Origin of the sequence: Deinococcus roseus (assembly GCF_014646895.1) — a bacterium.
Lineage (GTDB): Bacteria > Deinococcota > Deinococci > Deinococcales > Deinococcaceae > Deinococcus_C > Deinococcus_C roseus.
The window spans coordinates 57,672-173,014 of sequence record NZ_BMOD01000009.1; the positions used below are offsets into that span (position 1 = coordinate 57,672).

Annotated in this window: 100 protein-coding genes (2 of these 100 cut by a window edge); 68 read left to right on the plus strand and 32 right to left on the minus strand. The window is 56.9% G+C overall.

Annotated elements, in window-relative coordinates:
• On the minus strand, positions 1-2,360 hold the 5' portion of the coding sequence (locus tag IEY52_RS13090) for a sensor domain-containing diguanylate cyclase (protein WP_189003146.1). 760 nt of this gene lie to the left of the window's left edge; 2,360 of the gene's 3,120 nt are visible here — the first part of the coding sequence; its start codon is at positions 2,358-2,360; its stop codon lies off the left edge, out of view.
• Positions 2,361-2,806: 446 nt separating this feature from the next.
• On the opposite strand from IEY52_RS13090, the gene IEY52_RS13095 reads away from it, so the two are divergent.
• From IEY52_RS13095 to IEY52_RS13160, 14 genes are all read left to right on the plus strand, one after another.
• Entirely contained in the window at positions 2,807-3,499 is a 693-nt protein-coding gene (locus IEY52_RS13095; RefSeq protein ID WP_189003147.1) for a helix-turn-helix transcriptional regulator, read from the plus strand.
• Complete coding sequence (gene aceB, locus IEY52_RS13100; RefSeq protein WP_189003148.1) at positions 3,474-5,006, plus strand: malate synthase A; 1,533 nt, start codon at positions 3,474-3,476, stop codon at positions 5,004-5,006. Before IEY52_RS13095 ends, aceB begins: the two co-directional genes overlap by 26 nt.
• 1 nt (position 5,007) lies before the next feature.
• The gene (locus IEY52_RS13105) at positions 5,008-6,231 is read left to right on the plus strand and encodes an allantoate amidohydrolase (protein WP_189003149.1); all 1,224 of its coding nucleotides are present in this window, start codon (positions 5,008-5,010) and stop codon (positions 6,229-6,231) included.
• Positions 6,232-6,234: 3 nt separating this feature from the next.
• The gene (gene allE, locus IEY52_RS13110; protein WP_189003150.1) at positions 6,235-6,972 is read left to right on the plus strand and encodes a (S)-ureidoglycine aminohydrolase; all 738 of its coding nucleotides are present in this window, start codon (positions 6,235-6,237) and stop codon (positions 6,970-6,972) included.
• 304 nt (positions 6,973-7,276) lie between these two features.
• Complete coding sequence (locus tag IEY52_RS13115; protein WP_189003151.1) at positions 7,277-8,527, plus strand: M20 family metallo-hydrolase; 1,251 nt, start codon at positions 7,277-7,279, stop codon at positions 8,525-8,527.
• Between the two features lie 151 nt (positions 8,528-8,678).
• The gene (gene uraD / locus IEY52_RS13120) at positions 8,679-9,182 is read left to right on the plus strand and encodes a 2-oxo-4-hydroxy-4-carboxy-5-ureidoimidazoline decarboxylase (RefSeq protein WP_189003152.1); all 504 of its coding nucleotides are present in this window, start codon (positions 8,679-8,681) and stop codon (positions 9,180-9,182) included.
• A complete protein-coding gene (locus IEY52_RS13125; protein WP_189003153.1) occupies positions 9,169-10,536 on the plus strand; it encodes an NAD(P)-binding domain-containing protein in 1,368 nt (455 codons plus the stop codon). The genes uraD and IEY52_RS13125 overlap by 14 nt, the downstream gene beginning before the upstream one ends.
• Complete coding sequence (gene uraH, locus IEY52_RS13130) at positions 10,524-10,865, plus strand: hydroxyisourate hydrolase (protein ID WP_189003154.1); 342 nt, start codon at positions 10,524-10,526, stop codon at positions 10,863-10,865. The genes IEY52_RS13125 and uraH overlap by 13 nt, the downstream gene beginning before the upstream one ends.
• Positions 10,866-12,173, plus strand: a complete 1,308-nt coding sequence (allB, locus tag IEY52_RS13135) for an allantoinase AllB (RefSeq protein ID WP_189003155.1) — start codon at positions 10,866-10,868, stop codon at positions 12,171-12,173.
• The gene (locus IEY52_RS13140) at positions 12,094-13,476 is read left to right on the plus strand and encodes an FAD binding domain-containing protein (protein ID WP_189003156.1); all 1,383 of its coding nucleotides are present in this window, start codon (positions 12,094-12,096) and stop codon (positions 13,474-13,476) included. Before allB ends, IEY52_RS13140 begins: the two co-directional genes overlap by 80 nt.
• Positions 13,473-15,758: a xanthine dehydrogenase molybdopterin binding subunit gene (gene xdhB, locus IEY52_RS13145; protein ID WP_189003157.1), complete on the plus strand. Its 2,286-nt coding sequence runs from the start codon at positions 13,473-13,475 to the stop codon at positions 15,756-15,758. Before IEY52_RS13140 ends, xdhB begins: the two co-directional genes overlap by 4 nt.
• Complete coding sequence (gene xdhC, locus IEY52_RS13150) at positions 15,745-16,548, plus strand: xanthine dehydrogenase accessory protein XdhC (protein ID WP_189003158.1); 804 nt, start codon at positions 15,745-15,747, stop codon at positions 16,546-16,548. Before xdhB ends, xdhC begins: the two co-directional genes overlap by 14 nt.
• A 38-nt stretch (positions 16,549-16,586) precedes the next feature.
• Complete coding sequence (locus IEY52_RS13155) at positions 16,587-17,048, plus strand: hypothetical protein (protein ID WP_189003159.1); 462 nt, start codon at positions 16,587-16,589, stop codon at positions 17,046-17,048.
• 45 nt (positions 17,049-17,093) lie between these two features.
• Positions 17,094-17,774 carry a hypothetical protein gene (locus IEY52_RS13160; protein WP_189003160.1) on the plus strand — a complete coding sequence of 227 codons (681 nt, stop codon included), beginning with the start codon at positions 17,094-17,096 and terminating at the stop codon, positions 17,772-17,774.
• Positions 17,775-17,781: 7 nt separating this feature from the next.
• Here IEY52_RS13160 and IEY52_RS13165 read toward each other — a convergent pair whose 3' ends face one another.
• Genes IEY52_RS13165 through IEY52_RS13180 form a run of 4 tightly spaced genes read right to left on the minus strand, consistent with a single transcriptional unit; the run spans position 17,782 to position 24,172 of the window.
• Complete coding sequence (locus IEY52_RS13165; protein ID WP_229684782.1) at positions 17,782-18,597, minus strand: ABC transporter substrate-binding protein; 816 nt, start codon at positions 18,595-18,597, stop codon at positions 17,782-17,784.
• A 35-nt stretch (positions 18,598-18,632) separates the two neighbouring features.
• Positions 18,633-20,903 carry a hypothetical protein gene (locus IEY52_RS13170; protein WP_189003162.1) on the minus strand — a complete coding sequence of 757 codons (2,271 nt, stop codon included), beginning with the start codon at positions 20,901-20,903 and terminating at the stop codon, positions 18,633-18,635.
• Positions 20,904-20,911: 8 nt separating this feature from the next.
• Positions 20,912-21,616 carry a hypothetical protein gene (locus IEY52_RS13175; protein ID WP_189003163.1) on the minus strand — a complete coding sequence of 235 codons (705 nt, stop codon included), beginning with the start codon at positions 21,614-21,616 and terminating at the stop codon, positions 20,912-20,914.
• An 18-nt stretch (positions 21,617-21,634) separates the two neighbouring features.
• Positions 21,635-24,172 carry a DUF8189 domain-containing protein gene (locus IEY52_RS13180; protein WP_189003164.1) on the minus strand — a complete coding sequence of 846 codons (2,538 nt, stop codon included), beginning with the start codon at positions 24,170-24,172 and terminating at the stop codon, positions 21,635-21,637.
• Positions 24,173-24,299: 127 nt separating this feature from the next.
• Between IEY52_RS13180 and IEY52_RS13185 the strand changes: the two genes are divergently transcribed.
• The 3 genes from IEY52_RS13185 to IEY52_RS13195 are packed head-to-tail and all read left to right on the plus strand — an operon-like array spanning position 24,300 to position 27,713.
• Positions 24,300-26,057 carry a sensor histidine kinase gene (locus tag IEY52_RS13185; RefSeq protein WP_189003165.1) on the plus strand — a complete coding sequence of 586 codons (1,758 nt, stop codon included), beginning with the start codon at positions 24,300-24,302 and terminating at the stop codon, positions 26,055-26,057.
• Positions 26,050-26,688, plus strand: coding sequence for a response regulator (locus IEY52_RS13190; protein ID WP_189003166.1), 639 nt, complete (start codon positions 26,050-26,052; stop codon positions 26,686-26,688). The genes IEY52_RS13185 and IEY52_RS13190 overlap by 8 nt, the downstream gene beginning before the upstream one ends.
• 5 nt (positions 26,689-26,693) lie before the next feature.
• The gene (locus tag IEY52_RS13195; protein ID WP_189003167.1) at positions 26,694-27,713 is read left to right on the plus strand and encodes a glycoside hydrolase family 5 protein; all 1,020 of its coding nucleotides are present in this window, start codon (positions 26,694-26,696) and stop codon (positions 27,711-27,713) included.
• Between the two features lie 2 nt (positions 27,714-27,715).
• Here the strand turns inward: IEY52_RS13195 and IEY52_RS13200 are convergent, their stop codons facing one another.
• Complete coding sequence (locus IEY52_RS13200) at positions 27,716-30,319, minus strand: ATP-binding protein (protein WP_189003168.1); 2,604 nt, start codon at positions 30,317-30,319, stop codon at positions 27,716-27,718.
• 165 nt (positions 30,320-30,484) lie between these two features.
• Between IEY52_RS13200 and IEY52_RS13205 the strand changes: the two genes are divergently transcribed.
• Complete coding sequence (locus tag IEY52_RS13205) at positions 30,485-32,044, plus strand: hypothetical protein (protein WP_189003169.1); 1,560 nt, start codon at positions 30,485-30,487, stop codon at positions 32,042-32,044.
• 63 nt (positions 32,045-32,107) lie between these two features.
• Here the strand turns inward: IEY52_RS13205 and IEY52_RS13210 are convergent, their stop codons facing one another.
• Positions 32,108-37,039: an EAL domain-containing protein gene (locus IEY52_RS13210; protein ID WP_189003170.1), complete on the minus strand. Its 4,932-nt coding sequence runs from the start codon at positions 37,037-37,039 to the stop codon at positions 32,108-32,110.
• Positions 37,040-37,220: 181 nt separating this feature from the next.
• Here IEY52_RS13210 and IEY52_RS13215 point away from each other — a divergent pair, with 181 nt between their 5' ends.
• Together IEY52_RS13215 and IEY52_RS13220 are read left to right on the plus strand one after the other, a co-directional pair.
• On the plus strand, positions 37,221-38,156 hold the full coding sequence (locus IEY52_RS13215) for an XdhC family protein (RefSeq protein ID WP_189003171.1): 936 nt from the start codon (positions 37,221-37,223) through the stop codon (positions 38,154-38,156).
• 183 nt (positions 38,157-38,339) lie between these two features.
• Positions 38,340-39,023, plus strand: coding sequence for an HAD family hydrolase (locus tag IEY52_RS13220; protein WP_189003172.1), 684 nt, complete (start codon positions 38,340-38,342; stop codon positions 39,021-39,023).
• A gap of 102 nt (positions 39,024-39,125) precedes the next feature.
• Here the strand turns inward: IEY52_RS13220 and IEY52_RS13225 are convergent, their stop codons facing one another.
• Entirely contained in the window at positions 39,126-39,317 is a 192-nt protein-coding gene (locus IEY52_RS13225) for a hypothetical protein (protein WP_189003173.1), read from the minus strand.
• A 52-nt stretch (positions 39,318-39,369) separates the two neighbouring features.
• On the opposite strand from IEY52_RS13225, the gene IEY52_RS13230 reads away from it, so the two are divergent.
• On the plus strand, positions 39,370-39,786 hold the full coding sequence (locus IEY52_RS13230; RefSeq protein WP_189003174.1) for a hypothetical protein: 417 nt from the start codon (positions 39,370-39,372) through the stop codon (positions 39,784-39,786).
• Positions 39,787-39,804: 18 nt separating this feature from the next.
• On the plus strand, positions 39,805-41,646 hold the full coding sequence (locus IEY52_RS13235) for a hypothetical protein (RefSeq protein WP_189003175.1): 1,842 nt from the start codon (positions 39,805-39,807) through the stop codon (positions 41,644-41,646).
• Between the two features lie 134 nt (positions 41,647-41,780).
• Here the strand turns inward: IEY52_RS13235 and IEY52_RS13240 are convergent, their stop codons facing one another.
• Positions 41,781-42,077, minus strand: a complete 297-nt coding sequence (locus tag IEY52_RS13240; RefSeq protein WP_189003176.1) for a hypothetical protein — start codon at positions 42,075-42,077, stop codon at positions 41,781-41,783.
• 272 nt (positions 42,078-42,349) lie between these two features.
• Between IEY52_RS13240 and IEY52_RS13245 the strand changes: the two genes are divergently transcribed.
• Genes IEY52_RS13245 through cheB form a run of 8 tightly spaced genes read left to right on the plus strand, consistent with a single transcriptional unit; the run spans position 42,350 to position 52,606 of the window.
• Positions 42,350-43,228: an Hpt domain-containing protein gene (locus IEY52_RS13245; protein ID WP_189003177.1), complete on the plus strand. Its 879-nt coding sequence runs from the start codon at positions 42,350-42,352 to the stop codon at positions 43,226-43,228.
• Complete coding sequence (locus tag IEY52_RS13250; protein ID WP_189003178.1) at positions 43,225-45,315, plus strand: response regulator; 2,091 nt, start codon at positions 43,225-43,227, stop codon at positions 45,313-45,315. The genes IEY52_RS13245 and IEY52_RS13250 overlap by 4 nt, the downstream gene beginning before the upstream one ends.
• Positions 45,312-45,752, plus strand: coding sequence for a chemotaxis protein CheW (locus IEY52_RS13255; protein ID WP_189003179.1), 441 nt, complete (start codon positions 45,312-45,314; stop codon positions 45,750-45,752). The genes IEY52_RS13250 and IEY52_RS13255 overlap by 4 nt, the downstream gene beginning before the upstream one ends.
• The gene (locus IEY52_RS13260; protein ID WP_189003180.1) at positions 45,752-47,071 is read left to right on the plus strand and encodes a CheR family methyltransferase; all 1,320 of its coding nucleotides are present in this window, start codon (positions 45,752-45,754) and stop codon (positions 47,069-47,071) included. Before IEY52_RS13255 ends, IEY52_RS13260 begins: the two co-directional genes overlap by 1 nt.
• Positions 47,068-47,577: a chemotaxis protein CheW gene (locus IEY52_RS13265; RefSeq protein ID WP_189003181.1), complete on the plus strand. Its 510-nt coding sequence runs from the start codon at positions 47,068-47,070 to the stop codon at positions 47,575-47,577. Before IEY52_RS13260 ends, IEY52_RS13265 begins: the two co-directional genes overlap by 4 nt.
• Positions 47,564-49,687 carry a methyl-accepting chemotaxis protein gene (locus IEY52_RS13270; protein WP_189003182.1) on the plus strand — a complete coding sequence of 708 codons (2,124 nt, stop codon included), beginning with the start codon at positions 47,564-47,566 and terminating at the stop codon, positions 49,685-49,687. Before IEY52_RS13265 ends, IEY52_RS13270 begins: the two co-directional genes overlap by 14 nt.
• Before the next feature lie 4 nt (positions 49,688-49,691).
• The gene (locus IEY52_RS13275; protein ID WP_189003183.1) at positions 49,692-51,593 is read left to right on the plus strand and encodes a hybrid sensor histidine kinase/response regulator; all 1,902 of its coding nucleotides are present in this window, start codon (positions 49,692-49,694) and stop codon (positions 51,591-51,593) included.
• Complete coding sequence (gene cheB / locus IEY52_RS13280) at positions 51,590-52,606, plus strand: chemotaxis-specific protein-glutamate methyltransferase CheB (protein ID WP_189003184.1); 1,017 nt, start codon at positions 51,590-51,592, stop codon at positions 52,604-52,606. The genes IEY52_RS13275 and cheB overlap by 4 nt, the downstream gene beginning before the upstream one ends.
• Before the next feature lie 203 nt (positions 52,607-52,809).
• Here cheB and IEY52_RS13285 read toward each other — a convergent pair whose 3' ends face one another.
• Positions 52,810-53,916 (minus strand): GGDEF domain-containing protein, encoded by a 1,107-nt coding sequence (locus IEY52_RS13285; protein WP_189003185.1) that lies wholly within the window; start codon positions 53,914-53,916, stop codon positions 52,810-52,812.
• A 721-nt stretch (positions 53,917-54,637) separates the two neighbouring features.
• On the opposite strand from IEY52_RS13285, the gene IEY52_RS13290 reads away from it, so the two are divergent.
• From IEY52_RS13290 to IEY52_RS13370, 17 genes are all read left to right on the plus strand, one after another.
• Complete coding sequence (locus tag IEY52_RS13290; protein WP_189003186.1) at positions 54,638-55,075, plus strand: hypothetical protein; 438 nt, start codon at positions 54,638-54,640, stop codon at positions 55,073-55,075.
• A 174-nt stretch (positions 55,076-55,249) separates the two neighbouring features.
• Entirely contained in the window at positions 55,250-55,795 is a 546-nt protein-coding gene (locus IEY52_RS13295) for a DinB family protein (RefSeq protein WP_189003187.1), read from the plus strand.
• Between the two features lie 2 nt (positions 55,796-55,797).
• Positions 55,798-56,799 carry a heme-dependent oxidative N-demethylase subunit alpha family protein gene (locus IEY52_RS13300; RefSeq protein ID WP_189003188.1) on the plus strand — a complete coding sequence of 334 codons (1,002 nt, stop codon included), beginning with the start codon at positions 55,798-55,800 and terminating at the stop codon, positions 56,797-56,799.
• A gap of 114 nt (positions 56,800-56,913) precedes the next feature.
• Entirely contained in the window at positions 56,914-57,192 is a 279-nt protein-coding gene (locus tag IEY52_RS13305) for an HU family DNA-binding protein (protein ID WP_189003189.1), read from the plus strand.
• A gap of 559 nt (positions 57,193-57,751) precedes the next feature.
• On the plus strand, positions 57,752-58,330 hold the full coding sequence (locus IEY52_RS13310; protein ID WP_189003190.1) for a TerD family protein: 579 nt from the start codon (positions 57,752-57,754) through the stop codon (positions 58,328-58,330).
• Between the two features lie 45 nt (positions 58,331-58,375).
• Positions 58,376-59,626, plus strand: a complete 1,251-nt coding sequence (locus IEY52_RS13315; RefSeq protein WP_189003191.1) for a TerD family protein — start codon at positions 58,376-58,378, stop codon at positions 59,624-59,626.
• A gap of 50 nt (positions 59,627-59,676) precedes the next feature.
• Complete coding sequence (locus IEY52_RS13320) at positions 59,677-60,252, plus strand: TerD family protein (RefSeq protein WP_189003192.1); 576 nt, start codon at positions 59,677-59,679, stop codon at positions 60,250-60,252.
• A gap of 75 nt (positions 60,253-60,327) precedes the next feature.
• Positions 60,328-60,906: a TerD family protein gene (locus IEY52_RS13325; RefSeq protein ID WP_189003193.1), complete on the plus strand. Its 579-nt coding sequence runs from the start codon at positions 60,328-60,330 to the stop codon at positions 60,904-60,906.
• Positions 60,907-61,033: 127 nt separating this feature from the next.
• The gene (locus tag IEY52_RS13330; RefSeq protein WP_189003194.1) at positions 61,034-62,077 is read left to right on the plus strand and encodes a DUF475 domain-containing protein; all 1,044 of its coding nucleotides are present in this window, start codon (positions 61,034-61,036) and stop codon (positions 62,075-62,077) included.
• A gap of 134 nt (positions 62,078-62,211) precedes the next feature.
• Positions 62,212-63,243 carry an ATP-grasp domain-containing protein gene (locus IEY52_RS13335; protein ID WP_189003195.1) on the plus strand — a complete coding sequence of 344 codons (1,032 nt, stop codon included), beginning with the start codon at positions 62,212-62,214 and terminating at the stop codon, positions 63,241-63,243.
• A complete protein-coding gene (locus IEY52_RS13340) occupies positions 63,240-64,388 on the plus strand; it encodes a phosphoribosyltransferase domain-containing protein (RefSeq protein ID WP_189003196.1) in 1,149 nt (382 codons plus the stop codon). Before IEY52_RS13335 ends, IEY52_RS13340 begins: the two co-directional genes overlap by 4 nt.
• A gap of 7 nt (positions 64,389-64,395) precedes the next feature.
• Positions 64,396-65,136, plus strand: coding sequence for an HAD family hydrolase (locus tag IEY52_RS13345; RefSeq protein ID WP_189003197.1), 741 nt, complete (start codon positions 64,396-64,398; stop codon positions 65,134-65,136).
• Positions 65,129-66,253, plus strand: a complete 1,125-nt coding sequence (locus IEY52_RS13350; RefSeq protein ID WP_189003198.1) for a cysteine protease StiP family protein — start codon at positions 65,129-65,131, stop codon at positions 66,251-66,253. Before IEY52_RS13345 ends, IEY52_RS13350 begins: the two co-directional genes overlap by 8 nt.
• A 13-nt stretch (positions 66,254-66,266) precedes the next feature.
• Positions 66,267-66,722, plus strand: coding sequence for a tellurite resistance TerB family protein (locus IEY52_RS13355; RefSeq protein ID WP_189003199.1), 456 nt, complete (start codon positions 66,267-66,269; stop codon positions 66,720-66,722).
• A gap of 21 nt (positions 66,723-66,743) precedes the next feature.
• Complete coding sequence (locus IEY52_RS13360; protein WP_189003200.1) at positions 66,744-67,646, plus strand: HpcH/HpaI aldolase/citrate lyase family protein; 903 nt, start codon at positions 66,744-66,746, stop codon at positions 67,644-67,646.
• Between the two features lie 136 nt (positions 67,647-67,782).
• On the plus strand, positions 67,783-68,205 hold the full coding sequence (locus IEY52_RS13365) for a DoxX family protein (RefSeq protein ID WP_229684783.1): 423 nt from the start codon (positions 67,783-67,785) through the stop codon (positions 68,203-68,205).
• Positions 68,206-68,365: 160 nt separating this feature from the next.
• On the plus strand, positions 68,366-68,884 hold the full coding sequence (locus IEY52_RS13370) for an SMI1/KNR4 family protein (RefSeq protein ID WP_189003201.1): 519 nt from the start codon (positions 68,366-68,368) through the stop codon (positions 68,882-68,884).
• A gap of 97 nt (positions 68,885-68,981) precedes the next feature.
• On the opposite strand, the gene IEY52_RS13375 is transcribed toward IEY52_RS13370, so the two are convergent.
• Both IEY52_RS13375 and IEY52_RS13380 read right to left on the minus strand, forming a co-directional pair.
• Positions 68,982-69,311 carry a hypothetical protein gene (locus IEY52_RS13375; protein WP_189003202.1) on the minus strand — a complete coding sequence of 110 codons (330 nt, stop codon included), beginning with the start codon at positions 69,309-69,311 and terminating at the stop codon, positions 68,982-68,984.
• Between the two features lie 103 nt (positions 69,312-69,414).
• The gene (locus IEY52_RS13380; protein WP_189003203.1) at positions 69,415-70,251 is read right to left on the minus strand and encodes an SDR family oxidoreductase; all 837 of its coding nucleotides are present in this window, start codon (positions 70,249-70,251) and stop codon (positions 69,415-69,417) included.
• A gap of 538 nt (positions 70,252-70,789) precedes the next feature.
• Here IEY52_RS13380 and IEY52_RS13385 point away from each other — a divergent pair.
• The 5 genes from IEY52_RS13385 to IEY52_RS13405 all read left to right on the plus strand — a co-directional run bounded on the left by IEY52_RS13385 (position 70,790) and on the right by IEY52_RS13405 (position 75,669).
• Positions 70,790-71,284, plus strand: a complete 495-nt coding sequence (locus tag IEY52_RS13385) for a YciE/YciF ferroxidase family protein (protein ID WP_189003204.1) — start codon at positions 70,790-70,792, stop codon at positions 71,282-71,284.
• Between the two features lie 56 nt (positions 71,285-71,340).
• Entirely contained in the window at positions 71,341-71,535 is a 195-nt protein-coding gene (locus IEY52_RS13390; protein ID WP_189003205.1) for a hypothetical protein, read from the plus strand.
• 84 nt (positions 71,536-71,619) lie between these two features.
• Positions 71,620-73,380: a maltodextrin glucosidase gene (gene malZ, locus IEY52_RS13395; protein ID WP_189003206.1), complete on the plus strand. Its 1,761-nt coding sequence runs from the start codon at positions 71,620-71,622 to the stop codon at positions 73,378-73,380.
• Positions 73,381-73,412: 32 nt separating this feature from the next.
• The gene (locus IEY52_RS13400; RefSeq protein WP_189003207.1) at positions 73,413-74,882 is read left to right on the plus strand and encodes an FAD-dependent oxidoreductase; all 1,470 of its coding nucleotides are present in this window, start codon (positions 73,413-73,415) and stop codon (positions 74,880-74,882) included.
• Positions 74,883-75,036: 154 nt separating this feature from the next.
• Positions 75,037-75,669, plus strand: a complete 633-nt coding sequence (locus IEY52_RS13405) for a RhiA family protein (RefSeq protein ID WP_189003208.1) — start codon at positions 75,037-75,039, stop codon at positions 75,667-75,669.
• Between the two features lie 77 nt (positions 75,670-75,746).
• On the opposite strand, the gene IEY52_RS13410 is transcribed toward IEY52_RS13405, so the two are convergent.
• Entirely contained in the window at positions 75,747-76,226 is a 480-nt protein-coding gene (locus tag IEY52_RS13410) for a hypothetical protein (protein ID WP_189003209.1), read from the minus strand.
• 149 nt (positions 76,227-76,375) lie between these two features.
• Here IEY52_RS13410 and IEY52_RS13415 point away from each other — a divergent pair, with 149 nt between their 5' ends.
• Positions 76,376-76,960 (plus strand): nucleoside/nucleotide kinase family protein, encoded by a 585-nt coding sequence (locus tag IEY52_RS13415; protein WP_189003210.1) that lies wholly within the window; start codon positions 76,376-76,378, stop codon positions 76,958-76,960.
• 138 nt (positions 76,961-77,098) lie between these two features.
• Here IEY52_RS13415 and trhA read toward each other — a convergent pair whose 3' ends face one another.
• From trhA to IEY52_RS13480, 13 genes are all read right to left on the minus strand, one after another.
• A complete protein-coding gene (gene trhA, locus IEY52_RS13420; RefSeq protein WP_189003211.1) occupies positions 77,099-77,752 on the minus strand; it encodes a PAQR family membrane homeostasis protein TrhA in 654 nt (217 codons plus the stop codon).
• A 291-nt stretch (positions 77,753-78,043) separates the two neighbouring features.
• Positions 78,044-79,549 (minus strand): CoA-acylating methylmalonate-semialdehyde dehydrogenase, encoded by a 1,506-nt coding sequence (locus IEY52_RS13425; RefSeq protein WP_268239728.1) that lies wholly within the window; start codon positions 79,547-79,549, stop codon positions 78,044-78,046.
• Positions 79,550-79,570: 21 nt separating this feature from the next.
• On the minus strand, positions 79,571-80,899 hold the full coding sequence (locus IEY52_RS13430) for an aminotransferase class III-fold pyridoxal phosphate-dependent enzyme (RefSeq protein ID WP_189003212.1): 1,329 nt from the start codon (positions 80,897-80,899) through the stop codon (positions 79,571-79,573).
• A gap of 161 nt (positions 80,900-81,060) precedes the next feature.
• Complete coding sequence (locus tag IEY52_RS13435; RefSeq protein ID WP_229684784.1) at positions 81,061-81,819, minus strand: PucR family transcriptional regulator; 759 nt, start codon at positions 81,817-81,819, stop codon at positions 81,061-81,063.
• Positions 81,819-83,066, minus strand: coding sequence for a M20 family metallo-hydrolase (locus IEY52_RS13440; protein WP_189003213.1), 1,248 nt, complete (start codon positions 83,064-83,066; stop codon positions 81,819-81,821). Before IEY52_RS13440 ends, IEY52_RS13435 begins: the two co-directional genes overlap by 1 nt.
• Before the next feature lie 94 nt (positions 83,067-83,160).
• Positions 83,161-84,216: an ABC transporter substrate-binding protein gene (locus IEY52_RS13445; RefSeq protein WP_189003214.1), complete on the minus strand. Its 1,056-nt coding sequence runs from the start codon at positions 84,214-84,216 to the stop codon at positions 83,161-83,163.
• 73 nt (positions 84,217-84,289) lie between these two features.
• Entirely contained in the window at positions 84,290-85,258 is a 969-nt protein-coding gene (locus tag IEY52_RS13450; protein ID WP_229684785.1) for an ABC transporter permease, read from the minus strand.
• Positions 85,237-86,103, minus strand: coding sequence for an ABC transporter permease (locus tag IEY52_RS13455; RefSeq protein WP_229684786.1), 867 nt, complete (start codon positions 86,101-86,103; stop codon positions 85,237-85,239). Before IEY52_RS13455 ends, IEY52_RS13450 begins: the two co-directional genes overlap by 22 nt.
• Positions 86,100-86,900, minus strand: a complete 801-nt coding sequence (locus tag IEY52_RS13460) for an ABC transporter ATP-binding protein (RefSeq protein WP_229684787.1) — start codon at positions 86,898-86,900, stop codon at positions 86,100-86,102. Before IEY52_RS13460 ends, IEY52_RS13455 begins: the two co-directional genes overlap by 4 nt.
• Before the next feature lie 12 nt (positions 86,901-86,912).
• Positions 86,913-88,295, minus strand: coding sequence for a dihydropyrimidinase (gene hydA / locus IEY52_RS13465; RefSeq protein ID WP_189003215.1), 1,383 nt, complete (start codon positions 88,293-88,295; stop codon positions 86,913-86,915).
• A 300-nt stretch (positions 88,296-88,595) separates the two neighbouring features.
• The gene (gene preA, locus IEY52_RS13470; RefSeq protein WP_189003216.1) at positions 88,596-89,975 is read right to left on the minus strand and encodes an NAD-dependent dihydropyrimidine dehydrogenase subunit PreA; all 1,380 of its coding nucleotides are present in this window, start codon (positions 89,973-89,975) and stop codon (positions 88,596-88,598) included.
• Positions 89,968-91,290: an NAD(P)-dependent oxidoreductase gene (locus IEY52_RS13475; protein ID WP_189003217.1), complete on the minus strand. Its 1,323-nt coding sequence runs from the start codon at positions 91,288-91,290 to the stop codon at positions 89,968-89,970. Before IEY52_RS13475 ends, preA begins: the two co-directional genes overlap by 8 nt.
• A gap of 515 nt (positions 91,291-91,805) precedes the next feature.
• Positions 91,806-92,957: a GGDEF domain-containing protein gene (locus IEY52_RS13480; RefSeq protein WP_189003218.1), complete on the minus strand. Its 1,152-nt coding sequence runs from the start codon at positions 92,955-92,957 to the stop codon at positions 91,806-91,808.
• Between the two features lie 258 nt (positions 92,958-93,215).
• Between IEY52_RS13480 and IEY52_RS13485 the strand changes: the two genes are divergently transcribed.
• A complete protein-coding gene (locus tag IEY52_RS13485; protein WP_189003219.1) occupies positions 93,216-94,676 on the plus strand; it encodes a hypothetical protein in 1,461 nt (486 codons plus the stop codon).
• Positions 94,677-94,837: 161 nt separating this feature from the next.
• Complete coding sequence (locus IEY52_RS13490; RefSeq protein WP_189003220.1) at positions 94,838-95,614, plus strand: hypothetical protein; 777 nt, start codon at positions 94,838-94,840, stop codon at positions 95,612-95,614.
• A gap of 95 nt (positions 95,615-95,709) precedes the next feature.
• Here the strand turns inward: IEY52_RS13490 and IEY52_RS13495 are convergent, their stop codons facing one another.
• Positions 95,710-96,261 (minus strand): flavodoxin family protein, encoded by a 552-nt coding sequence (locus tag IEY52_RS13495; protein WP_189003221.1) that lies wholly within the window; start codon positions 96,259-96,261, stop codon positions 95,710-95,712.
• Between the two features lie 306 nt (positions 96,262-96,567).
• On the opposite strand from IEY52_RS13495, the gene IEY52_RS13500 reads away from it, so the two are divergent.
• A complete protein-coding gene (locus IEY52_RS13500; RefSeq protein ID WP_189003222.1) occupies positions 96,568-98,010 on the plus strand; it encodes a glycoside hydrolase family 32 protein in 1,443 nt (480 codons plus the stop codon).
• Positions 98,007-98,495, plus strand: coding sequence for a GNAT family N-acetyltransferase (locus IEY52_RS13505; protein ID WP_189003223.1), 489 nt, complete (start codon positions 98,007-98,009; stop codon positions 98,493-98,495). Before IEY52_RS13500 ends, IEY52_RS13505 begins: the two co-directional genes overlap by 4 nt.
• Before the next feature lie 16 nt (positions 98,496-98,511).
• On the opposite strand, the gene IEY52_RS13510 is transcribed toward IEY52_RS13505, so the two are convergent.
• The 4 genes from IEY52_RS13510 to IEY52_RS13525 form a co-directional block, all read right to left on the minus strand.
• On the minus strand, positions 98,512-98,946 hold the full coding sequence (locus IEY52_RS13510) for a type III secretion system chaperone family protein (protein WP_189003224.1): 435 nt from the start codon (positions 98,944-98,946) through the stop codon (positions 98,512-98,514).
• Between the two features lie 115 nt (positions 98,947-99,061).
• Positions 99,062-99,466, minus strand: coding sequence for a helix-turn-helix domain-containing protein (locus tag IEY52_RS13515; protein WP_189003225.1), 405 nt, complete (start codon positions 99,464-99,466; stop codon positions 99,062-99,064).
• Positions 99,463-99,858 carry a hypothetical protein gene (locus IEY52_RS13520; RefSeq protein WP_189003226.1) on the minus strand — a complete coding sequence of 132 codons (396 nt, stop codon included), beginning with the start codon at positions 99,856-99,858 and terminating at the stop codon, positions 99,463-99,465. The genes IEY52_RS13515 and IEY52_RS13520 overlap by 4 nt, the downstream gene beginning before the upstream one ends.
• Positions 99,859-99,909: 51 nt before the next feature.
• Complete coding sequence (locus IEY52_RS13525; RefSeq protein WP_189003227.1) at positions 99,910-100,830, minus strand: PadR family transcriptional regulator; 921 nt, start codon at positions 100,828-100,830, stop codon at positions 99,910-99,912.
• Positions 100,831-100,930: 100 nt separating this feature from the next.
• Here IEY52_RS13525 and IEY52_RS13530 point away from each other — a divergent pair, with 100 nt between their 5' ends.
• Positions 100,931-101,932, plus strand: a complete 1,002-nt coding sequence (locus IEY52_RS13530; protein ID WP_189003228.1) for a phosphotransferase enzyme family protein — start codon at positions 100,931-100,933, stop codon at positions 101,930-101,932.
• A 1-nt stretch (position 101,933) separates the two neighbouring features.
• On the opposite strand, the gene IEY52_RS13535 is transcribed toward IEY52_RS13530, so the two are convergent.
• A complete protein-coding gene (locus IEY52_RS13535) occupies positions 101,934-102,728 on the minus strand; it encodes a hypothetical protein (protein ID WP_189003229.1) in 795 nt (264 codons plus the stop codon).
• 218 nt (positions 102,729-102,946) lie between these two features.
• Here IEY52_RS13535 and IEY52_RS13540 point away from each other — a divergent pair, with 218 nt between their 5' ends.
• From IEY52_RS13540 to glpK, 10 genes are all read left to right on the plus strand, one after another.
• The gene (locus tag IEY52_RS13540) at positions 102,947-104,272 is read left to right on the plus strand and encodes a TolC family protein (RefSeq protein ID WP_189003230.1); all 1,326 of its coding nucleotides are present in this window, start codon (positions 102,947-102,949) and stop codon (positions 104,270-104,272) included.
• On the plus strand, positions 104,269-105,312 hold the full coding sequence (locus IEY52_RS13545; RefSeq protein WP_189003231.1) for a TolC family protein: 1,044 nt from the start codon (positions 104,269-104,271) through the stop codon (positions 105,310-105,312). Before IEY52_RS13540 ends, IEY52_RS13545 begins: the two co-directional genes overlap by 4 nt.
• Positions 105,309-106,673 carry an efflux RND transporter periplasmic adaptor subunit gene (locus tag IEY52_RS13550; RefSeq protein ID WP_189003232.1) on the plus strand — a complete coding sequence of 455 codons (1,365 nt, stop codon included), beginning with the start codon at positions 105,309-105,311 and terminating at the stop codon, positions 106,671-106,673. Before IEY52_RS13545 ends, IEY52_RS13550 begins: the two co-directional genes overlap by 4 nt.
• The gene (locus IEY52_RS13555; protein ID WP_308425017.1) at positions 106,670-107,374 is read left to right on the plus strand and encodes an ABC transporter ATP-binding protein; all 705 of its coding nucleotides are present in this window, start codon (positions 106,670-106,672) and stop codon (positions 107,372-107,374) included. The genes IEY52_RS13550 and IEY52_RS13555 overlap by 4 nt, the downstream gene beginning before the upstream one ends.
• On the plus strand, positions 107,371-108,669 hold the full coding sequence (locus tag IEY52_RS13560; protein ID WP_189003233.1) for an ABC transporter permease: 1,299 nt from the start codon (positions 107,371-107,373) through the stop codon (positions 108,667-108,669). The genes IEY52_RS13555 and IEY52_RS13560 overlap by 4 nt, the downstream gene beginning before the upstream one ends.
• Before the next feature lie 28 nt (positions 108,670-108,697).
• Positions 108,698-109,348, plus strand: a complete 651-nt coding sequence (locus IEY52_RS13565) for a hypothetical protein (RefSeq protein ID WP_189003234.1) — start codon at positions 108,698-108,700, stop codon at positions 109,346-109,348.
• A gap of 127 nt (positions 109,349-109,475) precedes the next feature.
• Positions 109,476-110,285, plus strand: a complete 810-nt coding sequence (locus IEY52_RS13570; protein ID WP_189003235.1) for a DUF6683 family protein — start codon at positions 109,476-109,478, stop codon at positions 110,283-110,285.
• A 37-nt stretch (positions 110,286-110,322) separates the two neighbouring features.
• Entirely contained in the window at positions 110,323-111,228 is a 906-nt protein-coding gene (gene pdxY, locus IEY52_RS13575) for a pyridoxal kinase PdxY (protein WP_189003236.1), read from the plus strand.
• 124 nt (positions 111,229-111,352) lie between these two features.
• Positions 111,353-113,668 carry a glutamine--tRNA ligase/YqeY domain fusion protein gene (locus IEY52_RS13580; RefSeq protein WP_189003237.1) on the plus strand — a complete coding sequence of 772 codons (2,316 nt, stop codon included), beginning with the start codon at positions 111,353-111,355 and terminating at the stop codon, positions 113,666-113,668.
• Positions 113,669-114,003: 335 nt separating this feature from the next.
• Positions 114,004-115,343, plus strand: partial view of a glycerol kinase GlpK gene (glpK, locus tag IEY52_RS13585; protein ID WP_189003238.1) — the 5' portion only. The gene runs 151 nt beyond the window's last position; only the first 1,340 of its 1,491 coding nucleotides appear in the window; it begins with the start codon at positions 114,004-114,006; its stop codon lies beyond the right edge, outside the window.

The following is a 115,343-nucleotide window of genomic DNA, read 5'->3' on the forward strand; positions in this document are numbered from 1 at the left end:
CGCTGGTCGGTCAGGGCCTGGAAATCCTCTGGAACAAAAGGGCTTTGCCAGCAGGTGTAGGTGTTGATGTCTGTTCCGCTGAGCGTGACCACCCCGGCCCAGTCCACCCGGCACACCTGCCCCAGGATGGTCAGGGCTTCGCGGGCCAGTTCTTCTGGTAAAGCATTTCTTTCGCTGAGACGGGAGATTTCGGTCAGGGCATTGGAGTATTCCAGGGCCTGCAGCAAAAGGGCCTCGTCCTGCTTGCGTTCGGAGATGTCACGGGTGCTGGCCTGCACTTCCATGATGTGTCCTGTGAGGGGATCGCGGATCAGGTGGGCACTGGTCTCTGCCCACACCGTTGAGCCATCCTTGCGCACCAGTCGGTACTGAAACACCCGCATTTTCTCGGAGCCCTTCATCCATTCCTGCCGGGCAGCAAAGGTGGGGCGGTCTTCGGGAAAGATCAGGTCATCCACCTTCGTGCCCACCAGTTCTTCACTGGTGTAACCCAGCAAGGTCTGGCTGTATGGAGAGACAAACCGGAACACCCCATCTGGTGCCTGCAGGGAAATCATGTCGGTGGCGTTCTGGGCAATCAGGCGGTAACGGGATTCGCTTTCCTGCAGCTGTCTCTGCAAACCCACCAGGGGCGTCACATCGGTGAACAGCACAAAAAACCCCTGCACCTCGCCGTCCTGCACATCTGGAATGTAGGAGGCCTGGGTGTGCATCAGGGTGCCCTCATGGGTGATGAGGTCCCGCTGGAAATGCTGCACCTCTCCCTGCAAAGCTTTTCTGGCATGAGGCAGGTTGTGCTGATAATTGACTTCTCCGATCACGTCCAGCATGGGTTTTCCGTGGATTTCTTCCAGGGTCATCTGAAAGAAGTCCAGGTAAGCCTGATTGGCAAAACGCATCTGCAAATTGCGGTCCCAGTACCCCATCATGGCAGGCACATGGTCGATGGTGGCCTGCAAATCCCTCTGGGCCTGCTGCAAAGCCTGTTCAGAGGCCCGCCTGCGGGTGACATCCCGGATGGTGCCCACCACCCGGAGGGGTTTCCCCTGGGGGGAACGGGAGACCACATTGCCCCTTTCGCTGATCCAGATCCACAAGCCATTTTTGTGCAGCATGCGGTACTCTGCATTGTAATTCTCGGTTTTGCCGTCCAGGTGCTGCTGAAACAGGATTTCCACCTGGGACAGGTCTTCCGGGTGGACCCTGGAACGCCAGGCTTCTTCGGTGTCCGGAAGTTCCTGGGGCCTGCACCCCAGAATCTCCTTCCAGCGGGAAGAATAATACACCTGCTCAGAGCGGGCATCCCAGTCCCACAGGCCATCCTGGTTGCTCTCCACCACCAGTTGCCAGCGGGCCTCCAGATCGCGGATTTTCTCTTCCTGCTGGCGTTCTTTTGTGACATCCTGCACCATGCCCAGCAGTTCCGTGCTGCCCTGCTGCTGCCGTGGAAACATGCGGCACACCCAGCGGCGCTGTGCTGGCGACAGGAAAGCCACCTCCTGCTCGGTTTCCCTGTTGCTTTGCAGGCACTGCTCCAGGCTTTTCTGAAAGGCCTGATAACTTTCTGGTGTGAACCAGCCACTGAGCTGACTGACCGAGAGGGTCCCCGGATAATACCCCAGCAGTCCCTTGATGGAGCGGGAAAAAGTGATGGTCCTGGCCTGCACATCAATCTTGAAACTGGACACCCTGGCCAGTTTGTGCGTGCTTTCCAGTTCGGTGTTGATGCCTTCCAGATGGTCCTGATAGCGCAGGGTTTCAGAAACATCCTGAATCTGGGCCACAAAAGCTTCAGGGGTGCCGTCTGCTCTGGTCAGCATGGAGACATTGAGTTTGATCCACAAGATTTCACCAAACCGGGTGATGTAGCGCTTGATCAGTTCGTAGGTGTCGATTTTCTTTTCCAGCAGGAGCTTCACATAGCCCAGATCGGTTTCCAGATCATCCGGGTGGGTGATGTCCTGAAAGGTGCGTTTCAGCAACTCTGCTCGGGAGTATTTCAGCATTTTGCACAGGGCATCGTTGACGGTCAGCCAGCGGCCCTCCGGGCTCACCAGGGCCATGCCAATCGAGGCATGCTTGAAAGCCAGTGAAAACACATCGTCTTCCTCTTTTTCTGCTGTGGGCACCGGGTAAACCAGCACCTGCCATCCTGAGGCTGCTGGCTCCCGAAAAACCTGCAAAAGTTGACCCTCCAGCTCAAGTTGCTCTGGAAGGGGCTCAGGGTGGGTTTGCAGCTGGGTGCGCAAGGTTTCCAGAACCTGTGGCTGGGGTGCAGTCAGCCAGTGAACGCCTTCCAGTTCAAAGGAAGAAGTCACATGCAGGATGCACTGGAGGCTGCGGGGATCGGGAAGGGTCATCTTGCTCCTTGCTGGCCCTGGTTTCAGGTCTCTGGGTCCAATCTTCTGGTTTATTGTGCCAGATCTGGCCTGACAGGGATCCCACCCCGAATGGTCAGATCTGACAGGTCAGAGAATCTGTTCATGTTAACAAACCGGAATGAAGGAGGAATAAAATATTGTGCATTCCGAATGCAGGTTTTTGGTTCTGGATGAGGCATCACCTTTCTTACAACATCCAGCTCAGCCTTTTTGCAGGCACCTTTCCTTCTGCCTTTTTCTTGATCCTGACTGAGTGCCTTCTTGACCCCACGACGTGTGCAAAAGCAATTTTGCACGCTGGGTCGCCACCTTCTGCTTTCAGCCTTCTGCGCTGTGCTTTTGGCCCTCGGCTTTTGCCCTCTGCTCGCTCATGACATCCTGTCCAGAAATTTGACAATCTGCCATCCCTCTCCTTAGACTGCGTCATGGCACGCAAGCCAGATCCTGCACCCACAAATCCGGCCCATCAGTCCGCTTTTGCTGCCCTGGAGTCTCTGCTGGATGGACTGACCCTCACGCTGGGAAGCCATGCTGAGCTGGTGTTGCATGATTTTGCCAATCCCGAGCACAGCGTTAAAGCCATCTCTGGAAAAGTCACCCACCGCAAAATCGGAAGCCCCATCAGTCCGAATGTGCTTTCCATCATGCAGGAAGGCAATTCCGCACAACCCAGATTGAACGTGGTGAACCGCACTGCAGAAGGCCGCATCATCAAAACCAGCACCCTGCCCGTGCGGGACGAACAGGGAAACGTGTTTGGGGCGGTGTGCATCAACCTGGATGTCACCGAACTCAGGCTTGCGGCAACCTTACTGACAGAACTGGGTGGCGGGGAGCCCGTCAGCACCCAGAGTTTTCCCCTGGAAGTCAGTGAGACGGTCCACAGTGTTCTGGATGAAGAGGAACGTAGACTCGGGATAAGCCTTGCACGCCTTTCCAGAACCGAGAAACAGAGGCTGTGTGCCCTGCTGGACCGGCGGGGCGTGTTTCAATTGCAAAAAGCCATTCCAATTGTTGCAAAACGGCTGGGCCTCTCACGGGCAAGCATTTACAGTTACCTGTCGGAGTTGCGCCAGCCAGAAACGGGGAACCATGACCCTATTGGCCCAGGCACCTGAAGCCTTCCGTGAGATTCTTTCGCCCGAAGCCCTGGAATTTTTGCAGAAGCTGCATGTGGAATTCAATGCCCGCAGGCTGGACCTGCTGCAGAGACGCGAAGACCGCAAATTGCGACTGGACGCTGGAGAAAGCTTTGGTTTCCTGCCCGAAACCGAACACATCCGCACCTCAGACTGGAAGGTCAGCCCGGCACCGCAGGATTTGCAGGACCGCCGGGTGGAGATCACTGGCCCCGTGGACCGCAAAATGGTGATCAATGCGCTGAACAGCGGCGCAAAAGTCTTCATGGCCGATTTTGAAGATGCCAACAGCCCCACCTGGGAGAACTGCATCCAGGGCCAGATCAATCTGAGAGACGCTGTTGCAAAAACCATCTCCTTTGAAGGATCCGGCAAAACCTACACCCTGAACGATGAAATCGCCACCCTGCTGGTCCGTCCCAGAGGCTGGCATCTGGACGAGAAACACCTGCTGTTCTTTGGCATCGAGGTTTCGGCCAGTCTGTTTGATTTCGGGCTGTACATCTTTCACAACCACGAGCAGCTGAAGAAAAACGGCACCGGAGCTTACTTTTACCTGCCCAAAATGGAAAGCCACCTGGAAGCCAGATTGTGGAACGATGTGTTCAAGTTTACGGAGGACCAGCTGGGGCTGGAACGGGGATTTATCCGGGCCACGGTGTTGATTGAAACCCTCCCTGCTGCCTTCGAGATGGAGGAAATCCTGTATGAACTGCGCGAGCACTCTGCAGGCCTGAACTGCGGACGCTGGGATTACATCTTCAGTGCGATCAAGAAACTGCGCTCCAGAAAAGACTTTATTTTGCCAGATCGGGGCAAGGTCACCATGAATGCCCACATGATGCGCTCTTACTCGAAGCTCGCCATTCAGACCTGCCACAAACGGGGAGCACACGCCATTGGCGGCATGAGTGCTTTCATTCCCGTCAAAAACGATGAGGAGGCCAATAAAAAAGCCTTCGAGCAGGTGCGTATGGACAAAGAACGCGAAGCCGGAGACGGACACGACGGCACCTGGGTGGCCCACCCCGGCATGGTGCAAATCGCAAAAGAGGTCTTTGACCGCCTGATGCCCGAAGCCAACCAGCTTTCCAGGATTCCAGAAGCGCAGATCACCGTGCAGGACTTGCTGACCGTTCCAGAAGGGACCATCACCGAACAGGGGCTCAGGCAGAACATCAATGTGGGCATCCAGTACATCTGGTTCTGGCTCTCAGGATCTGGAGCAGCACCCATCAACAACCTGATGGAAGACGCGGCCACAGCAGAAATTTCCAGAACGCAGGTCTGGCAATGGATGCAGCACGGGGCACAACTGGAAGACGGGCGCACCGTGACGCAAGAACTGGCCCAGCAGATCCTGCAAGAAGAACTCGAAAAACTGGGGGAGAAGTACCAGAAAGCTGCAGACCTGTTCTGGAAAGTGGCCTGCACCACCCCCCTGATCGACTTCCTCACCGTGCCGGGTTACGAGCTTCTGGCCTGACATGGACGCCCGGACCCTGACCGAACAGGTGCTGAAACGCTGTGAACTGCTGTCCCACTGCACCGATGTGCCGGGACAGGTTCACCGGTTGTTTCTGTCTTCCGCCACCCGTGCCGCCCACCGTTACCTCACAGACTGGATGAAAGAAGCCGGTCTGGAGGTGCGCGTTGACCCCATCGGCAACGTGCGGGGCATCAAACGCAGCAAGAACCCGCAGGCCAGGACCTTTCTGGTGGCCTCCCACATCGACACCGTGCCAAATGCAGGCAAATATGACGGCACGCTGGGTGTCCTGATGGGCATTGCCCTGGCAGGGCTTTTCAGAGCAGAGGACCTGCAGCACCACCTGGAAATCGTGGCTTTCAGCGAGGAAGAAGGGGTCAGGTTTCAGCAGCCTTTTCTGGGATCAAGCGTGCTGGCAGGCACCTTCCAGTCCGACTGGCTCAAGAAAAAAGACTTTGAAAACCAGAGCCTGTCAGAAACCCTTTTCAAATGGGACCTGGACCAGAACCGCATCCCCATTGAGGCTTTTGAACCCAGAGAACTGCTGGGGTACCTGGAAATCCACATCGAACAGGGACCCGTGCTGGCAGACCAGAACCTTCCTGTGGGCGTGGTCAGTGGGATTGTCGGCCAGAGCCGCCTGAACCTGACTTTTCTGGGTCAGGCTGGACACGCCGGAACCACCCCCATGCCCCTGCGCAAAGATGCCCTGACTGGAGCGGCAGAATTCATCTGCTGGACCGAGGAATACGCCCTGAGCAACCCCGGTCTGGTCGCCACGGTGGGCAAAGTGGAGGTGAGGCCCAACACCAGCAACGTGATCCCCGAACAGGTCACCGTCAGCCTGGATGTGCGCCACCTCTCCGACGAGAAGCGCGTGACCGCCGTGCAGGAACTGCTGCACCAGGCCCACATGATCTGCCAGAAAAGAAACCTCGGGCTGCAACACGAATTCCCCCTGGACCAGCAGGCCGTGATCTGCGAGGACCGTTTCATGGAGGCCCTGCTGGACGCCTGCAAATTCTGTGGATTGCCCGAATTCACCCTGCCCAGCGGAGCAGGACATGATGCAATGGTGCTGGCGAAAGTCACGGACATTGCCATGCTGTTCGTGCGCTCACCCAATGCCATCAGCCACCACCCCTCTGAAACCGTAGAGCCCGAAGATGTTGAGGCCGCCCTGAAAGCATCAGGGCATTTCCTGAGCCAGATCCTGAGGTGAACCATGCAAAGACTGGGCTTCACAAGATCCAAGATCCGCAGCAACTACACCCTGCACACCCCCGATGCCTTCGTGCGCGCCCCCCTGCCAGGGATGCAGAATGCAACAGCCATCGTGCACATCTCCCCCCACCTGGGCGCAAAATTCACCCAGTACACTGCAGAACTGCAGGCCGGCGGCCGTCTGGGCACGTTGCCTGCAGGATTCAGCCGTTTTGTGTACGTGCATGGCGGGGAAGTCAAACTCACGCTGGGCACCGACCAGCGCACCCTCAAATCCGCCAGTTACGCTTGCTTTCCCCCTGGTCTGTCCCACGACCTGCACTCTGATGAACCCGCCCGCATGACCGTGATTGAAAAACCTTACATGCCGCTGGGAGAAATCCCACCTCCCCCATTTGTGATCGGAAATGCTGCTGAGGTTCTGGTCAAACCCCTCCCTGGCGAGGACCGCATTGATTTGCAAACCCTGCTCCCGGACCACCCTGCTTTTGACTTTGCAGTCAACGTGATGACCTATCCTCCGGGCGTGACCCTCCCCTTTGTGGAAATTCACGTGATGGAACATGGTCTGGTGATGCTGCAGGGCGAAGGGGTCTACCTGCTGAATGAGGACCACCATGCGGTCAAAGCTGGAGATGTCATTTACATGGCCCCTTACTGCCCCCAGTGGTTCACCTCCTCCAACGGAGTGAGCGGGTATCTGATTTACAAGGATGTGAACCGGCACCCGCATGTGTAGCCCTCACAATTGTTGCGCTCTGGAGATGGCTGCCACGTCAGATCCCCTTTGCTTTTGAAGATCACTTGCCTGTGGGTTTCCCCTGCTTTTGCGCTCTGGAGATGGCTGCCACGTCAGATCCTCCTGCTTCTCGCTTTGCTCGAAGGTTCCCCCTTAACGAAGGGGGATTGGTCTAGGCCTACATCAATCCCCCAACGCTGACGGGGGACCGCGCCAAACGCAGTGAGGCGCAGGGGGATCTGACCCTCAGCACTCCCAAACGCACACCCCCCTCCAACAGAACCCACCCCCCAGAGGACCCCCAATGACCCACACCCCACTGAACATCGACCTGGACACCCTGATGCTGGAACTGGAAGAGCTGGCGGCTTTCAGTGACACCCCTGCCCCGTCGGTGACGCGGGTGCTCTGGACCGAAACCGACCAGAAAGCCAGATCTTACCTGAAAACCCGGATTGAGCAGGCCGGGTTTTCCTGGCGGGAAGATGCCACCGGGAACATCTTTGCCACCTTTGAAGGGAAGCAGCCCAGATTGCCAAAGGTGGGCACAGGTTCCCACATCGATGCCATCCCACACGCCGGAAAATACGATGGCACTGTGGGCGTTCTGGGAGGCCTGGAAGCCATGCGGACCTTGAAACGCTCAGGTTTTCAGCCCAGAAGGTCCATTGAACTGCTCATCTTCAATGCAGAGGAACCCACCCGCTTTGGGGTGGGCTGTCTGGGGTCCAGAATGCTCAGCGGTGCCCTGAAACCCGAAGAAGCCCTGAAGTTCAGGGATCAGGAGGGCCTGTCTTTCGAGGAGGCCCGACAGCAGGGCGGGTTCTCAGGAGACCTCAACCAGATCAGACTCCACGAGAATTACTTTTTTGCCTTTGTGGAACTGCACATCGAGCAGATGCCGAACCTGGAAAAACAGGGGCTTCCGATTGGGGTGGTGACGGCCATTGCTGCCCCCAGCAGTTTCAAACTGCACCTCACCGGGCAGGGGGGTCACGCAGGTGCCGTCCTGATGCCTGACCGCAAGGATGCTTTTCTGGCTGCCAGTGAAATCGCCCTGTGCATCGAGCAGGCCGTCAAAGACCACGGCAGCATCGACACAGTGGGCACCGTGGGGCTGGTCAACGTGTATCCCAACGCCATCAACAGCATCCCCAGCAAGGTGGATCTGGGCGTGGATTTAAGGGACATCGATGCAGACCGCAGAGACCGGGTGCTGCAAGCCCTTTTGCAGGCTGCAGAGGACATCTGCCTGAAGCGGGGCATCAAACTGGAACTGGAAATGCTCAACCAGGACCCCCCCGCAAAATCCGACCCCATGCTGGTCAGAACCATTCAGAAGAACTGCGAAAATCTGGGGATTGCGTACCAGAACATGGTCTCCCGCGCTTACCATGACAGCCTGTTCATGGCCCGCATTGCTCCCACGGCCATGGTGTTCATTCCCTGCAAGGACGGCATCAGCCACAGACCGGACGAGTACAGCAGTCCAGAGCACATCAGGATCGGGGTGGAGGTGCTGGCGGGGGTGCTCAGGGATCTGGGGGAGGTTTGACTTTCCCCCCCACACCCCCTAAACTACCTTAACTTTGGCGTTCCCCTCGCTGAAAATGCCCTGCCCATGAGGAAAAACATGGGGCTGTTCCTGCCTTCTGAAGTTCTTCTGGAAACGCGCTCCCCCCACCTGTGTGGTGAAAGGAGTTGGAATGTTGAACTTTGCGAACCTTAAAACGCTGGACCGCGAACTGTTTGTGCGTGAACTCGGGTGGCTGTTCGAGCACTCCCCCTGGGTGGTTGAGCGGGCCACAAAATACCTGCCCTTCAAGGACCTGGAAGGAATGCTGTGGGCTTTCAAACTGGTCTTGCAGGATGCCACCCTGGAAGAACAACTCGCCCTGATCCGGGCGCACCCTGACCTTGCCACCAAAGCCAAATTGACAGATGCCTCGCAGCATGAGCAGGGCAGTCTGGGGCTGGACCGTCTGGATCCGGAGCGTTTTGAGCTGTTCCAGAAACTCAACAATGCCTACAAATCGCGTTTTGGTTTTCCCTTTATCATTGCCGTCAAAGACAACACCGTGGATTCGATCCTGCAGGCTTTCGAGGTGCGCCTGATGAACGATGCCGATTCTGAACGCAGAGAGGCCATTGGGCAGATTGAACGCATCGTGTACCACCGACTGAAAGGGGCGCTCAGTGACACTGTTTGAACTGGAAGACCGTGTGAAAAAGGACCTGGAGTTGCTGCGTTATCCGGCCCGCGACTGGATTCCTGAAACCCCGGACACGCTGGATGTTTTGATCATTGGAGGAGGTCAGGCAGGTCTGACCATTGCGTTTGGCCTGCTGCGAGAACGGGTAAACCGCATTCTGGTGCTGGATGAGCACCCCGAGGGCCAGGAGGGGGTGTGGGAGAACTTTGCCCGCATGCGCACCCTGCGCACCCCCAAACACCTGACCGGGCCAGATCTGGGCATTCCCAGCCTGACCTTTCAGGCCTACTTTGAGGCCCGTTTTTCTGAGGAGGAGTACAGGAACATGGGGAAAATTCCCCGCCCGCTCTGGATGGAGTACCTGCGCTGGTTCCGGCACATGACGGGTGTTCCGGTGGAAAACCAGTCCAAAGTGCAAAAAATCATTCCGCTGGACCAGGGGTTCGAGGTGGTGTACAGAACCCCGGAGGGCATCCAGTCGCACCGGGCCAGAAGGGTGGTGTGGGCCACCGGAATGGGTGGGGCAGGCCTCTGGAAGAACCCGGAGTATGCTGCAGCGCTTCCCAGAACCCACTGCGCCCACACCTGCGAGGAGATCGATTTTGAGCATCTTGCAGGAAAAAGGGTGGGGGTGCTTGGGGCGGGAGCAAGTGCTTTTGACAATGCCGGAAGTGCGCTGGAAGCCGGGGCAAAAGTGGACCTGTACATGCGCCAGAAGGCTTTCCCAAACGTGAATTACTACCGCTTCTTCGAGTTCACCGGGTTTCTGAAGCACACCGCAGACCTCCCCGATGAACAGAAACTGCAGTGGCTGAAATTCCTGCTGGCCCCTCAACCGCCCACAGAGGACAATGTTTCTCGCACCCGCAACCATCCCGCTTTCACCTTGCATCCGTCCTGCAACTGGAAGTCTGCCCGCTTTGAGGAGGGGCAGGTGGTGGTGGACACCGATCTGGGCGAGGAGCGTTTTGATTTTGTGATTTTCGGAACGGGATTTCAGGTGAACCCACGGGTGCGCCCGGAATTTAAGCTGTTCCGCGAGTTCATCCTGACCTGGGGCGACAGATACCCCCTGCAGGGCGATGTTGCAGAGTTTTACCCGTACCTGGGACCAGATTATGCTTTTCAGGAAACCCAGCCTGGATGCTGCCCACCGCTCAAGCACCTGTACGACTTCACGTTTGGAGCCACAGCCAGCATGGGCCTGAGTGGAGCGTCCATTTCCAGCATGAAGTACGCTGTTCCCCGCCTGATCGACAGCATCACCAGAAGCTTCTATCTGGAAGATGCAGAGCATTTCCTCAACCGCGTGAAACTCTATGCGGACGAGGAGGTCACATGGCCGGTCTGACCACCCACGTGCTGGACCTGACCCTGGGGGTGCCTGCAGAGAATCTGGTGCTGAGGCTTTACCGCTGGGCTGAACACCGGGAACTGATCAAAGAGGTGTCCACCAATGCAGATGGTCGCACCTCTGAACCTTTGCTTGCCCCGGAGGAACTGACCCTGGGCAGCTATGAACTGGAATTTGATGTGCTGGAGTACCACAATGCTGCTGGCATCACGGGTGGGTTCCTGACGGTGGTGCCCATCCGGTTTCATGTCACGGACCTGAGCCGCCATTACCATGTGCCCCTGATGCTTTCGGCATTTGGGTACAGCACGTATCGGGGGTCTTGAATGCTGGATTTGCTGGTCAGAAATGCAGTGCTTCCTGGTGGCGAGAAGCTGGACATTGGCGTTCAGGATGAGAAAATTTCCGTGCTCTCCCCTGAAGTGGAGGAAGACGCAGAGCTCGTTCTGGATGCAGAGGGATTGACCCTCCTGAGTGGTGTGATTGACATGCACGTGCATTTCAACGAACCCGGGAACACACACTGGGAAGGGGTTTTCACAGGATCAAGGGCCTTTGCAGCCGGGGGAGGGTGCGTCTTTGTGGACATGCCCCTCAATTCCATCCCGGCCACACTGGACATGGCCAGCCTGAACTTCAAAAAAGAGGCCATGAAGCAATCCCAGACCGATTATGCGCTCTGGGGCGGCCTCACCCCCATCAACCTGGACCAGATGGAAGAACTCGCTGCGGGGGGCGTGATTGGCTTCAAGGCTTTCATGAGCGATTCGGGCCTGCCTGAATTCCAGAATGCCAGTCCTGGCGTGCTGCATAGGGGCATGGAGATCGCAGCCAAACTGGGCCTCCCGGTGGCGGTGCATGCCGAGGATCCCCAGCATCTGGGGGCCTACCATGGCCTGACCGATTTCGCGCAGTCCAGACCCACCCAGGCAGAGAACAGTGCCGTGCAGATTGCGCTGGACATTGCAAAAGACACCGGGTGTCACCTGCATCTGGTTCACCTCTCCAATGTGGAAGCCGTGATGCTGGCCCTCAACGCCAGAGAGCAGGGCGTGAAAGTCAGCATCGAAACCTGCCCCCATTACCTGTTTTTCAACGAGCAGGATTTGCTGGACCAGGGGGTGGTTCTCAAATGTGCCCCTCCCTTGAGGCCAGAGGTGGACCGCCGAATGCTCCTGAAAGCTGTGGAGAAAGGCTGGGTGGATGTGATCGGCTCAGACCACTCGCCTGCACCACCAGACATGAAAAGGGGCGATTTTGCTGCAGCCTGGGGCGGCATTTCCAGTGTGCAGACCACTTTAAGCGTGCTGCTCACCCTGGGCCTGACTTTTGAGCAGATCGGAAAACTGCTCAGTGAACATCCTGCACAGGTGCTGGGCATGGCAGGCAAGGGCAAACTGCAGGTGGGCCTGGATGCAGATTTTTTCCTTCTGGACCCTGCACAGAAGGTGCTGACCCCCGGAGAACTTCATGACCGCCACAGGCTGAGCCCCTATCTTTCTCACCCCCTGAGGGGTAGAGTGCTATACAACTTTGTGAGAGGACATCCGGTGTATGAAAGAGGGCAGTTTTCCAGTTTCACCCCAAAACACATCCAGCGCAGCCAGAACCTCTCTGAGGGTCAATGGCACTGAGCACCTGCTCCATCCTGAACAGCTGACCGTTCCCCTGCTGCACACCTTGAGGGAACTGGGCTTCACCAGTTGCAAGGAAGGGTGCGGAGAGGGCGAATGTGGGGCCTGCGCGGTGGTCATCCGTTCTGCCAGCCCGCAGGGAAGCCCTTACACCCCCCTGAATGCCTGCCTCACCCTGACCGGGAGCGTGGTTCATCATGACGTCCTGACCGCTGAAGGGTTGCACCAGCACCCTGTACAGGAAGCCATGGTAAACTTCAATGGCTCGCAGTGCGGATACTGCACGCCGGGCTTCGTGATGAGCATGTTCGCGGAGTATTACAGGGAGCGGCCCTTTGATCTGGAGGCCATTTCGGGGAACCTCTGCAGGTGCACTGGATATCGGGCCATCCGGGACGCTGCCCTGTCCCTGCCAGAACATGCCCCGGACGCTTTTTCTGCGCTGGAACTTCCTGATGTGCAGGCCCTGGAATCAGGGCACTTTTGCCGCCCAACCAGCCTGCAAGACGCATTGTTGCATCTGCAAGCCCATCCTGACGCTAAAGTTCTGGCCGGGGGCACAGACGCCATTGTGGAGTACAACCAGCGGGATGTGCGGCCTGAACGGTATCTGGATGTCAACCTGATCCCGGAACTGAAGGTGCTCTCCAGAACAGAAAACGGGCACCAGGTGGGGGCGGCAGTGACCCTCAGCGAACTGGAAAGCATTTTGCCTGCTGGACTCAAAAGAGACTGGCTGGACCGCTATGCTTCCCGGCTGATCCGCAACCGGGCCACCCTTGGGGGCTCTCTGGTGACGGCCTCCCCCATCGGGGACGCTGCGCCCCTCTTGCTGGCCCTGGATGCCCAGGTGTTCATTGCCACGCTGGAAGGGGAAAAACGGGTCTTTCTGTCGGAGTTCTTCACGGGGTACCGTTCCACCCTGCTGAAACCCGGAGAACTGGTGCAGGCCATTGAATTTGCAGAGATTCCCGAAACGCTGCAGTTCTGCAAGGTCACCAAACGACACCACGACGACATCAGTTCGGTGGCCCTGGGGCTGGACATCCGCATGGATGAGGGGGTCATTTCCCATGCCCGCATTGGACTCGGAGGGGTGGCGGCCACCCCCATCAGGGCCAGAGAAGCCGAGGAGCGCATGGTCGGGAAAAAACCGGATGAGGCCCTCAAAGTGGCAATGGAGGTTCTGCAGGACAGCCTGAAGCCCCTCAGCGACCACCGGGCCAGCAGCGAATACCGCAAACAGGTCACCCTGAAGCTGATCGAGGCCTATTTTCAGGCGCACCTGGGGGTTTCTGTATGAGCAAGCATGAAAGCGCCTGGCTGCACGTGAGCGGCACCGCCAGATTCACCGAAGACCTGACCCTGGACCACCCACACGCCCTGCACGCCTACCCGGTGCAGTCCCCCCATGCCCATGCGAAAGTGCTGGGCATCGACACCACCCTTGCAGAGAAGTCTGAGGGCGTGGTGCGGGTGCTGACCGCCAAAGACGTGCCCGGAGAGAACGACACCGGCATTTCCAGACGCGATGAACCCCTCTTTCCCGAAACCATCGAGTACGCTGGGCAGGCCGTGGTGTGGGTGCTGGCCAAAACCCGTGAGCAGGCCAGAATCGGAGCACAACTGGTCAAGGTGGAATATGAGGCCATGAAGCCGGTGCTGGACCTGAAAGATGCCATTGGGCAAGGGTCTTTCCACAGTGCGCCCATCCGCATGGCGAGAGGATCCATCGATCAGGCCCTGGAAAACGCAGAGCACCTGAAAGAAGGCGAACTGGACATTGGGGGACAGGAACACTTTTATCTGGAAACCCATGCCAGCCTCGCCAAACTGGACGAAAGTGGGACCATGTACGTGCATTCCAGCACCCAGCACCCCAGCGAAACCCAGGACATCGTGGCCCGTGTGCTGGGCGTGCCCCGCAGTGAGGTGATCGTGCAGTGCACCCGCATGGGGGGCGGCTTCGGGGGCAAGGAATCCCAGTCCAACCCCTACGCTTCGGTGGCCGCACTGGGAGCAAAACTGACCGGGAAACCCGTGCTGGTGCGCCTGAGCCGCGCCCAGGACACCACCCTGAGCGGCAAACGGCACCCTTTCCATGCCCGGTACCAGATCGGGTTCACCTCTGAGGGGATGCTGCAGGCACTGAAGCTGGACCTCTTTGCAGATGGCGGCTACAGCCTGGACCTCTCCGAGCCGATTGTGTCCCGGGCGCTCTTTCACTCGGACAACGCGTATTTCATTCCGCACATGCAGGTGACCGGACGGGTGTGCAAGACCCACAAGACCTCACAGACAGCATTTCGCGGGTTTGGAGGGCCGCAGGGGATGGTGGTGATCGAGCACCTCATGGACCTGATTGCCCGCACCCTGAACCTGCCCCCCCATGAAATCCGGCAGAAGAACTTCTACACCCCGGAGCAGACCACCCACTACGGCCAGCAGGTCACAGACGCCTGGAAAATGAACCGCGTGTGGGAAGAGGCCCTGCTGCGCAGCCATTACCTGAAGCGCGCAGAGGAAATCCGCGCCTTCAATGCCCAGAGCAAGAACCCCCAGAACAAAAACAGGGTCAGAGGGCTGGCGATCACTCCCGTCAAATTCGGGATTTCCTTCACCATGACGGCCTACAACCAGGCTGGTGCATTGGTCCTGATCTATCAGGATGGCAGCGTGCAGGTCAACCACGGCGGCACCGAAATGGGCCAGGGGCTGCACACCAAAATCCAGGCCATTGCTGCAAAAACACTGGGCCTCCCCACCGAAAAAATCAAGGTGATGCCCACCCGCACAGACAAAGTGCCCAATACCTCTGCCACTGCAGCCTCCACCGGCTCTGATCTGAACGGTGGGGCCGTCAGGAACGCCTGCGAAACCCTGAAAGACCGCCTGCTGGAGGTGGTCGCAAAATTCCACAAACTGGAAAAAGCCCACCTGACCCTCACAGACGGGGCGTTCTGGCACGGGCTTGAAAAACTCTGGACCTTCGAGGAGGCCGTCAGAAGCGCCTATTACCAGCGCGTCCAGCTGTTCAGTGATGGGTTTTACGCCACCCCCAACATCCACTGGGACAGGGAAAAAGCAGCTGGTCGGCCTTTCGCTTACTTCGCTTATGGGGCCTGCGTGGCCGAAATTGAACTCGATCCGGTCACAGGCATGCACCAAGTTCTGCAGGTGGACATCGTGCACGATGTGGGCGAGAGCCTGACCCCCAGCATCGACCGCGGCCAGATTGAAGGTGGGTTCATTCAGGGCATGGGCTGGCTGACTTTAGAAGACCTGCGCTGGAACGACACCGGGATGCTGGCCACCCGCAATGCCTCCACGTACAAACTGCCCACCCTGATGGATGCACCGGATGTGTTCAACGTTCACCTGCTGGAAAACGTGCCCCAGGAAGGCGTGGTGTTCGGATCCAAAGCCGTGGGAGAACCCCCCCTGATGCTGGCCATTGCTGTTCGGGAAGCCCTCAAGGACGCCATCCACACCCTGACCGGGCATTTTGCGGATGTGCCCTCCCCCATCACGCCAGAAGTCAGTTTCTTTGCCTCCAGCCTGAAGAAAACCCATGTTCTGGGCTGAGTGGACCGACACCCTGCAAAAACTCGCCGCAACCAGAGAGGACACCGTGATGGTCACCCTGGCTGCGGTGCGGGGCCATGCACCCCAGAAACCTGGCGTGAAGATGCTGGTGACAGAGGAACGCATTTACCACACGCTGGGGGGCGGTTTCATGGAGCACCACGCTGCTGAAAAGGCCCGCAAGCTTTTGCAAGACGGCACTTCTGAACCCGTCTCAGAAATCCTCAGGCTCACGGCAAAAGAAACCCCGGCCCACACCGTGCAGTGCTGCGGCGGCGAAGTGACCCTGCTGTACGAGGTGGTGCGCTTTAAAAGGCAGTCCGTGGCGATTTATGGTCTGGGGCACATCGGGCAGGCGGTGGCCTTTCATCTGGGCAGGTTGCCAATAGACCTGCACCTCTTTGACAGCCGTGAAAACCAGCTTCCAGAACTGGACACCTCCAGAGCCAGAATTCATGCACAGCAAGTGCCCATCCCGGAGGCCACCGTTTCAGATTTGCCGCAGGGCACCCTGATCCTGATCATGACCCACGACCATGCCACCGACCTTGCTGTGCTGGAAATGGCCTTAAAACGGCCTGATTTTCCCTTCATCGGGGTGATCGGATCCACGGTCAAACGCCAGAATTTCCGGCAACATTTGCTGAAAGAGGGGTTTGTGCAGCATGATCTGGACAGAATCACCTCTCCGGTGGGCCTTGCCAGCATTGCCAGCAAAGACCCGGAAGTGATCGCCCTGAGCGTGTCAGCGCAACTGCTGGAAATGCTGTCCAGAACTGAAGTTTCCTGACCTTGTTTCTTGACCCTGCTTTTGACACTGGAGGCAATGTGCGATTTTTCAAAGGGCTTTTTCTGGTGCTGACTGGTTGTTCTGTCGTTTCTGCTGCCCCTCTGAGCAGCAAAACCCTGGCTGTGCTGGGCAGCAAAACCCGCATCGTCACCCAGTACAAAACCCAGTTCAGAACGGTTTACCTGCTGCACAACGCAGAAAACAACCTTTACGCCTATGTGGCCCAGTCCAGCAAAAACCCTGCCGAAGTGGGTGGATGTGTGCTCAGACCTGAAAAACAGGTTCTGAAGATGCAACAATGGATCAAAAAAGACGGCCCTTTCACCCTGCACAGTGGCAAAAAATTTCCCGTGTATGATGGATCGCTGTACATCCAGCTTGCAAACAAATCCTCTGGCAAACTGCTTTATGACGGGGTGGTTTACGGTTACCCCTACAACACCTATGATTTTGAAGACCTGTACCGTCTGGTGGATTGTGTTCGGTCCAAACCCCAGTGATGGTCCAGCAAAATCCTTTAAGGGGAGTCCCTTTTGAACCTTTTGATGAACACTTTGGTCCAGAGCATTGTTTTGCAATTGTTTCCCAGACGCGAAGCTGCCGCTTTTCTTGCCAGACAGCCGCTGAAGGCAATCTTGCTGTTTTTTGGGGCCAGTCTGTTGTTCTGGACGGTTCTGGACAGTGTGTTTGCTTCTGTCCTTTCAGGAACAGCTTTCTGGGCTTTGATGGGACGAAAACTGGCTTTCTCTGTGGTTTATCGGGTGCTGGAGGTGGGAATGCTGTGGGGCCTGATCTGGATGTTCACCCGAAAAAACCAAGTTCAGGGTGCGCTCAAACCCTGGCTGACCCAGCATGCGGTTTACCTGCTGCTGTTCGATGGGCTGCTGGGACTCTTCTTTGGAGGATTTCAACTGCATGCACACCTGAGGCAAGAAGACGTGTTTCTGGTCTCCAGTCCAGGACTGAACTTCAGTTCTGCTCTGCAGCTCACCAAATGGCTTTTGATCGTGCCCGAGGTGCTCTTGCTCATCTCCATGGGTGTTCAACTGTGCAGGGGCCTGAGCCTCAAACCCATCGTGGCGGGGTTGGTGCTGCTGGGAGTCTTTTTCCTTTCCAACCTGGCTGGATTGCAGCTGCTGAATTTTCCCAATGACCGGAATGTGCTGATGATGGCTCCGCTGCACCTGCTGGTTTTGCGGTGTGGATGGCTGAACATCTGTCACTGAACATCTGTCACTGAAAGGGGCTTGAACCATTCAGACCCTTCAAAGCTGCTGCCAGTGCCCTGAACCCTTCCATCAGTCTCGGGCCGGGGCGTCCCAGTCCAGATTCGGGAATGACCACCACCCGGTGTTCTTGCACAGCAGCCAGAGATGCCCACTTTTCCCTTTTGAACACCACGTCAGGGCGGATTTTCCTCACGCCGCACCAGGAGCAGACGATCAGGTCAGGCTGGGCCTCCAGCACCTGCTGGTCTGTGACAGGACTGGAGCGTTTTTCCAGATGCACAAAAGCATTTTCTGCCCCCAGCAAGTGCAGCATGTCGGTGATCCAGGAATCCCTGGTGGCCACAATCACAGGTCTGGGCCACCATTCAATGAGCACTCTGGGTGGGTGTGAAAACACGGGCAGGCTGGCTTTCAGGGCCTCCACTTCTTGCTGCATGGCTGCAATCAGGGTTTCTGCACGTTCCTGACAGCGCATGACCTGCCCGACCGTGCGAATGCTTTCCAGCACACCTGTCCAGCTGGTGGGGTCCAGCACCACAAAGTTCAGGCCAGAGGTTTCCAGTTCCTGAACCACCTTTTCCATTCCAGGCACAGACAGGCTGGCCAGCACCAGATCGGGCTGCAAGTCCTGCAGTCTCCGCACGTCAATCTGCAGGTCCGGTCCCAGTCTGGGCAGGTCTTTCAGCACCTCACCAGGAAAGTCCGAGTGATCGTCTGCAGCGCACAGCAGGTGTCCCAGATCCAGGGCAGCCAGGATTTCGGTGTTGGAGCAGGTCAGGCTGGCAATGCGCTGGAAGGGGGGTTTGAAGGATGCCGTCATGGGAGGCATTGTAACCCGGAGGCATCCTTGCAGGATCACTCCTGCAAGACCAGCACGCCTGCTGAATCGCTTTTTGGGCCTGATCCGGGTTGTACGGTGGCAATGCTGCCTGAGCGGTTCACAGTGTAAGGGGTGTCCCGTTTGAGGCCCACAATGTACTGCTTCTGCACCCCTGCCGGAACCTGATATTGCACTTTTTCGCTGGTGGCAAAGCAGATCAGGGTGTTTCCCAGCACCAGGCCGGTTGCATCTTTCAGCAAAACCGGGGTGTCCTTGCCTGTGTTGAACACGGTCAGAAACTGGGTTTGCTGTGGGGCACCCGTTGCCTCGATGGTCAGACGCTGGTACGCAGGTTCTCCGTGTGCTGCAGGCGAGGGGTCAGGGTCTCCCACGGTTTCCCCTTCTCTGGCTGGAGCTGTTTTGACGGTCAGGGTGGCTTTTTCCGGGAGCAAAGAGGTCACAGAGAAAGTTTGACCTGATCCTGTTTTTCCCAGAGCAACCCGCCCTTTGAGGTTCAGGAGGGTGGGAAAATTGAAGGCCAGTTTCTTGAACCGCCCGCTTTTTTCGGTGGCCAGCTGATCAAAGACCATCAGGGCACCGGGTTCGATCCACAGCACAGAGCGCAGAACCTGGGTGACCCCATGCAGGTCTTCATAATCGGAGTTGTATGCAGCAGTGGCATCTCCCTGAGCGTAGGTGTAGCCTTTTCCAAAACTGGAGGCCAGCAGTTTTGCATCTCCAGAGGGCCGGTACAGCCAGCCTGAACCTCTGGTCCACAGCAGTTTGCGGTAATCGTCCCGTTCGGCGGGGTCGTTCTGGATCAGAGGAGCGTTCTGGTTGTCCGAGGCCGACCAGCCAAAGCCGTATCCCACCCGTTTTTTCAGGATCCATTCTCCTTTGAAAAAGAAGTCCACAGAGAGGGCATCCGCAGCCTGATGGTCAATGGTGTTCCAGCCTGACGTGAAGGACATCCCACTGGCGTTTTCGCTCCAGTCGGTGCGGGCCAGGATTTTGCCGATGCCCTCAATCTTCTGGTGGGTGGGGTACTGGGGTCTGGGGTCCTGGATTTTGCCCTGGGGGTCAAAGAGCAGGAAGTACAGGATCGCACTGGTGAACCGGCTGTCTCCCCCTCTGGCCCTGGAAGCAAGGTCATTTTTGCCACCTGGGGGAACCATGGTCTGAATCCAGCGCATGCCTGCTGCAGTGGTCTGGTCTCCGTTGAGTCTGGCGTAAATCCCCAGGGGTCCAAGCGCTTCGATGGAATCTGGAGCGTGGTTTTCCTGTCCATCTCCGTACCACAGCGCCTGATACACCTGTCCTGCATCCGAATCCTGGGTGCTTCTGGGCAGCAAAGATCCCATCAGGGCCTGAGGGTAGGCTTTCCAGAAGGGGTTCCTGAACTGGCTCTGGGGCAGGGTGTTTTGCCTGGAGGTGTGCAGGGCCAGCAGCAGTTGCGCCACGTAACCCATGCTCTGCGGGCTGTACTCGAAGCCCTCTCCGGCCAATCCTCCTTTTGCCACGGTGCTCAGGGCGTGGTCAATCACGTAAAGGTGCCGTCCCAGGGCCAGGTTCAGGTTTTTTTGCAGGGTGCCCGTGGGGTCATCTTCGGCATTCAGGCTCAGGGCCATCAGGGCAGCATTGCGGGTGTGGGCGGTGTAAAAGTTGTTCTGGGACCAGCGCACCCCCCTTTCGCTTTTCAGCAGGTCCGGGGTGTTCATCAGGGTTTCGGTGCCTTCCAGAAAGCATGCTGTTCCAGGATCAGAGCAGGGGTAACCGTGGTTCAGGTCCATGTTCTCGGTGGTCCAGCGGACAAACACTTTTGCAATGCGCTTTTTCTCTGCTGCACTCAGTTTGTTGTACAGCCAGTCCACAGTCAGGCCCCAGGCGGCCCCATGCCAGCGGGAACGGTTGTGCACGGTGAATTCCGGATCCCGGTAGGGTTTGCCCTCTGCAAGGCCCTTTTCAGCCTCTGCAACCACCCTGAGCAGAAGTTTTCTGGAGCGTTCAAAGTAATTCTGTCGGTCTTTCTCAGGCCCAATCAGCGACATGAAAGCAAACAGGGCAGCGTAAGATTCCAGCGGGTCGGATTCGTAGTCAAAACCTCCCCCATCTTCCAGCCTTCCCTGATCCATGCGGGTCTTTGCGTCCAGGGCACTGCGAAGCAGGCCTTCCTGGTAAATGGGGTTTTTGCTGTTCGCCCAGGATTGCAGTTTTGGCACATCGGATGGGGTGATCCACAGTCTGGGGTGGGTCTGGGCAAAGGCCAGTCCGGTCAGGGTCAGCGAGAGGGTCAGCAGGTGTCTCATTTCAGGCCTCACTTGTCGCAGGTCAGGTTCACCCGGAAGCCGGGGTTGGGGGTGCTGAATGCCACGCCTGCCTGCTTCACAGAATACCCGAGCCTGGCAGGGTCGATGTCCAGCAGCAGTTTCACAGGTTTTTCCACACTGCTGTCCGGGGTCCAGATGGGGTAATAAAACTTGAGTTGCTGTTTTGCAGTGGCACTCTGGGGCAGGTTCTTGAAGGTCAGTTTCTGCACGTCGTAAGGGTCCACACCCAGGGTGGTGGCATCCTTGAAGGCCAGATGCATCCCCAGTCCGGCCCCATCCACACCAGTGTCGGTCATGTTGAGGGTCATTTTGCTGCCGTTGCGCACCTCGATGTCCAGACCCCAGCCAGGGGTGTTTTCATCTTTCTGGATGGCCTGCAGGTTGCCCACTTTGATGCGCCAGATGCCATTGAACAGCCATTCGTTCAAGCAGCCTTCCAGCAGCGTTTTTTCTGTGGACCCGCCCTGCACACCCACCGCCACCACTCCATTCTGGACGGTGTAGGGAATGCCCACCGCTTTGAGAATCTCTATGGGAATGTAGACCTGTCCATTCTGGATGAGTGCCGGGACTTTGGAGGTGGTGCCGTTCACCAACAGTTTGTAGGTGCCAGAAGCGGCCAGGGCCACAGAAGCCAGGCCGATCAGAAGTGCGGTCATTTTCACTTTGCTTTTCAACGTTTTGCTGTTCACATTCATCACCTGTTTCCTTTACCTGAAGTCAAAGCGCAGGGTGAGGTCCACAATGCTGTCGTCCTCGCCATATGCACGGAAGGTTTTCTCGAAGAAGGCCTGTCCTGCACGGTAGGCATTCGCTGCTTCGCGGAGGTTGAAATTGAGGTCCCAGTGGCCCACCCGGTCATTGGGGCCAGAATCGTGGTCCATCAGGAGGCCATTGATCCTGATGAACTGGTCCTGATCAAAATTCACGTTCAGGTCAGGCAGGGCACCGAGTTGCACGGTCTGCATGGGGTACACCGGGCTGTTGCGGTTTTCTTCCACTTCGTAGATGCTCTTGCCATTGACGGTGATGCTGCCATACAGGTCATCGTAATTTTTATCGTCTGGAACAACCAGTGTGAACCGGAACTGGGGTTTGAGGCGCACGCTGCTGGCAGAGCACTCCTTGATCTCGAAATCGGTGGTCTTGTTGACGGCTGCCACGTCGTTGTTCCCGATGTACCTGAGGGTGTAAGAGATGGGCCGGAAGGTCTCGATGGGGGTGCTCTGCACACCGAAGTAATCTGCGAACTGCCCGGAGCGGATCAGGCGTTTGGCGGATTCCTCATCTCCACCCAGCACTTTCACTTCAATGCTGCTTTCCTGCAGGACCTCTTTCAGGTCTGTCTTGAAACGCCCGGTTGCAGAGGCGAACAGTCCAGAATAGGAGGCCTCCAGGGCTGCGGTCATCTGGTCTTCGGTGTAGTTGGATTCCATGCTGACCGCCACCATGCGTCCGTAAGCAATGCTGGACACGTAAGCAGGCAGGTTGCTGTAAGAGAGTTCCTTGCTGGCCCCCAGGCTTTCCAGCGTGCTGATCGGGGTGAGTGTGCCAAACAGGGCACTGGCCGGGGTCTGACCCTGGGTGTCCAGGGCCACCTGAAACACCTTCTGAATGAAAAATCCGGTGACCTTGTTGCGTTTCTGACTGGAGCGTTTTTCCAGGCTCCCTTTCACGCTGGCAGTCAGGTAGGAGGCATTGAACCCGGCCTGAATCAGGGAGGATTCCAGGCTTTCGCTGACCGTGACTTTGCTGAACACCGTTCCTGCTCCGGCCTGCAAGCCTGTGCTTTTGAAGCGGGACAGCAGGTTGCCAATTCCAGTGGAGACTTCGCTGGCGGTGGCATTCACGGTCTCACGGTTCCCGGCAAAGTTCAGGCCGCCCAGGTAGAGGGTAAGGGGTTGCCGCTGGTTTGCAGGCACACTGAGGCCCTTGAAACTGCCTCCTTTGAGTCCTTCTCCCTGAGCGAGGTTGCCCAGCCACAAATTGCCCATCGCGCCTTCAAACGTCACAAATTCCTCGGGGGTGTTGCTGAAACTCACCTGCCTGACCTGACACAGGTAATTGCCATCTGGTGCTTGCTGGGTTTCCTGGGACTGGCCTTTCTCTTTCAGACCAGAAGGGCCAGCGGCGCGCACCACCTGCAGGGCGGGACCCTCATGCAGGGCCTGAAAGAAGGCATCGGGGGTTTTTGCGTCTCTGGGGTACTGACCCACGGCCAGGGTGGCTTTTTGCATCTGTGTGCTGTCCAGGTTTTCTGCATACCACCAGTGCAGCAGGTCGTTGCTGGTTCCTCTGGCAAAGCAGTCGATGCGGCCCGCTCCCCAGGACACGCACTCCGGGCTGCCCTGCAACGCGCCAGACTGGGTTTTGAGGCTGCTTTTGTGGTTCTGATCTGTGAAGGTCAGGCGGTTCATCACCCCTCCATCTGCTGCAAAAAAGCAGTCGGTCTGGCCTGAAAACCCTCTGAGGCAGTCCGGGGCAGATGTGAGCGCTCCATCCAGACGGTCCCAGCCCGTAAACCGCTGGCCCGTCCAGCTCTGCACGTACAGGGCACGGTCCCCTCCGCGCACAAAGCAGGAAATGCGGTTCACCCCTTCGGTGACGCAGGAGGAACGGGAATGCAGCCCCCCTCCCAGAGGTTCCCAGCCACTCCAGCGGTCCAGGGCAGGGGTGTAAATGTGGTGCTGGGCAGAATTTGTTCCTCTGGCAAAGCAGTCGATGCGGCCTGCACCCCAGGACACACATTCGGGCACATCCAGCACGGTGCCAGACAGGGGCACCCAGTCGGTCCAGCGGTTCCCGGTCCAGCTTTTCTGGTACACCGAGCTGTTGGTGGCTTTCACGATGCAACTGACTTCACCCGGACGGGTGGACAGGCATTCCGGGCGTTCTGCAAGCTGTCCAGCAAGAGATTCCCATGTGCCCCAGGTGTTTCCTTCCTTCCAGATGTGATGCAGGCCCTGGTCGTTCCCTTTCACGAAGCAGTCGATGCGGCCCACTCCCCAGGACACACACTCCGGTTCATCCTGAAACTGTCCTCCTCTGGAAACCCAGTCGCTCCATGCCGTGCCCGTCCAGCTTTTTTGCCAGAGCGCCCCATCTCCCCCACGTGCGAAGCAATCCAGCTGTCCTGCATTGGCAGAGACACAGCCGGGCTTTGAAGTGATGACCCCTCCCAGGGATTCCATTTGCTGTGCCTGCCCCATCCCGAAGAACAACAGCACACCTGCCAGTAAACCTTTCATAGAAGCCTCCTTGTGGCTTCAAGGTAGGTCAGGGGTCGTCCCAAAGTCTTGAGTCCAGGGTGTCCTAGAAACCTGGGACAGGGCACCCACTGGCAACCGGGACATCTTGCAGGGCACACTGGAGAACATGAAGTCCTGGCAGATTCCTGCGCTTTGCCTGCTGCTCTCCCTGGTTTTGCTGGTGGTGGGCTGGCATGACCGCTGGGTGGCGGTGGTGTGGGACACCCGTGGCAGTCCTGCCCAGAGCTGGAACAGCAGTTTCACCCTTTTGAGGCTGGGCCTTGATGCTGCTTTGCTGATGTGTGGGGGTCTGGGAAGTGCCCTGCTGGTGCTGGCTGCTCGCAACCCCTTGCTGGCCTTCTTGCTGCTGCTGTTCTGTGGTCTGCTCAGTGGGTTTCTGGCTGCTCCGCTGTGGGCTGCTGCACTGGTGGGGCTTTTGATGGTGCTGGCAGGGGTGTGGACTTTTCGGGGGCAGCTTCCTGTCCTGATCGGACTTGGGGTGCTGTGGGGAATGGGCTTGCTGCAACTGCTCACCCATCCAGCGGTTCCCATCGGACACCCCAGATACCCGCTGGATGTCTGGGGTGTGAAGAACCTGGGTCTGTACGGTCAGGAACTGGTGCTTCCTGCCCTGACCCTGGTGGTGGGCCTGCATCTGCTGGTCAGGATCTCTTTGCTGGTGCTGGACCACCTGATGCACACTGCCACCCTGCTGGTGAACCGTTTGCTGGTGTTTCTGGGCATGAGCCTGTTGATTGCCCTGCTGTACATCCTGGTGGTCTCGGGCCTCGGGGCACTTCTTGGTACCCTGACCAGCACGGTGGTGGCCTCGGTGCTGGTGGCGGTGCTGGCACAACCCGTGCAGATGGGCTTGCAGCACAGCATCAACCGCATCATGTACGGAGACCGCAACGATCCCTATCAGGTGATGCAGACCCTGGGGAAAAACCTTGCTGCGCCCAGTGCACCCAGAGCGCAGCTGCAGGACTTTCTGAACACCCTGCTGAAGGTGTTCCGGGTTCCCCATGCCGCCATTCAGTTGCAGACCGGAGAAACCCTGCAATCTGGTCTTCCGGCAGGGCAACAGCTGCATTTTGAACTGGTGGTGCAGGGGGAACGCATCGGGACACTGGTGCTGTCCAGCCCGGAAAAACCCCGTTTCAGAGACCTGCTTTTGCTGCAGAACCTGGCCCGGCAGGTGGCCCTGACCGCACAATCCCTGCAATTGCAACAGCAACTGAAAGACTCCCGTGAACAACTGGTCCGGGCCGGAGAGGCCGAGCGCAAACGCCTGAGGCGCGACCTGCACGACGGTCTGGGTCCCGCCCTGGCCGGACTGAGCCTCAAACTGGAAGCCAGCAGGTTGCAGTTGCAACATGCCCCGGACAAACTGGAGCAGACCCTAAAGCAACTGAAAGACGACAGCCAGGAATTGATTCTGGATGTGCGCCGTCTGGTGCATGACCTGCGCCCTCCCAGGCTGGACGATCTGGGCCTCAGGGCGGCTTTGCTGGAACTGCTGGAACGCTGCGCCGAACATGGCATGCACACCCAGCACCATTTGCCAGAGGTTTTTCCTGCACTGGGAGCCGCTCTGGAGGTGGCCCTTTACCGCATCACCCAGGAGGCCCTGACCAATGTGATGAAGCACGCCCAGGCTTCAGGGTGCAGCCTGTGCCTTCAAATGGACGAAAAAGCCCTTATGCTGGAAGTCAGAGACGACGGGGTGGGACTGCCTGGCACCCGCACAGCCGGGGTGGGCACCCACTCCATGCGTGAACGGGCCGAAGCCCTATCTGGAAGTTTACGCTGGGAGCGCCTGAATCCTGGCACGGCACTGATTGCTGTTTTTCCACTGGACCCCACAGGAGCCCTCCATGACTGAAACCCTGCGCATCCTGATTGCCGATGACCACAAGCTGTTCCGCGAAGGGGTGAAGGCCCTGCTGTCGGTGCTTCCCGGCATTGAGGTCATTGGGGAAGCCCACACCGGAAAGCAGGTGGTGGATCTGGCCCTGCAACTTCAGCCCGATGTGGTCCTGATGGACATCCAGATGCCCGAAATGTCCGGTCTGGAAGCCACCCGCACCCTGATGAAGCACAGCCCCAACCTGGGGATCCTGGTGGTCAGCATGTTCGATGACGACGACAACGTGTTCGAGGCCATGAAAGCCGGAGCCAGAGGTTACCTGCTGAAAGGGGCGGACCATGAAGAACTCATCCGGGCCATTCATGCGGTGGGACGGGGGGAAGCCCTCTTTGCCCCTGGCATTGCCCGCAAATTGATGGGGTTTTTCCAGAGGCCCAGAAGCCTGCCAGATTTGTTTCCAGAATTGACAGAACGGGAGCGGGAAATCCTGCTGCTGATTTCCAGGGGCCACAGCAACCCGGAGATTGCCCGCAAAATCGAGGTGGCAGACAAGACCGTGCGCAACCACATCACCAGCATCTTTTCAAAATTGCAGGTCAGCACCCGCACCGAGGCCATCTTGCGGGCCAGGGAAGCTGGACTGTGAGGGGCATGAAACCCCTGCTGTTGCTGGGCTTGCTGGCCCTGACCGCCTGCAAGAACCAGACCCCCATTTTGACCTTCCAGAAAGGGGTGAATCTGGAAGGGTGGCTGCAATACCCACCCTTTGAAGCCCTGTCCAAAGAACACCTTTCCGAACTGCAGGAGGTCCAGAAGCAGGGCTTCGATTTTGTGCGCGTTCCCATCGACCCAGGGTTTTTTCTTGACCAGGACAGCATTTCAGCCTTTGACAGCCTGAAATCCCTGCTGGACACCGCCCAGCAGAACAACTTGAAAGTCATTCTGGATTTCTTCCCAGATGAAGATACCCTGAAATTGCCCATTCTGAAAGAAGAAAACAGCTTTCAGGTGTACCTGGCCTTGCTGGAAAAATTCTCGGAATGGCTGAAACCCTTCCCGGAGGTTGCTCTGGAGCTCATGGATGAACCCTTTGACCCCTCACGGGACGACTGCGAACCCAGCGCTTTTCATTGGGAGGACCTGCAAAACCAGATGCTTTCTGCGGTGCGCAAGGGCAACCAGGACCTGACGGTGGTGCTGTCTGGAGATTGTTTTTCAGGCATGGACGCACTGATGAACCTCACTCCATTGCAGGACAAACGGGTGGTGTACACCTTTCATTACTTTGAGCGCCCGATCTTCACCCAGCAGGGCACAGACCTTTATGGTTTCACAGAGCACCTGAAAAACGTGCCTTATCCGGCTTCCAGCATGAACCCTGACCAGTTGCTGAAAACCGTGCCAGAGGAGCAGCAATCCAGGGTGAAGGAGCGGCTGGAAAAATACCAGGGTTTTGGGTCAGAAACCATCCAGCGGGAATTTGCAGAGGTTGCAGCATGGTCAAAAGACCATCAGGTTGCTGTGCTTCTGGGGGCTTATGGGGTGCACCAGAACGCACCAGCACAGGACCGCCAGCAGTGGCTGCAAGATGTGCAAGCTGCAGCTGAAAAACACGGCTTTGCACATGCAGTTTGGGCCTGGAATGGGGATTACAGGATGCCCAGACCTTGATCTCAGGATTCAAGGCCCTGCCCCAGTTCCAGCACCCCGCTCCACAACAGATGAAAACTGCTTTGCCTGAGCTGTTCCAGGGTTTCTGGCTCTGCCTGAAAGGCAGGGGTCAGGAGCACCCTTTCCATCCAGTGCTGGTCAGGGACGCTGCGCACCAGACCCAGGTGTTCCCGCAACCGGGTGGCCAGACCCAGGGCTTGCTCTGCCAGTTGCACCCGTTCCCCCTGCACGGCCAGCACCATGAAACTTTCCAGCACCAGCACCAGGGGCACCAGGTCCTGCAAGTGCTGACCGTGGCGGGTGTTTTCAGAAATGAGCCTCAGGGCGGTGGAAGTGTCTCCTTCCAGCAGCGCTGCACGGGTCAGGGCATCCAGGCTGAGCATCTTGCCTTTGCGGTCTGCCAGTTCCTGAAAGAGCACCAGGCTGTCTTCCAGCAAAGGGCTGGCCTGCTGCACCTGCCCTTCCAGCAGGTGCACCTGACCCAGTTGCAGGAGCACCATGGCAGTGCCGTGCTGGTCTTTCACCTGATCAAAGAGGTTGCTGGCCTGCTGGCCAAAACGCCGGGCTTCTGCAAGTTGCCCGCCTGCCAGGGTGACCTGTTGCAGGTGCATCAGGGAAATGGCAATGCCCTGCGTGTACTGGTGCTGCTGGCAGAGCACGTGTCCCTGCATGAAAGCTTGCCTGGCTTTTTCCCTGTGCTGGCCGTGCAATTCAATCAGGCCCAGTGCGAACCACACGTTGGCCTGATACCAGTGCTGGGTGGAGGTCTGAAATTCTCCCAGGCTCTGGTGCAACAGGTGATGGGCTTCTGGGACCCTCCCCTGCCGGAGCCGGACCGCACCCAGCATGGCGGTGGCAAAGGAATGGGTTTCTGCTGACGTGGATTTTTGCAGGGCCAGGGTGGCGTGGTGCTCGGCCTGTTCGTTTTCACCCTGAAACCAGGCCAGACAGGCCACTTTGGTGTGCAGGGAGCCCTGCACATCTGCGGAAAGGTGTTCAAAGGTCAGCACCTGTTCAAGCTGCGTGCGTCCGGTGTGCCACAATCCCCGCAAATGCCAGAACACCCACAATTGATCTGCCAGAATGGCAATGCTGTGGGCTTCCTGTGCCCATTTCAGGGAGAACAGGGCCTGAATGTTGGGGTGTTCTTCACTGAGCTGGTCCAGCACCCTGGCCTGCTGCGGTCCCAGCAAACCTGGAAGCAGGGCAGACACCCGCTGTAGACAGGCCGCACCAAAGCGTTGCAGCACCGTCTGGTGGTCTGTGCTTTGCTGAAATGGGTGCTGCAAGGCCTGCTTGACGGTTTGCAACAAATGAAAACGCACAGTGTTGCCTGTGTGGGTTGTTTCCAGCAAATGGTGGGCAATCAAAACCTGCAGGTCTGGAAGCAATTGGCGGGTGGCTTCAGGTGTGCACACCTGCTGGATGCTTTGCAGATCAAAAGCGGCTGGAAAAATCGCAAGTTGCACCAGCAGCACCCTTTGCCGTTCCTGCAACAGGTTGAGGCTCCAGTCCACCATGGCCTGCAGGGACTGGTGTCGGGAAGTGGTGCCGTTCAGTCCATGTTCCAGGTGCAGAACCTCCTGCAGGTGCTTTTCCATTTGAGCAAGGGACAGCACCCGGCCCTGCGAGGCCACCAGTTCCAGGGCCAGCGGCAAACCATCCAATTTGCGGCACAAGTTGAGGATGTTGCTGGCCGTCTGGGCATTCCATTCAAAAAAGGCCTGAACCTGCTGCAAGGTGCGGCAGAACAGCTGAATGGCCGGATGGTGGGCCACCTCTTCCAGGGCAGCATCTTGTGCAGGAAGCTGCAGGGGTTTCAAGGGAAATTCCTGCTCCTGGGGGTGGCGCAGGGACACCCGTGAAGTCACCAGCATCCTCAATTGTGGGGCTTCCTGCAGCAGCAAAGAAAGGGGCTTTGCAGCGGGCAGCAGGTGCTCAAAGTTGTCCAGCACCAGCAACGCCAGGCGGTTTCTGAAGTGTTGCACCAGCACTTCCAGTGGGCTGGCCTGACCTCTGGCCGGAAGGTTCAGGTTTTCCTGCAGGTGGGCCAGCAACTGCTCAGGATGCTGCAGCCGGGTGAGGTCCACCCAGTGTGCACCGTCTGGGAACTGGGCTTGCACCTCCTGAAACACAGCACGGGCCAGGCTGGTCTTGCCCACTCCACCCATGCCCGTCAGGGACACCCAGCGGCTTTGACCCGCAAACAGGCTGGCTTTCAGGGCTTGCATTTCGGCTTCCCGACCCAGCAAGCCCCTGGGGGTTTGCTGGGAAGTGGCTGGCGCTGCAATGTCAGACAGCAAAGCTTCTGCATCCAGTTGCAGCCTGTACCCAAAACCCGATTCACTGAGCAGAAAACGGGGCCGGGCCGGTTCAGGCTCTATTTTTTTGCGCAGCCGGTTGATGTAGACCCTCAGGTACTCGTGGTCCTCGCCGTGGGCCTCTCCCCACACCTGCGTGAGCAGGGCACGGTGGGACACGGCTGCACCCTGTCCCTGATCGATCAGGGCCGTCAAAACCATCCATTCGGTGGGCGACAGGGAAACCGTCTGTCCTTCCCGCAACAGTTGCCTGCGGGCAAGGTCAATGCTGAGTGTTACAGGCATCTGGGGGCTGCCGATCTGGTGTTTATGTTTTGTTTATTCGAAAGCCGTGACACCTTTGTTACCATTTTGCTGGAAGTTCACCCGCAATTCCAGAACCCTCTGTTGATCCCTGGCAAAAGGACAGCCTGTTCTTTTGGCCAACATCCATCCACAAGGAGAAAATTCATGTTCAAACCCCAGAAACTGCTGATGCTCTCGGTGGTGTTGACCGCCTGTGCCCACAACATCCCCTCTCAAACCGTACAAACCCAGGCCCTGCCTTACCAGGTGCTGCGCCCCGTACAACTCGATCCGCTGGATGTGCAGGTCAGCAATCCCAGAAGTGGCTTGTTCACCTGGTTTGGCAACCGTTTCATTCTGCCGCCCCTTTCCGGAGTGGGGCCTTCCAGAGACAATTACTTTCGCACGCTCTGGAAGCACCTGGAGGTCCCGGACACCAGCCGTCCCCTGCTGCCCAACAAAAAGTACCCCTGCAAGTACGATTTCAGCTGGCTGGACAGCAAATTTCAGGCCCTGCAGCCCGGAGAGCGTCTGGGCATCCGCCTGCAACCCATGCTGGGCATGAATGAAGCGGCCTACCCCCCCAACATCGACAAAAACCTTGCCAACGACGACTGGCAACTTGATGACCGCTATGGGGTGCCCACCTGCGGCCCTGACGAGCTGGGCCAGTGGTACGAAAACAAGGTGTATGTTCCCAAATGGGGAGATGCCACCTTCCAGAACCGTTTAACCGGGTTCTACAAAGCCCTGGCAGAACGCTACGATGGACACGCTGGCCTGTCCTTTCTGGACATCGGGACTTACGGGTTCTGGGGCGAATGGCACCTGTATGGCCTGCCCGAATCCTACAAGGCCACCGAACCCCAGAAGAAAATCCTGGCCGATGCCATGCTGAGCACCTTCCGCACCACCCCCCTCCTGATGATGGTCAACCAGACCGACACCCTGGAGTATGCTCTGGGCCTCACCCCCACTTCCCGTGTGGGCTGGCGTTCAGATTCGCTGGGCTGGGAAGAATTCAATGTGGCCATCGAGCGCTGCCGTGCCCGAATCACCTGCAAAACCCTCTTTGATGAACGCTATAAATTCGCTCCCACCGTGACTGAATTCTCTCCTTCCGAGGAAAGCGACCCCCGTCACAGCTGGGGCACCAACCCCCAGACCGGAACGTCCGCTTTCCTGCAACGGGCTTTCACCGAGGCGGTCCGCTACCATTCCAGCCTGGTGCCCAACGGCAACCTGTTGCGCAAAACCGCCAGTGAAACCACCGTGATCAAGTGGGAGGTGCTCACGGAACCCGAGCGCCAGCAGGTGAAACAACTGCAGGCGACCCTGGGCTTCAAACCCACCATCGATCAGGTGACCCTCACCCCTCTGGACACAGGCGGATTCAGAATCCAATCCCGCTGGAAAAACCTGGGCACCACCCCTGCACTGGACAGCTGGAAACCCCTGTGGTGCATTCGCAACGCAGCAGGCACTGTGGTGCACTCCCAGTGGATCAACATCAACCTGAAAAACCTCACTCCAGACCGCATCCCTTACATCAACGATGACCTGCCTGCCCTGCCATCTGGAACCTACACCCTGGAAATCAGCATCACCGACAGCCGCACCCTGCCTGCAGACCAGGAACGGTACCGCCTGAAACCCCTGATGCTTTCCTTGCAAGGGCAGCTTCCAGATGGGGCTTACAACCTGGGCCAGTTCACCTTGCCCTGAAGTGCAGCAAACCAGAGGGCAGGCCCATGGTGGGCCTGCCCTGCCTTTTTGCGAAATGTGGATTCAGTTCTGGTTTTCCAGCATGAGGTTGATTTTTTCAGCCTCCACCGGAGGGCTGAACAGGTACCCCTGAGCATATTCACAGCCATGCTGCAACAAGAATTGCCGCTGGTGCTCGGTTTCCACCCCTTCGGCAATCACCTCCAGGTCCAGGGTTTTGCCCAGGCTGAGAATGGCTTCCACCAGTTTGCTGGAATCGTGAAGCTGTTTCTTGCTGGCCCCCATGCCGGTCAGGAAGGAGCGGTCAATTTTCAGGGTGGTGATGGGCAGCTGATGCAGGTAACTCAGCGAAGAATATCCAGTGCCAAAGTCATCAATCTCCACCGAAATGCCCTGTGCCCGCAGGGCATTCAACACCTCAATGGTGTGCTGGAAATCGGCAATCATGGCACTCTCGGTGATTTCCAGCCTGAGCAGGTGGGGGGGCAAACCGTATTCCTGCAGCAGTGCTGGCACCAGCATGGTCAGGTCCTGCTTGTGAAATTGCCTTGCAGAGATGTTGACGCTGACCGGGAGCATGAAGCCCTGCGCCTGCCAGATCTGGGCTTGCTGGCAGGCCATTTTCAGCACCGCCTCTCCCAGGGGGAGAATGGCTCCGGTTTCTTCTGCCAGGGGAATGAAGCGCATGGGGGAAACCCTTCCCAGACCGGGATGCTCCCAGCGCACCAGGGCTTCCACTTCACGGATTTTTCCACTGTGCAAATCCACCCTGGGCTGATACAGCAAAAAGAATTCCTCCCGTTCAATGCCCCTTCGGATGCCGTTCTCGATGATCATGCGTTCATGCAAGAGGGTGTTCATCTGGGATTCAAAGAACTGGTAGTTGTTGCGGCCTTCCTGCTTGCTGCGGTTGAGGGCGGTATCGGCATGCTGAATGAGTTCTTCGGGGGTGCTGCCATCCTGGGGGTACACGCTGATCCCCATGCTGCCCGTGATGAAAAACTCCTGCCCCTCAATCAAAAATGGCTGCCTGAAGCTGTCCAGAATGCGACTGGCCACCAGTGCTGCATCCTGACTGAGCTGCAATTCAGAGAGCAGCAGCACGAATTCATCTCCGCCCTGCCTGCTGATGGTGTCTCCGGGCCGGATGCACCCCTTCAGGCGTTCGGTCACCAGGGTGAGCATCTGGTCTCCGAAAGCGTGCCCGTAGGTGTCATTGATGATCTTGAACTGGTCCAGGTCCAGCAGCACCACCCCAAGGTTCAGGCCACTGCGGGCGGCATGCTGGATGGCCTGGCCCAGGCGGTCCAGCAGGAGTTGCCGGTTGGGCAGTCCGGTCAGGGGGTCATGGTAGGCCAGGTAATGGAGCCGGGCCTGCAGGGTTTTGGTGTGGGTGATGTCCTCGGAGAGCCGCACAAAGTGCTCCACTTCACCCTGACCATCCCGGATGGGGAAAGCAGAGACTTTTTCCCATTGCACTTCTCCTCCGTGTTGCAGGCTTTGCAGTTCGCCCTGCCAGGTTTGTCCGGCTTTCAGGGCCTCCCACATTTCCTGCCAGACGTTCAGGTCCTGTGGATCAGCGGTTTCTGCAGCACCATGCAAATTCAGGTAACGCTGGTTGGCATACTCCAGCTGTCCTGCAGGGTCGGTGACCACCACCATGGAAGGGGAATCTTCCACCACCTGGGACAGCAGGCGCATCTGGGCCTCACGGCGGCGTTCCTCGGTGAGGTCAGAAACCACCACCAGAATTTCATTGAAGGCCTGTTCTTTGGAATGCACCGGAACGCAGGTGATCTGGTAGGTGGCTTTCAGCAAAGCGGAATGCACTTCACGGGTCTGCACACTGATGGTGGTCTTGCAGGCCTCCATCAACTCTATGAGGGCCACAAAAGCCTCTGCAAACGGGTCGGCGTGCAGGCCAGCATTCTCCCAGATGTCCTTGCCAATCAGTTGCTGGGGGTGTTCAGCTCCAACCATTTGCGCTCCGGCACGGTTGACGTACAGCATGCGAAAATCCAGGTCCACAATGGCAAAAATGCCCGGAAAGTGGTCCATGGAGGTGTGCAGCCTGCGCTCAGCTTCCAGTCGGGCCTGGTTGGCCTTGCGGTGCTCGGTGCGGTCCGTGCCCACACACTGGATCTCTGAGGGGCGACCCGTTGCCCCCCTCACCGCAACAAATTCGCATTCCAGATCCCGCAGTTCTCCATGTGGATCGGTCAGGCGCACCGTGATGGGGAAAGGTTGACCGGGCTGCTCCAGGCACTGCTGGGTCAGTTCGATCACTTTCTGCTGCTCTGCAGGCAACAGCAGGTCGTAGATGGTGAAGGTCAGGAAAGTCTGCTCGTTGAAGCCAAAAGCTTTCAGGAACGCCTGATTGACAAAAGTGAACTGTCCCCTCAGGTCGGTGCGCAGCAAAAAGGTGCTCTGGGATTGCACCAGGGAGCGCTGGCGGGCTTCCCGCTGGGCCAGGTCTTCTTCCAGTTGCTTGCGCAGCTGGTTGCCATGCAGGTGGTCAAGCGCAAAAGACAGGTCTCTGGACAGTTCAGACAGCAGGTTGTCAATGTCTGGCTCAAAAAAATCAGGTTCTTCGGCAAAGAAGTTCAGGCAACCCATCACCTGGCCATGCAACCTGAGCGGATAGGCCGCTGCCGAGTGCAATCCTTTGGCCTGCAAGATGGACGCCCAGGGGCGGGTGACTTCGCTGCTGGTGGTGTCTGAAACCACCACTGCACGGTCTTGCAACACCGCACGGGAAGACATGCCCTGATGGTTCGTCTGGTCGCTCAGGTCAATGCGCAGGGTGCCCAGGGGCAACAGGCTGTCTTCACTGCAAACGGCGGTCCGCAGGGTTCGTCCATCCGGGTCCAGTTCGGAGATCCAGGCCAGGCGCAAACCACCCTGGTGAACGGCCACCTGACAGACCTGGCCATACAATTCTTCGCGGCTTCTGGCCCGCACCATCACCTTGTTGATCTCGGAGAGCAGGGTGTACAGGCGGTTGAGTTTCAGCAGTTTCTGTTCGGCATGCTTGATCAGTCCGATGTCCCGGCTGGAAGACAGGATCAGATCCACCTCACCTCTGGCATCCAGCACCGGAACCAGCTGGGTGAGCCAGCGCACCGTGCGGGACCCCAGGTGCAGGATCTCCTCGAACTGCACGGCTTCACAGGTGGCAGCGCAGATGCGGTGGTAGCTCTCCCGGACCTGGGCAGGACCTTCCGGGAAAAAATCCCTGGCGGTGTGGCCCACCACCTGATGCTCTTGAAATCCAGTCTGGGCCAGCCACACCGAATTCACCTGCTGGTAGGTGAACCGTCCGCCCTTTTCCACATGCACCATCGCAATGGAATCTCTGGCGTGCTCAAACAGACCCTGGAACACCCGGGCATGTTCAAACACCTGCTGCTGGGCCTGCTGGCGTTCAATGGCCACAGCAGCAATGGCCGCCAGCCTTTGTCCTGCCGTGTTCAACCACTCTGGGAAGCCATGGTGGCTCTGGCTTTCCACAGACAGCACCCCCAGCAAACCCTGGTTTTGCCCCAGGATGGGAAGGCAGAACACCGATCCGGCTTCCGGGGTGTGGGGCAAATTCAGGGCCACTGCCTGCCCGAAATGGGCGTCCCGGACCTGTCCTGGCATGGCTGCCACCACGGCAGGCTCGAAGGCATGTGTGGCCGCTTCTGCCAGCAGCACCCGTTCAGCAGCAGAGAAACTTGGGCTGGCCGCCAGTTGCATGGTGCCAGAACCCTCCAGCAGCAACACCGAGGCCCGGATGTTGTGGTGCAACCCTTCAAGCTGGTGGCACAACTGGTTCAGGGCTTCGGTCAGTGAGGAATTGTGCACCAGACGGGTGAGGATCTGGTTTTCGGCTTGCTGCAACTGCTGGTGCAGGTACTGCTGGGTGTGGTCCTGAAACACATACACAAAATGGGAAATTTCACCTGCAGCGCTGCGCACCGGGGTGATGGTCCAGCCCGCGTACATCTGGTGCCCGTTTTTTCCGGTCAAAAAAGAACTTCCTGCTGCAGATTCCCCCTTGAGCAGGGTGTCCCGCACCCTCAGGCTGGTTTCCGGGCCAAACTGGGGGTTCAGCAGTTCTTTGAGGCGGTGGTGCAGGGCCTCATTCAGGCGGTAGCCCAGCAGGCGCTCAAAGGCCTGATTGACGTACAACACCTGCGCAACTCCTCCATCCAGGTTGCTGAGCGTGATGGCCACGGCACTTTCGGCCTGTTCCACAGCCACCGACAGCAGTTTCTCTTGCTGCTCGGCTTCAATGCGCGCGGTGATGTCTCTGGCCACCCCTTCAATGGCCACCAGCACCCCATCTTCATGCACCGGGTGGTTGTGCTGCTCGATCCACACCACCCGTCCGTCCCGGTGCATGAACCGCAGCACCAGATGGTGGGCTTCTTCAGGGTGGGAACGCACGTGTTGCAACAGGGGGCGGTCATCGGGATGAATCAATTTGGCGTTGAGGTCCGGGTTCTGGTAGCACTCCTCGGGGGTGTAACCGGTCATGGCCGTGATGCCCTTTGACACGTACTCAAACCCAATGCGAGGTGACAGCCGGAACCGGTAAATGCACTCGGGAATCTGGTCAAAGAACTGCGGAACGCTCTGTCGACTCAGGGGCGTGCGGGCAGCCGCTGCCCCTGCAGCCTGCTGCAAAGCCTGTTGCAAGCACAGCAGGTCAGAAGTCTGAAAAACCGAAAAACCCTGCACCCATTCAGGCAAACTGGGGGTGTTCTGCAACACAAAAACAGCCAGTGCAGGATGCAGGTGCTGCAGGTGCAGATGCCCAGCCTCCAGGGTGCTGGACTCCAGAAACAGCACAGGGTGTTCTGAAAGGTGTGCGCTTTCCAGGATGTGTTGGAGGTTTGCAAGAGAAACATGTTGGATTTGATAAGCACCCAGCATTTGCAGCAGGGCCAGAACGCTGCGCTGAAGATCTGTGTGCTCAAGGGCAAGGAAAGCAACCGGCAGGTTGGGCATCTCAGGATCAGCTCCAGGTTGAATTGGGAATCCTGCGGCCAGAGGTCCGAAGGAGGCGATGAGGCAATGGGACGACCCTTCAATTGTAGCAGACACCACCAAAGAGCGGAAATTCAGCTTCCAGCACAGAGAACAGATCCCTCAGATGTTCAGACCCAGCATGCTGGAATATGCTGAAAGCATGTCCAGCCTTCCACATGTTGTGGCAGAACTGTTTCAGGTCATGGCAGACCGTCAGGTTCCCTTTGCCCTGGTCACCCTCATTCTGGCCCCCCGGCACACCTCCAGACGGCTGGGTGCCCGCTGGCTGGTTGCAGAAGATGGTTTCCTGCTGGGCACCCTGGACCTGGACCTGCACACCCGCCAGGAACTCTGGCAGGAAACCCGCAAAACCCTGCAAACCGCAAAAGCCAGGGTGCACCAGCTGCAGGCAGCAGATCCGCTGGGCCAGGAACCCGAACCTTACACGGTGTTCATTGAGCCCGCAGAACAGCTGCCCGGTGGCTGGGCGCAGGGTTTGCAGCAGCTGCAAAACCGCCAGTCCTGCGTGCTGGTCACCGAACTGGACGACCATCCCCGGCATTTCCTGCTGGCCCCGGATCAACATGCAGACCTGCTGCAACACGGCACCTCCACCGCCCTGATTTCCGGGATGTTTCTGGAGCGCTGGGAGCCACAAATTCAGGTGCATGTGGTGGGAGAGGACCGGGTGATCTCCCACCTCTGGCATCTGGGAGAACTGCTGGAGTACCAGATGTTCAGGCTGGATTTGCAGCAGCATGACCCTGCCCTGCTGGATGCCCGCAGTGCCCTGGTGGTCAGCCATGCAGAACTGGACTGGACCCTGGAGGTGCTCCAGCAGGCCTTGCAGGGACCTGCAGGTCATCTGGCGGTGGTGTGCAATCTGGGCCGCAGCCGCCAGTTGAAAGCAGAATTGCAACGCCTGGGGGCATCCCGACCCGAGCGCATCCATGCTCCTGCAGGTCTGAACCTGGGTCTGCAAACCCCTGCAGGGATTGCCCTCAGCATCATGGCCGAGTTGACCGCCGCGCTGCACCACCAGGATCCCCATTCCCTGAACCTGGAAGGGCTGGACTGGCAGCCGTTCCAGCATTGAACCTGCAGCACAGCTTCCATCCTGAATTGCCAGATCATGTCTTTGCTGAATTCTGGCAAAAAACCGCAAGCGCTGGCAAAAGTTGTTCTGCAGCACCAAACTGTTTCTTGCACCCTGCAGATTTACCAACAAACCTGCAGAATCCTGCAAAAATTTTCTGGTTTTTTGCATATAATGGTTTTTATGAATGACCTCTTGCAGATGTATGCAGGTTTAAAAGCGGTTTTGTTCGACATGGATGGGGTGCTGACCCGCAACTCCACCATCCACGAAGCCGCATGGCGTGACGTGGTTCAGCAGTATTTTCAGGTCAACCTCCTGGAAGGTGACACCCGCATTCATGGGGGCCGTGCCCATGAAATCCTCAGTGTGTTGCTGCAAAGGCCTGTTTCCAGAGCAGAAGCCCTCCCCTTTCACCGCCACAAAGAAGAGCGGTACCGCGAACTGGCCAGAGGCCACCTCGAGCCCACCAGAGGATTGCTGCGTTACCTGGATTTCCTGAAATCCCGCAACATCGCCACAGTGCTGGTGACCAGCGGAGACCGTCCCAACGTGGATCTGGTGCTGGAGGCTTTTGAACTGCAGGACACCTTCCCCATCCAGATCACTGGAGAAACCGTACAGAACGGCAAACCCCACCCAGAACCCTACCTGAAGGCCCTGGAGGTGCTGGGCATCACGGCAGATCAGGCCATCGTGCATGAAGATGCCCCGGCAGGCATCCGGTCCGGCAAAGGCGCAGGGTGTCGGGTGCTGGCCCTGCCCACCACCACCCATGCTGCAGAACTGCTGGAAGCGGGTGCAGATCTGGTCATCGAGGACTTTGAAGTGCTGCTGGAACAGTTGCACCAGACCCAGAACGCCTGAAGTGCACGTTTGAATCCCCTGAATCCTGGCCCTGGCCCTGGCCCTGGCCCTGGCCCTGGCATCCTGTCAGGGTTTTCTGAATTTTCTGGGGTTTTTTGTTGTTCAATACCGCACTGGGGCACGTTCTGGAAAAGCCTGACTGATCAGGTAAAGCGGAACCGTCTGGCCGTGGGCATTCACCGTGCCGATGGGTTCCAGACCCGTGGCGCACAAACCCAGCAGACGCAACTGTGAAGGGGTGGCATATTGAATCGGAACCACTTCCGTGGATGGATAGTGTTCTTTGTTCAGCATAGCGTCAAGTATAACCGAAAGCGCTTACGGTTTGCATGAGTCTTTTTCCCCTGTGGCCTGCATTGCCCAGATCCTTGCCTGCAACCTGCTCGAAAGCACTCAAATTAGGCATCGCGCAGCAAAAGAAACCGCTATGATGAACCCACACTGCCTCATGCATTTTTCACCAGTTCAAAATGAGGCGGGGCAAATCCAGAATCCAACCCAAAACGGATCCAGCGCATCCATCCCCCTGGTGGTTGATCCAGGTTTTGCACCAGATTTTGCATTTGCCTTGCAGCACAAGGAGAAGTTGATGAGCAACCCCCAGGCACCTGTGCAACTGGAGTGCATCGAAATGTCCACTCCAATCCATTCCACACCTGCCTCCAGGCAGGAAGGCATTCCCTATGACCGCCCGCAGTTGAAACTGCAGGGCAAATGGCAGGCTGTTCATCTGATCACGTCCATCGTCGGCGATCCGGGCTGATTTCAGGAGATGCTGACCATGAAAATCTGGAACCTGCTGTTCATTCCCGTCCTGCTGGCCTCCTGTGCCCAGTTTCGCACCCCCACCCGTCCTCAGCCTCCGGTGGTCAAACCCTCCAACATTCTGGAGGTGCAGTTTGAAGGGGTGGGATCCGAAAAACCCACCTCACGCATCATCAAAAACGGACAGAACATTTCCCAGCCGGGCATTTCCAGACAGGGCATCAGCGAAATCAGCCCCGATCCCAGCTTCAAGTTGCTGAACGTGGAAACCCTCACCGACAAGGTGAACCAGGTGCGCTACATCCAGGCCACCTACGAGGTGACCAACAACTCAGGCAGCACCATCAACCGGCTGTTCTTTGCTCCCGTGGATCTGGACGACGATGGAGACCCCACTGGCAACGCCATCGCGCCCACCATTGGCAACACCCCCTTCAAAAAAGTCAGTTACTTTGATGGCACAGATGCCTCCAGCAAAGCCGCTGACCTGACCCCTGGACCAGCCGTTCTGTACGATTTCCAGGCCAGAGATTACCTGGAAGATGTGTATGCTGCACCTTTCTATGACCTTTTTGACCCCAGCACCTTTCATCCTGCAGTGCCCACTGGACTGGCCGCTGTCAATGTGCAGAACTACGCCTGGTACCTGGACCGCGCCCTGGAAGATGGAGACTCTGCCACCGTGACCTTCTCGGTGAGTTTCCCCGTGGATGCCACCCCCGCCAACAACCCCTTCAGCTTCAGCATGCTGGTGGCCACCGGCAAAAACGATGAAGAATTCGCAGCAGTGGGCGAAGAACTGAACTACGACACTGACTTTGCTGGTGCCTACCCCGCCATCACCCTGGACACCACCAATCAGCCTGTGGTGGCCTGGCAGGAGGAATCTTACTACGGCCCCCTGCTCAACTTTGCGGCCCAGTGGGACGGCAACAGCTGGAACCTGCTGGATGGTCCGTTCAACAACGACCTTTTTGGCTTCCCTGGTCCTCCCAGCATCGTGCAAGACGGCACCGACAGCTTCCTGGTCACCTGGTCTGAATCAGACGACGTTTTTGTGAAGCAGTGGAACGGCAGCACCTGGGTCCAGCTGGGCACCGAACTGGATGTGGATGCCACCCAGACCGCAGATTTCCCCAAAATCACCATCGACAGCACCGGCCAACCCGTGGTGGCCTGGACCGAAGTGGATGCCACCGAAAACACCTATCAGGTGTACGTCAAACAGTGGGACGGCGCAGCCTGGAACCAGCTGGGCGGCACCCTGAACCTGGATGTCACCCACGATGCCTCTGAAGCTGTGATCACCCACGACAGCACCGGAAACCCTGTGGTGGGATGGATTGAAGAAACCAGCAGCGGCATCTACCAGCTTTTCGTCAAACAGTGGGACGGCACCAGCTGGAATCAGGTGGGCACCGGGGCCGTCAATGCGGGATCCGATGCCACCACCCCTTACATCGTTTCAGATGCCAGCAACCACCTCACCGTGGCCTGGAGTGAAAACACCGATGTCTATGTTTCCCAGTGGGATGGAACCAGCTGGAATGCGCTGGGCACCACCCTGGACATGGATCCTGCCAACCTGGCGGTGCTTCCTTCGGTGGGCCTGAAACCCGGTGGCCTTCCGGTGGTCAGCTGGGTGGAATTCAGTGGTGCTGGGGTTCCCCAGGTGGTGGCCAGCGTCTGGAACGGCACAGCCTGGGTGCGCTACGGCGACGTGCTCAACAACGACTTCGACAGCCCAGCCCTGCAGACCGCCCTGGTCACCGACAGCACTGGTGTGTCCCATGTGGCTTTCTCTGAACTCTCTGACTGTGGATGTGCTCCCCTGATTTACGTGAAATCCTTCCCCTGAGGTCCAGGGTCACAACCTCAAAGTCGCAGCTTCAAAGTCGCAGCCTCAAATTTCAATCAAGAACCGCTCTTTTCAGAGCGGTTTTTTGTGTTGTTTTGTGGTGTTGGGTTTGAGGGTTTCAGGTTTCAGACAGCTCAATTGGCCCTGCTGCCAGAGAGTGCATTCAGCCCTCCCAGCACATCCATCACCATTTCGATGTGGTACTGGGCATACAGACAGGCTTCCTGGGCCACTTCCGGGGTCATGTGGCCCGTTTCCAGGGCTTCTGAGAGCCGCTGGCTGGTGCTTTTCACTTCCTGCTCAAAAACCTGGATCTGCTCGATCATCTCAGAGGGCATCTGCCAGAAACCCCGATGGGTGCGCACCACTTCATAGCAGCGGGAACACTCGGTGAAGGCCTGTTGCATGTTGATGATGACCGTGTTGTCCATGTCTCAAATTACGGTAAGAAATGTCACAAAACCCTGACTCTGAAACCTCCTGACCTCAGGTGCTAATCCATGATTGATGCTGATGAACTGAGGATTGAAAGTGGCAAGCCCATGACTGGGTTTCTGGCCTCCAGTCTGTACGCACACCCCCATCCCCTTTTCCCAGAAGGAAGCAGAAGTGCTAGAGTCTTAATAACCTGCTCGACCCATCCCCTGCAGAACAGGTGCTTTTTCCGCACTTTCCCCTCTGCGAAGCGAGGCTCCCCATGGACATGAGTGCATTCCTGCAGGAATTTCAACTGGAGGCAGAAGACAACCTGACCCTCCTTGAAGAGGGTCTGTTGCGTCTGGAGCAGCTTGAGGACCCCGAAGTGGTTCGCAGGATGTTCACGGCGGCCCACACCATCAAAGGCAGTGCGGGCATGCTGGGCCTCTCGGACATTCAGCGCCTCACCCATTCCCTGGAAGATGCCCTGGACCAGTTGCGCAAGAACCCCCGGCCCCTTTCCCAGGAGCAGGCCAACATCTTGCTGGAAGTGGTGGATGAGGTGCGGGCCATGTGCGCCGAGGTGATGCAACCCATCCCCCATGAAAAACCCCTGTCCTTCTGGCTGGAACGCCTGAAATCCTGGGACACCCTGCCTGCTGCGCCATCTCAACCTGCATCATCCAAAACTGCACCCTCCAGAACCACTGGGCAGGTTGCAGAACCTCCTGCCGTCTCTGACCTTCCATCTGACCTGCAATCTGTTCCGCAACCTGCTGCACAACCAGATGCCCCTGCAGCTTCAACTTCGATTTACACCGTCCGCCATGCTGTGATTCACGATGTTTCCATGACCGCCCGCATGCACCAGGCCTGGTTGCTGCTGGAAGCGGGTTTTTCGGTGCGTTTTGCCCTGTCCCTGCCTGATTTGCTGGATGCCGAACCGGGAGCCCTGTGGGTGGTGGGATACAACGGTGAAAAAGACACCGCCGATTTCTTGAAACACCTTTCCGAGCCTCAGAAAACAGGAGTGATCGTGTCTATGAGTGATTCCGCAACCCTGCTGGATGGCCCTTTTCGCACCGTGGTGCTGAACCTGCTGGAAACCCCAGATGACAATTCGCTGGTGCACACTGCCCTGGATGTGCTGGGAGACCTGGCATGAGCGTGTGGGTGGTGGACGACAGCCGCCTGATCCGCAGCATGCTGACGGCATTGCTGTCCCAGGCAGGCATTGAAGATGTGAAAACCGCAGAGTCCGGGGAAGCCCTGGTGGAACACTTTCAGGACCACCACACCCGTGAAGCGGTGCGCCTGATCCTGCTGGATTTGATGATGCCGGGCATGGATGGCATCGAAACCCTGCGCCACCTCAGGGCTTTCCCTGAACTGCAGGACATTCCCATCATCATCATCACCGGACGCGGAGAGAAAGAGGACCTGGAGGCGGCATTTCAGGCCGGGGCCAGCGATTTCCTCTCCAAACCTGCAGATCCGGTGGAATTCGTGGCCCGGGTCAAGGGAGCACTCAGGCTCAGCGAACTGCTGGTGCAGCGCAGGTCCAAAGAGCGCGACCTCAAGGACAGCCATGCCCGTCTGGAGCTGCTGACCTACACCGACGCCCTCACCGGGGTGGCCAACCGCCGCAACCTGGACCAGACCCTGCAGAACATCTGGACCCAACCGGGACGCACGGTTTCGCTGATCCTGCTGGACATCGACCATTTCAAACGCTACAACGACACCCTGGGGCACCTGGAGGGAGATGCCTGCCTGAAAAGGGTGGCGGCTGCACTGGAAGACACCCTGGCCGCGGAAGGCACTTTCATTCCAGAAGCCCTGCTGGCCCGTTATGGCGGGGAAGAATTCGCGGTTTTGCTCCCCGATGCCCCCATGGAGGAAGCCGCCCAACTGGCCGAGCACCTGCGCCAGGGGGTGCTGAAAGCCGCCATCCCCCATCCCAACTCCGACCACCACCATCTGGTGACCATCTCGCTGGGGGTGCATTCGCTGCTGGCCCTGCCAGACACCTCCCCGGCCCTGCTGATTGAGCGGGCAGACCAGGCGTTGTATCAGGCCAAAAGCATGGGCCGCAACCAGGTGTTCCGTGCCGATCACCTGAAAGACCTGGTGCCCGAACCTGCCCTGGAAGCCGTGCCTTTTCACCACTGGCGCAAAGTGCTGGTGGTGGACGATTCTGCAGTGGCGAGGGCTTTTCTGCGTCAGGCTTTTCTGAAAGAAGGTGCACAGGTCATCGAGGCTTCCAGTGTGCCCCAGGCACTGGAGCACCTTCCGCACATTGGAGAGTTTGATTTGATCATGCTGGACATGCACCTGCACGACAGCAGCGGTCTGGAGGTGCTCTCGCGGGTGCGGGAGGTCAGCCAGAGTGTGGTGGTGGTGGTGTTCTCGGGCAAACACTCCCGTTCTCTGCAGGAATCCCTGAAACTCGGTGCAGATGCTTACCTCTGCAAGACCGATTTCGATTTGCAGGGCAAGGACCTTCCTGCCTTCCAGCAGGCCCTCAACCATGCCAGAGAGCACCGTCTGGGCTTGCTGGCCCATGAGCTCCTCCGGCAGGTGCAGACCGATTTTTTCTCGGTGTTTGTCCACGACCTGAAAAACCCCATCGCGGCCCTCAGTCTGGCCATTGATCTGGCCGCCGAAACCCAGCATCTGGACGATCTGGCCCCCCTGCTCTCTGGCGCACTGGAAGCCAAATCCATGCTGCTGGAAGTGCTGGCCCAGTACCAGGATTACATGCGTCTGGAAGCCCGGCAGATCGAGCTGAAGGTCGCCCCCACCGAAATGAAGCCGCTGATCGAAAAGTGCGTGCAGGACCTGGAGCCCCAGGTGCGGTTCCGTCAGCAAACCTTGCACTTTCAAATTGAGCCTGGCAGCGAAAACGCCACCGCCCTGATCGATTCGCAGGTGTTCGCAGAAGCCTTGCACAGCGCCCTGATCAGCATGATCAAACACGCCCCGGACCATGGCACCATCCAGGTGAATCTTGGCCTGCGGCCCGAAGGGGTGCGCCTTGTGCTGCGCGAAGACCAGAGCCGCATTCCCGCTGAAGAGATCAATGTGCTGCTCTACAACCCGCGCATGGCCCACAAATGGTATGGTTCCGGGGTGAGCCTGCCCCTGCTGCGTGCGGTGGTGGAAGCCCACCAGGGCCGCTTCTGGGCAGAAGCCCAGAATGGCACCTGCCTGTTTCTGGCAGACCTTCCCAGCGGAGCACCCCAGCCATGAACCTGGGGGTGCTGCATCTGGGCATCCATGAGAGCCAGTACATGGTTCCCCTGGATCAGGTGGAACGGGTGATCCGCATGGCCCAGTTCACACCCCTCCCTGCTGCAGACCTCCCTGCAAATCAGCATCCCCAGGTGGTGGGGGTGCTCAATGTGGCCGGCGAACTGCGGGCCGTGGTGAGTGCCCGCAAGGTGCTGGGATTGCCCGATGCAGCAATCACCCCATCTCAGCGTTTGCTGCTGCTCAAAGGGCAACCTCCGTTTCTGCTGTGGGTGGATGACATTCTGGGGTTCCTGGAGGTCTCGATGCTGGACTTCAAACCCATCCGCTACAGTGAGCGCAGTCCCATCGAGGCGGTGATCCGCACCCCCCAGGGCAACACCCCGGTGTTGAGACCAGAATTTTTTCAGCCTGACCATTTCTGGGAGCCAGGCTGATGTCTGCCCTGTCCAGGCTGCGGCCTGATTTGCTGCACGCCCTGATCGGACGGATCGAGCAGGTCAGTGGCATCCGCATTCAGCAAAGCCAGCAGTTCACCCTGGAACGCGCCCTGAGCAAAAGGCCCCAATCCGATCCCAATGAAGCCACCACGGCCCTGCTGGCGCTTGCCGAGGAGCGTTTTGTGCGGGAATTCGTGCATGAACTGACCATCCATGAAACCTATTTTTTTCGGGGGGACAGCCAGATGCAGCAGCTGCGCACCCTGATTCTGCCCGAACTGAAAACCCGGCCTTACCCAGCACGTTTGTGGTCTGCTGGCTGCTCCACTGGAGAGGAAGCTTACACCCTGTCGATGCTGCTGAAAACCGAGTTTGACATGCACAATGCCGTGGTGCTGGGCACCGATCTGCACCCTGAAGTGGTGGCCAGAGCCCGGCATGGCCGTTACCGGGAGTGGTCTTTCCGGGCCACCTCCCAGGCTGTGCGGGAGCATTGCTTCAGCCATGTGGGGGACAGCTGGTCCATCAAGACCTTTCTGCGTCAACATGTGCACTTTGGGGTGCTGAATCTGAAAAGTTTTCCCTGGCTGCCCGATTTTCAGAATCCTGCCATTGGTCTGCGGCAGCTGGATGTGATTGTGTGCCGCAACGTCACCCTGTATTTTGGCTCCGAAAGTGCCCAGCAGGTGTACCAGCAATTTGCCCGTTTGCTGGCCCCTGCTGGTGTGGTGATGCTGGGCCCCACCGATCCCCAGCCCCTTCCAGTGTCCGGGCTGTTTCCGCACCGCCATCCACTGGGGTGGCTCTGGAAAACCACGCCTGATGTTTCTGCCAGAAAAGATCTCAACAAAGACTCGAACAAAAACAGCAACAGAAACCAGCAGGCAGGCAGAGGCCTCACCCTCAACCCTCACCTCAACCCTCAGAAGCCCATTGCTGCTCAGAAGAAACCTGCAGTGCCCAGAAACCTGCAGCCTGCGCCCACCCCTGCCCAGCAAAAACCTTCTGAGTCAGAACCTCCAGTTGCTCAACCGACCCCAACCCTGCAGGCCGCTGATTTCAGGTCCCTGCCAGACCACCTGGAAGGCCTCAGGCAACATGTGTTTCTGCATCCCAACGATGTGCTGGCCCTGTATCAGCTGGCCCAGATCTGGCTGCGTCAGGGGGAAACAGAGCGGGCCAGACCTTTGCTGAGGCGCATCCGCAACCTGCTGACAGAACGCCCTCCGGCAGACCACATCACCCCTGAATTGACTGCACAGGAATTGCTGACCGCTGCCCTGTACACCCTCTCCCAGATGAAAGGCAAGCCATGAAAGACCAGGAAATCCTGCACACCCGCGCTGCACAGCTGGCCATTCCCCTGCAGCAGCAAAGCAGTGACCCCACCCAGGTGGTGCTGCTCATCGAGGTGGCCTCAGAAACCTACGCCCTGCCTGCAAAACAGATTGAGACGGTGCGTGCCCTGGGAACGCTGACCCGCCTGCCAGGTGTGGGGTCGGTGATTTCGGGCATGATCACCCTGCAAGGCCATGTGCTCAGCGTGCTGGACCTTGCAGCCCTGCTGGGAAACACCCCCGATGAGCAGGCAGGGTATATTGTCGTATACCAGCATGCAGGTCAGCGTGTGGCCCTGAAGGTGCGAGAAGCCAGAGAAGTGGTGTCCATCCCACTGCAGCTTTCCCGGCCTCCCAACCTCCGACCCGGACTGGTGGGGGTGTGGGAAGCCCGCATCACCTTGCTGGACCTGGACACCCTGCTGGAAGACTTCAGCCACCAGAGCACGTTCCATCAGACAGGAGGAGCAAGTGGAATCCTTTAGAACCTGGAGTGTTTTCAACAAGATGACCCTGCTGGGTCTGGTGTGTGTGGCGGTGGTGATGGTGATGGTGGGCTGGTTGCTGATCCGCCAGACCCGCACCACTTTCATTGATCAGGGCAAAAAGAACATCGAACAGGTTGCTTTTGATGGCATCGACAAACTGGACCGCAACCTCTTCGAGCGCTACACCGATGTGCAGTCTTTTGCCAGCACCCCGGCAGCAAAATCCATGAACCCGACCACCATCGGTCAGCTGATCAATGCCACAGTGAACCTCTATGCCCCCATTTACAGCCTGATTGTGGTGGCAGATGTGCGGGGCAAGATCATTGCGGTCAGTTCGGTGGATGCAAAAGGCAATCCCGCACCCCGTACCAGCACCTTGCTGGGCCAGAATGTGTCCGATCAGGAGTGGTTCAAGAACACCCTGAATGCGGGCGTGCAGACCAACCCCGTGGACCTGCAGGACCTGCACCACGATCCCCTGCTGCGGGCCGCTTTTGGGCCAGATCAGGACCTTGCCGTTTCCCTCAGTTCTCCCATCCGCAACAATGCTGGGAAAGTGGTGGGTGTGTGGAGCAACCGTTTCAACTGGGACGTGGCCATCCAGATCATGAACGACATCGAAAAGGCAGGCCATCAGGCCGGAATCAACAGCCTCAAGGTCGGGCTGGTGGACCACGATGGCCTCACCTTGCACAGTCCCCAGGACGGCGACTTTTTGACCAACAAACTGGTGACCCGCATGGAAGTGAAGGCAGATGTGGACACAGAAGGTGCCAAAGATGCCCTGAGCCCCAGCGGAGACGGCCCCGGATTGGTGGGGTGGTACACCTCCAAAGGGTATGCCAATTACCCTGGCATGGGCTGGGTGATGCTGGCCGGACAGGACCTCAGCGACCTGAATGCCTCCTCACAGAACCTGGTGGAAACGGTGATGGTGTCCTGCGTGGTGGTGGTGCTGCTGTTCATGCTGCTGCTGTACCTGATCCGGGTGGCCATCGAGCAACGGGTCAAAACGCTGGCTGGAGCGGCCAACGCCCTGGCCATGGGCAACCTGACCGTGACCCTGCCCGATTACAGCCGGGATGAAATTGGGGCCCTCAGAAATGCCTTTGAGCGCATGGTGGGCCACCAGAGCGAGATGGCAAGGGTGGCTGACCAGATCGCCTCGGGAAACATTGGCCTGAACCTCACCCCTCAAGGTGAAAAGGACATGCTGGGGAATGCCTTCCAGCGCATGCTGGACCACCTGCGCTCTCTGGTGCGGGAGGTCCAGGAAGCCGGACACAACCTTGCAGCCGCCTCCATGCAACTTCAAGCAGCCTCTGCACAGCAGGCCGCCAGCATCAACGAGCAATCTGCAGCCGTCACCGAAACCAGCGCCACCGTGGAAGAGGTGCGGGTGTCCAGCGACCAGGCCGTGGACATGGCCAACACCGTCAGCGAGAACGCCCAGACCGCCCAGCAGGTGGCCGTGGCCGGCTCAGATGCCACCCAGGCCATGATCCGCGACATGCAGGACATCCGCAAACAGGTGCAGGACATCAGTGCCCACATCCTGACCCTCTCTGAAAGCAGCCAGAAAATCAGCGACATCATCGAGGTGGTCAGCGACCTGGCAGACCAGAGCAACCTGCTGGCCCTCAATGCCGCCATTGAAGCCCACCGTGCAGGCGAACACGGACGGGGCTTTGTGATTGTGGCCCAGGAGATCCGCAACCTGGCCGAGCAGTCCAAGACCGCCACCAGTCAGGTGCGCACCATTCTGTCGGGCATCCAGCGGGACACCAATGCCGCCGTGATGGCCACCGAACGGGGCACCAGGGTGGTGGACACCGGGACACACTCCATCAAATCGCTGGAGAACACCATCAACGACCTCTCAGAGGCCATCGAGCATGCGGCACGCTCTGCCCAGGTGATCGCTGGCTCGGTGAAACAGCACTCTTATGGCATGGAGCAGATTGCGCTGGCCATGCAGAACATCCAGACCGCCAGCGAACAGAACCTGCAGGCCAGCGAGAGCAACCAGCAAGCCGCCCGTCATCTGAGCACCTGGGCAGCTCGCCTGAAGACCGTGATTGACCGTTACCGACTCGAGCCCTGACACCATGACCCCACAGGAAAAGCTGCGCCACATCTTCGCTTTTGAACTGCAGCAGGTGCTGACCGGGGCACCTCCTGAAAACATCTCCGTGGTGCTGCAACGGGGAGCGCGGGCCACCGGATGGCAGGCTTTGCTTGCCGCCCTGCCTGGTTTGCTGAAACTTCCTGCAGAGCAATTGCTGCACCGCATGGCCAGCTGGGTTCCCCTGCTGAAAACCGGGGTTTTTCCCGTGCTGACTGGACCTGAAACCCGTGAACAGCCTGCAGCAAAAACCCTGGCAGCCGGGCCAGCGCCCAGCCGCAGCGAAGCCCGCGGCTCTGGTCAGGACGTTCGGGTGAGCCTGCAGCAACTTGAATCCCTCTTTGCGCACGCCGGAGAACTGACGGTGCTGAAAAACCGCCTCGAGGAACACCTGCGCTCCTTGCAAACCCTGGAAAGTCATCTGTCTGTCACAGACCGGGAGGTGCTCAACCGGTTCACCGATGCGGTGCGGCTGCTCAGACAGGACCATTTTGACCTCAACCGCATCAGTGAAGAACTCACCAGCGAGGTGATCGACCTGCGCTTGCGTCCCGCTTCCTTGATGGTGACCCCACTGGAGCGGCTGGTGCGGGACCTCACCCAGTCTCAGGGCAAGAAAGTGCAATTCCAGGTGCAGGGCAGCGACACCGAACTGGACCGCAACCTGCTGGACCCCCTCAGGGACGCCCTTATGCACCTGATCCGCAATGCCATTGACCACGGTCTGGAAACCCCTGCAGAACGCAAAAAAGCCCAGAAAACCGAAACAGGCCAGCTGGAACTGACCATCCTCAGCCGTGGGGAATCCATTCACCTGACCCTGCAAGACGATGGACAGGGCATCCAGCAGGAACGGGTGCGCCAGAAAGCCCTGGAACGGGGCCTGATTCAGGAAGGAACGGTGCTGTCCGAGGAACAGGTTTACGATCTGCTGTTCCGTCCGGGTTTCAGCACTGCACAACAGGTTTCTGCCATCTCCGGCAGAGGGGTGGGCCTCGATGCTGTGCGGGCCAACCTGGATTTGCTGGGCGGCGAGGTGTGGCTGACCAGTGCCGCAGGCCAGGGCACCACCTTTCATTTGCGGGTCCCCCAGACCCTGGCCACCACCCGGGCTTTTGTGCTGATGGTTTCCGGGCAGATGTTCGCTGTGCCTTCCCGCCATGTGGACCGCATTGTGAAACCCGAAAAATTCACCCTGATCGACCAGAAACGCACCATCGAATGGCAGGGGGCCGCCATTCCCACCTTCGACCTCAGTGAAATGCTGGGGTTGCCCTCCGGTGCGGCGTCCATCACCCTGATCCTCAACCTGGCTGACCGCTGTGTGGGGGTCAACGTGCAGAATGTGCTCAGCGAGGAGGAGTTTGTGATCAAACCCCTCCCCTGGGGCATTCCCAGCACCACCGCTTTTCAGGGGGTGGTGATGAACCGCTCCGGAGCACTGGTCCCGGTGCTGAACGTCTCGCAACTCTCCGAGCATGCCCGCCCGCGCACCCTGGTGCAACCCCAGACCAGCAAACGCCAGCAACGCATCCTGGTGGCAGACGATTCGGTGGCAGTGCGCACCATCCAGCGCAGCATTCTGGAAATGGCAGGCTTCGAGGTGCAGGTGGCCGAAAACGGACGCATCGCTCTGGGCCTGCTGCGCCAGAGTGCTTTTGATTTGCTGGTCTCCGACATCGAGATGCCCGAAATGACCGGTCTGGAACTCACCCGCAACATCCGCCTTGATGAGCGCCTGAAACACCTGCCTGTCATCCTGGTCACCTCCATGGCCAGCCCACACCACCAGGAAGAAGGCATGCTGGCCGGAGCAGACGCCTACCTCATCAAGGGCAATTACGCCCCTGAAGACCTGCTGGACACCATCGGGAGGCTGATTTGAAACCCCTGAAGGTGTTGATCGTGGACGACTCGCCCGTGCAACTGGCCATGTTGCGCAACTGGATCGAGCAGGACCCGGAAATGAAAGTGGTGGGCATGGCTTCTGGAGGTCAGGATGCGCTGCGCCTCACTGCGGAACTTCATCCTGATGTGATTGCCATTGACATGATCATGCCTGAAATGGATGGGTTTCGGGTCACCGAGCGCATCATGCAGGAGCACCCCACTCCCATTTTGCTGCTCACTGTGTCCGAACAGCATGCCACCATGAGCAAAAACGCCCACCACAGTGGGGCCATCACCCTGATGCTGAAACCCTCTCCAGACGATCCCCTGAACATCCAGAAATTCCGGCAAACCCTCAAAGCCGTGTCCAAGATCAAAATGGTGCGGCGCAACACCGTCAAAGCACCCTCCACCCCCACCTCCCGCCCTGCTGCGCCTTATCAGGCGGTGCTGATCGCCTCTTCCACGGGCGGCCCTCCCATCTTGCAGACGGTGCTTTCCCGTTTGCCAGATGCATTCCCCCTGCCCATTCTGATTGTGCAGCACATTGCCCAGGGCTTTGAGATGTCCCTGCTGAACTGGCTGCAAACCAGTTCAGCGCTGCCCATCCAGCTGGCCCGGGAAGGCATGGAGGTCCAGCGCGGCGTGTACCTGGCCCCCAGTGGCACCCACCTGGAACTGCTGCGCAGGCAGGGCAAACTGACCTTGCACCTCAGCAACCATGCTCCCATCAAGGGACACCGCCCCAGTGCCAACATCCTCTTTGAATCCGGGGTGCGGACCCTGGGAGGCAACCTGATGGCCATTCAATTGACCGGCATGGGAGACGATGGAGCCACCGGCATGAAAGCCATCCGGGATGCAGGAGGATTCACCATTGCCCAGGACGAAAAAAGCTCTGCTGTGTTTGGGATGCCCCAGGCCGCCATCAAACTGGGGGGTGCCCAGTTTGTGCTGTCTCCAGAAGAAATTCCCCGCAAACTCAAAGAGGTGCTGGGGTTGTTTTGAACCCCTTGCTGGCAGTTGTCAGAAAAGACACTTTAATTCTTTTTTATTTTGTGGGATTTGTTTCCCTGCACATTCTGGAGGGCTGATACACTTCAATCACTCTTCCTCCCCACAGTGCAGCAGGGCAAATGCCTTGCTGCACTGTTTTGTGCTGGGTCTTGTGTCAGGTGTCGGGAACAGGCTGGAAGTTCTGCCTGCAGTTCTCAAAGCAGGCTGGTTCCCATCACATCCCGACTTGCTTCACGTGAAGTGGAGGGCTGTGGGTCCTGCACCTGTTGCTGAATCTGGTTGCGTCCCTGGCGTTTGGCCGAATAAAGCAGGACATCGCCCTGATCCAGCACCTTCTGGAGGTCAGGACGGGGAGGGCATTCCACCAGACCTCCACTGAGGGTCACCTGCTCAGGCATCGGAAACAGGTGCTCTGCCACAGCTTCCCGGATGCGTTCTGCAATGAGAAAAGCCTGCTGGGCATCTGTGCCACGCAGCACCACCAGAAACTCCTCTCCTCCCATGCGGTACAGGCGGTCGTGGTCGCGGGTGCTGTTTTGCAGCAGTGCAGAAATCTGCCTGAGCACATCGTCTCCCATGCTGTGACCGTACCTGTCGTTGATGTGTTTGAAGTGGTCAAGGTCCAGCATCAAAAAAACATCGCCACCCCCGAACAAACCCTGATCGCGTTCAAATTGCCTGCGGTTGAACAGTCCAGTGAGGGCATCGGTGAGGGCTTCTTTTTGCAGGTGTTCGGTGGCCCTCAGGTAGGCCAGACGGGACTGCAAAATCTGGGCCGAGAGGTAAAACCCGATCACATTGGCCAGGAAATACCAGATGAAAGTCTGGCTGAAAAACCGCTCTGCGTGCGAAGACAGAAAAACCGGAAGGGTCTGCAGGGAGAAAATCAGCAAAGGGGTCAACAGGTAAGGGGTGGAGGTGGTGTTGCCCATGCGCAAACGGATCAGGCCAATCATCAGGAAGGTCAGCAATCCCGAAAGGGCATACACATCTGAGGGTGCCTGTGGAAAAAACAAAACCCGGGTGATCACCATGGGAATCACAGCCACCGTTCCATACCCCAGTCCATACCTGAGGGTGAACAGCACAATGGGCACCATCCGCAGGTCCATCTGGATGTTGTCCCCAAGGGGGATGCCATGAAACATCAGCAGGATGGCGCCCACAGAGCAGCACAGGGCCCGCAACAAAAGCACCTCGACCCGATGTTCTGTTCGCCAGTCCCGGTAAGTCAGGCTGAACAGGTAGGTCAGGGAAATCACCATGCAAATGTTGACGAACAGGGAATCCACAGTTGCCATATGTGCCCCTCGTGGCTCAGGATGCAGCCTTTCTGCCCAAATTGACCTGAACCTGGTTTAAATAAAAGCCTACTACAGATTTGAATTTGCCTTGAGCATGCAAAATTTAATTCTTTTGTATAAATGAAGTAAAAAAGCAGTTTCCATCATGGTTTTCGCTGTTACAAAAAAGCAACTAAGGGAAATCCCCTAGTTGGTGAACTGTTGCCCGGAACACAGGGGCTGACAGCGGTTGACCTGGCGCTGACAGCACACAGGCACCATCAGACAGGTGAGGCAGTCCGAACACAGCCTGGACGCAGTGCCTTTCACAATTCATTCCCGGCAGACCAGGCCCACGCGAAGCTCGGGTTTTACACTTGCCCCATTCGGGCGGCAACCCCCAGAACAGATTTTTCTGGGGGTTGCATTTTGTTCTCCTGGCTCCTTTAACGGGTGCCTGCACATCCCAGAATTTTCCATCTGGGTGGGAGGCAGGCACAGAAGATGTCACCTCAATTCGCCATGCAGATTTCGTGAAGGCTTCCAGAAAACATTTCATTTCCGATTCAGTGACACTCCATCAGATCTACACACATCTGCTCCACATCTCAAAAAAACGTTTTGTGACATTGCCTTGATGACCAGCAAGGTTAACAAAAAAGCCTTTACAGACTCTTCAAAAAAACTCCTTTTAACATTCACACCCCAAAGCCACAATAACGCTCAGGAGGCACCACCCATGAAAAACATTCTTCTGACCACCCTGATTTCCGCAATCTCCCTGACCGGCGCTGCTGGCGCTGCCAGTGTCAGCAGCGCCAGCAACCTTGGACCGGACTATCACCTGATCACCAGCGCCACCGGGCAGTGCACAGGCACCGAAAATTGCACCATTCCTTATGGCGAGAAAGTCTGCAATGCAGACACCCTGGGTCTGGTATACCGCATGACCACCCCCAACAACAACGGCACCTACTCTTATGAAGACATCAAATGCGTCTGGGGCGATGACTCCTGGTATGTGGTCAACACCTACACCGTCACCAAAGGCGGCGAAGATTTCAGTTGCCCCATCGTGGCACAGGGTCCCTTCACCAGCACCACCAGCGTCTGGCCCCCTGTGCGCTTCTGGGGTCTGGATGCCGAAGAATTCGTTTACTGCGACAGGAGCAAATAAACCCAATCCCACATCCAGTCCGCATCCAACAAAGCAACCCGAGGCCCCTCCTCGGGTTGTTGCATTGGTTTCTGCATTGGTGCATGTGGGCACACTGGGGCATGGTCAGTCACGTTATACTTCATCCACCTTTCTGATGTTTGAGCTTTTGTTTGAGAAACCCAAGGAGACCTGATGACCTCAAAAAATGAACTGGTGCTGTCCCGGCCCGAAGCCCAAAATTCAGAAATTGCCATGGGTCTGGGCATGCTGCAAATGGCCAGGGAACGCACCCTGCGCACCGTGGAATCCCTGCATCCTGGCAGTCTGGATGTGCTGGTGAACGGACACACCATAGGTTCTTTGCTGTACCACATCGCAGTGGTCGAGGTGGACTGGCTGTACTCAGAAGTGCTGCAGCAAGAACTCCCTGCCTGGTGCTCAGCGTATTTTCCCATCGAACACCGCACCTCTGATGACAACCTCAGTCACGTGCTGGGAGAACCCCTCTCCAGACATCTGGAACGCCTGAAGCGGGTGCGCCAGGACCTGCTGGACACCTACCAGCAGATGACCCTGGAAGACTTTGGAACCTTGCGCAAACTTTCCCACTATGATGTTTCCCCCGAGTGGGTGCTCTTTCACCTGCTGCACCATGAATCTTTGCATTTCGGACAGATTCAGACCCTGATCCGGGTGGCCGGACTCAGGGAGGGCACCTTCAGATACCTGACCTCCTGAACATGCCAGAGGTGCTGCTCCCAGACCCTGATCCGCCTTTCATGGTGCACGACACCTTTGAAATCAAGGCAGATGTCTTTCAGCTGGGCACCTGGCTGAATGGCCGTCTGGAACAACACCATTTTGTGGAAGACCGTTTGCTGTTCAAATGTCTGAAACAAAAACTTCAGGTGTTGCAGACCAGAGCCGACATGCACCGTCTGGTGCACAGCCCTGACCCCGAGGGTCTGCAAGACTCTTTGTGGACCCTGCTGCAGGTGTACGCAGCAGAGCATCCCCACTTGCTGCAAGCCAGCCCAGAAGAAGCCACCCTCGGGTTTCTGGGGTTGCATTTCCGCCGAACCGAACCCGATCTGGAGGTGCATCTGGTGCAGGAACATCCTCTGGGGAGAAAAATTCTGCAGCACCTGCACACCCAGCAAGGTCTTTTCAGGTTGCTCGATGCTGTGGCCCTCTGCTGCCAGGAAGACCTGGTGGTTTTGCACCAGCAGGACCACTCTCTGCAGGCAGAAGCCCTATCGGTGTGCTTTCCCAGTGGCTGGAATCCTGCTGAAAAACCCGGACAGGATTTTGCACAGATTCACCATCCAGTGGCGGACCATGACCGCCTGGTCCGGGCCTCAGACAGCATGTCCCGTGCCATCTTGCACAAAGGACCTTTTGTGCGCTTCAGCTGGGGTCTGACCCTCAGTCCTGCCCTGAACGCCCATCCTGATCAGCCAAGGCCCATCTGGAATCCCCAGTGGGAACATGAACCTGATTTGCTGGACCACATTTACCTGCGCATGGAACGTCAGACCACCCTGGGCCTGCCCGGCCTGAAGCGAGGGATTTTCACGATCCGGGTCTACGTGAATTCCCTGAAAGAACGCCTGCAGAAAGAACCAGAATTGCGTCCCAGACTGATCAAACTTCTGCGTTCCGTCAAGCCTGAAGTGCTGGAGTACAAGGGAATGCAGCCTTTCACAGCGGCTGTTTTGCACCAACTGGAGTCCCATACCTGATTTTTGCTCATGATCCTGTGTGACATTCTAAACTCAGGCGCAGAATTTCCTGTTAAGATCTATCAAGCAGAAGAAAAGGGGACATCCCGCTTCTGGTTGTATCGGAGGTAGTTCATGGAAAAAGTCGGGAAGCAACAACTGATTCAAGTGATCGCCGAGAAGGCCGGTGTCAGCAAAAAAGACGCAGGAGAAGTCATTGACTCCATGCTGGAAATCATCGTCGAGGCCCTGAAAGAAGGCAAAACCGTGGGTCTGCCCGGTTTCGGGACCCTCAGCGTGGTTCCCACCAAGGAACGTCAGGCCGTGCGTCCTGGCACCACCGACCGCATCACCGTGCCTGCAGGCAAGAAAATCCGTTTCAAGACGGCCACCAGCCTGCAAGACAACCTGTAAGATCAGGCAACCTCAGAACACCCGGCTGCTGGCCGGGTGTTTTTTGTGCCCAGAGATTTCCAGAAAAAAGAAAAAAACAGATGATCAATTCAGCAGCCCAGACGAAACGCAATCCTGAGAGAAATTTACAAATGGATCCTCAGTCAAATCATACAGATCCAGAAAGCTGTTTTCATGAATAAAAAACAAGGAGACTGCACGAAATCACAGTCTCCGTCACGCCAGCTTATGGAGGCTGGTCTCCTGTCCAGTAAGGGCACTGTTGTTGATTGCATTATAGATCCTGCTTTCATCAAGAGTGTGGGCTCAATAAACATCTTGATTGATCATTTGATTCAATCACTTCAAATCAATCACATCTTTCACTGTCCTGCTCAGGACAACACTTTTTGCAGCAAGCAGAGGACTGCTGGACCTGAAACAATCAAAACGCACCTCTGCAAGCCGTGTTACAATCCCGGTACGGATGCTTGGAAACTTTCTCCCCTCGGCCCGCGTAGTATTCCCCAGTGCGGTGCAGCAAAAGAGGTTGTGTCCGTCATTCACTGGAGGAACCCACATGATCAATTTGACCAAAGGACAGAGCATCAACCTCAAAAAAGAAGGCGCAGGCGGACTGCAACGGGTGCACCTGGGCCTCGGCTGGGATGTGGCCAAAGCCAAAGGCCTGTTTGGCATGTTCTCGGCTCCAGAAAGCATTGACCTGGATGCCAGTGCTGCTGTTTATGATGCCCAGGGCAATTTGCTGGACACCATATGGTTCCGTCAGTTGCAAAGCAAAGATGGCAGCATCAAACACAGCGGAGACAACCTGACCGGAGCTGGAGACGGCGACGATGAAATCATCACCGTGGACCTTTCCCGTCTGCCCAGCAACGTCAGCCAGATTGTGCTGGCAGTGTCCAGTTTCCGGGGTCAGAATTTTGCAAAAGTGGAAAATGCTTTCTGCCGGGTGGTCAATGCAGACAACAAACAGGAAGCTGCCCGCTACAACCTGAGCGCCACCGGCAACCACACCAGCATCATCATCGGAAAACTGCAACTGGTGTCTGGAGAATGGACCTTCAAAGCCCTGGGTGAAATGACCAACGGGCGCACCATTCAGGACATTGCCAACGACATCCGCCGCGTGCTGTAAATCACGGGAACTTTCCCCGGCTTCCCCCCATAATGAGATACGAACATGCAAAAACTTGTTCCCGGACAGAAAATCAAACTTTCAGAGGTCACCTCCAGCAACCGCATCGACATTGATGTACAGGTGCAGGGGTCTTCCAGGGAATATGACATCAGTTGTTTTCTGCTGAATGGGCAGGAAAAACTGCCCTCGGATGACCACGTGGTGTTCTATAACCAGAGCAAATCCCCCCAGGGTGAAGTGCAACTTGCCCACAGGGATGCTTACAGCGCTCAATTTCAACTGGATCTGTCCAGGGTGGGATCCGGCGTTCAGCGTCTGGCTTTCACCTGCACCATTGACGACCAGCACACCTTCAAGGATGTGAAAACCGGACGGGTGCGGGTGTCCAGTGAGGGCAATGTGCTGCTGGAATTCGTGTTCAGCGGCCAGCAGTTCTCGCAGGAAAAAGCCGTGATCCTGTCCGAGGTGTATTTCAAGGACGTCTGGCGATTCGGGGCCATTGCCCAGGGTTTCAATGGCGGTCTGGCAGATCTGGTCAAACATTATGGAGGAACGGTGGCCAAACCCTCTCCAGCGCCCACCCCTGCTCCTGCACCCCAGCCGGCACCACCTGTGCAGGAAAGCAAACCTGCTGGGTCTGCTGAACCTGCTGGATCTGCCGGAAAAGTGAACCTCAGCAAGATCACCCTGGAAAAACGGGGCGATTCTGGCAAGGTCAATTTGCGCAAAGATGGCCGCAAGCAGCCCATTCACATCAACCTGAACTGGGAGCAGCACAGCAAACCCAGCAGCAGCGGATTGTGGGGACTGCTGGCCAACCAGCCTGCTGCCAGCAGCACTGCAGACCTCGACCTGGGCTGCATGTTTGAAATGCAAAGCGGATACCGGGGCGTGATTCAGGCCCTCGGGAACTCTTTTGGAGCAAAAGACACCGTGCCTTACATCTTTCTGGACAAGGATGACCGCAGCGGTCAATCCCAGGACGGAGAGAACCTGCTGGTCCTGAGGCCCGACCTGATCAAACGGGTGGTGGTCTTCGCTTACATCTACCAGGGGGTTTCCACCTTCCAGGATGTGGGTGGGCGCATGAAAATCACCGACGATCAGGGCAATGAGATTCACCTGAAGCTGGATCAGCCTGATCCCAGCCAGAAGTTCTGTGCCATTTGCAGCATCATCAACTCTGGAGACCACATCCAGGTCACCAAAGAAGAACTGTATTTCCGGGGCCACCAGGAAACCGACGAGCATTTCGGTTTTGGTTTTCGCTGGCAATCCGGGCAGAAATCCTGAAGTCTCGCACCCCATCTCACAAGTCTTGAGCGCATCAACGGAGGAAAAACATGGCAATCAACCTCAGCAAAGGCGGCAACATCAACCTCAGCAAAGAAGCCCCCGGCCTGCGCAAAGTGCGGGTGGGCCTCGGGTGGGATGTGCGTGCCACCGATGGAGCCGCATTCGACCTGGATGCCATGGCCCTGCTGGTCAATGAAGACGGACGGGCAGGCAGCGATGCCGACCTGATTTTCTACAACAACCTGAAACACGGCAGTGGTGCCGTTGAGCACACCGGCGACAACCGCACTGGACAGGGCGAGGGAGACGATGAGAGCATCCTGGTGGAACTCGCCAAGGTGCCCCAGCAGATCCACCGTCTGGTGGTCTCGGTGAGCATTCACGAAGGACAGGCCAGAGGCCAGAGCTTCGGTCAAATCCGCAATGCCTTCATCCGCGTGGTGGACGATGAAACTGGCACCGAAGTGGCCCGTTATGACCTCTCCGAAGATGCCAGCACCGAAACCCTGATGGTGTTCGGAGAACTTTACCGCCACGGTGGGGACTGGAAGTTCCGCGCTGTGGGTCAGGGCTACCGCGAAGGTCTGGAAGCTTTCCTCAGAAACCACGGTTTCAACGTTTAAATTTCAGTTTTGACCGCGTTTCAAATCAGACAACCTCAACAAAGCCCATCACTCACTCAACTCAGGAGGGTTCACATGCCAGTCAGTTTAAGCAAAGGTGGAAATGTCAGTTTGACCAAAGAAGCTCCCGGCCTCACCAGCATCACGGTGGGTCTGGGCTGGGACATCCGCACCACCGACGGGGCCGCATTCGACCTGGATGCCAGCGCCTTTTTGATCGGTGAAAGCGGCAAGGTCGCCAGCGACTCTGATTTTGTCTTCTTCAACAACAGCAAGAGTGCAGATGGAAGTGTGGAGTACGGCGGAGACAACCGCACCGGGGAAGGAGCCGGGGACGATGAAACCATCAAGATCGACCTCAATGCTGTGCCCCAGAACGTCACCCGCATTGTGATTGCCGTGACCATCTACGATTCAGAAGCCCGCCGCCAGAACTTCGGCATGGTGCGCAACGCCTACGCACGTGTATTAAACAATGCAGGCGGCGCAGAAATTGCCCGTTATGATCTGAGTGAAGACGCCAGCACCGAAACCGCCATGATTTTCGCTGAAGTGTACCGCAACAACGCGGAGTGGAAATTCAAGGCCATCGGTCAGGGCTACAACAACGGCCTGCGTGGCCTGGCTGTGGACTTCGGCGTCAACGTCGGCTAAGCCTGAAAAGCTCCATCCCCAATCCAATCACCCCCGCGCCCGAGTGCTGTATATGGGGTGCGGGGGTGATGTTGTACAGCGGCCAGGGCACACATGTAAAACCCGGCCGTGCAGTTGAAAGGACAAGATGTTACGTCAAGAGTTTGGGTTCGCATTTCTGGTGACCCTCGTCTGTCTTGCAGGGGCCTTCTTTTACGGCTTCAAGACCGGCGACATCACCACCGCTGGTTCATTTTTGCTCATCGCCCTGATCCTGGGGGTGATGGAGGTGTCCCTGAGTTTCGACAACGCTGTGGTGAATGCCAGCGTGCTGAAAAACATGGACGCCGTATGGCAAAGGCGCTTTCTCACCTGGGGGATTTTGATTGCAGTGTTCGGGATGCGTTTCCTCTTCCCCATCGTGATTGTGGCCCTGGTGGCCAACCTGGGGTTCATCGAGGTGGTCAACCTGGCCTTCACCAACCCAACGGAGTACGCCAAGCACCTCACCGAAGCCCACGTGCCGATTTCTGCGTTCGGGGGAACCTTCCTGCTGCTGGTGTTCCTGAAGTACCTGATGGACCCCGAAAAAGAAGTGCACTGGCTGGCTTTCATTGAACGTCCCCTGGCCAAAATTGGTCGCCTGGACACCATTCAGGTCTTTGTGACCGGCACTTTGTTGCTGGTGCTGGTGAGCACCATGGTTCACCCTGAAGAAAAACTGGTGGCCCTGGTTTCAGGCCTGATTGGCATCCTCACCTACATCCTGATTGACGCCCTGGGGGGTCTCTTTGAGGTGGATGACATCGCCGCCAGGGCAGGCGCTGCAGGTCTGACTGCTTTCATTTACCTGGAAGTGCTGGACGCCAGCTTCTCTCTGGATGGGGTGATCGGGGCTTTCGCCATCACCAAGGAAATCGTGGTGATTGCCGCAGGTCTGTGCATTGGTGCGGTTTTTGTGCGTTCCCTGACCCTGATGCTGGTGAAAAGGGGCACCCTGGCACAGTACGTGTTCCTGGAGCACGGAGCCCACTACGGCATCGGTGCCCTGGCCGTGATCATGCTGCTGGGCATGGGACACATTGAAATTCCTGAACTGGTCACTGGTCTGATCGGGGTGGGTTTCATTGTGGCCTCGGTGCTGTGGTCCATGAAATACCAGCGGGACAATCCCCAGCTGACCGAAGGGTGAATCCAGAATCCAATCTGGCGAGGCTTGTTCCTCGCCTTTTTTATCCCTGCTTTTGGCGTGTTGTGAAGGCATCACCACTTTCCCCTACAATCAGGGAAATGCAGCGCAGGTTTGCAAGAAAAATCGAGGAACGAATGAAAACACGGGTCTGGTTCAACAAAGGTTTCAGCGTCATTCACCATGTGCTCAATGCCATGCATGCCACCGGTCAGTGGGAACTTTATGCCACCCACACCACCCCGGAAGCCCCCATGCTGTATGGTCCCTGGCACCATGAACTGGAACCTGCAGGATTGACGGGCAGAAAGTACCTGAACTGGGCACTGGAGTACTGCAAGAAACACCGCATTGAGGTGTTCTTTCCCTGCAAGGAAAAAAGCCTGATCAAAAAGCATGAGGCAGAATTTGCAGCCATCGGGACCACACTGGTGGTCTCTGCAAGCCCTGAAGTCCTGCGTCTGGTGGACCACAAAGCCGAATTTCTGCAGACCTTCCCCACCCACATCTGCCCCATCCCGGATTTCCGCACTTTTCACACCCTGGATGAATTCAATCAGGCGGTGGAGGAATTGGGCGGGGAACGCAAAGCCCTGTGCTTCAAACCCAGTGTGGGCATTTACGCCAGCGGTTTTCGCATGCTGACCCGCAAAAGCCGCATGACCCTGCTGCTGGGCAATGAACTGTATGCCATGAGTTATCAGGAAGCCAGGGCCTACTTTGGCAACAACAGGAAGTTTGCCAAAATGATGCTGATGGAGGTGTGCGAGGGCACCGAACGCTCCATTGACTGCGTGGCCCTCAATGGAGAACTGGCCCAGTGTGTCATTCGCAGCAAAAGCAAGGAAGGGGCACAGGTCAGTGAGGACAACGCAGCAGTGGAGCAGATGGCCCGTGAAATCACCCGGCATTACGGCCTGAATGGCATCTTCAACATTCAATTGAAAGACCGGGGCGGGGTCCCCAACATGCTGGAAATCAATGCCCGGCCCAGTGGAGGCATGCACCTGAGCATCACCGCAGGCCTGAACTTTGGTCATGTGGCGGCACTGATGGCCCTGGGTCACCTGACCCCCGATCAGGTGCCTGCCCCAAAACGCAATGTGCGGATGCTGGCCATCATGGGCAGTGTTCTGGTGCGGGATGATGTGCTGGAGGAAGTGCATTGAGTCCCTCTTCCATCCAGGCGGTCAAGCAGGTGGTGCTGCCCTCTGGCACCTTGACCATCGAGCTGCATGACGAGCAGGTGCCTCTGGACACCATCACAGAATATGCGGTCCGGCAGAATCCCCGGCGTGGATTTCTGTTCGTCAGCAAAATTCTGGGCAAGCACCTTCCTGTGAAACCTTCCGAAGCCCTGAAACACCACTGCTCCCTGGCAAAGTCCCTGCCCCTGGATGCAGAAGGGCCTGTGCTGTTCATCGGGATGGCTGAAACAGCCACAGGCCTCTCTGCCAGCATCTTTGAGGAACACTGCAAGCTGACAGGAAGAAAGGACGCGCTGTACCTGCCTTCCACCCGTTACCGTCTGGGTGAGCATGCCACCTTGCTGTTTCAGGAAACCCACTCGCACGCCACAGACCACCTGATCTACCCTCCTCAGGACCCTGAGAAAAAAGCTTTGTGGGACCATGCCAGAACCCTGGTGCTGATTGACGATGAGATCACCACTGGCAAGACCCTCAAGGCCCTCACGCATACCCTCAAAGCCGCCCTGCCAGCTTTGCAGGAAGTGCATCTGGTGTGTTTCACCAGCTGGCTGGATTTGCCCCCTGCAGTGCTGCAGGAAGAATTCGGATTGCCTGTGCAGATTCACGCCCTGGTGAAAGGCCGCATGGATTTCACCCCCAACCCAGAATTTGCTCCCCCTGAGCTGCCAAAAGTAACGGGCAACGGCGCAGACAAGACTCCCCTGATTCGCAAAGAGTACTCGCGTCTGGGAAGGCTGCCTGATGAACATGCACTTCCAGAACACCTGCAGAAAAAGGTTGCTGAACTGCCCCTGCAGGACAGACCCATTCTGGTGCTGGGAACCGGAGAATTCGCTTTTGAACCCCTGAAATTTGCAGCAGCGCTGGAAAATGCCGGGCACCAGGTGGTCTTTCACACCACCACCCGCAGCCCGATTTTGCCGGGCGAGGTGATTCACAGCCGCCTGGAATTCCCGGACAACTATGGGGACCAGATTCCCAACTACCTGTACAACCACCATCCAGCACAGTATTCCCGCATCATGCTGTGTTTTGAAACCCTTCCGACTTCCGAAGACCAGACCCTGGCTGACCTGCTGCAGGCAGAAACGGTCTACTTTTGAGGCAAGCATGCTGATTTTCACGGACCTGGACGACACCCTCTTTCAGACAGAACGCAAACTGCACCTGAGGCAAAAATCCCAGGAGCAGGCCACCAACGTGGTGCAAGACGGCAGTGGCGTGAAGCCCACCTTCATGCTGGAACACCAGAAAAAGCTGCTGGACTGGCTTTCACACGGAGAAGTCATTGCCGTGACAGGCCGGGACCGCAGGGCCTTTGAAGCCCTGCAAATCAAATGGGGCAGCCATGCCATCCTGAACCACGGGGCCACCCTCCTGCTCTGGCAGGAAAATGGCTGGACCGACGACCCGGAATGGACCGACCACATGCGCCAGCAGGCCAGCCACTACCAGCACCTCCTGCAAGAAGCCCTGAGGTTGCTCCAGGAAGCCCATCCTGATCCAGAATTGATGTTTCACCGCATCATTCAGGAAGGGGACTTGCCCATCTGCACGGTCAGCAAGGTGCGTGGCCTTCCCGAGTCTGCACTGGCAGAAGTGCTGCAAACCGTACAGCAAAAACTTGGATCAGAAGGGTACTATGTGCACCTGAATGGCAACAACCTGTCTTTTGTTCCGCATGCTGTTCGCAAGAAACATGCCGTGGAACACCTGAAAGCAAAACGGGGAGCAGGGCTGACCCTGGGCATCGGGGACAGCCACACCGATCTGGAGTTCATGCAAAGTTGTGATTTCTGGATGACCCCCTCTCAGAGCCAGATTGCACGCCTGCTGGAGCCCCATGCCTGATTTTTCATTGACGCCCATGCCCACCAGTTACGATCCCCAGGACGTGACTTTTTTGCTGCTTCCCATCGAGATCGAAACACTGAGTGTGGAAGAGAAAGAAAAACGCATCCAGTCCGGGAACAGCCATTACAGTGAAATCCTTTCCATCGAGTCTCCCCCAAAAGCCGATTATCTGGAGCTGTACCATCGGGCGGTGGAGCGGCAGGCTGCACGTGTGGCACAGGACATTCGTCTGCTGGCTGCACAACTGGTGCAGGACACGCCAGCAGGGCAGAAACTGGTGCTGGTCAGCCTTGCACGGGCAGGAACGCCAGTGGGGGTGCTGCTCACCCGCTTTCTGCGCAGTTGTGGCCATGAGGTGCAGCACTACAGTGTCAGCATCATCCGGGACAGGGGGCTGGACCTGCATGCCCTGCAGCACATTGTGAATCAGGAAGGAAACCTTGCTGAACACCTGCATTTCATTGATGGCTGGACGGGCAAAGGGGTGATTTCCAGAGAACTGCAAATCAGTGTGGATCACTTCAATGCCGAGCAGGGCACCCGCCTTTCCAGCAACCTTTATGTTCTGGCAGACATCAGTGGCACCGCCCACCATGCACCCACCCATGAAGATTACCTGATTCCACATGCTGTCCTGAACGGAACGGTTTCAGGCCTGATCAGCAGAACCGTCAGGCAGCCTGAAGCCTATGCAGCAGGGGCTTTTGATGGGGCCATGCATCTGGAACACCTCACTGCACAGGATGAAACTTTGACCTACCTGGGCATGATTGAGGAGCATCATCCCCAGCCGCCCCAACTGCCGGAACTTCTTTCAGATTCACCGCGTAATACAGCTCAGTTGAGAACAACCTCCATGCAGTGCCTGCAGGACCTGCAACGCGGGTATGGAGAGCGTCCGCTCAATTACATCAAACCTGGTGTGGGTGAAAGCACGCGGGTGATGCTGCGCAGAATTCCTGAACGGTTGATTGTGCGGGACCCGCAGCATCCTGATGTGCATCACCTGATCGAGCTGGCGGAAAAACGCCAGGTAGAGGTCACAAAACAGGTAGACTTGCCTTACCAGGCAGTGGCACTGATCCGGCCACTTCTGACAGATCAGGACATATAGAAAGGGGTACCACATGAGTTTTTTCAACAAACTGAAAGGCGCAGCCCAATCCATCGCAGGAGACCTGCAAAAAAGTGCAAAGCAATTCATGAACCGTGAATTTGCAGAGGCCAGCATGGCCGCCTGTGCCCTGATGGCAGCCGCCGATGGAAAAATCGACTCCACGGAGCGCAGCAAAACCGCACAATTCATCATGAGCAATTCCGTGCTGCAGTCTTTTGATGTGGCCACCCTCAAACAGAAATTTGAATTTTACTGTGGCAAACTGGAACAGGATTTCGATTTCGGCAAAATTGAAGCCATCCAGGCTGTGGGCAAACTGAAAAACAAACCGGAAGCGGCCCGTGCTGCTGTGCAGGTCGCGCTGGTGATCGCCAATGCAGACGGCAACTTTGACGAGAAAGAGCGTCAGGTGCTGCGGGAAATCTGCAATGCCGTGGCCATCAGCCCCAGCGAATTCGGCGCCTGAGCAGTCCGGGAACCCACACTGATGCAGGCACTTGAACTGGGCGCTTCCCTGTATGTCCCTGGCACGCATCCACAACTCCTTTCCATCGTCAACGCAGAAAAATACCCTTTTCTGCGTTCGGTGATCATTTGCACAGAAGATGCTGTTTTGCCGCAGCATCTTCCAGAGGCGCTGCACAACATCAATCAGACCCTGCAGGAGTTGAGAAGCAGCAACCTGAAGGTGTTTGTGCGGGCCAGAAACATCCCGGTTTTGCAGCAATTGCTGGACCTGCCTGGAATCGAGCAGGTCGAGGGCTTTGTGCTTCCCAAAGTGGAGCCGCAAAACCTTCCCCTGTGGATGGGCACCCTGAAAGGCACCACATTCCAGATCATGCCCACCCTGGAAACCCGGGTGGTTTTTGACCGTGGAGCCCTGGACGAGTTGCGTTCCATGCTGCTGGCCCAGCAACACCGGGTGCTGTCTTTAAGGATTGGGGGCAATGACCTGCTGAGCCTGCTGAACATGCGCCGCAGCCGGGGGGTCAGTGCCTACCAGACCCCACTGGGCACCCTGATCAACCAGCTGGTTTTGCAATTCAAGCCTTACGGGTTCAACCTGAGTGCTCCGGTTTACGATTTCACGGATGACCCGGAAACCCTGGTGCAGGAAACCCGCATGGATTTGCAGAACGGTCTTTTTGGCAAGACTGCCATTCACCCCTCCCAGGTTCCGGTGATTGAAAGCCTGTACCGGGTGTCTGGCACCGATCTGGAAATGGCTGAAGCCATTCTGGCTGCAGATGCTCCTGCAGTGTTCAAAATGGGAGATGCCATGTGCGAACCTGCGACCCACCGCAACTGGGCCGAACAGGTGGTGGACCGGTACCAGGTGTATGGTCTGGACCCGGGCACCTCTGTGCAGCTTCATGCTGTGAATGAATAACACCTGCAAGTAACACCTGCTGGTTGTCAGGGGAAACCCACCTGCTTGATCCACAAGTGCAGATGGGTTTCCCCTGACAACTCAAATTCAAGAAAAGCTCCAGAACCAGCACCCATGAACACCTACAATCAGAGCCATGCTCAGGTCATTGCAACAATTCACCAGACGTGCCTGGAAAAATCCTGCCTGGAAACGCAGAACCCGCCTTTCGCTGGGAGCACTGTTTGTGTTCACAGGCATCTGCCATTTCTGGGTGCCCAGAATGTTTCTGTCCATCATGCCAAAATGGGTGCCTTTTCCAGAGGCTGCTGTGGCCCTCAGTGGTGCAGCAGAGGTGGCTGGAGGGCTGGGTTTGCTGAGCAAGGCCACACGCAAACCTGCTGGCCTGGGGCTGGTGGCCTTGCTGTTGCTGGTTTTTCCAGCCAACATCCAGATGCTGTTGTGGGCCAGAAAATTCCCTGTACCGGTGTGGCTGTTGTGGTTGAGGTTGCCTTTGCAGCCCCTCTTGATCTGGCTGGTGTGGTGGGCCAGTCAGGATGAGACTGAAGCGCGGGTTTGAAGCTTTTCCAAAAAGCAAAAGCAATCCTCTGAAATCATCCGTGCTGCGAATGGGTCTTTCGAATAAAGCGCCATTGACTTTCATAAATTTGTAACGAAAACAAAAAGTCCAGTGGCCTCGTGTCCATGGCAAGTCAGACACAAAACGCTACAATTGAAAAATGGATGCACTGACTTACCAACAAGCATTGATCCATCTGAAAAGCTGCACCAGAGACGGTACAGCTCCTGGCCCTGATGGCATGATCCGCACCTTCAAAATCCTGCAGAACTACACCGCCGCAGAAATTGCAAAAACCATGCAACACCTGCAAACCCCCTTCCCAGAAGACTACCAGGCCTTTCTGATACACCTGGGCTCTGCAGAGCTTTACTTTCATCCGGGCAGACGCACCGGCATCAAATTTCTGGGGCTGCATGAACTGGAACGGTACAATCGGGCCATTTTCGCTGGCAATCCTGAGCAGTTTCCCCACCTGATGGTGGCGGCTGTGCTGTCCCATGTGGGCAGTTTTGCTGTGTTTGATTTCAGACGCCCACTGCATCCTTTCAATGTCTTCAGCACCGAAAGCCAGGTGGAAAACTGGCAGACAGAAAGCACAGGATGGTGTGACTTTCAGAGCTGGATGACCCGTCTGGTCGCCAGCCATGGAGGCGAACTGTACACCCAGGATTTATAAACCAACCAGACCCAGCCTGCAACATTGCGAACCAATCGGGGTTCTGGCTGCTCTTCTGAACCTGCTGAAGCTCAAAAACAGTCAAACACAGGAACAGTCAAAAACAGGCCAGTGCCACCTGCATGCACAGAAAAATCTCATTGAAGGCCTCGCGGGTGCGGGGACGGTTTTTCCATTGCTGCAAAGCTTCATTGACCGCTTTCAGGCAATGGGCTTTGTAAAGTTGAAACCGCACCGGCAAAAAATCATTCTCTTTGCGACGGATGGTCAGGGGTTCTCCCCTGCCTCCACGGGTCTTCTTGCCCACCCGCAGGGCCACCCGAAACAGCAACTGGTAAATCTGCCGCACCTGCTCGTCCACATCGGGACGGTGCAGCAGGGACAGCACACGCTTGAGGTCTCTCTGGACCGGATCGAACAACTCCACAACTACAGCGTAAACATTGCATGTGACAGAAATCTGACAAGCAAAGCAGGCTCCAGGAAGGTCAACTTCCCAGGGCCTGCAGGGTTCCATGGGTTGCTTTTGCTCAACCGTTGATGATCTCTCCTCCATTGGGGTGCAGCACCTGTCCGGTCATGTAACTGCTGTCCTGGGAGGCCAGAAACACAAAACAGGTGGCCACTTCGCTGGGCTGTCCAGGACGTCCCAGAGGGGTATCTTCTCCGAAATGTTCCACCTTGTCTTCTGGGAAGGTGCTGGGGATCAGGGGCGTCCAGATGGGACCGGGGGCCACACCATTCACCCGGATGCCTTTTTCGGCCAGCATGCCTGAGAGGGAACGGGTGAAGGCCACAATGGCTCCCTTGGTGGCAGAGTAATCCACCAGTCCAGGGCTGCCCCGGTAGGCGGTGACCGAGGTGGTGTTGATGATGCGTGCGCCTTTCTTCAGGTGGGGCATGGCAGCACGGGTCAGGTAAAAATAACCGAAGATGTTGGTTCTGAAGGTTTTTTCCAGCTGCTCCGGGGTGATTTTCATGAAATCTTCCTGGGGGGTTTGCTCTGCTGCATTGTTGACCACGATGTCCAGCCTGCCGAATTTCTTCAGCACCTGCTGCACAGCCTGTTCACAGAACTCGGGTTTGCCCACATCTCCGGCAATCAGCAGGCATTTGCCGCCCCGTTCTTCCACCATTTTGCGGGTGTCACGGGCATCCTGGTTTTCTTCCAGGTAAATGATGGCCACGTCTGCGCCTTCGGCAGCAAAAGCCACCGCCACAGAGCGACCAATCCCTGAATCTCCACCAGAGATGATGGCCGTCTGGCCTTGCAGTTTTCCTGCAGGTTTGTAGTCTTTGCTGATCACTTCAGGACGGGGAGACATTTCGTTTTGATGTCCGGGTTTTTCCATGGGTGCATCTGGCATGATCGACCTCCAATGAAGTCATGGCGCAGAAAGGGAAGTGGGCAGATAAAACACCAAAAACACACCACCTACACCTTTCACCTCTGTGATGTTTTCAGTGCTTCATTTCAGTGTTTTAAAATCCTTCAAGATGATTCATATCCACTTCTTTTTCCTCTCCAGCCATGTCTTCTTCAGGATAATCCGCTTTCATGAAATCAGGTGAGTTAAAAATAGAATCATTTCACACATTGATATGGTGAGGGATGGCACATCAATCAAAAACACCATTGCTTCATTCAGATAGGCCAGATGATTTCATCAGCCAGCGCTCAGTAGAGGCTGATTGTTTTCATCTGCTGCCAGCTTATTGATTGAATTCTTCAGAAATGAAATTTTTGTGAAAGTTCCCTTTTCAGACTAGGGGATTTCTTTCACAGCAACAGCACAACCGTGGTCTAACATGGGCCTGTCGAGCCCCATGCAGGACATCTGCGCTGGTCCAGCCAGAAAACCTGCTGCTGGTGAGCAATCATCACTTTTACGAAGGAGAAACCCCATGCAAAACCTCGAACAACTCTTTGTTGAACAATTGCAAGACATCTACGACGCCGAGACCCAGTTGCTGGAAGCCCTGCCCAAAATGGCACAGGCCGCCACCTCCCAGAAACTGAAAACCCTGTTCGAAGACCACATCAAAAAAACCGAGAAACAGAAACAACGTCTGGAAGCCGTGTTCAAGGAACTGGACGAAAAACCCAAAACCAAAACCTGTCAGGCCATGAAGGGGCTCTTGAAAGAAGCAGAAGAAATTCTGAAGCAACAAAAAGACTCTGAAAGCTCTGTGCTGGACGCTGCCCTGATTGGTGCTTCTCAGAAGGTGGAGCACTATGAAATCGCCACTTACGGCACCCTGCGCACCTGGGCCCAGCAACTGGGCTACAGCAACGCTGCCATCAAACTGGAAGACACCCTGAACGAAGAATACGAAGCCGACAAGGGCCTGACCCTCTGTGCTGAAAGGGTGATCAATCCCAGAGCCGCCGAAGAATAAGTCCCCTTTTGACCCAGAAGTTTGACCCTGCAAATTTGAACCCTCAAGGAGCATTTATGTCTGATCAGGAACCCAAAAGCAATGCCATGAAAAAACAGGAAGAAGACCAGAAGAAAATCATTCGCACTTTTCATGAAGGAGAAAAAGAGAATCCAGCCGAAGGAGACCGGGCTGGAGAGCAGGGCTCTCCGGGCAACAATCCGGGCAATGCTGGAGGCAATGGCCACACCAGCAATGCAACCCCAGATTGAATCCATCTCACATTGCACTTCATGTCCCCTTTCGAGGGGACTTTTCCGCTCAGATACCCGTTCATTCCAAACCAGGAGGAGCACATGCAGCTTTATCATGATGGCACGCCTTTTTTTCTGCAAAGGGAAGGCAACATTGCACGGGTCTTTCTGGAAACCGACCGTGAACTTGAACAGGGCTGGGCGGTGGGTTACCTGCATGGGGCCTCGCATTACAGCGAACTGAAACCTTATGGAGATGGCCGCTGGGTGGCAGAATTGCCCTTCACGCACCACCAGAAATTTCATTACCGTTTCAAGGTCATTGCCGCAGGAAGGGTGTGGTGGCTCAATCAGGCCGGGGTGAGCCCCAGTGCACCCAGCGTGCTGCAGGATTTCAGTTTTTCCAGTCAGGAGCCGCCCTTGTGGGTCAGAAGCCGCATCTTCTACCAGATCTTTCCAGACCGCTTTAAAATGGGAGATCCCAGCCTGCGGGTGCAAAAAGGGCAGTACCAGTACACCAACAAGGACATCGAAACGCGAGAATGGCATGAACTTCCTCAGAAAGAAACCGGCTACATGGAATTTTATGGTGGAGATCTGGAAGGCATCCGGCAGAGCATTCCCTATTTTCAGGCATTGGGGGTGAATGCCCTGTACCTCAACCCCATCTTTGAAAGCCCCTCTGCCCACAAGTACGACACCCAGGATTATTACCGCATCGATCCGCACTTTGGCAGCAATGAAGGCTTTGCAGCCCTGGTGAAAGAACTGCACCATTCTGACATCCGCATCATGCTGGATGGGGTCTTCAACCACACCGGAGACTGGCACCGCTGGATGAACAAAGCAGGCCACTATCAGGAGCCCGGAGCCTACCAGAGTGAAAATTTCAGGCAGTACTACAACTACTCTGGTGAAAACCCCGATGATTACTTTTCCTGGATGGGGTTTTCCACGCTTCCCAAGCTGAATTACGCCCACCAGGAAGTCAGAGGCCACATCTACGCCAACCCGGACTCGGTGATCCGTTACTGGTTGAAAGGGCCTTATGAAATGGATGCCTGGAGGCTGGATGTGGCTTCCATGATCGGCTCTGAAGGCAGCGACCAGGACAACCGCCAGATTCTGGCCGAGTTGTGGAGCGCTGCACGGGAAACCCGCAGCGATGCTTACATCCTGGGGGAACATTTTGGGGATGCCACTTTATGGCTGCAAGGCGGGGTAGAAGACGCCACCATGAACTACTTTGCCTTCATGATCCCCACCTGGTCTTTTCTGGCAAGCCAGGACCACAAAAGCCACCCTGCATGGCTTGATGCCAGAGAATATGCAGAGGCCCTGACCCGGCCTCTCAGTTACCTGCCTTTCAACCAGCAACTGGCCGCCTTCAATTTGCTGGATTCCCACGATGTGAAACGCTTTGCCACCCTGGTTCCCGATCTGCAAACCCGAAAACTGGGTGTGGCGCTGCTGTTCACCTTCATTGGGGTTCCCTGCATCTATTACGGAGATGAAATCGGACTGGAAGGCGAGGATGACCCTGACAACCGCCGCCCGATGCCCTGGGACAACAAAGCCCTGTGGGATTCTGAAATTCACCACTGGTACAAAGCGCTGATTCGTCTGAGGCATCAGGAAGCAGCACTGAAGGAGGGCAGTTTCTCTGTCTTGCATGCAGAAGGAGACCACCTGATCTTTGAACGCAGGTATGGACCTGAGCGCATCCGGGTGGTGCTGACCCGGGGTGCCCCCCTGACCCATGAATTGACTGGCAGCTGGATTGATGTGCTGGAGCAACAACCCGTGCAGAGGCATGTGCACCTCTCCTCTGCTGGCGTGAAAATCCTGAAGCAGGTGCTTTGATCCAACAACCCAACCCCATCAAGAGGTGAAACATGTCCACCCATTCCCACTGGATGCAAAACCTTCCCACCCACAACCCCCTGAACAAAGACCTGATTGCAGATGCCGTGGTGGTTGGGGCCGGAATTGCTGGCCTGAGCACCGCCTATCAGCTGGTCAAGGCAGGTCTGTCTGTGGTGGTTCTGGAACGCGACCAGATCGGCAGCGGAGAAACCCCCAGAAGCAGTGCCCAGGTGACGGCCTCACTGGATTTCCTGTATCAGGAACTGGTGACCATTCATGGCCGGGAAGCCACAAGGCTGATTTACCAGAGCCACACCGCCGCCATTGCAGAGATGGAACGCATGGTGCAGACAGAACAGCTGGATTGCGATTTCAGACGGGTTTCTGGTCATCTGGTGCCTGCTCCCGGAGATGATGCCACCGTTCAGAAGGAAGCTTCTGTGCACAGAGGGCTGGGTTTTGACACGCGACTTTCAACCCCTCCTGCCTGGGTCAAGGGTTTTGCAGAAAGCCTCGAATACCCACAACAGGGACAGGTGGATCCGCTGCAATACCTGCTTGGGCTGGCAAAAGCCATTGAGAAACACGGCGGGCTGATTTACGGCTCCAGTCCGGTGCTGTCTTACACCGGAGACCACGTGGTCACAGAACAGGGCCACACTGTGCATGCAAATCACGTGGTCATCACCACCAATGCTGTGGTTTCCGAACATGGCAAATACTCTTTCAGGTTGACCCCGTACAGAACCTACATGGTGTCCCTGAAGCTCACAGAGCAGATTGAACCTGTGCTGTTCTATGACACCTCTGATCCCTATTTTTATGTGCGGCCCGATGGGGACATGCTGCTGGTGGGAGGCGCAGACCACCGCACAGGTGAACCTGCAGATCCCAAAGAACGCTGGCAGACCATTGAAAGCTGGGCCAGAGCGCACTTCCCGGTGGGTGAACGGCTGGAACAGTGGTCCGGGCAAGTGTTCAATTCTGCAGATGGGATTGCCTTTCTGGGCAAAACCGGAGACATTTATGTGATCACCGGAGACACTGGAAACGGCCTCACCCATGCCACCATCGGGTCCATGATCATCCGCGACCAGGTGCTGGGCCAGGAAAACCCCTGGATTGAAGTGTACCGTCCTGACCGTTTCCCCAGAGGCAATTACAGGGCGTGGATCAAGGACGCAGGGCGCAGCATCGGGCATGTCTTTGACTGGTTCAAAAAGTCTGCAGAGGTGCAAAACCTGCAACCCGGCCAGGGCTGCATTGTGCGCCAGGGACTCAGCAAATGCGCTGTTCACCGGGATGAAAAAGGCGAGCTTCATGCTGTGGGTGCCATGTGCACCCACCTGGGCTGCGAGGTGTCCTGGAACGGCGCAGAACACACCTGGGATTGTCCCTGCCACGGTTCACGCTTTGCCTCTGATGGCACGGTGCTGACCGGGCCTGCCAGAGCACCCCTGGCAAAACTGGAGCACCCGGAAAAGCTGGAATTGAAATGACATTCCCCAAAAACCATGCTGATTGTTCTGTCCATAGGGATTTTTCCTGTAGGAAGCCACTGGGGAAACGCCTACCATGAAAGAACATTCAGCGAAAGACCACCCTGTTCCAGACTTCAAAAAAATGCTGGTCCAGGGGTGATCGGGGGAAGACATGGATTACCAATTGCAGATCAACAACAACACCCAACAGCCTGGCAGTTTCGTGATTTTTCAGACCACCCGCGCTCCCGGACCTTACAGTGTGGCCTGGCAGAGCAAATATACCTACCCCAGCACCACCCTGACCTTCAAATGGACGGCAAATTATGACTTCATCTGGTCCAGCACCGCACAATTGACCCCTGGTGTGGTGTTTCAGGCTGCTCAGGCGATTTCTGCCACCCCACAGACCAACAGGATCACCCTCTCTTACGATCTGGGGCACCATGCGTTTTACTTCCAGAACCAGACCGAGGGCACCCAGGCAGGGACTTTTCAGATCCAGGTGGACAGCAGCGTTCCAGTGAATGCGGTCGCTGTGGGCATTGGCATGGACAGCAAGCCAACTTTTGCCATTGGTGGTCAACCCAACATGAATTTTCAGTTTGAAATTCCACCTGCCAACACCTACTGGGTGGCCTTCACCAGCGGAACCGAACAGGGTGAAGTGCTGGACAGAGAGACCCTGAATCCTGTGGAAGTGGTTTTCCCCATCAATGTGGATTCCATGACCGTGACCCTCAATCCAGACCTGACCTGGAAGGTGGTGCCCAACCACCTGCTCAAAGCCACTGAAGAAGGCTGAAAAGGGTGTTGTTGTTTCATCGAAAAAACTTCAAAAAGAGGGCCACAGGCCCTCTCTCTGTTCTGATTTGCTGGGTTTTACTCTGACTTTTCCTCCACCTGATTTTCGGGAGAGGTGTCATCCCTGTGGCGGTCATCGGTGAAGGTGTCTGCAGCCGTGTCGTCATTTCTGAAGTAAGGGCTGGGTCTGCGCTCAAATTCATCGCCAGCAATGGCAGGATCATCGGACTTCTGCCACTGGTAATCGTCTTTGCCTTCATCCAGATCAAAAGGTGTGTCGATCTGGTCTGCGGGTTCAGATTCGCTGTTCACGATGGAAGCCACGGCATTGGCGGTGATGCTCTCCTCGGAGTCGGTGATGTCTGAAATGTCATTGGCCTCATCGTTTTTCTCCACGCCTCCAAAATCAATGGTGGCATCCATCTGCTCGTCATCGGCCTGCAATGTGGGATCCACCTCGTCTCCAGAAATGGTGAAGTGTTCTGCCACTTTGGGATCCAATTGGTCTTCCCAGTTGTCATCGGACCCCGGATTGTCATTGCGTTGATCATCCGCCATAAAAGCCTCCTTGTGGCCCTCATGGTCGCGGAAAATCTGCGGCAGATCAGCAAAGAAAGCTACATTGAAGGTTGATGGGCAGATCAGAGGACACGTGCACTGGTCATTGTGTGGATTGCTGGCTTCCTGTGGCCGGATATGCTGTCTGGATGTTGTTGCTGATCACCGGAGCCAGTTGCGTGGGCAAGACCACGGTTCGCCAGTTGCTTCAGGATGTTCTGAAACCCCAGGTGGAAGCAGTGGAACTCACCACCCTCACCCCCTATCCCCGGGACATCACCCTGACCTGGAGGCATCAGGCCATTGAAACCGTTGTGCAGCATGCCCTGAAGTTGCAGCAGGAAGGGAAACACCTTTTGCTGGCTGGAGATCCCGTGCCTCCAGGAGAGTTGCTGGCGGTGCCTTCAGCAGAGCACCTGGAAGGCATCCGGGTGCTCTTGCTGGATGTTCAGGAAGAAGCCCACCTGCAGCGACTGGAACGCAGACAGGACGATCCCCGGTTCTGGCCCAATCATCTTGCTGTCGCAGCGTGGTTCAGAGCACATGTGAGGGATCCGCAACACCTGCAGGCGGTCATCCTTCAGGGGGCCTGGGAAGCAATGCACTGGGAACGCTGGGAACACTGGACAAAGGGGCATCCAGCGTGGCAGTTTGATGTGCTGGACACCTCCCATCTGAACGCTGAGCAGGTGGCAGCGCAGGCCCTGCTCTGGTGCAGAAAGCAACTGGGGTAAACAGCAGACCCTACTGCGTTGATCCGTGAAATGGAAGGATTTGGTTGAATCCTTCCATTTCAAAAAACACCCTTCAGTGCTCAAACCTCTTGTTCTTCTGTCAAAGGCTCCAATACAGCAGGACGGTGCCCCGGATGCTCAGGCAGACATTGCGGCTCTGGTCAGGTAAAACATGGCTGTGGCATGGCTGGCCGTTCCCGCCAGCACGAACAAATGCCAGATTTCATGGTAGCCAAACACGCCAGGAATGGGATTGAAGCGTTTGGTGCCATAAACCACTGCACCCAGGGAATAAAAAATTCCGCCCAGTGCAATCCAGATCACAGGAGGCCAGGAGTAGACATGCAGCAGTTGAGGCACCAGCAACACACTGCCCCAGCCCATCAGCAGGTACAGTCCGGTGGACACCCAGCGGTGAATGTTGAGGGTCACCAGTTTCAGGATCACCCCTGCCAGAGCGATGCTCCACACCCCAATCAGGGTCCATTTGGCCCAGACAGGAGGGAGGGCAAAGTAGGCCACAGGCGTATAGCTGCCCGCAATCAGCAGAAAGATGGCACTGTGGTCCAGTTTGGTCAGCCATTGCAGCACAGCGTCTCTGGCCCGCACAGAGTGCAGGGTGGCACTGGCCAGGTACAGCAAAATCATGCTGATGCCATACACCAGAAAAGGCCACCAGTGAACCCCACCACGAAAAGCAAAAATGCACAACAGCACCGTGAGGACCACGGCCATGACCGCCCCAAACCAGTGGGTCAGGGCGTTGATGGGTTCACGCAGGAGCTTGATCATGTCTCAGCATAACCTTGAACCAGGTGTAAAAAGTGTGAGGTTTTTCTCTGGGCAAGACCTTGGTGGTTCCATTCAGCGGCATTCTCAAACAGAGCATCACACCCACCACCCGATTCACATGAACCCCATCAACCCACACCTCCGACACAAAATCCAACCCACTGCTGGTGCAGCCCTCCAATTGTGGAGGGCTGCTTTGTGTTCGATGTTTTGTGTTCGATGTTTTGTGTTCGATGTGTTTTGTGTTCGATGTGTTTTGTGCAGGGTCTGTCTTCCAAGTGCCGGTTTTTCTCAACGGGTTTGTGGAAAACCCAGATCCACTTTGGACGTGCTGGGATCGGGCCAGCGGCTGGTCACCACCTTGGTGCGGGTGAAGAACTTGATGCCATCTGGACCGTACATGTGGGTGTCACCAAACAGGCTGGCCTTCCATCCTCCAAAGCTGTAATAGGCCACAGGCACAGGAATGGGCACATTCACACCGACCATGCCAGCGTTGCACTCAAACTGGAATTTGCGTGCAGCCCCACCATCACGGGTGAAAATGGCTGTTCCGTTGCCATAAGGGTTGTCGTTGATCAGGCCCAGACCCTCTTCATAGGTGTCTGCACGGACCACACAGAGCACCGGACCGAAAATCTCGTCTTTGTAGCAGGCCATGTCAGAAGTCACATGGTCAATCAGGCTGACCCCCAGGAAGAAACCGTTTCCTGGAACCTCGGTTTTGCGGCCATCCACCACCAGGGTTGCGCCCTGATCTGCTGCCCCTGCAATGTAAGAAGCCACTTTGTCGCGGTGTTCTCTGGTGATCAGGGGTCCCATTTCGTTCTGGGGATCGTTGCCGGGACCGACTTTGAGTTTTGGGAGGCGTTCGGAGATGGCCTCGATGAGTTGATCGCCCACCCCGCCCACAGCCACCACCACTGAAATGGCCATGCAGCGCTCTCCAGCAGACCCATAAGCTGCAGAAACTGCAGCATCTGCAGCCATGTTCACATCGGCATCGGGAAGCACCAGCATGTGGTTCTTGGCTCCACCCAGGGCCTGCACCCGCTTCCCATGCTTCGTTCCAGTTTCATAGACGTACTGGGCAATCGGGGTGGACCCCACGAAACTCACCGCTGCAATGTCCTTGTGGGACAGCAGGTGGTCCACAGCCAGTTTGTCTCCATGGATCACGTTGAACACCCCATCAGGGAGTCCAGCCTGTTTGAGCAGGTCAGCCATAAAAAGGCTGGCACTGGGATCCTTCTCGCTGGGTTTCAGGATGAAGGTGTTTCCACACCCGATGGCATTGGCAAACATCCACATCGGAACCATCGCAGGAAAGTTGAAAGGGGTGATTCCAGCCACCACACCCAGGGGCTGAGGAATCGAGTAAACGTCCACACCTGTGGAAGCCTGCTCACTGTAATTGCCTTTGAGGAGGTTGGGGATGCCGCAGGCAAATTCCACGTTTTCCAGACCTCTGGCAATCTCTCCCAAAGCGTCGCTGGTGACCTTGCCGTGCTCTGCAGTCAGCAGTCTGGCCAGTTCCAGACGGTTGCGGTCCACCAGATCCCGGAATTTGAACAGGATGTCTGCCCGTTTGGAAAGCGGGGTGTTCCTCCAGGTCTTGAAGGCCTGTTTTGCCACTTCAATGACATGGTCGAGTTCTTCGGTGCTGGCAAAATCCACATGGGCCTGCACTTCTCCAGTGGCTGGATTGAACACATTGCCGTGCCTGCCGCTGGTGCTGGGGGTGATGGATCCGTTGACCCAGTGGCTGATGCGTTTGATGTCCTGCGAAATGGTCATTGTGGTTACCTCGTTTTGGAGTCAATCTGCTGCAGGTGCCTTGATCAGGTCATCCACCAGGGCCAGGGCTTCTTCGTACACGTCCAGACCCTTGTCCAGGTCCTCCTGGCTGATCACCAGAGGGGGGCACACCCACACCATGTTGAACCGCACAAAAGCGTAGATGTACTTGCTCTTCAGGTAAGCGGCCAGTTTCTGCATTTCTGGGGAGCTGCCGTTGAAGGGGGCCAGAGGCTCCCTGGTTTCCTTGTTTCTGACCAGTTCGATCACACTGAAAAGCCCGATGTAACGCACATCTCCAACGCAATCGAATTTGGCTTTCATGGCTTCCAGGCGCTGGCCCAGGTGGTGTCCGAGGCTGTTCACATTGTCAAAAATGCGTTCTTCCTCGTAAACATCCAGGTTGGCAATGGCAGCAGCGCAACTGACCGGGTGGCTGGAGTAGGTCAGGCCACCCCAGAGCATGGTGTTCTCGAAGTGCTGGGCGATTTTTTCAGACACGATCACGGCCCCCAGAGGCATGTACCCGGAGGTCAGGCCCTTGGCACAGGTCACGATGTCGGGCTGGATGCCGTAATGCTGGGTCGCCAGGTAGGTTCCGGTGCGTCCGAACCCGCTCATCACCTCATCGTCGATGAGCAAGATGCCGTACTTGTCGCACAGGGCACGCAGTTTAGGGTAGTAATCGTCCGGGGGAACCAGCAGGCCGTTGCTGCCTGTGATGCCCTCCACCAGAATGGCGGCAATGGTGTGGGGGCCTTCCATCTGGATGATCTCCTCGATGTGGCTCACGCACTCCCGGTGGCACCAGTCGGGCTGCTTGCCAAAAGGACAGCGGTAACAGTAAGGATCAAAAGCCCGCACCACACCCGGGATTCCAGGTTCCACAGCCCAGCGTCTGGGATCTCCCGAAGCCGTCATGGACCCCATGGTGGCCCCGTGGTAACTGCGGTACCGGGTGATGATCTTGTCCCGTCCGGTGTACAGGCGGGCGATCTTGATGGCGTTCTCGTTGGCTTCACTGCCCCCGAGCGTGAAGAAGCTCTTGGCAAGGCCCGTCACTTCTGCAAGGCGCTTCCCGAGTTCCCCTCTGGGCTTGCTGGCAAAGGCAGGTGCAGCGAAACACAGTTCATCCACCTGCTTCTTGATGGCTTCCAGCACTTTGGGATGCTGGTGCCCCACATTGATGTTGATCAGCTGCGAACTGAAATCCAGCCAGTGGTTGCCGTCCCCATCGAAGAAATATGCGCCTTTTCCTCCTGCAATGTGGATGGGGTTGGCCTGGCTCTGCACCGACCAGGAGAACAGGGTGTAATCGCGGTTCTGCTGGATGACTTCTTTGCTGTCCATTTACGCCTCCTGTCGTGCCGAGGGCTGAGCGCCGAGGGCCGAGAGCAACCAGGGCCAAGCCTGTCTTGTTTGAGACCTTCAAAATGCTGTTGAAACAACGGGATGCACCAGAGCACACAACGCGGATCTGGAAGCACGACGGGAATGGGATTTCCTTGCCCCTATAGTATTTTTTTGTTTTCCTGCCTCACAAGAGACACAGTGTCAAAATTGGAGGGTTCCAGCACCAGGATTTCCAGGGCCACCTGCAAATAAAGCTGGCGTTTTGCAGAATCCAGATCACCCAGCATGCCCCTGAGTTGTTCCAGACGGTAGTAAATGGTTTGCCTTCGGACCCCCAGGATGCGGGCCGCTTCTGCAATGTTGAACTGGTGGTTCAGCAGGGTTTGCAAAGTGCTCAAAAGTGAGCTTCTGGGACGGCTGGGAAGGCTCAGGATCGGTCCCAGCTGGTCTGCCAGAAACTGGGTGTGCCTGCCGGTTTCCACCAACGCTTCAATGATGGGGTTTCCTCCCAATGCCAGTTCGGTGTGGGGTTGCAGGATCCTCTGGTGGGCTGCGCGGGTGAGGTCGGCATAGCGTACCTCCTCCCGGAACACCATCAGGGGAAAGTCATAGAGTCGGGCGGCAGACAGGATTTCAGGCGGCACTTCCTTCATCCACTGCACCAGTTCGATGATCAGGCCATGTGCTCCCCCCTGCGCCAGCGAAGTGATGAAATTTGCCTGTTCCTGGGGCTTTGCACGGGCCAGTTCCACTCCAGTGGTCAGCAGAAGCTCTCCACCCGACAGAAAACGCTGGGCATCCAGCATCTCTGTGACGTGCACCCAGGTCACCACCTGAGACAACTGGCTGAACCCACACAGCACTTCTGCTTTGCGAAACGCTGGAAGGTTCAGGATTTCCTGCAGGGTGGGGAGCATCAGATCCCCCCTGCCCTCTCTCTCTCCAGCACCCACCCCATGGCTTTGTCGGTCAGTTTCCCCAGGGCCGTCACGCTCATCTCAAGGTGTTCTTCCAGGGTGTCCTCAATTTTGTTGTGGCTGATGCCCCTCAGGCTCTGCACGAACAGCATCACCGTGGGTATTCCTGCTCTGGCCACCTCTGCAGCATCATGAAGCGGTCCAGAAGGCAGACGGTGCACCACACCAGCCGTTTCCTCAATGCTCTGGGCGCAGGCCTCAATCAGATCAGGATGAAAGGGAATGGGTTCGATGTCCCACAAATACCCGAATTCCACACCCACATTTCCTTCTTCAGCAAAGCGTTTTGCAGCGTCCTGGGCTTCCTGCCACATGGCCGCCAGATGGTTTTCGTCCAGGTGACGCTGGTCCAGGGTGATGGTGCATTCCTCCACCACCGAGGTGACAATGCCGGGTTTGGTGGTGCAGCTTCCGATGGTGCACACCCCGTTGTGACGGGCTGCAATCCCGTAGATTTCCTGGCTCATTTTTCCTGCAGCCAGAAAGGCATCTTTGCGCACGTTCATGGGGGTGGAACCCGAGTGGGCTGCCTGACCTTTAAACGTGATGGTGTGACGCTCCACACCCACCGTTCCCAGCACGGCTCCCAGAGGAAGCTGCATGCCTTCCAGCACAGGACCCTGCTCGATGTGGAGTTCCAGATAAGCAGCAATGTTGTTCTGGCCCTCTTTGGCTTTCGGGGCATCAGAAAGGGAAATCCCAACGTTCTTCAGGGCATCTTCCAGTGAAATGCCATCCCGGTCCCGGAGTTTACGCATGTTCTCGAGGTCAAAATACCCGGAAAAGGCACTTGAGCCGTACAGGCTGCGGCCAAACCGTGCCCCTTCTTCATCTGCCCAGTCCACCAGTTTGAGGGTGATGTCCGGGGTTCCCCGGCTCTGTATGTCCCTCATGACTTCCAGACCGGCCAGCACATTCAGGCAGCCATCCAGCCAGCCCCCATTGGGCACCGAATCCAGATGTCCTCCGATCACCAGGGTGGTGTCGCTTTTGCCTTGCAAGGTGGCCCACAGGTTGCCTGCAGCATCCGTCTCATAAGGAATGCCCAGAGCATCCAGTTTGTCCTTTAAAAAGGCCCGTGCCATCAGCCACTTCTCGGTGAAAGCCACCCGCTGGGCACCGTTTTCATCCCCGGTCAGTTCACGCAGGGCTTTGAGTTCTTCTACGGTTCGGGTTGGGGTCAGCATGGCCTCACCTTTCTGGAAGGGCGAGGCATGCCTCGCCCCTACACATTTTGAATTCAACGTAGGGGCGAGGCATGCCTCGCCCGAAAGGATGAACTTACTTCGCCTTCTTGCCAGTGGCTGCTTCCCAGACGCTGTAATCCACAGTGGCTGCGGCTGGAGCGGATTTCAGGATGCCCAGGTCACGCAGCAGTTTGACGTTGCTGGCGTAGGCTTTGGGGTCCAGCAGCCCGGCGTTCCCTTTGAGGGTTGCGCCAGCGTTGTAGAGTTTGGCCACTTCGGACATCTGCCAGGTCTGGTGGGCACGGGCATCTGCGCGGGTGCCGGAGCCTTTGCAGGTGTTGCCACAGAGGGGCAGCACGATGCTGACAGCTTCTTTCTGGTTTTTGACGGCGTAATCCCAGCCTTTGAGGGAAGCCCGGACCAGTTTGGCAGCAATTTCTTTGCCGCTCATGCCGCTGTTTTTGAAGTTCTTGTCGTTCAGGACTTTTTCGCTGGTGAACATCAGGTCTTCCAGCAGATTGATGCCGTAATCGCTGGCCTTGAACACCTTGATTTTGTCCATGCTGTACCCGAGGCCCACAATCTGGTCCACTTCGTTGTAGGTCATGGCAGACACCAGGTCCACCTTGTCGGGGAACACGATGCTGGGGTCAAAGGGGTAAGTGACGGCCTGCACGTCTGGACGGGCCACGCTGGAATCCAGGCTGCTGCTCATCTTGTATTTTTTCAGCAGGGCCACGGCGGGATATTCGTTTCCGCTGGGCCACACCCCGATGCGTTTGCCCTTGAAGTCTGCGGGTTTGTTGATGCCGCTGCTCTTGAGGGACACCAGTGTAAAGCCCGACTTCTGGAAGATCTGGGCGATGTGCACCACAGGAAGCCCGTTCTGGCGTGCAGTCAAAAGGTCGGTGATCCAGGTGGTCCCAAAGTCTGAGGTTCCGGTCACCACGGTCTGGATGGGGCTCTGGTCTCCGATGGGCAGGAATTGCACGTCCAGCCCCTCGGCTTCAAAATAGCCTTTTTCCTTGGCCACAAAAAAACCTGCGAACTGGGCCTGGGGGAACCATTTGAGCTGCAGTTTGACGGGCACGAGGTCTTTTGCGCTGGCAGCGCCTCCGAGCAGAAGTCCAATCAATACGAGTTTCTTCATACTTCCTCCTGGGTGGTGCGGGTCTGTACAACTGGGGAAAATGCAACAGGGAAACCGTAAAACTCCGTGGGGCTCAACTGCGGTAACTGGCGTGCCAGCCGGTGAATTTCTTCTCCAGGGCACCGATGAGGGAAAAGAACAGAATGCCGATGACTGAGGCTACCACAATGGCAGCCCACACGATGTCGAAATTGAAGCGTCCGGCTTCAATCTGAATGCGGAAACCCAGCCCATTGCCCGTGGTTCCGAAGAATTCGGCCACAATGGCGCTGATCAGGGAAAGTGTGGTGGAGATCTTGAGGGCGTTGAAGAAGTAAGGCAGGGCCGTGGGCACCCGCACGTCAAAAAAGACCCGCATGGGGCTTGCGGCGTAAGAGTGCATCAGGTCGAGGTGCAGTGGGCTGGCGCTTTGCAGACCCCGCACCACATTGACAATGATCGGGAAAATCACGGTCACAGCAACAACTGCTGCCTTGGAGGGCCATTCCAGTCCGATGGCTTTGACCATGACGGGAGCGAGGGCCACAATGGGGATGCTGGAAAAAATGCTGGCGTAAGGCAACACGCCCAGCTCCAGAAACTTGAAGCGGGCCACCAGCGTGGAAGACAGCACCCCGATCACCACGCCAGCCACAAAACCGATCAAGGCCTCAAGAACGAAGGTGTAAAAGACATCGAGCATCAGGACTTCGCGGGCATTGTACAGGGCGACCATCACCCGGCCCGGCGTGGGGATCAGTCCGGCTGGAACCTGATTGACCCTGAGCAGCGCCTCCACAAACAGCACGGTCACAGTAAACAGCAGTGCAGCAGGAAGGAAATCCTTCCTGAGCCTCGCAACAAAACCCACACCAGCAAGGCCTGCCACCAGACACACCCAGATCAGGGCCAGCAGGAGGGGTTTCTGGGGCACTCCGTTTTGCTGACTCAGGCTGTAAGACACCCAGAACAGCACCGCATGCGCCAGCAGCACCACAACCCAGGCAACCCAGGTGCGGCTTGATGCAGGACGGTTTTCCTTCATGACCGCGTGGCTCGCCATGGCGCGACCATCCTTTCCAGCACGTTGATCAGGGCCACCAGCACGATGCCCAGCAACGCTCCATAAAACATGATCACCCACAGGGCGATGGTGTCACTGGCACGGGAATTCTCGGCCAGCATCTTGCCAATGCCAGAGAAGCTGATGGTGCTGATTTCGGCCACGATGCTGCCCACCATGGCTGCTGTGGACGCCACTTTCAAAGCCGTGAACAGAAAAGGCACCGAGGCTGGAAACCTCAGCAAAGTGAACACCTGCACCGGGGAGGCATTGTAGGTTTTCATCAGGTCCAGTTGCAGGGGGTCCGGGCTTTTCAGGCCCTTGCTGACCCCCACCACAATGGGAAAAAAGGCAATATAGGCGGCGATCAGGGCTTTGGGGAACCAGCCCTGCACCCCGTACTGCCCCAGAATCACGGCCAGCATGGGGGCAATGGCAATGATTGGGATGGTCTGGGAAGCGACCAGCCAGGGCAAAACTGCCCGTTCAAAACTGCCACTTAAAACCAGCAGGATCGCCAGCAAGAGGCCCACAGCAGAAGCCAGGGCCAATCCCACAATGGCCTCCCCAAGCGTGACCAGAGCATTGTAAGGGGCCGCTGTGGGGGCCAGAGGGGGAATGGTCAGGCTCTTGATGCCCTCTCCCAGTTGGGCCGGAGCAGGAATCACCGGATTTCTGAGCACATATACGCACTCTGATACGGTCTTGCACCCGATGTCTGCGCCTGTGTCCAGAGAACGCTGGGCCACGGGAGTATTGGCCCAGACCATCAGAGGGTAATACAACAGCACAATGATCAACGCCACCAGCAGCAGAGGAAAAAATCTCTGCAGGGGGGTGCTCATGCGTGGCCTTTTCTCAAAAGTTCCCGGATCTCCGTGGCGACTTCAAAAAACCTGGGGTGCTCTCTGGATTCGGCGGTTCTGGGCTGGGGCAAATCCACATTCACAATGCCCTCAATTTTGCCGGGCCGGGCGGTCATGACCACCACGCGGGTGGACAGGAACACCGCCTCGCTGATGCTGTGGGTCACGAAAATCACGGTCTTGCCGGTTTCCCGCCAGAGCCGCAGCAGTTCCATGTTGAGGTTCTCTCTGGTGATCTCGTCCAGGGCACCGAAAGGTTCATCCATGAAGAGGAGCGGAGGATCAAAAGCCAGCGCACGGGCAATGCTCACGCGCTGCTGCATCCCCCCAGAAAGCTGAAACGGATAATTCTTCTCGAATTTCTCCAGGCCCACCAGTTTCAGCATCTCACGGGCTTTTTCCAGCCGGTTTTCTCTGGAGAAGCCCATCACCTCCAAAGGAAGCATCACGTTCTTGAGCACGCTGCGCCAGTCCATCAGGGCCGGAGCCTGAAAAACATACCCATAAGCCCGCGATTCTCTGGCTTTGGTGGGGGTCATGCCTTTGATGGAGATGTTTCCGGAGGTGGGGCTCTGCAGATCTGCCAGGATCCTGAGCAAGGTGGTCTTGCCACACCCGGAAGGCCCGATCAGGCTGATGAACTCACCAGGCTGGATGTCCAGGTTGGCTCCCTGCAAAGCAATGGTCTCGGTGTCCTGGGTGCGAAAGACCATGGTCACATCCCGCACACTGACCAGCGGAGCAGAGGGGTGGTTTGTTGGGTTGCTTGCGGTCACGTTTTACCTGCCTCAGAAATGAGAGGGTTTGCGCTTCAGGAATTGCCCCCTTGCAGGGTCTCCCACGAACTTGCCGTCTTTCACTGCAATCTGGCCCCGAACCGTCACGGTTTCGGGTTTGCCGTCAATCTCCCAGCCTTCAAAGCCGTTGTAATTGTTGTTCACGGTCTGGGTTTTCACGCTGATGGTGCCCCGGTACTGGGGGTCGTAAATCACCAGATCGGCGTCGCTGCCCACAGCAATGGTGCCCTTTCTGGGGAACAGCCCGAAGAGTTTGGCGGCCCTGGTACTGGCTGCGTCCACAAAACGGTGGATGTCCAGGTTGCCCCGGCTCACCCCGTAGGTGTACAGCAGGTTCACCCGGTCCTCGATGGCCGGAATGCCGTTGGGAATCTTGGTGAAGTCTCCCCTGCCCATGTCTTTTTGCTCGATGTCAAAAGGACAGTGGTCGGTGCCCACCGTATCGATGAAACCCTGCTCCAGAGCTGCCCACAGGGCTTTCTGGTTGCTCTTTTCACGCAGGGGTGGAGACATCACGTATTTTGCACCCTCGAAATCAGCCCTCTCTGCAAAAGTCTTGTCCAGCAGGAAGTGCGGGATCACCGACTCGATGTAGAGGGGCACCCCTTTGGATTTGGCTGCCATTGCCCGATTCAGAGCGGCCTCGCAGGACAGGTGCACGATGTAACCTGTGGCCCCCGTCATCTCCACAAAAGTGGCAAAACGGTTGGTGCCTTCAGCCTCCACCTGCACCGGACGGCTTTTCTCGTGGTACTCGGGGCCGGTTTTTCCTTCAGAGAGCAGTTTCTGCTGCAATTGGGACACCAGTTCTGCATTCTCACAGTGGGCGGTGACGATCACACCCAGTTTCTTCGCCAGGGTCAGGACCTGATACAGCTCGCCATCCTCCACCCCGAAAAAGTTCTTGTAGGACAGGAACACCTTGAAAGAGCTGATTCCGTCTTCGACAATCTCCTTCAGTTGCTGCTCTATGGTGTCATCGAATTTGGAGATGCCCATGTGGAAGGTGAAATCACAGGCACTGTGCCCCTCTGCACGGGATTTCCACAGGTTGTAAGCCTCCAGATGGTCATCGTTGCGGTTCGGGCAGCACATCTCGATGAAAGTGGTGGTCCCGCCGATGAGGGCCGCCTGACTTCCGGTGGTGTGGGTGTCCCTGGCAAAAGTGCCCATGAAAGGCAGGTAGATGTGCACATGGGGATCAATGAACCCCGGAAAAATGTATTTCCCGGTGGCATCAATGACCTCCAGATCCTCGTCGTCCATCTCCAGGTCCAGACCAATCTGGGTGATGGTCTCGTCCTGAATCAGGATGTCAGCCTGATAGCGGGTGTCTGCGGTGATGATTTCGCCGTTCTTGATCAGCAGTGGCATGGCACGAACATCCTTTCATTCGAAACTGATGACTTTGCTTCCCATCTCACCTGAAAAATCCAGCACTTGACCTCTCTGTCCTGTGAACGATTCCATCTTAACCAGAATGTCCCGGGTGATCCTGAGGTTCCTGGGGAAGGGCGAGGCACGCTGTCTTGTGCTGTACGAGGGACCGCCTACTGGTCCCTCAGCCCGCCTCGCCCCTACATCTGCCTTCTGCCTTCTGCCTTCTGCCTTCTGCCTTCTGCCTTCTGCTTTTCGCCCTCGGCGCTCGGCCCTCAGCCCTCGGCGCGCGCAGCGCTAATGAATGTCAATCCCCACATCCTTGCGGTACTCCTCCATCACGGCCCATTCGGTTCCAACTTCGGGTTTGGCAGTGGTCAGTTCGCCCCAGGTCACGGATTCCCGGCCTGATGGGACACTGACCATTTCGATGCAGTTGTCCACGGGGCAGACGTTGTAGCAGAGGGCACATCCAACGCAGTCTTCTTCCCGGACTTTGGGGGTGGGGCGGGTGACGGCCACCTGTTTGCCGTTCACGCGGGGGTCGTAACCGGGGGCAACAACGGCTCCATCGGGTGCAATCAGGTCGATGCACTGGTGGGCAGTGTCGTTGCAGGCCACATAGCAGAGGTTGCACTGAATGCATTTGTCGGTGTCGATGCGTGCCACAGCCTGATAGGCAAGGTCCAGATCGTTGAATTTGGAGACCTGGGGCAGGCTCTGTCCAGCCACGTCGTAGATGGTGGCGAAGCCCTTTTCGTCCATCCAGTTGGACAGGCCCTCGATCATGTCTTCCACGATGCGGAAACCGTAGTGCATCACGGCGGTGCAGACCTGCAGGCTGGTGGCTCCCAGCAGCAGGAATTCTGCAGCGTCCCGCCAGTTGCTGATGCCCCCGATGCCTGAAATGGGCACCCCAGAGCGCAGCACGTTGGGATCAGTCATCAGTTCGGTCAGCAGATTGAGGGCAATGGGTTTGACGGCTGGACCTGCGTAACCTCCGTGGGTGCCCCTGCCCCCGATGCTGGGGGTGATCTGCAGGGTGTCCAGGTCCACTTTCATCACACTGTTGATGGTGTTGATCAGGCTGAGGGCGTGGGCTCCTCCGGCCAGTGCTGCGTGTGCAGGCTCGATGATGTGGGTGATGTTGGGGGTGAGTTTCACAATCACAGGCAGGCGGGTCATGCTGGTGACCCAGGCGGTGTTCAGCTGGCAGAGTTCCGGGACCTGCCCCACGGCAGCACCCATCCCGCGTTCACTCATGCCCTGCGGACAGCCGTAGTTCAGCTCGATGCCGTCTGCTCCGGTGTCCTCGATTTTCATGATGATGTCCTGCCAGGCTTTGGGATCGGCTTCCACCATGGCAGAGACAATCACAGCACGGTCCGGCCACAGGCGTTTGACCTCTGCAATTTCGCGCAGGTTCACTTCCAGTGGGCGATCCGAAATGAGTTCCACGTTGTTGATGGCCATCAGACGCTGGCCCCCAATGCTCAGCCCTCCATAGCGGTTACTGATGTTCAGAACGGGTGCCCCGATGGTTTTCCAGACGGCCCCTCCCCAGCCTGCTTCAAAGGCTTTGTTGACCTGATACCCGGAGTTGCTTGGGGGTGCAGAGGCCAGCCAGAAGGGATTCGGAGAACGAATGCCTGCAAAGTTGATGCTCAGGTCAGCCATGGGCGACTTCCTTTCTGATGCTCAGCGCCTCATGAATGGAGGCAGCTGCTATTTTCCCATCCTGCACAGCCATCACCGTGGATGCGGTGCCTTTTGCACGGATGCAGTCCCCGCCTGCGTAAACATTGGGGATGCTGGTCTGCAGGGAATCATCGGTTTTGATGTAGCCTTTGTCCAGCTCCAGGCCCAGCGTCACCGCCAGAGCAGGTTTTTCCTGTCCGATGGCCTTGATCACCTGATCACAGGGCATCACGAATTCAGAACCGGGAACGGCCCTGGGGGCAGCACGGCCAGAGGCGTCGGGTTCGGTGAGTTCCATTTTCACGCATTCCAGACCGACCACACGTGCATCTTCGGTGATGACCCGCACAGGCTGGGTGAGGAAGCTGTACTGGATGCCTTCTTTGAGGGCGAAGTGGTACTCGTGCTCGTAGGCGGTCATTTCGCTTTCGGTGCGGCGGTAGACCATGGTCACGTCTGCCCCGGCGCGTCTGGCGATGGTGGCGGCGTCAATGGCGGTGTTCCCTGCCCCGATCACCACCACGTTGTCTCCGACCTGCAGGTGCTCCAGATCGATTTTGCTGTCCTCAATGAATTTCAGGCCGTCCTGCAGGTATTCCTCTCCGGGAATGCCCATGGCTGGCACAGCCCCCAGTCCCACCGACAGGAACACTGCATCAAACTGACCCAGCAGGGCATCGAACTGTTCTTTTGAATCAATGCTGTGCCCGGTCTGCACCTGCACCCCGAGCTTCTGCACCGATTCCACTTCTTTGAGGGAGACTTCCACGGGTTCACGCAGCACGATGATGCCATAAGTGGACAGACCGCCTGCCAGTTCCCGTTTCTCAAAAAGGGTCACAGCATACCCGAGTTTGGCCAGTTCTGCACTGCAGGACAGCCCTGCTGGGCCTGATCCAATCACGGCCACTTTCATGCCATTGGAAGCACCGGGCTGGAACACCTCGATGCCCCGCTCCTGCACGTGGTCCACAGCGTAACGCTGCAACCGACCAATGGCGATGGGTTTGTGGTCCTTGCCCAGCACGCAGGCCCCTTCGCAGAGCTCCTGCACCGGACACACCCGGCCACAGGTGCCCCCCAGAAAGTTGGATTCCAGAATGGTTCTGGCACTCCCACGCAAATTGCCAGAAGCAATTTTCTTGATGAAGGTGGGAATGTCGATGTGGGTGGGGCAGGCATGGATGCAGGGTGCATCGTAACAGTACAGGCAGCGGTTCGCTTCGGTCAGCGCCTCATGCTGGGTGAGGGAAGGATAAGACTCCTGAAAGCCGGAAGATGGATCTTTATGCATCAAACACAACCTCTCCGACCTGCCCCAATGGAAGCACTGGACACCTCCAGGAACAGGTCTGACCGCGAATCTGGTTTTTTTGGGAGTGGTTCGTGCCCTCACTGGAGCCGACTTAACCTATGGCAGTCATTATAAGTTTGTGATTTAGACACTGTCAAGCAAATTTCAGAATCTGAAATCTTATTTTTTCCGTGCAATATTTTGTCTTTTGGGATTTCTGAAAACTTTTTGACATTGTGTCCAAAAAAGTTTGAAGAATAAAAATGCATGACACTCCAGAGACACCCACAAGGTCTCAGGAAAAAGGGCCAATCCACTGCCAGAACCAGATCCAGCATTCCAGCAGTCTTTCAGGGCGAAAAGTCAGGTACCTCTAGCTTATTCCAAGCGGGTCATGGGTGCAATTGGAGGGGAGAAGCCGAGAGCCCAGAGCCCAGAGCCCAGAGCCCAGAGCCCAGAGCGTAAGGTGCTCAATCCAAAACCAGGTGTCAACCAAAAGCGTTGGCTTTGGCTTTTCAGACCTGCCCTCGGCCCTCGGCCCTCGGCTCTCGGCCTTCCGAATCTCCACCCTCCCGCACCAATACCTCCACCTTCGGAACCTGCCCCTTGTGACACACCCCTTCAGACTGGATCTGGTTGCGGCCCTGCGCTTTGGCGTGATAGAGGAGTTCATCGGCCAGTTCCATCACGGCCTGCAGGGTGGTGAGGGGATGCAGAACCACCAGACCCCCACTGACCGTAACCTGCCGGGGCACCGGATACAGGTGGCTTTCGATGGTCAGGCGGATGCGTTCGGCTATGCTTTCGGCCTGGTTGCCCATGGTGTTTCTGAGGACCACCAGAAACTCCTCACCTCCCATGCGGTAAATGCGGTCATATGCGCGGGTGGCACTTTTCAGGAGGGCAGCGCTTTGCTTCAACACCTCATCTCCCATGCTGTGACCATAGGTGTCATTGACCTTTTTGAAGTGGTCCAGGTCCAGCACCAGAAAAGCGTCTCCAGCTTCAAAGAGGGGTCTGTCCAGCTCGAACTGCCTGCGGTTGAGGAGTCCGGTGAGGGGGTCCATCAGGGATTCTTTCTGCAGGTGCTCGGTGGCCTGCAGGTACTTCATGCGGGAACGCACGATGCGGGCGGCCCCCCAGAACCCCAGCACGTTGGCAACGTAATACCAGGGAAAAGCCCAGAGGAACAGGTTTTGTTCTGCCGGGGTGGCTCCGGCAACCCCCAGACCACTGACCAGAAAAGCCAGCAACGGGGCTTGCCGGTAAGCACGGGCAGGCACCACATCGGTCTTGAAGGACAGGCGGATCAGGGCCACCGTCATCAGGCTGAGGCCAATGGAGGTCATGACAGGCAGAATGGGCTGGTCTGCAAAAAACACAGCACGGACCATCAGCAGGGGAAAGGTGGCCAGCAGACCATAACTGAGGCCATACCTGAGGGTGACCAGCAGCAGGGGCACCAGACGCAGGTCAATCAGGCTGTGCTGGGTGTCAATGCCGTGGTACATCAGCAAAATGGAGCCAGTGGACGCAAATGCCGTGCGAAACAACAGCACAGAAACGCGCTTCTCGGGCCGCCAGTCGGTGTAGGTCAGGCTGAGCAGGTAGCCCAGCGCAATCACCATGCAGATGTTGATGAACAGCGAATCCAGAACGGAAAGCATTCCCCCTCCTTTCCCCTCAAAACAACAGGCAGCACCCCAGGACCACACCACAGCGCAGCAGTGAGGTCAGTCTAAGTTCCTGGTTCAAACAGAATTCTGAAAGCTGTGTTGCAGGGCACATTCGCAGCAAAGACCCCATCAGACAGCCCCAGAACTGGCAACCATGCTGCAATCACGGCCTTCCTTTTATCCTGAAAACATCCAGGGCAGCACTGCACCATTCATACGTTCTGCTGGCCTTGCAAGGAGATTTCATCCATGTTTCAGCACCTCAAAACCTCAAAAAAACCATCCATCCGAATCCTGTCCCTCCTGGTTTCCTGTGGCCTGATGGGGCCTGCTCTGGCTGCAAACCCCATCCCTGAACCGCTCATTGCAGAATGGCTGTCTGGTGAAGCCTATCCAGCAGAGTACTTTGACATTGCCAGCACAGATTTCAGAAAAGCCAGCACCGGAGCCTCCCGCCTGCTGATTCGCAAAGACGGCACCTATGAGCGGGCCGAACTGCGCACCGGGGCCACTCCCGGATACTTTGGCAGCCTGCTGATCGCCTGTGAGACCATCGATCTGGTCTGGGAAAAAGGCACCGCATCTGTCAAAGGCAACCAGATCCTGCTGCATCCCACCAGCAGCAAAAGCAAAACTGGAGCCACCCCTTTCCAGCACAACAACGGTTGCATGGTGTTTGCAGGCATTGAGAGCACCCGCACCCCCGCAGACCGCACCCTGCAATACACCGTGCAGGGAGGCAGCCTGAGACTCACCTCGGGAGAAACCACCTCCAACTTCAACACCCGTGCTCCTGCAGTCCAGAACACAACCCAGAACACGGCTCAAAACAGCACCCAGAGCAAACTTTCTGCACAACTGCAAGGCGAATGGTACAGCGGCACCATCTCTCCGATGGAGTATTACAACTCCGTCACAGGGCTGTGGACCCATGCCAGTGGCACCAGCACCCTGCTCAAAATGAATGCAGATGGCAGTTACACAAAGACGGGCCTGCTGGTGATCACCACTTTTTCCTGCACCTCCAAAGTCTTTGTGCAGGAGGAGGGGAAAGTCGTGGAGTCCGGGGAAAAACTCACCTTCACCCCCAGCAAGAGCCTGTCTCAGGGGTACACCTGCAGTCCGTCCAACAGCTATGAGCAGCGCGACACCGCCAAACCCAGCACGGTCACCTTCAGCCTTGAGAACCCGGGGAGTGCAAAAACCGTCCTCAGTCTGGGGAATGAAAACGGCGTGACCCGTTTCAACCGCTCTGAAACCTCTGCACCCACCAATGGCACAGCCAACACAGGCAACACCTCCAATTCTGCGCCGCTTAGCCAGAACGCCCAGGCCACAAAAACCGAGGTCAAACCCCAGATCAAACCCATCCGCACCGATGGCAGCGGCAACTGGAAAGCCATCCTGAGGGCAGGCAGTGAATCCATGGAAGTCACCTTGACCCTGGATGAAGATGACCGGGGCCTGGCAGGCACCATCTTCATGGGCAACGATTACGTGGGTTATGTTCGCGGAGACCGCAACACTGGCACCCTGCAACTGGTCCTGAACGATGACGATGAAACCACCTTCAATGCCACCGGCACCTTCGAGCAGCACCCTGAAAACCTGAGGTACCCCATTGACCGCTTTTTCGGGGAATTCTCTGCCACCAATCTGAGTGGAGAACAGCTGGGCACTGGAACCCTGGAATTGCTGCGCCCTGAGTGATCCCAGCAAGACCTGCTCCCGAAAAACCAGAACCCTGTGAACCCTCTGATGCAATCTCTACACAGCCTTCAAAAGACGTGTAGAGATTTTGTAGATGTCTCGCTGTCAAGCTGAACACAACCAAGACAGCACGGACAAATCGGGCTGTTCGGAGGAAAACCATGCATGCAAAAATGTTCACCCTGACCGTCCTTTCCATCTTCGCCCTCAGTGCCTGCAGCGTGCAGGTGCCTGAAGAACTGAAAATCCGGCCCCAGGTGGCCGTGGTCAAAACCGATCACCTGACCTGGGCCAGCGATCTGCTGACCCGCATCACCTCTGCCAACACCGATTACGTGCACGGCACACCCAATGTGACCTGGTATGACGCCAATGTGGCAGGAAGCGTCACCCAGAGCTACACCGATTGCAGTGGGCTTTTTGGAGAACTGCTGAAAAAGGCCTACAACGCAGACCTGAAAACCTGGTTCGGCAAGAGCCGTCCCACTGCAGCAGATGTCTTCAACACCATTGATGCCCAGACCCACTTCCTGAAGGTGGGCAAGGCCACCGACCTGCAGGCCGGAGATGTCATCGCCATGAAATACCTGGACCCTGATGCCACCGCCACCGGGCACGTGATGGTGGTTGCAGCAGCCCCCACCCTGTTCCAGAACGCAGACCAGACCAATCCCCTGCCCAACCCCTCCGAACTCAGCAATTACGAGGAGTACCTGGTGAAGGTGATTGATTCTTCCAGCGCTTACCACGGCACCCAGGACACCCGTTACAACAGCACCAGCAAGACCGCCTATCCCGGTGCAGGCAGCGGTTACTTTCGCCTGTATGCCAGCAAGACCGACAAGAGCATTCTGGGTTACACCTGGAGCAACTCCAAGAACTCTGATTTTTACGGTCCCAGCGTGCGGCCATTGCTGGTGGGACGGGTGATGCTTTAAAAGCGATCAGCAGTCAGCATAAACACTGACTTTGAACCAGAAAACCAGAGCCGGATTTCCCCGCTCTGGTTTTTCTGTTCTGTGGCTGGAAAACTTTATCCCTGTCTGTGAAAAAACGCCTGGGCCTGCTCAAGTGCAGCAGTGTCCCTCTGCACATCTCCCGGTCTGGACCCCCATCCGATCAATGCGCCCTGATACTGCATCTTCATGTACTCCGCAGAAAGCCTGAGGGATTCGGTGAGGGGCTCCACCTCTTCTTTTTTTCCAGTGTGGGTGGTGATGGCGTACAGTTTCTTCCCGGTCATGCGGTCCCGAAAATGGACATCGGGGAGGCGCAGCCAGGCACTCCATTCGTCCAGGTAGCGTTTGGCGAGGGTGGGCAGGCTGTACCAGTACAGGGGAGCCACAACCACCAGATCCGTGGCCTCTAAAGTGGCGTCCAGCAGCACTTTGGCATGGCCTTCTGGCGCAGGATAGCTCTGGCCGTTGTGCCTGAGGTCTTCAAAGGATGGGAGGGGATGGTCTGCCAGATGCAGCCAGGTCTGCTTTACTCCTGCAGGAAGGTGTGCTGCAGCAGCACGGGCCAGTTGCTCTGAGTTGCCGTCTTTTCTGGAACTGGCCAGCAAAAAAAGGGAATGGGGTTGCAAAATGGTCCTCTTTCCAGACTTTGCAAGATGGAATGCAGTAGGTCTAGCTGAAATCTTATGCAATCCTGCAGGGGCAACAGTAAAAAATGAACGCTGTTCCAGAAGGAGAACAAAGTCCAGTTCTGGAATGGGTTTTATGCACCTCCTGCCTCAGCTGAAGGATCAAGTTCACTGCTTTGTTGCTGAAGTGGAATCCTTTAAAATGAAGGCACATCAACCCCATCCACCATTCCTTCAGGCTTGATCCACAGCCTCTCCCGTTTTGATCTCCTTTGATCTTGAAAATGTGATCTCGAAAGGACCCCCATGACCCAGCATCCTTCTTTCCGAGAGCCTTTCCGACCCCAATTTCATTACTCTCCTGCCCGGAACTGGATCAATGACCCCAACGGATTGTTTTTTTACCAGGGGGAATACCACATTTTTTACCAGTACAACCCTTTCGGGAATGAATGGGGGAACATGAGCTGGGGACACGCCATTTCCAGAGACATGGTGCACTGGGAGGAACTTCCTGTGGCCATTGAAGACGATGGCGATGTGATGATCTTCTCTGGAAGTGCCGTGGTGGACCACCAGAACACTTCGGGTTTTGGAAGTGATGATTCTGGGGCAGAAAACCCTCCCCTGGTCGCCATATACACCGGACACCAGCGGGTCGGATACAACCAGTCCCAGTATCTGGCGTATTCATTGGACAGAGGACGCACCTGGACCAAATATGGCAAACGGGTGCTGGACGTGGGCATGACCGCTTTCCGGGACCCCAAAGTGTTCTGGCACGACGCAAGCCAGCAGTGGATCATGGTGCTGGCCCTTCCAGACGATCACAAAGCTGCTTTTTATGGCTCTTCTGACCTGAAGAACTGGACTTTGCTCAGCCATTTTGGGCCTGCAGGCCACACCGGGGGCATCTGGGAGGTTCCGGAGCTCTTTGAACTGCCCACACCAGAGGGAGACACCCGCTGGGTGCTGAAACTGGACCTCAACCCAGGAGGACCGCATGGCGGGTCTGGATGCCAGTACTGGGTGGGTCATTTCGATGGCACCACATTTGAGGCGCAGCAGGAGGCCAGATGGGTGGACCATGGCAAGGACTTCTACGCTGCCCTCAGTTTCTCCAACCTGGAGGGGCGCAGAATCTGGCTGGCCTGGATGAACAACTGGGAGTACTCCAGAGACATCCCCAGAGAGGTCTTCAACGGGCACATGTCCATTCCCAGGGTGCTGTCTTTGCAACGGGATGCAGAAGGACTGGCCCTGGTTCAGACCCCCATCCCTGAACTGGAAGTGTTGAGGGGTGAGCCCACCGTCCTGTCTGCCCTTCCCCTGACAGAACAGGCCACCCTGCTTCACCAGACCCAGCAAACCACATTGGAAATCGAGCTGGAACTGGAAATGCTGGATGCTGCAGAAACCGGCCTGAAATTTGTTTTTGGAGGTCAGGAAGAAGTGACCCTGATCTGGCAAAAAGACACCTCTGAACTGCTTCTGCAACGCAACAGCAAAACCGAAGCAGCAGGATTCAATGGTGCTCATACAGCAGTTTTAAACGCAACCAAAGAAACCCTGAACCTGCGCATTTTTCTGGACTGGTCTTCCATCGAGGTCTTTGCAGAAGGTGGCAAAACCGTGATCTCGGATCTGGTTTATCCATCGTCCCATGACCTGAAAATCAGCGGGTTGGCACAATCTGGTTCAGCCCAGATTCGGCATTTCAAACTCTGGCCCCTCAGGGCTTACCGATGACCGAACAGGAAACCCCTAAACTCCTGTTGCGTGATGTCACTTCAGCAGATCTGGAGGTGTTTTTCGAGCACCAGAAAGACCCTGAAGCCCGCCAAATGGCCGCTTTCACCCGTCCAGATCCTGAAAACCGGACGGCCTTTGACCAGCACTGGCAGCGCATTTTGAACAACCCGGAAAATGAAATTCAGACCATCGAGCATGACGGTCTGGTGGTCGGGCAACTGGGGTCTTTTTTGATGGAGGGCGAAAGGGAAATCACATACTGGCTGGACCGTACCCACTGGGGAAAAAATCTGGCAACACTGGCCTTGCACCTGTACCTGCAAAAGCAGCACGTGCGACCTCTTTTTGCACGTGCTGCTTTTGACAATGTGGGTTCCAGGCGGGTGCTGGAAAAATGCGGGTTTCAGGTGGTCGGTGAAGACCTGGGATTTTCAGAGGCCAGAGATCAAGAAACCAGAGAATTGATCTTCAGGCTGGATTGACCTGACAGAAGCAGGATCAGCCCTTGAGGGTGTGCTGTTCCAGGGTGGCGTAATCGTCCTGGAAGTGCATCAATACGCCGCTGAACAGGGTGTCGAAGGTGCTCTGGGGAAACTCGCTGAGGGTGGGGTAAAAGCCCACGTATTCCAGCCACACGTTGCCGTCGCTGTCCAGGGAACGGCTGAAGGCGCGTTCACGGTTGCGGGAGTTCAGCAGTTGCAGCACTTCCTTCTGGCGGTGCTCGTAGGTTTTCTGGGTCACGCAGGTGATTTCCAGGCGGCTGGTGTCGTCACCGGTGTCAGCAAGGCTGACCAGAACGGCAGCGTCGCCCATCTCGAATTTCCAGCCCATGCGAATGAAGCGCTGGCCATTGTTGTCCTGCATTTCCAGGTGGACTTCTTTTTCTTTGAGGTACTTCACAATGGTGTCGATGGTGAGCAAAGCAGTGGTCATGGGGTTTCTCCTGAGGAAAGTGCATTTTGAATCAACACAGGAACGACGTTGAATGCACACGAGAAGGCTTGCTCTGGCAGAACCAGAGGGTTGAAGGTCAGCTTTGAGCAAAAGGTCAGGTGGCCCGGATGGGTTCTCCACCTTCTTCGGGAATGAGTTCAATCACCACCCTGAAGCCCAGGGCCGTGGCAAACTTCACCAGGGTCTGGATGCCCAGGGTTTCTCCTGAAGCCTGAATCTGCATCACACGGGGCTGGGAGACACCCACCCTGTTGGCGAGTTCGCGGGTGGAGATGCCGCGCAGTTCACGGGCTTTCTCGATGAGCTTTCCGGCTTCCCGCAGGGTGATTTCGGTCTGCACGGTCTCCCGCAGTTCTGCAGGGGTCCAGGTGCGCACCTGGGACATCTTGGGAAAATCGGAAGGCTGGGCCAGGGCAAAGAGGGACATCAGTTCGTCGCTGGGGTTTTCGTCCAGGTCTGCAATGTCCTTGAGGCGCTTCAGGATGTCCTCTGCGCTCATGTTGCAACAGCCCTGTCCAGAACATTTCTGCCCTGCAAATCTGCTGAACGCACTGCAGCACAGCCGTTCAGCAGCTTCATGCTGACCCGGTCATGGTCGGTGGTTTCTGCATGGACCAGCACCACCTCTTCGGGGTTTCTCCAGTAGAAGTACACCCTGGCGCAGGCTTTCTGGTCTCTGGCCTGGGTGCGCAGTTCATAAAGGGGAGAACCCTGAATCGGGCGAATGTACCGGCTTCTGGAACCGTTGAGGTACAGATCCTCACACATGGCCAGGCAGGCACTGACCGCTTCGTGTTTGCTTGCCTCTGCCATCTTGAGCAAATCTTCGATGAGCAGCGGGTGGCCTTTCCGCTGTTGCGGGTGCCGGGCAAGGTAATGGCGAATGGTCATGCGATAAGATTACTCTTATCAAGGTGATAAGTCAATCCTTATCAGAAAGGTTCACCCCACCAGCCAGCTCTCCGCATCCTCCCTGTTCTCGAACACCCTGAACACCTGTCCCTGGTTGGATTCTGCAGCCATTTCCCGGAAGCGCAGTTGCTTTTGCTGCCAGTCTGGCACGATCAGGGCGGTTTTCAGATGGTAATTGGTGATTTTCTGCAGCATGGCTCCGGCCACCCCGGTGCGCAGCTGGAAGAACTCTTCTGAGAGGACCTGCTCGTGCAGCATCAGCAGGGGGGTTTGCTCCTGCCAGCTCAGGGCCACCAGATCCAGGGTGTCCTGCTCTGACTTGAGGGGAGCGCTGGCTGAAAACACTTCGATGTAGGTTTTGTTGTTGTGGTGAATCACCTGATGGTTCATGTTGGGTTTTCCTTTGGCAGAGGACGGCAAGAGGTCCAGTTCTTTGCGCAGGCGCATCACCCAGTCCAGTTCGCTGTGATAAGAGGTGATCAGGCTGTCCTGCATCATCTTCCAGAGCAGCTTTTCTCTGGTGGTGCGCTGTGGGGCGGGTGGGTTTCGTTTGTGGCTTTCCTGCAACATGCGCAGGCCCATTTCCAGTTCGTCTTCGTAGCGGGTGATCAGGTCAGAGAGGTCTTCGTCGGAAAGCTGGTCTGCCCAGGCCAGTTGCACCAGAAAGGGCTTCCTGAATTCTGGAAGTTCGGGTCTGGTCAGCACGAACTGGCGCAATTCCTGCAGTCCGGTTTCGGTCAGGCTGTAAAGCTTCTTGGTGGGGGCACCGTCCTGATGCTGGGTTTCGTTGGTGACCAGACCTTCATCTGAAAGTTGCACCAGGGCCTTGTAAATCTGGTTGTTGTTGCCAGACCAGTGCATCTCTGGAGATCCCTCAAAGTGCTTTTTGAGGTCGTATCCGGTGGCGGGCTTCCAGCTCAGAAGGCCCAGAATCGCGTGTTTGATGGACATAAATCTCCTAACATAGGTTAAAGATAACATAGGTTACTGGAGGCAGCAATAAGCCTTTCAGCCCACAGCAAATAAACCCGCCTTGCCGTAATCTGGGAGCATGAATTTCTTTCCTGTGCAGTCCAGCTTGCTGGATGCCCATGCCCTGCAGAGATTGGTTGAGCAGGAGCATGACCTCCCCTTCCCCATTTCCTGCGTTCTGTACCTGCAAGGCGACAACGACACCTACCAGATTCGGGCTGCAGATCAGACCCACTATTTGCGGGTGTACACCCACAACAAAGACCCCGAGCACCACCTGAGAATCGCCACCGAAATTGATCTGCTGGAAATCGCCCACGCTGCCGGGGTGCCAGTGGCCCGTGCCCTTTCCAGAAAAGATGGAAGTTACCTGCACCTGCTGAACGCACCAGAAGGCATCCGGGTGGCGGTGCTCTTTGAAGGTGTGCCCGGAGTTGCCCCCGGAAAAAACCTGACTGCAGAACAGGCACAGCTGTACGGTCAGGCTGTGGGTGAGTTGCACCGGGCATGGAATGTGGACCAGGTGCTTCCCCTGCCCATTTATGATGCCGTTCCTGTTGTGGAAGAACCCATCAAACTGCTCACTTCTTATTTGCAGCAGCGGCCGGAGGATCTGGACTTTTTGCAGGAGGTGGCAGACCGGGTGTCCATTCAGATCAGCACCCTCCCGGACCATGGGGCAGCTTATGGGGTGATTCATGGGGACCTGCACAAAACCAATGTGCTGTTCACCCCGGAAAACCAGCTTTCCCTGATAGACTTCACCACAGTGGGTTACGGCTGGAGGGCACACGAAGTGGCGGTGATGCTGTGGTCCACAGCCCTGGTCGGAGATTTTGAACCCAGACCCTTTCCAGCCGTTTTTCAGGCTTACCTGCAAGGCTACGAATCCGTCAGGCCTCTGGACGATAAAGAAAAAGCGGCCCTTCCCCTGCTTGCTGCAGGGCAACATCTGTGGATCATGGGGGTGGAGGTGGCCCTGGTGCAAAGTGGCCGCTGGGACACCCACTGGGTCACCACCGACGGCTGGCTGGACCAGTGGATCGGGAAGTTAAGACACTGGATGGCGTTGCATCCCTGAATCAGAGATACGCGATCTCCCGGAAAGTGATTTGGTAGGGTCTGCTGCTCCATTTCTGGGTGGTTTCCTGCCAGCCATAAGCCCTTTTTTCAATCCAGTTGCCTTTTGCATCGAAAGTGTAGCTGTAACGGTAAGCCGGATTTTTCTCGTTTTTGTAGAAAGCCCCCTCTTCCAGCACCAGACCCTGCGGATTTTTCACCTGATAATCCTTCCAGCCCGGGTGCTCAGAGGGGCTTTCTGTTTTCAGGACCAGGCCTCCTGCAAGGTGCTGGTAGGTCAGGGTTTTAAAACCAGGGGTGCCTTCCAGATATATTTTCCCTTTGAGCACGCGGCCTGAGGCATCACATTGACGGATTTCCGTGTGCCGTCTGGGATCTGCGGCTTGCTGAATGCGGGTCTGGATCTCACAGCCCTTCCCATCAAAAACCGAGTCCCGCACTTCAAAGGGTTCCTGTTCTTCGGTGACCTCCAGATGCAAGGTGCGGTTTTGAGGATTCCAGGTGTAAATGGACACCTGCAAATCAAACCCTATGGGCTGCTGGAAAACATCGGTGGCAGAGGAGCCTGCAGCATTGAAAGTGATTTCCCGATAAGAGGCTTCCAGAACACTGGCAAGATCCTGCTGATAAGAGATGGAGACTTTTGCAACCTTGCCTTTCAACTCAAACAGGCTGTAAAGGTCCAGGGCCACAGCCTGAGAAAACCCCATCCAGAAGATGCAAAACAGCACCACCATGTTTTTTCGGGCATGCTGGGATGAAAGGGCCTGAAATGGGATGTTCAAAAAATGAACCATGGGATTTTGCTCCTTTGGCTGTGGTGCAGGAGATTCTTCTCTTCAGGTTACTGCTTTAAATCCAAATGGACACCAAACCATCACATAATTTCTGCCTTCTGCCTTCTGCCTTCTGCTGTCTTTTTGCCCTCGGCATCAAAACATCTCCATCAAATCTCCACAAAAGGTCCACTCCCCCTTCACTGCCCCAAACCAGACTGGAATATGGAGGTAAGAATGTGCGTGTTACACGTCCCCTGACCCTGCTGCTTTTTCTGGGGTCCCTTCACAGTCTGGCGGCCCCGATTGCGCCGCAGGATTTGTTGAACCTGATTCCTTCTTCACCTGCTGGACAGAACCTTTTGCTTTCCGAACAGCAAGCTGCTGCGGCCTGGAATGCTGCGCAGGCCGCGCTCGGGCTGAAAGTCAATGCAGGTGGAAATTATTCCCTGAACACCTCGGATTTTTCCAGCACCCAGCAATCAGGAAGTGTGAACCTGTCCCTTTCTTTGCCTGTTTTGCCCTGGGGAACGGCTTTTGATGGCCTGAAAACCGCACAGCGCAACCTGAAAAGTGCTTTGCTGGATGCCCGCGATGCCCGCAACATCCTGAACAGCAAAATCATCAGCGGTTATTACAGTGTCGCTCTGGCAGAACTGGACCTGAAACTGGCGAAGGAAAACCAGACGCTGGCAGAAAGCCAGTTGCAGGTGGCCCAGCAGCAGAGAGGACAGGGCACGGCCAGTCTGGAAACCCTGTTGCAGGCCCAGCAGAAAGTGAACACCACACAGGCCAGCACCCTGAAAGCCCAGAACAACCTGGAGGTGGCCCGCAGCACCCTGGGGAACACCCTGGGCCTGCCGCTTCCTGAAGGGGAATTCACTGCAGAGGTGCAATCTGCACTGCCTGACCGCACCCTGCAGCAGTGGACCACCCTGGCCCTGTCCCAGCGCAGCGATCTGCAGAAAGCCCAGATGAAGCTGGAATCTGCCCAGGAGGCACTGAATCAGGCCATTGAAGACCGCTGGAGGCCCAATGCCACCGTGTCCAGTGGGATCAGCAGTGGTGGTCTGGGGATAGATCTGGGCCTGAACCTGCAAACCGGAGTGCTGAGCAGCAGTGCCAGCTATTCCTTCCAGAACAGCACCCAGAACACCAGCAGCCAGACCGGTTACAAGGTCAGCCTTTCTGCCAGCATTCCGATTGTGGACGGCACCCAGGACGCCAACATCCAGACCCAGCAACTGAACCTGCAGAGTGCCAGTGCCGCTCTGGACACCACAAAACAGACGGCCATTCTGGATGTGAAACAGAAGTACAGCAGCGTGCAACTGGCCCGACTGCAGGTGCAAAACAGCAACAGCAACCTGGAACTGGCCCGTGAGCACCTGAAAGTGATGGAAGCACGCCTGAAGGCGGGTCTGAGCACCAGCCTTGACCTGACCGGAGCGCAAATTGCACTGGAACAGGCCCAGAAAGACAAAACTTCCGCAGAGGTGTCCCTGCTTTCTGCGGTTCTGGACCTGCTGGCCGCAGCAGGACAGCCTTTTGGAGGAGCATCGTGAGAAATGGCATTTTGGTGATGGTGGTACTTGCTTCCAGTGCAGCTTTTGCCCAGTCTGCAACAACCGTGACGTTTCAGAGCGTCCTGAAACTGGCCATCGACAGGGGCACCGATGTGGCCAACCAGAAAACCAGCCTGAGCACCGCCCAGGCCGATCTGCAGGCCAAAAACGAAGATCCCAGCACTTTGATTTTGCCCCTCACCCAGGCCCAGCAGAGCGTGAAGCTGGAAACCCTCAAGCTGGATTATGTGAAGTTGCAGCTCACCCAGAACGTGCTTTCTGCTTACCTGAGCGTGCTGGAAGCCCAGGAAAACCTGAATGTTTTAAAAGCCCAGGTGGATCTGGACCAGATGAACCTGGACATCGCAAAAGCCAAACTGGCCACCAAGAACGCCACGCAACTGGATGTGAGCAAGGCCCAGAACACCCTGAATTCCAGCCAGCAGGACCTGAAAAACGCCCAGGCCAGTTTCCCTGTGCTGAAAGAGAAACTGGATGCTTACACCGCTGGCAGCCTGCCCGACAACTTCCAGGTCAGTGAGCCCCAGTTGAAAGTGACCGCCTACAAACTGGACGACCTGCTGAAAAGCAGTGAAAGCAGCCTTCCCACCCTGCTGCAGAGCAACCAGAGCCTGACCATTGCGCAGATGAATGTGCAGTTCTCGGACAACGATTACACGCCCAGAAGCACCCTGGACAGCGCAAAAGCCAGCCTGCAGAGCGCCCAGCGCAGCCTCGCCTCGCAGAAAACCAGCACCCAGAGCAGCGTCAAGGATGCGTACCAGAGCTACCTGAACAGCCAGGAACGCAGCAAATTCAGTCTGGAAGACCTGAACAACAGCCAGGCCACCCTGAAGCAGGATCAGGCCAGATACAAGAACGGCACCATCTCCAAGTACCAGCTCAAGCAATCTGAAGTGGCCGTGCTGAAATCGGAACAAAGTTACCTGCAGGCCAAAGACAGCTCCCTGAAAGCCATTGCTGCACTGGCAGTGGCCACAGGCGTGGACACCCTGAACACCCTGGGAGGCACCCAGTGACACCCCGCGCCAGGGGCTTCCTGATTGCAGGAGGCGTCGTGCTGGTGCTGGGGGCGGGTGGAGGCTGGTACTGGTACCAGCAGAAAAACAAGGCCACCGAAACCACCGTGGCCCAGATTCAGACAGCGGAGGTCACCTCTCAGGACTTCCAGATCACTGTAGAGGGGCCAGGGTCCTTGCAGGCCAGCACCACCTACGCCGTGAAATCCAACGTTTCAGGCACCGTGCAACAGCTGAAAAACGTGGGGGACCGGGTGGTGAAGGGGCAACTGCTGGCCCGCATTGATCCCGACCAGTACCAGCAGGCTTTAACCGATGCCCAGATTTCTTTGCAGAAGGCCCAACTGCAACTGGACAGCCTGAAGGCCAACCAGAACAGCACCATTCTGGGACAGCAGCAGGCCATCGCAAACGCACAGCTGAGCTACACCAGCGCCCAGAACGATTACAACACGGCCCTCACCACCCTGAATGCCAACCAGAAGATCTATGACGCGGGCGGCATCAGTGCCCAGGTTTTGCAAGATTCTAAAAACAGCCTTGCAAAGGCAGAAAGCAGCCTCACCACAGCAAAACTCAATCTGGCCAGCGCCAGAGAAAACCTCTCCACCAAAAGCACCACAGGAGCGCAGGACCTCAAATCCTCCCAGCTTGCTGTGGAACAGGCCAGACTGTCCATCAAAACCGCCCAGGACAACCTGGCCCAGACCAAGATCTACGCCCCCATCTCTGGAATCATCAGCAGCCTGGACAGCGCAGATGGCACCATGGTTTCCGGGAACACCGGGGTTCTGACCATCCAGAACGACAACAAAGTCAAGGTTCCGGTGCAGGTGGATGAAACCGAGATCAGCAAGGTCAAGGTGGGTCAGCGGGTGGAGGTCACCCTGGATGCCCTCCCGGACCAGACGTTTGAAGGGAAAGTCACCCAGGTGGATCCCTCCGCCACCATCTCCCAGAACATTGCGGTCTTCAATGCCACGGTCACCCTGGACAACCCGGAGCACACCCTCAGACCGGGCATGAGTGCAGAATCCACCATCATCACGCTGGAGGTGCCTGCAGCCATGATGGTCCCCAAAACTGCAGTGGACACGGTGCGGCGCAGGGCTTACGTGAACGTGCAGCATGAAGATGGAACCATTGAAGCCGTGCGGGTGCGCACCGGTCCCGATGACGGCACCAACATCGTGGTGGAATCGGGTCTGCAACCCGGTCAGAAAGTGGTGCTGCCCACCACCACAACCACCTCTGCTTCCGGCACCCAGAGGCAGACAGGACAAAATGGGCAAAACGGACAGGGCAACAATTTCCGGGGGGGCGCGATTGGCATTCCTCTGGGGGGAGGGTTTGGAAGATGACCCCCGTGGTGGACATCCGGCAGGTCAAAAAGCTCTACAAAATCGGGGAGGACACCTTTGAAGCGCTCAAAGGCGTGGATGTCACCATAGAGAAAGCAGAAATGGTCTCCCTCATCGGCCCATCAGGCAGCGGAAAAACCACCCTCATGCAGATCATCGGCCTCCTGGACCGCCCCTCCAGTGGTCAGTATTTTCTGAACGGTCAGGATGTCACCCAATTGAGCGAAAACCAGCGAAGCGACTTCAGGAACCAGCACATCGGGTTTGTCTTTCAGGCCTTTTATCTGCTCTCCCGCATGAACGTGCTGGAAAACGTTGAGGTGCCCCTCACCTACGCAGGATACGGAGCACGGGAACGCAAAGAGGTTGCCATGGGTTTGCTGGAAAAAGTGGGGCTGGCCGACAAATGGCGAAATTTGCCTTCCCAGCTTTCAGGGGGCCAGAAACAGAGGGTGGCAATTGCCAGAGCACTCACCACCAACCCGAGTTTGCTGCTGGCAGATGAACCGACGGGAGCGCTGGACACCAAAACGGGAGAAGAGGTGATGAACCTGTTCGAGTCGCTGAATCAGGAAGGGGTGACGGTGATCATCGTGACCCACGAAATGGAAGTTGCCGCCCGAACCCGACGCATCATCCGCATCCGGGACGGCAACATCGAGCAGCCCAGAATTGAACCGTCAGGGGTGGAATCTGCATGAGCAGCACCAGATCACAAGCTGCAAACCCTCCCGCCCGACCCTCCAGACGGAGCATCGGGATGGGGGTGATTTTTCGGATTGCCTGGAAAGCCATCATCGGGAACCCCCTCAGGTCTGCCCTGACCGTGCTGGGCGTGGTGATTGGTGTGGCTGCCGTGGTCGCTCTGGTGATGATTGGGCAGGGGTCGACCAGCAACATCACCAAATCTTTAGAAAGCCTCGGCACCAACCTCCTCACCGTTGGACCCAACTTTGGCGGAAGAAACCAGGGGGGTGGGGGCGGCATCGTGCGCACCGGAGACCGCCAGAGCGTCACCATGAAAGATGTGGAGGCCATCCAGCGACAGCTTGGCAGTCAGGTGGCCGGAATTGCCCCGGTCAGCCAGGGCCGTTACCAGATCAAATACGGCAAGAGCAACCTGAACGTGCAGGTCACCGGAACCTGGCCCGATTACGCAACCGTGCGCAATTCTGCCGTGGACAAAGGGGCTTTTTTCAGCAAGGCAGATGTGGATGGCCGCAAACGCACCGCAGTGATCGGGTACGGGATTGCGCAGGACCTGCTCACCGATGTGGACCCCATCGGGCAGAAAATCAAACTGGGTGGCATCTCCTTCACGGTGGTGGGTGTGCTTCCTGACAAGGGAGATGCGGGCTTTGCCAACGCCAATTACAGCGTCCTGATCCCGCTGAGCACCTTCCAGAAACGCCTCTCCAGGTCCAGCCCCTCCAATCCCACGGTGTCCAACATCTACATTCAGGGACCGGACCAGAAAACCCTCAAAGACCTGCAAAACACCGTGACAGAACTGATGGCCACGCAGCACGAGCAGACCGATCCCACCAGTTACGACTTTCAGGTGCAAAACCAGGCCGATGCACTCGCCAGCATCAATCAGGTGTCCCAGACCCTGACGCTGTTTCTGGGTGGGGTCGCAGGAATCAGCCTGCTGGTGGGCGGCATCGGCATCATGAACATCATGCTGGTGAGTGTCACCGAACGCACCCGTGAAATTGGCATCCGAAAGGCCCTGGGGGCCAAACCCCGAGACATCCTCACGCAGTTTCTCACCGAGTCCGTGGTGCTCTCTGTGGGAGGCGGCTTGCTGGGCATTGCCATTGGACTGGGCCTCGCCAATGGGGTGGGGAAAGTCCTGAACATCACCCCCGTGATGTCTCCATCCAGCATGCTGCTGGCCTTCACCTTCTCGGTGGTGGTGGGGGTGTTTTTCGGGTATTACCCCGCCAGTCGGGCTGCAAAACTTGACCCTGTGGACTCTCTTCGTTATGAGTAAAACCGTTACGAGCAAGAAAGGAATCTCCATGAACAAAAAAAACCTCTTCATCAGCATGCTGCTGCTTGCAGCTTCTCCAGCCATGGCACAACAAAACCAGAACCAGGGGCAAAATCAGGGACAGGGGCAACGCCAGTTTCAGATTGACCCTGCCATGCGGGCCAAAATGCAGGCTTTCCAGCCCGTGCAGGACCTCTCCCGCACCCTGCGCATGATTGGCGAGGTGCACAGGCAAAAAGGACTGGCGATCAGCAAAGCCCAGGCTGCCAAACTGATCCCCATCCTGAAAGACATCCAGACCCGCAAATCCCTGAAACCCAAAGATGCAGATGCCCTGCTGGTGAAAATTGAGGACCTCCTCACCGATCCACAACTGACCTGGATCGACAAACAGCAGATCCGCAGGCCCGGTCAGGGAGGACAGGGTGGTCAAAACGGGCAGAATGGTCAGGGGGGACAGGGCAACCAGCTTCGTCAGAACGGGCAGGGCGGTCAAGGGGGTCCGTTCCAGGGCAACGGTCAGGGAGGCCAGAACGGTCAGAACCGTCAGGGCGGACAGGGCGGCAACCGGGGTTTTGGAAACTTCCAGGCCCTGATGTCTGCAGCCAATCCCTTTGCGGTGGATCCCTTCAAGGGACAGGTGTCCAGCCTGCTGACCATCCTGCAAAAAATCAAATAAAACACCTTCACTGCAGCACCGGAGGCCTGGTCTTCCGGTGCTGCTTCATCACATCCGGCAGCCCCAAAAAGGTCTACGCTGTGGGTGATGCTCGGGACTCCAGATGGACCCGAAATGGAGGTTCCCCATGAGATTCAGACCTTTCAGACCCAACTTCACCATCAAACAAATCTTCACCACAGGCCTGCTGCTGCTGGGCACCTTTGCCGCACCCGTTTTTGCCGAAGACTCGCAGTTTGCAGGCGGCCTGGGGGGCAGCATCGGCAACCCCATTGGAAACACCGAGGGACAGGGAGTGCTGAACAACCTGAACAGGGACAACATGTTCGGGCGGCAGGGGCAATCCGAAGGGGGCAGAACCAACAGCAACACCCAGACCCCCACTGGCACCTCCACCCAGACCGACATCGCCAAATCCCTGGACGCGGGTTTCAAAGCAGGCCCTTACATTTATCCCCAAAAACTGGCTGCCACCCTGACCAACCTGGACGCCAGCCAGCAACAGCAGGCCACAGGCATTTTTGAACAGCTGTTGCAGGTGTACGACCAGCAGGTGGCCGTGCAGGACACCCGCCTGAAAAACAATGTGGTGGGGGCCATGGTGTATTCCACTTACGTGAGCACCTTTGTGCTGACCGGGGTGGAACTGTCTGAGGCGCAGCAGGAAGGACTTTTTGCCGCCCTCAACCGCACTTTTCTTTCTGATCCCTCTTTTGCTGCCATGAACGATGCCACCCGTCAGGAGCTGTACGAGGCGCTGATCATCACGGCTTCCTTTGCGCTGGGCACCTATGCCAATTCTGCTGGCGATTTCTCACAGCTGGAAATTGCAGAAACCCTCTCTGCTTATTTGATCCAGACCATCTTCCAGCACGACATCGACGAGTTGCAGTTCACCAGTGAAGGGGTGAATCTGGTGCAAGCGTCTTTTATGTGATGGTCCGGGACTTTGCTGCTGGATTATGCTTGATGCCATGAGCGAAGTCCCTTTCAAAAAACACCAGAACATCCTGTCCATCCAGTCGTGGGTGTCTTATGGGCATGTGGGCAATGCTGCGGCCACCTTTCCGCTGCAACGCATGGGATTCAACGTGTGGGTGGTCAACACCGTGCAGTTCTCCAACCACACCGGGTATGGCAAATGGAAAGGGATGGTCTTCCCTTCCGAGCATGTCCGGGAGATCATTGAGGGTATTGCAGAACGCACTTCACTGGCCGAGTGTGATGCAGTGCTGTCCGGGTACATGGGGGATGCAGGCACCGTTGCCGCCATTCTGGAGGCTGTGCGCAGGGTCAAAGAAGCCAATCCAGCCGCCCTGTACTGCTGTGACCCCGTGATGGGAGATGTTGGAAGGGGCATTTTCGTGCGCCCCGACATCCCCGAAGTCATGAAACTGCTGGCTGTCAAAGCTGCAGACATCGTGACCCCCAACCAGTTTGAACTGGAACTCCTGACCGGGCACACTGTGAACACCCTGCAGGAGGTGCTGGAAGCCGTGCAGGTCTTGCGCTCTCAGCTTCATGCAGAGGGTCCGCGCATTGTGGTGGTGACCAGCCTGATCCGGGAAGATGCCCCTGCAGACCACATCGAAACGCTGGCTGTTTCAGATGAGGGGGCCTGGGTGGTGCAAACCCCCCTGATCCCTCTGGACCCGCCCAGAAATGGTACGGGAGACGCCATTGCGGCCCTGTTCCTGGGGAATTTCCTGAAAACCAGAAACATCAAAGACAGCCTGGAAAATGCTGTTTCTGCGCTTTATGGACTGCTGGACCTGACCCACCAGATGGGCACCCGTGAAATTCAGCTGGTGGCAGCTCAGGAGGAGTATGTGCAGCCCAGTCGCAGGTTTGAAGCTGTGTCTGTTTCGGGGAATGGATAGGCTATCCTCAAAACAGTCTGTCCGAAACGGGTTGCCCCCTGTCAGAGCATTCTGATTCCTGCTGCATATAGCACAAAAAGCTTTTTCTTCCGTGTCCCTGTGGTGGTATCCTTATACCCAATATATGAGCCACTCTACAGACGCCCGTCACGTCAGTCCCAATTTCATCACCGAGATCATCGACAGCGACCTTGCAAAAGGCCGCTACCCAGAGGTGGTGACCCGCTTCCCTCCCGAACCCAACGGCTACCTGCACATCGGGCATGCCAAGGCCATCTGCCTGAATTTTGGCATCGCACTGGATTACCAGGGGCAGTGCAACCTGCGTTTTGACGACACCAACCCCGAAAAAGAGAACTACGAGTTCGTGAATTCCATCCGTCAGGATGTGGAGTGGCTGGGGTTCAAGCCTGCCCAGGTGCTTTTCGCCTCGGATTACTTTGAGAAGTATTACGAATGCGCCGTGCAGCTGATCAAAGACGGCAACGCTTACGTGGATTCTGTCTCTGACGAGGAAATGCGCCAGCTCAGGGGCAACCTGGAAGAACCCGGCAAACCCAGTCCATACCGGGACCGCAGTGTGGAAGAGAACCTGGATTTGCTGGCCCGCATGCGTGCAGGCGAATTCCCCGAAGGTGCCCACGTTCTGCGCGGCAAGATTGACCTGTCCCACCCCAACATGAAGCTGCGGGATCCCGTGCTGTACCGCATCCTGCATTCCTCGCACTACCATGTGGGGGAAGGCTGGCACATCTATCCCCTTTATGACTTTGCGCACCCGCTGGAAGATTTCATCGAAGGCATCAGCCACTCGATTTGCACCCTGGAATTCGAGAACAACCGGGCCATTTACGACTGGCTGCTGGACAGCCTGAAAGGCAAGTGCGGTTTTCCCGAAAACCCACGCCCCCACCAGTACGAGAATGCCCGTCTGGTGCTGGACAACACCGTGCTCTCCAAACGCAAACTGATCATCATGGCAGAGCAGCGTTACCTGGACGGCTGGAACAAGCCCTTCCAGCCTCCGGTGATCAGTGGCTGGAACGACCCACGCATGCCCACCATTTCGGGCATCCGCCGCAGAGGGGTGCGCCCCGAGGCCATCCGGGAATTCATTCGCCGGGTGGGGGTCTCCAAGACCAATTCTCGCGTGGACCTCAGTACCCTGGATGCCACCATCCGGGACGACCTGAATTTCATCTCCCCCAGGGTGATGGCCGTTCTGAAACCTCTGAAGGTGATCATCGAGAACCTGCCCGCAGGCCATCTGGAAGAACTGGACGCCCCTTACTGGCCGCACGATGTGCCCAACGAGGGAACCCGCAAACTCCCCTTCACCCGTGAAATCTACATTGATCAGGACGATTTTATGGAAGAGGCCACCTCTGGTTTCCAGCGCCTCACTCTGGGAGGTCGGGCCAGATTGAGGTATGCCTACAACATCACCTGCAACCAGGTGATCAAGGACGATGCGGGCAACGTTAAAGAGCTGCTGTGCAGTTATGACCCGGAAAGCCATGACGGTCCAAAAGGTGTCAAGGGCGTGGTCCACTGGGTCAGTGCAGAGAAGGCTGTGCCTGCCGAATTCCGGGCCTATGAGCGCCTCTTCACCGTGGCGAACCCTGATGCAGAGGAGGGCGATTTCACCGATTACCTGAACCCCGAATCCCTGAAAACCTTCCGGGGTTTTGTGGAGCCCAGTGTGCTGTCGGACAGCAAGGAAACCCGTTACCAGTTCGAGCGGGTCGGTTACTACTGGCAGGACCCCGAGGAAAGCACCCCAGGAAATCTGGTCTTCAACCGCATTGTGACCCTTAAGGATTCCTTTGCAGAGCAGAAAGCCGAGGGCCGAGGGCCGAGGGCCGAGGGCAAAAAGCCAAAAGCAGAAAGCAAGCCTCAGGTGAAAAATCAGGTTGTTCTCTCCTCAGAAGAAAAAATTCTGGTGGATGCTTACAAAGCCAGAGGCCTCAATGAATCCGAGGCCGTCACGCTGGCAAGGGATGAAAAGCTGAGCAGCTATCTGTCAGAGTCTGGAGAGCACCTGTCCCATCTGGCAAGCTGGGTGATCGGAGATCTGTCCGGGGCCATCCGTGAAGGGCGCAACACCATCACCCTGGAGCAACTGTCCAGTCTGGTCAGCAAAATCCAGAGCGGCGAAATCAGCAACCGCATTGCCAAAGATGTGCTGGCAGAAGCCCTGGAATCCGGTCAGGACCCCAACGCCATTGTGGAAACCAGAGGCCTGAAGCAGGTCAGCGACACAGGCGCACTGGAAGCCGTGATCCGTCAGGTGATGGAGCAAAACCCCGACAAGGTGACCGCTTACCGTTCTGGCAAAACCGGCCTGATCGGATTCTTTGTCGGTCAGGTCATGCGGGAAACAAAAGGTCAGGGCAATCCGCAACTGGTCAATGGGTTGGTGGCGAAGCTGCTGGGATAATCTCCCTGTGCTCGTTTCACTCGCACTGTCCCCCTTAACGAAGGGGGATTTTTGTTGTTCTAGAGGGCAACCATTTCAGACACACACCAACCCATCAGTGTTGGGAGATTATTGTAGTCCCAAAGGGCAACCATTTCAGACGCCCACCAAGTCCCCCTTCGTTGAGGGGAACCGCCCTGAGCACAGCGAAGGGCAGGGGGATCTCACACCCAGTGCTCCCAGACATCACCCACAGGGAAATCCACTGAACATCTGTTCACACGCATTGACGCATCTTTCACCAGCGGGTAAGTTCAAAAGACGTGCATCGCAATTCAGCAGGTGAAGGAGCCGCCATGAAATACATTCTTGCCCTGGATCAGGGCACCACCTCCTGCAGGGCCATCGTGTTTGACCATGAGGGCACCGTCAGGGGGACCGCCCAGAAGGAATTTCAGCAGTTTTTTCCGCGTCCAGGGTGGGTGGAGCATGATGCCCAGGACATCTACAGCACCCAGGTGGGGGTGACCAGTGAGGTGCTGGCACACCTGGGGCTTTCGGGGCAGGACATTGCGGCCATTGGGATCACCAACCAGCGGGAAACCACCGTGCTGTGGGACCGGGCCAGTGGTCAGCCCATTGCACATGCCATTGTGTGGCAGGACCGCAGGACCGCCGGGCGCTGTGATGAACTGCGGCAGCAGGGCAAGACAGAGGTGTTCCAGCAGAAAACTGGACTGGTGCTGGACGCTTACTTTTCGGGCACCAAGCTGGAATGGCTTTTGAACAACACAGAAGGGGCCAGAGAACGCGCCGCAAAAGGCGAACTGGCTTTTGGAACCATTGACTGCTGGTTGCTCTGGAAGCTGACCGGAGGCAAAGTCCATGTCACCGATCCCAGCAACGCTGCCCGCACCTTGCTGTTCAACATCCACACCGGAGACTGGGACGATGAACTGCTTTCCATCTTGAACATTCCCCGTGCCCTGCTGCCCGAGGTCAAATCCAGCAGCGAGGTGTATGGCCAGACCCTGCCTCACCTGTTTGGGGGTGAAATTCCCATTGCTGGCATTGCTGGAGACCAGCAGGCAGCCACTTTTGGTCAGGCCTGCCATGAGGTCGGGATGGCCAAGAACACGTATGGAACAGGCTGCTTTCTGCTGCTCAACACCGGACAGGAGGCCATTCCCAGCCAGAACCACCTGCTGACCACTGTGGCATGGAAACGGGAAGACCAGCTGACTTATGCTTTAGAGGGCAGTGTGTTCATGGCGGGGGCAACCGTGCAGTGGCTCAGGGATGGTCTGGGCATCATCCGGGACAGCAGCGAGGTGGAAAGCCTGGCCGCCAGTGTGGAAAGCACCGATGGGGTGTATCTGGTGCCTGCTTTTGTGGGTCTGGGTGCCCCTTACTGGGACCCTTATGCCAGAGGAAGCCTTTTTGGCATGACCCGTGGAACCACCCGTGCCCACATTGCACGGGCTGCGCTGGAAAGCATCTGTTTTCAGACGGCAGATGTGTTGCACGCCATGCAGGAGGATTCCGGGATCACTTTGACTGAGCTCAGGGTGGATGGTGGGGCTTCGCGCAACAACCTGATGATGCAGTTCCAGGCAGACATTCTGGGTGTGCCTGTGGTGCGTCCGAAAGTCACCGAGACCACCGCTCTGGGGGCCGCTTATCTGGCGGGTCTGGC

What these genes read in the sequence shown, in the direction of transcription:
- IEY52_RS13095 (WP_189003147.1), top strand. Translation starts at nt 2,807, where the DNA reads ATGGCACGCAAGCCAGATCCTGCACCCACAAATCCGGCCCATCAGTCC.
- aceB (WP_189003148.1), top strand. Translation starts at nt 3,474, where the DNA reads ATGACCCTATTGGCCCAGGCACCTGAAGCCTTCCGTGAGATTCTTTCG.
- IEY52_RS13105 (WP_189003149.1), top strand. Translation starts at nt 5,008, where the DNA reads ATGGACGCCCGGACCCTGACCGAACAGGTGCTGAAACGCTGTGAACTG.
- allE (WP_189003150.1), top strand. Translation starts at nt 6,235, where the DNA reads ATGCAAAGACTGGGCTTCACAAGATCCAAGATCCGCAGCAACTACACC.
- IEY52_RS13115 (WP_189003151.1), top strand. Translation starts at nt 7,277, where the DNA reads ATGACCCACACCCCACTGAACATCGACCTGGACACCCTGATGCTGGAA.
- uraD (WP_189003152.1), top strand. Translation starts at nt 8,679, where the DNA reads ATGTTGAACTTTGCGAACCTTAAAACGCTGGACCGCGAACTGTTTGTG.
- uraH (WP_189003154.1), top strand. Translation starts at nt 10,524, where the DNA reads ATGGCCGGTCTGACCACCCACGTGCTGGACCTGACCCTGGGGGTGCCT.
- allB (WP_189003155.1), top strand. Translation starts at nt 10,866, where the DNA reads ATGCTGGATTTGCTGGTCAGAAATGCAGTGCTTCCTGGTGGCGAGAAG.
- IEY52_RS13140 (WP_189003156.1), top strand. Translation starts at nt 12,094, where the DNA reads ATGAAAGAGGGCAGTTTTCCAGTTTCACCCCAAAACACATCCAGCGCA.
- xdhB (WP_189003157.1), top strand. Translation starts at nt 13,473, where the DNA reads ATGAGCAAGCATGAAAGCGCCTGGCTGCACGTGAGCGGCACCGCCAGA.
- xdhC (WP_189003158.1), top strand. Translation starts at nt 15,745, where the DNA reads ATGTTCTGGGCTGAGTGGACCGACACCCTGCAAAAACTCGCCGCAACC.
- IEY52_RS13160 (WP_189003160.1), top strand. Translation starts at nt 17,094, where the DNA reads ATGAACACTTTGGTCCAGAGCATTGTTTTGCAATTGTTTCCCAGACGC.
- IEY52_RS13165 (WP_229684782.1), bottom strand. Translation starts at nt 18,597, where the DNA reads ATGACGGCATCCTTCAAACCCCCCTTCCAGCGCATTGCCAGCCTGACC.
- IEY52_RS13170 (WP_189003162.1), bottom strand. Translation starts at nt 20,903, where the DNA reads ATGAGACACCTGCTGACCCTCTCGCTGACCCTGACCGGACTGGCCTTT.
- IEY52_RS13180 (WP_189003164.1), bottom strand. Translation starts at nt 24,172, where the DNA reads ATGAAAGGTTTACTGGCAGGTGTGCTGTTGTTCTTCGGGATGGGGCAG.
- IEY52_RS13185 (WP_189003165.1), top strand. Translation starts at nt 24,300, where the DNA reads ATGAAGTCCTGGCAGATTCCTGCGCTTTGCCTGCTGCTCTCCCTGGTT.
- IEY52_RS13190 (WP_189003166.1), top strand. Translation starts at nt 26,050, where the DNA reads ATGACTGAAACCCTGCGCATCCTGATTGCCGATGACCACAAGCTGTTC.
- IEY52_RS13195 (WP_189003167.1), top strand. Translation starts at nt 26,694, where the DNA reads ATGAAACCCCTGCTGTTGCTGGGCTTGCTGGCCCTGACCGCCTGCAAG.
- IEY52_RS13200 (WP_189003168.1), bottom strand. Translation starts at nt 30,319, where the DNA reads ATGCCTGTAACACTCAGCATTGACCTTGCCCGCAGGCAACTGTTGCGG.
- IEY52_RS13205 (WP_189003169.1), top strand. Translation starts at nt 30,485, where the DNA reads ATGTTCAAACCCCAGAAACTGCTGATGCTCTCGGTGGTGTTGACCGCC.
- IEY52_RS13210 (WP_189003170.1), bottom strand. Translation starts at nt 37,039, where the DNA reads ATGCCCAACCTGCCGGTTGCTTTCCTTGCCCTTGAGCACACAGATCTT.
- IEY52_RS13215 (WP_189003171.1), top strand. Translation starts at nt 37,221, where the DNA reads ATGTCCAGCCTTCCACATGTTGTGGCAGAACTGTTTCAGGTCATGGCA.
- IEY52_RS13220 (WP_189003172.1), top strand. Translation starts at nt 38,340, where the DNA reads ATGAATGACCTCTTGCAGATGTATGCAGGTTTAAAAGCGGTTTTGTTC.
- IEY52_RS13225 (WP_189003173.1), bottom strand. Translation starts at nt 39,317, where the DNA reads ATGCTGAACAAAGAACACTATCCATCCACGGAAGTGGTTCCGATTCAA.
- IEY52_RS13235 (WP_189003175.1), top strand. Translation starts at nt 39,805, where the DNA reads ATGAAAATCTGGAACCTGCTGTTCATTCCCGTCCTGCTGGCCTCCTGT.
- IEY52_RS13240 (WP_189003176.1), bottom strand. Translation starts at nt 42,077, where the DNA reads ATGGACAACACGGTCATCATCAACATGCAACAGGCCTTCACCGAGTGT.
- IEY52_RS13245 (WP_189003177.1), top strand. Translation starts at nt 42,350, where the DNA reads ATGAGTGCATTCCTGCAGGAATTTCAACTGGAGGCAGAAGACAACCTG.
- IEY52_RS13250 (WP_189003178.1), top strand. Translation starts at nt 43,225, where the DNA reads ATGAGCGTGTGGGTGGTGGACGACAGCCGCCTGATCCGCAGCATGCTG.
- IEY52_RS13255 (WP_189003179.1), top strand. Translation starts at nt 45,312, where the DNA reads ATGAACCTGGGGGTGCTGCATCTGGGCATCCATGAGAGCCAGTACATG.
- IEY52_RS13260 (WP_189003180.1), top strand. Translation starts at nt 45,752, where the DNA reads ATGTCTGCCCTGTCCAGGCTGCGGCCTGATTTGCTGCACGCCCTGATC.
- IEY52_RS13265 (WP_189003181.1), top strand. Translation starts at nt 47,068, where the DNA reads ATGAAAGACCAGGAAATCCTGCACACCCGCGCTGCACAGCTGGCCATT.
- IEY52_RS13275 (WP_189003183.1), top strand. Translation starts at nt 49,692, where the DNA reads ATGACCCCACAGGAAAAGCTGCGCCACATCTTCGCTTTTGAACTGCAG.
- IEY52_RS13285 (WP_189003185.1), bottom strand. Translation starts at nt 53,916, where the DNA reads ATGGCAACTGTGGATTCCCTGTTCGTCAACATTTGCATGGTGATTTCC.
- IEY52_RS13290 (WP_189003186.1), top strand. Translation starts at nt 54,638, where the DNA reads ATGAAAAACATTCTTCTGACCACCCTGATTTCCGCAATCTCCCTGACC.
- IEY52_RS13295 (WP_189003187.1), top strand. Translation starts at nt 55,250, where the DNA reads ATGACCTCAAAAAATGAACTGGTGCTGTCCCGGCCCGAAGCCCAAAAT.
- IEY52_RS13300 (WP_189003188.1), top strand. Translation starts at nt 55,798, where the DNA reads ATGCCAGAGGTGCTGCTCCCAGACCCTGATCCGCCTTTCATGGTGCAC.
- IEY52_RS13305 (WP_189003189.1), top strand. Translation starts at nt 56,914, where the DNA reads ATGGAAAAAGTCGGGAAGCAACAACTGATTCAAGTGATCGCCGAGAAG.
- IEY52_RS13310 (WP_189003190.1), top strand. Translation starts at nt 57,752, where the DNA reads ATGATCAATTTGACCAAAGGACAGAGCATCAACCTCAAAAAAGAAGGC.
- IEY52_RS13315 (WP_189003191.1), top strand. Translation starts at nt 58,376, where the DNA reads ATGCAAAAACTTGTTCCCGGACAGAAAATCAAACTTTCAGAGGTCACC.
- IEY52_RS13320 (WP_189003192.1), top strand. Translation starts at nt 59,677, where the DNA reads ATGGCAATCAACCTCAGCAAAGGCGGCAACATCAACCTCAGCAAAGAA.
- IEY52_RS13325 (WP_189003193.1), top strand. Translation starts at nt 60,328, where the DNA reads ATGCCAGTCAGTTTAAGCAAAGGTGGAAATGTCAGTTTGACCAAAGAA.
- IEY52_RS13330 (WP_189003194.1), top strand. Translation starts at nt 61,034, where the DNA reads ATGTTACGTCAAGAGTTTGGGTTCGCATTTCTGGTGACCCTCGTCTGT.
- IEY52_RS13335 (WP_189003195.1), top strand. Translation starts at nt 62,212, where the DNA reads ATGAAAACACGGGTCTGGTTCAACAAAGGTTTCAGCGTCATTCACCAT.
- IEY52_RS13345 (WP_189003197.1), top strand. Translation starts at nt 64,396, where the DNA reads ATGCTGATTTTCACGGACCTGGACGACACCCTCTTTCAGACAGAACGC.
- IEY52_RS13350 (WP_189003198.1), top strand. Translation starts at nt 65,129, where the DNA reads ATGCCTGATTTTTCATTGACGCCCATGCCCACCAGTTACGATCCCCAG.
- IEY52_RS13355 (WP_189003199.1), top strand. Translation starts at nt 66,267, where the DNA reads ATGAGTTTTTTCAACAAACTGAAAGGCGCAGCCCAATCCATCGCAGGA.
- IEY52_RS13360 (WP_189003200.1), top strand. Translation starts at nt 66,744, where the DNA reads ATGCAGGCACTTGAACTGGGCGCTTCCCTGTATGTCCCTGGCACGCAT.
- IEY52_RS13365 (WP_229684783.1), top strand. Translation starts at nt 67,783, where the DNA reads ATGCTCAGGTCATTGCAACAATTCACCAGACGTGCCTGGAAAAATCCT.
- IEY52_RS13370 (WP_189003201.1), top strand. Translation starts at nt 68,366, where the DNA reads ATGGATGCACTGACTTACCAACAAGCATTGATCCATCTGAAAAGCTGC.
- IEY52_RS13380 (WP_189003203.1), bottom strand. Translation starts at nt 70,251, where the DNA reads ATGCCAGATGCACCCATGGAAAAACCCGGACATCAAAACGAAATGTCT.
- IEY52_RS13385 (WP_189003204.1), top strand. Translation starts at nt 70,790, where the DNA reads ATGCAAAACCTCGAACAACTCTTTGTTGAACAATTGCAAGACATCTAC.
- IEY52_RS13390 (WP_189003205.1), top strand. Translation starts at nt 71,341, where the DNA reads ATGTCTGATCAGGAACCCAAAAGCAATGCCATGAAAAAACAGGAAGAA.
- malZ (WP_189003206.1), top strand. Translation starts at nt 71,620, where the DNA reads ATGCAGCTTTATCATGATGGCACGCCTTTTTTTCTGCAAAGGGAAGGC.
- IEY52_RS13400 (WP_189003207.1), top strand. Translation starts at nt 73,413, where the DNA reads ATGTCCACCCATTCCCACTGGATGCAAAACCTTCCCACCCACAACCCC.
- IEY52_RS13405 (WP_189003208.1), top strand. Translation starts at nt 75,037, where the DNA reads ATGGATTACCAATTGCAGATCAACAACAACACCCAACAGCCTGGCAGT.
- IEY52_RS13410 (WP_189003209.1), bottom strand. Translation starts at nt 76,226, where the DNA reads ATGGCGGATGATCAACGCAATGACAATCCGGGGTCCGATGACAACTGG.
- IEY52_RS13415 (WP_189003210.1), top strand. Translation starts at nt 76,376, where the DNA reads ATGTTGTTGCTGATCACCGGAGCCAGTTGCGTGGGCAAGACCACGGTT.
- trhA (WP_189003211.1), bottom strand. Translation starts at nt 77,752, where the DNA reads ATGATCAAGCTCCTGCGTGAACCCATCAACGCCCTGACCCACTGGTTT.
- IEY52_RS13425 (WP_268239728.1), bottom strand. Translation starts at nt 79,549, where the DNA reads ATGACCATTTCGCAGGACATCAAACGCATCAGCCACTGGGTCAACGGA.
- IEY52_RS13430 (WP_189003212.1), bottom strand. Translation starts at nt 80,899, where the DNA reads ATGGACAGCAAAGAAGTCATCCAGCAGAACCGCGATTACACCCTGTTC.
- IEY52_RS13435 (WP_229684784.1), bottom strand. Translation starts at nt 81,819, where the DNA reads ATGCTCCCCACCCTGCAGGAAATCCTGAACCTTCCAGCGTTTCGCAAA.
- IEY52_RS13440 (WP_189003213.1), bottom strand. Translation starts at nt 83,066, where the DNA reads ATGCTGACCCCAACCCGAACCGTAGAAGAACTCAAAGCCCTGCGTGAA.
- IEY52_RS13445 (WP_189003214.1), bottom strand. Translation starts at nt 84,216, where the DNA reads ATGAAGAAACTCGTATTGATTGGACTTCTGCTCGGAGGCGCTGCCAGC.
- IEY52_RS13450 (WP_229684785.1), bottom strand. Translation starts at nt 85,258, where the DNA reads ATGGCGAGCCACGCGGTCATGAAGGAAAACCGTCCTGCATCAAGCCGC.
- IEY52_RS13455 (WP_229684786.1), bottom strand. Translation starts at nt 86,103, where the DNA reads ATGAGCACCCCCCTGCAGAGATTTTTTCCTCTGCTGCTGGTGGCGTTG.
- hydA (WP_189003215.1), bottom strand. Translation starts at nt 88,295, where the DNA reads ATGCCACTGCTGATCAAGAACGGCGAAATCATCACCGCAGACACCCGC.
- preA (WP_189003216.1), bottom strand. Translation starts at nt 89,975, where the DNA reads ATGGCTGACCTGAGCATCAACTTTGCAGGCATTCGTTCTCCGAATCCC.
- IEY52_RS13475 (WP_189003217.1), bottom strand. Translation starts at nt 91,290, where the DNA reads ATGCATAAAGATCCATCTTCCGGCTTTCAGGAGTCTTATCCTTCCCTC.
- IEY52_RS13480 (WP_189003218.1), bottom strand. Translation starts at nt 92,957, where the DNA reads ATGCTTTCCGTTCTGGATTCGCTGTTCATCAACATCTGCATGGTGATT.
- IEY52_RS13485 (WP_189003219.1), top strand. Translation starts at nt 93,216, where the DNA reads ATGTTTCAGCACCTCAAAACCTCAAAAAAACCATCCATCCGAATCCTG.
- IEY52_RS13490 (WP_189003220.1), top strand. Translation starts at nt 94,838, where the DNA reads ATGCATGCAAAAATGTTCACCCTGACCGTCCTTTCCATCTTCGCCCTC.
- IEY52_RS13500 (WP_189003222.1), top strand. Translation starts at nt 96,568, where the DNA reads ATGACCCAGCATCCTTCTTTCCGAGAGCCTTTCCGACCCCAATTTCAT.
- IEY52_RS13505 (WP_189003223.1), top strand. Translation starts at nt 98,007, where the DNA reads ATGACCGAACAGGAAACCCCTAAACTCCTGTTGCGTGATGTCACTTCA.
- IEY52_RS13510 (WP_189003224.1), bottom strand. Translation starts at nt 98,946, where the DNA reads ATGACCACTGCTTTGCTCACCATCGACACCATTGTGAAGTACCTCAAA.
- IEY52_RS13515 (WP_189003225.1), bottom strand. Translation starts at nt 99,466, where the DNA reads ATGAGCGCAGAGGACATCCTGAAGCGCCTCAAGGACATTGCAGACCTG.
- IEY52_RS13520 (WP_189003226.1), bottom strand. Translation starts at nt 99,858, where the DNA reads ATGACCATTCGCCATTACCTTGCCCGGCACCCGCAACAGCGGAAAGGC.
- IEY52_RS13525 (WP_189003227.1), bottom strand. Translation starts at nt 100,830, where the DNA reads ATGTCCATCAAACACGCGATTCTGGGCCTTCTGAGCTGGAAGCCCGCC.
- IEY52_RS13530 (WP_189003228.1), top strand. Translation starts at nt 100,931, where the DNA reads ATGAATTTCTTTCCTGTGCAGTCCAGCTTGCTGGATGCCCATGCCCTG.
- IEY52_RS13535 (WP_189003229.1), bottom strand. Translation starts at nt 102,728, where the DNA reads ATGGTTCATTTTTTGAACATCCCATTTCAGGCCCTTTCATCCCAGCAT.
- IEY52_RS13555 (WP_308425017.1), top strand. Translation starts at nt 106,670, where the DNA reads ATGACCCCCGTGGTGGACATCCGGCAGGTCAAAAAGCTCTACAAAATC.
- IEY52_RS13560 (WP_189003233.1), top strand. Translation starts at nt 107,371, where the DNA reads ATGAGCAGCACCAGATCACAAGCTGCAAACCCTCCCGCCCGACCCTCC.
- IEY52_RS13565 (WP_189003234.1), top strand. Translation starts at nt 108,698, where the DNA reads ATGAACAAAAAAAACCTCTTCATCAGCATGCTGCTGCTTGCAGCTTCT.
- IEY52_RS13570 (WP_189003235.1), top strand. Translation starts at nt 109,476, where the DNA reads ATGAGATTCAGACCTTTCAGACCCAACTTCACCATCAAACAAATCTTC.
- pdxY (WP_189003236.1), top strand. Translation starts at nt 110,323, where the DNA reads ATGAGCGAAGTCCCTTTCAAAAAACACCAGAACATCCTGTCCATCCAG.
- IEY52_RS13580 (WP_189003237.1), top strand. Translation starts at nt 111,353, where the DNA reads ATGAGCCACTCTACAGACGCCCGTCACGTCAGTCCCAATTTCATCACC.